Origin of the sequence: Streptomyces sp. NPDC041068 (assembly GCF_040647455.1) — a bacterium.
In the GTDB taxonomy this organism is placed as follows: Bacteria; Actinomycetota; Actinomycetes; order Streptomycetales; family Streptomycetaceae; genus Streptomyces.
This window is the reverse complement of the sequence record NZ_JBEZCG010000006.1, coordinates 169797-283371: the sequence shown is the minus strand read 5'-3', so window position 1 is coordinate 283371 and position 113575 is coordinate 169797. Positions and strand designations below refer to the sequence as shown.

General features: G+C 72.1%; 99 protein-coding genes, 1 other RNA gene, 4 pseudogenes and 1 riboswitch (1 of these 105 running past the window's edge). Of the genes and pseudogenes, 55 read left to right on the top strand and 49 right to left on the bottom strand.

Annotated features, from left to right (window positions below):
• Positions 1-176: the end of a hypothetical protein gene (locus AB0B50_RS16080; RefSeq protein ID WP_362331061.1), read on the top strand. 325 nt of this gene lie to the left of the window's left edge; the window shows 176 of its 501 coding nt (coding positions 326-501); the start codon falls outside the window, past its left edge; it ends in the stop codon at positions 174-176.
• Positions 177-246: 70 nt separating this feature from the next.
• Here the strand turns inward: AB0B50_RS16080 and AB0B50_RS16075 are convergent, their stop codons facing one another.
• Complete coding sequence (locus AB0B50_RS16075) at positions 247-1269, bottom strand: small ribosomal subunit Rsm22 family protein (RefSeq protein ID WP_362331058.1); 1023 nt, start codon at positions 1267-1269, stop codon at positions 247-249.
• Positions 1270-1335: 66 nt separating this feature from the next.
• On the opposite strand from AB0B50_RS16075, the gene AB0B50_RS16070 reads away from it, so the two are divergent.
• A complete protein-coding gene (locus tag AB0B50_RS16070) occupies positions 1336-1911 on the top strand; it encodes a GNAT family N-acetyltransferase (RefSeq protein ID WP_362331055.1) in 576 nt (191 codons plus the stop codon).
• Here AB0B50_RS16070 and AB0B50_RS16065 read toward each other — a convergent pair.
• From AB0B50_RS16065 to AB0B50_RS16055, 3 genes are all read right to left on the bottom strand, one after another.
• On the bottom strand, positions 1858-3024 hold the full coding sequence (locus tag AB0B50_RS16065) for a serine hydrolase domain-containing protein (protein ID WP_362331646.1): 1167 nt from the start codon (positions 3022-3024) through the stop codon (positions 1858-1860). The genes AB0B50_RS16070 and AB0B50_RS16065 overlap by 54 nt on opposite strands.
• Positions 2988-4277, bottom strand: a complete 1290-nt coding sequence (locus tag AB0B50_RS16060; protein WP_362331052.1) for a Bcr/CflA family multidrug efflux MFS transporter — start codon at positions 4275-4277, stop codon at positions 2988-2990. Before AB0B50_RS16060 ends, AB0B50_RS16065 begins: the two co-directional genes overlap by 37 nt.
• Before the next feature lie 213 nt (positions 4278-4490).
• The gene (locus tag AB0B50_RS16055) at positions 4491-6125 is read right to left on the bottom strand and encodes an alkaline phosphatase D family protein (RefSeq protein WP_362331049.1); all 1635 of its coding nucleotides are present in this window, start codon (positions 6123-6125) and stop codon (positions 4491-4493) included.
• A gap of 132 nt (positions 6126-6257) precedes the next feature.
• Between AB0B50_RS16055 and AB0B50_RS16050 the strand changes: the two genes are divergently transcribed.
• From AB0B50_RS16050 to AB0B50_RS16040, 3 genes are all read left to right on the top strand, one after another.
• Positions 6258-7103 carry an SDR family oxidoreductase gene (locus tag AB0B50_RS16050; RefSeq protein ID WP_362331047.1) on the top strand — a complete coding sequence of 282 codons (846 nt, stop codon included), beginning with the start codon at positions 6258-6260 and terminating at the stop codon, positions 7101-7103.
• A gap of 148 nt (positions 7104-7251) precedes the next feature.
• Positions 7252-7722, top strand: a complete 471-nt coding sequence (locus AB0B50_RS16045) for a lamin tail domain-containing protein (protein ID WP_362331044.1) — start codon at positions 7252-7254, stop codon at positions 7720-7722.
• A gap of 104 nt (positions 7723-7826) precedes the next feature.
• Positions 7827-8735 (top strand): PhzF family phenazine biosynthesis isomerase, encoded by a 909-nt coding sequence (locus AB0B50_RS16040; RefSeq protein ID WP_362331041.1) that lies wholly within the window; start codon positions 7827-7829, stop codon positions 8733-8735.
• Positions 8736-8794: 59 nt separating this feature from the next.
• On the opposite strand, the gene AB0B50_RS16035 is transcribed toward AB0B50_RS16040, so the two are convergent.
• On the bottom strand, positions 8795-9121 hold the full coding sequence (locus AB0B50_RS16035; protein WP_362331038.1) for a nuclear transport factor 2 family protein: 327 nt from the start codon (positions 9119-9121) through the stop codon (positions 8795-8797).
• Between the two features lie 150 nt (positions 9122-9271).
• On the opposite strand from AB0B50_RS16035, the gene AB0B50_RS16030 reads away from it, so the two are divergent.
• From AB0B50_RS16030 to AB0B50_RS16010, 5 genes and pseudogenes are all read left to right on the top strand, one after another.
• Entirely contained in the window at positions 9272-9823 is a 552-nt protein-coding gene (locus AB0B50_RS16030; RefSeq protein WP_362331035.1) for a DoxX family membrane protein, read from the top strand.
• Between the two features lie 22 nt (positions 9824-9845).
• Positions 9846-10163, top strand: a pseudogene (locus AB0B50_RS16025) (MazG-like family protein); the annotation flags it as partial.
• A gap of 47 nt (positions 10164-10210) precedes the next feature.
• Positions 10211-10462 carry a pentapeptide repeat-containing protein gene (locus tag AB0B50_RS16020; RefSeq protein WP_362331643.1) on the top strand — a complete coding sequence of 84 codons (252 nt, stop codon included), beginning with the start codon at positions 10211-10213 and terminating at the stop codon, positions 10460-10462.
• A gap of 11 nt (positions 10463-10473) precedes the next feature.
• Complete coding sequence (locus AB0B50_RS16015) at positions 10474-11262, top strand: class I SAM-dependent methyltransferase (protein WP_362331032.1); 789 nt, start codon at positions 10474-10476, stop codon at positions 11260-11262.
• A gap of 82 nt (positions 11263-11344) precedes the next feature.
• A complete protein-coding gene (locus AB0B50_RS16010; RefSeq protein WP_362331029.1) occupies positions 11345-11887 on the top strand; it encodes an MOSC domain-containing protein in 543 nt (180 codons plus the stop codon).
• Positions 11888-11977: 90 nt separating this feature from the next.
• Here the strand turns inward: AB0B50_RS16010 and AB0B50_RS16005 are convergent, their stop codons facing one another.
• On the bottom strand, positions 11978-12910 hold the full coding sequence (locus AB0B50_RS16005; protein WP_362331026.1) for an aminoglycoside 3'-phosphotransferase/choline kinase family protein: 933 nt from the start codon (positions 12908-12910) through the stop codon (positions 11978-11980).
• Positions 12911-13050: 140 nt separating this feature from the next.
• Between AB0B50_RS16005 and AB0B50_RS16000 the strand changes: the two genes are divergently transcribed.
• Complete coding sequence (locus tag AB0B50_RS16000) at positions 13051-13776, top strand: hypothetical protein (RefSeq protein ID WP_362331023.1); 726 nt, start codon at positions 13051-13053, stop codon at positions 13774-13776.
• A 134-nt stretch (positions 13777-13910) separates the two neighbouring features.
• Here AB0B50_RS16000 and AB0B50_RS15995 read toward each other — a convergent pair whose 3' ends face one another.
• The 4 genes from AB0B50_RS15995 to AB0B50_RS15980 form a co-directional block, all read right to left on the bottom strand.
• Positions 13911-14384, bottom strand: a complete 474-nt coding sequence (locus AB0B50_RS15995) for a hypothetical protein (protein ID WP_362331020.1) — start codon at positions 14382-14384, stop codon at positions 13911-13913.
• A gap of 167 nt (positions 14385-14551) precedes the next feature.
• A complete protein-coding gene (locus AB0B50_RS15990) occupies positions 14552-22093 on the bottom strand; it encodes a MupA/Atu3671 family FMN-dependent luciferase-like monooxygenase (protein WP_362331017.1) in 7542 nt (2513 codons plus the stop codon).
• Positions 22090-25473: a beta-ketoacyl synthase N-terminal-like domain-containing protein gene (locus AB0B50_RS15985; RefSeq protein WP_362331014.1), complete on the bottom strand. Its 3384-nt coding sequence runs from the start codon at positions 25471-25473 to the stop codon at positions 22090-22092. The genes AB0B50_RS15990 and AB0B50_RS15985 overlap by 4 nt, the downstream gene beginning before the upstream one ends.
• Positions 25470-26888, bottom strand: a complete 1419-nt coding sequence (locus AB0B50_RS15980; RefSeq protein ID WP_362331641.1) for an MFS transporter — start codon at positions 26886-26888, stop codon at positions 25470-25472. The genes AB0B50_RS15985 and AB0B50_RS15980 overlap by 4 nt, the downstream gene beginning before the upstream one ends.
• Before the next feature lie 257 nt (positions 26889-27145).
• Here AB0B50_RS15980 and AB0B50_RS15975 point away from each other — a divergent pair, with 257 nt between their 5' ends.
• Positions 27146-27382 carry a helix-turn-helix transcriptional regulator gene (locus tag AB0B50_RS15975; RefSeq protein ID WP_362331011.1) on the top strand — a complete coding sequence of 79 codons (237 nt, stop codon included), beginning with the start codon at positions 27146-27148 and terminating at the stop codon, positions 27380-27382.
• A gap of 151 nt (positions 27383-27533) precedes the next feature.
• The gene (locus AB0B50_RS15970) at positions 27534-27704 is read left to right on the top strand and encodes a hypothetical protein (protein WP_362331008.1); all 171 of its coding nucleotides are present in this window, start codon (positions 27534-27536) and stop codon (positions 27702-27704) included.
• Between the two features lie 81 nt (positions 27705-27785).
• Here AB0B50_RS15970 and rnpB read toward each other — a convergent pair.
• An RNA gene (gene rnpB / locus AB0B50_RS15965) (RNase P RNA component class A) lies at positions 27786-28196 on the bottom strand.
• 47 nt (positions 28197-28243) lie between these two features.
• Between rnpB and AB0B50_RS15960 the strand changes: the two genes are divergently transcribed.
• Positions 28244-28366 (top strand): hypothetical protein, encoded by a 123-nt coding sequence (locus AB0B50_RS15960; RefSeq protein WP_362331006.1) that lies wholly within the window; start codon positions 28244-28246, stop codon positions 28364-28366.
• On the opposite strand, the pseudogene AB0B50_RS15955 reads toward AB0B50_RS15960, so the two are convergent.
• From AB0B50_RS15955 to AB0B50_RS15945, 3 genes and pseudogenes are all read right to left on the bottom strand, one after another.
• Positions 28315-29097 (bottom strand): annotated as a pseudogene (locus AB0B50_RS15955) (DMT family transporter); the annotation flags it as partial. The gene AB0B50_RS15960 and the pseudogene AB0B50_RS15955 overlap by 52 nt on opposite strands.
• A 19-nt stretch (positions 29098-29116) precedes the next feature.
• Positions 29117-29902 carry an AraC family transcriptional regulator gene (locus AB0B50_RS15950; protein ID WP_362331638.1) on the bottom strand — a complete coding sequence of 262 codons (786 nt, stop codon included), beginning with the start codon at positions 29900-29902 and terminating at the stop codon, positions 29117-29119.
• 226 nt (positions 29903-30128) lie between these two features.
• Positions 30129-30707 carry a Uma2 family endonuclease gene (locus tag AB0B50_RS15945; RefSeq protein ID WP_362331004.1) on the bottom strand — a complete coding sequence of 193 codons (579 nt, stop codon included), beginning with the start codon at positions 30705-30707 and terminating at the stop codon, positions 30129-30131.
• Between the two features lie 176 nt (positions 30708-30883).
• Between AB0B50_RS15945 and AB0B50_RS15940 the strand changes: the two are divergent.
• Together AB0B50_RS15940 and AB0B50_RS15935 are read left to right on the top strand one after the other, a co-directional pair.
• Positions 30884-31192, top strand: a pseudogene (locus tag AB0B50_RS15940) (MerR family transcriptional regulator); the annotation flags it as partial.
• On the top strand, positions 31191-31415 hold the full coding sequence (locus AB0B50_RS15935; protein ID WP_362331001.1) for a hypothetical protein: 225 nt from the start codon (positions 31191-31193) through the stop codon (positions 31413-31415). The pseudogene AB0B50_RS15940 and the gene AB0B50_RS15935, both read left to right, overlap by 2 nt.
• On the opposite strand, the gene AB0B50_RS15930 is transcribed toward AB0B50_RS15935, so the two are convergent.
• Positions 31397-32839: an RNB domain-containing ribonuclease gene (locus tag AB0B50_RS15930; RefSeq protein WP_362330998.1), complete on the bottom strand. Its 1443-nt coding sequence runs from the start codon at positions 32837-32839 to the stop codon at positions 31397-31399. The genes AB0B50_RS15935 and AB0B50_RS15930 overlap by 19 nt on opposite strands.
• 133 nt (positions 32840-32972) lie before the next feature.
• Here AB0B50_RS15930 and yaaA point away from each other — a divergent pair, with 133 nt between their 5' ends.
• Positions 32973-33773 (top strand): peroxide stress protein YaaA, encoded by an 801-nt coding sequence (gene yaaA, locus AB0B50_RS15925; protein WP_362330995.1) that lies wholly within the window; start codon positions 32973-32975, stop codon positions 33771-33773.
• A gap of 290 nt (positions 33774-34063) precedes the next feature.
• Positions 34064-34690: a bifunctional 4-hydroxy-2-oxoglutarate aldolase/2-dehydro-3-deoxy-phosphogluconate aldolase gene (gene eda / locus AB0B50_RS15920; protein ID WP_362330992.1), complete on the top strand. Its 627-nt coding sequence runs from the start codon at positions 34064-34066 to the stop codon at positions 34688-34690.
• A gap of 59 nt (positions 34691-34749) precedes the next feature.
• Here the strand turns inward: eda and AB0B50_RS15915 are convergent, their stop codons facing one another.
• From AB0B50_RS15915 to AB0B50_RS15900, 4 genes are all read right to left on the bottom strand, one after another.
• Entirely contained in the window at positions 34750-36090 is a 1341-nt protein-coding gene (locus AB0B50_RS15915) for a bifunctional RNase H/acid phosphatase (RefSeq protein WP_362330989.1), read from the bottom strand.
• A gap of 12 nt (positions 36091-36102) precedes the next feature.
• Positions 36103-36846 (bottom strand): C4-type zinc ribbon domain-containing protein, encoded by a 744-nt coding sequence (locus tag AB0B50_RS15910; protein ID WP_362331635.1) that lies wholly within the window; start codon positions 36844-36846, stop codon positions 36103-36105.
• Positions 36843-37697 (bottom strand): Nif3-like dinuclear metal center hexameric protein, encoded by an 855-nt coding sequence (locus tag AB0B50_RS15905; RefSeq protein WP_362330986.1) that lies wholly within the window; start codon positions 37695-37697, stop codon positions 36843-36845. The genes AB0B50_RS15910 and AB0B50_RS15905 overlap by 4 nt, the downstream gene beginning before the upstream one ends.
• 200 nt (positions 37698-37897) lie before the next feature.
• Positions 37898-38962 (bottom strand): iron-siderophore ABC transporter substrate-binding protein, encoded by a 1065-nt coding sequence (locus AB0B50_RS15900; protein WP_362330983.1) that lies wholly within the window; start codon positions 38960-38962, stop codon positions 37898-37900.
• Between the two features lie 246 nt (positions 38963-39208).
• Here AB0B50_RS15900 and AB0B50_RS15895 point away from each other — a divergent pair, with 246 nt between their 5' ends.
• The gene (locus tag AB0B50_RS15895) at positions 39209-40372 is read left to right on the top strand and encodes a hypothetical protein (protein WP_362330980.1); all 1164 of its coding nucleotides are present in this window, start codon (positions 39209-39211) and stop codon (positions 40370-40372) included.
• Positions 40373-40421: 49 nt separating this feature from the next.
• Positions 40422-40580: a hypothetical protein gene (locus AB0B50_RS15890; RefSeq protein WP_362330977.1), complete on the top strand. Its 159-nt coding sequence runs from the start codon at positions 40422-40424 to the stop codon at positions 40578-40580.
• A gap of 75 nt (positions 40581-40655) precedes the next feature.
• On the opposite strand, the gene AB0B50_RS15885 is transcribed toward AB0B50_RS15890, so the two are convergent.
• Genes AB0B50_RS15885 through AB0B50_RS15875 form a run of 3 tightly spaced genes read right to left on the bottom strand, consistent with a single transcriptional unit; the run spans position 40656 to position 43602 of the window.
• Positions 40656-41597 (bottom strand): 3-oxoacyl-ACP reductase, encoded by a 942-nt coding sequence (locus tag AB0B50_RS15885; RefSeq protein WP_362330974.1) that lies wholly within the window; start codon positions 41595-41597, stop codon positions 40656-40658.
• 36 nt (positions 41598-41633) lie between these two features.
• Entirely contained in the window at positions 41634-42710 is a 1077-nt protein-coding gene (locus AB0B50_RS15880) for a Zn-dependent alcohol dehydrogenase (protein ID WP_362330971.1), read from the bottom strand.
• A gap of 43 nt (positions 42711-42753) precedes the next feature.
• A complete protein-coding gene (locus AB0B50_RS15875) occupies positions 42754-43602 on the bottom strand; it encodes a MaoC/PaaZ C-terminal domain-containing protein (protein WP_362330968.1) in 849 nt (282 codons plus the stop codon).
• A 387-nt stretch (positions 43603-43989) separates the two neighbouring features.
• On the opposite strand from AB0B50_RS15875, the gene AB0B50_RS15870 reads away from it, so the two are divergent.
• Together AB0B50_RS15870 and AB0B50_RS15865 are read left to right on the top strand one after the other, a co-directional pair.
• Positions 43990-45249, top strand: coding sequence for a sensor histidine kinase (locus AB0B50_RS15870; RefSeq protein ID WP_362330965.1), 1260 nt, complete (start codon positions 43990-43992; stop codon positions 45247-45249).
• 155 nt (positions 45250-45404) lie between these two features.
• Entirely contained in the window at positions 45405-46037 is a 633-nt protein-coding gene (locus AB0B50_RS15865) for a response regulator transcription factor (protein WP_362331633.1), read from the top strand.
• Positions 46038-46110: 73 nt separating this feature from the next.
• On the opposite strand, the gene AB0B50_RS15860 is transcribed toward AB0B50_RS15865, so the two are convergent.
• The 5 genes from AB0B50_RS15860 to AB0B50_RS15840 form a co-directional block, all read right to left on the bottom strand.
• Entirely contained in the window at positions 46111-46911 is an 801-nt protein-coding gene (locus AB0B50_RS15860; protein WP_362330963.1) for a hypothetical protein, read from the bottom strand.
• A complete protein-coding gene (locus tag AB0B50_RS15855; protein ID WP_362330962.1) occupies positions 46911-47447 on the bottom strand; it encodes a SigE family RNA polymerase sigma factor in 537 nt (178 codons plus the stop codon). The genes AB0B50_RS15860 and AB0B50_RS15855 overlap by 1 nt, the downstream gene beginning before the upstream one ends.
• A gap of 168 nt (positions 47448-47615) precedes the next feature.
• Positions 47616-49058: an MFS transporter gene (locus tag AB0B50_RS15850; RefSeq protein WP_362330960.1), complete on the bottom strand. Its 1443-nt coding sequence runs from the start codon at positions 49056-49058 to the stop codon at positions 47616-47618.
• Positions 49059-49238: 180 nt separating this feature from the next.
• The gene (locus AB0B50_RS15845; RefSeq protein WP_362330957.1) at positions 49239-50426 is read right to left on the bottom strand and encodes a lipid-transfer protein; all 1188 of its coding nucleotides are present in this window, start codon (positions 50424-50426) and stop codon (positions 49239-49241) included.
• Positions 50427-50464: 38 nt separating this feature from the next.
• On the bottom strand, positions 50465-52786 hold the full coding sequence (locus AB0B50_RS15840) for an acyl-CoA dehydrogenase family protein (RefSeq protein ID WP_362330954.1): 2322 nt from the start codon (positions 52784-52786) through the stop codon (positions 50465-50467).
• A 330-nt stretch (positions 52787-53116) separates the two neighbouring features.
• Here AB0B50_RS15840 and AB0B50_RS15835 point away from each other — a divergent pair, with 330 nt between their 5' ends.
• The 5 genes from AB0B50_RS15835 (at position 53117) to AB0B50_RS15815 (ending at position 58942) form a co-directional block, all read left to right on the top strand.
• Entirely contained in the window at positions 53117-54850 is a 1734-nt protein-coding gene (locus AB0B50_RS15835; protein ID WP_362330951.1) for an MFS transporter, read from the top strand.
• Positions 54851-54985: 135 nt separating this feature from the next.
• Positions 54986-55636: a class I SAM-dependent methyltransferase gene (locus AB0B50_RS15830; protein WP_362331630.1), complete on the top strand. Its 651-nt coding sequence runs from the start codon at positions 54986-54988 to the stop codon at positions 55634-55636.
• 108 nt (positions 55637-55744) lie between these two features.
• Entirely contained in the window at positions 55745-56761 is a 1017-nt protein-coding gene (locus tag AB0B50_RS15825) for an N-acetylmuramoyl-L-alanine amidase (protein WP_362330948.1), read from the top strand.
• Positions 56762-56943: 182 nt separating this feature from the next.
• Complete coding sequence (locus tag AB0B50_RS15820; protein WP_362330945.1) at positions 56944-57813, top strand: hypothetical protein; 870 nt, start codon at positions 56944-56946, stop codon at positions 57811-57813.
• A gap of 118 nt (positions 57814-57931) precedes the next feature.
• Positions 57932-58942, top strand: a complete 1011-nt coding sequence (locus AB0B50_RS15815) for an LLM class F420-dependent oxidoreductase (RefSeq protein WP_362330942.1) — start codon at positions 57932-57934, stop codon at positions 58940-58942.
• 40 nt (positions 58943-58982) lie between these two features.
• On the opposite strand, the gene AB0B50_RS15810 is transcribed toward AB0B50_RS15815, so the two are convergent.
• Complete coding sequence (locus AB0B50_RS15810; protein WP_362330939.1) at positions 58983-59528, bottom strand: hypothetical protein; 546 nt, start codon at positions 59526-59528, stop codon at positions 58983-58985.
• Between the two features lie 142 nt (positions 59529-59670).
• Between AB0B50_RS15810 and AB0B50_RS15805 the strand changes: the two genes are divergently transcribed.
• The gene (locus AB0B50_RS15805) at positions 59671-59967 is read left to right on the top strand and encodes a hypothetical protein (RefSeq protein WP_362330936.1); all 297 of its coding nucleotides are present in this window, start codon (positions 59671-59673) and stop codon (positions 59965-59967) included.
• A 79-nt stretch (positions 59968-60046) separates the two neighbouring features.
• Here the strand turns inward: AB0B50_RS15805 and AB0B50_RS15800 are convergent, their stop codons facing one another.
• Genes AB0B50_RS15800 through AB0B50_RS15790 form a run of 3 tightly spaced genes read right to left on the bottom strand, consistent with a single transcriptional unit; the run spans position 60047 to position 63275 of the window.
• Positions 60047-61120, bottom strand: coding sequence for a prenyltransferase (locus AB0B50_RS15800; protein ID WP_362330933.1), 1074 nt, complete (start codon positions 61118-61120; stop codon positions 60047-60049).
• Positions 61117-61869: a class I SAM-dependent methyltransferase gene (locus AB0B50_RS15795; RefSeq protein WP_362330930.1), complete on the bottom strand. Its 753-nt coding sequence runs from the start codon at positions 61867-61869 to the stop codon at positions 61117-61119. Before AB0B50_RS15795 ends, AB0B50_RS15800 begins: the two co-directional genes overlap by 4 nt.
• Entirely contained in the window at positions 61863-63275 is a 1413-nt protein-coding gene (locus tag AB0B50_RS15790; RefSeq protein WP_362330927.1) for a glycosyltransferase family 4 protein, read from the bottom strand. Before AB0B50_RS15790 ends, AB0B50_RS15795 begins: the two co-directional genes overlap by 7 nt.
• A 214-nt stretch (positions 63276-63489) precedes the next feature.
• Between AB0B50_RS15790 and AB0B50_RS15785 the strand changes: the two genes are divergently transcribed.
• Together AB0B50_RS15785 and AB0B50_RS15780 are read left to right on the top strand one after the other, a co-directional pair.
• The gene (locus AB0B50_RS15785; protein WP_362330924.1) at positions 63490-64113 is read left to right on the top strand and encodes a TetR family transcriptional regulator; all 624 of its coding nucleotides are present in this window, start codon (positions 63490-63492) and stop codon (positions 64111-64113) included.
• A 54-nt stretch (positions 64114-64167) separates the two neighbouring features.
• Positions 64168-64818: pseudogene (locus tag AB0B50_RS15780) on the top strand (response regulator transcription factor); the annotation flags it as partial.
• On the opposite strand, the gene AB0B50_RS15775 reads toward AB0B50_RS15780, so the two are convergent.
• From AB0B50_RS15775 to AB0B50_RS15750, 6 genes are all read right to left on the bottom strand, one after another.
• On the bottom strand, positions 64744-66792 hold the full coding sequence (locus AB0B50_RS15775) for an ATP-binding cassette domain-containing protein (protein ID WP_362330921.1): 2049 nt from the start codon (positions 66790-66792) through the stop codon (positions 64744-64746). The pseudogene AB0B50_RS15780 and the gene AB0B50_RS15775 overlap by 75 nt on opposite strands.
• On the bottom strand, positions 66789-68516 hold the full coding sequence (locus AB0B50_RS15770) for an ABC transporter ATP-binding protein (RefSeq protein ID WP_362330918.1): 1728 nt from the start codon (positions 68514-68516) through the stop codon (positions 66789-66791). Before AB0B50_RS15770 ends, AB0B50_RS15775 begins: the two co-directional genes overlap by 4 nt.
• Positions 68517-68645: 129 nt before the next feature.
• A complete protein-coding gene (locus AB0B50_RS15765) occupies positions 68646-68771 on the bottom strand; it encodes a SapB/AmfS family lanthipeptide (protein WP_362330915.1) in 126 nt (41 codons plus the stop codon).
• Between the two features lie 46 nt (positions 68772-68817).
• Positions 68818-71532: a class III lanthionine synthetase LanKC gene (gene lanKC, locus AB0B50_RS15760; RefSeq protein ID WP_362330912.1), complete on the bottom strand. Its 2715-nt coding sequence runs from the start codon at positions 71530-71532 to the stop codon at positions 68818-68820.
• A gap of 206 nt (positions 71533-71738) precedes the next feature.
• Positions 71739-71972, bottom strand: coding sequence for a ferredoxin (locus AB0B50_RS15755; protein WP_069885516.1), 234 nt, complete (start codon positions 71970-71972; stop codon positions 71739-71741).
• The gene (locus AB0B50_RS15750; protein WP_362330909.1) at positions 71972-73438 is read right to left on the bottom strand and encodes an aldehyde dehydrogenase; all 1467 of its coding nucleotides are present in this window, start codon (positions 73436-73438) and stop codon (positions 71972-71974) included. Before AB0B50_RS15750 ends, AB0B50_RS15755 begins: the two co-directional genes overlap by 1 nt.
• A 200-nt stretch (positions 73439-73638) precedes the next feature.
• Between AB0B50_RS15750 and AB0B50_RS15745 the strand changes: the two genes are divergently transcribed.
• From AB0B50_RS15745 to AB0B50_RS15715, 7 genes are all read left to right on the top strand, one after another.
• On the top strand, positions 73639-74760 hold the full coding sequence (locus AB0B50_RS15745; RefSeq protein ID WP_362330906.1) for an MBL fold metallo-hydrolase: 1122 nt from the start codon (positions 73639-73641) through the stop codon (positions 74758-74760).
• Between the two features lie 125 nt (positions 74761-74885).
• Positions 74886-74958: riboswitch (cobalamin riboswitch) on the top strand.
• A 144-nt stretch (positions 74959-75102) separates the two neighbouring features.
• Entirely contained in the window at positions 75103-76320 is a 1218-nt protein-coding gene (locus AB0B50_RS15740; RefSeq protein WP_362330903.1) for a prenyltransferase/squalene oxidase repeat-containing protein, read from the top strand.
• A 47-nt stretch (positions 76321-76367) separates the two neighbouring features.
• Positions 76368-77006 carry an SCO2322 family protein gene (locus AB0B50_RS15735; protein ID WP_362331627.1) on the top strand — a complete coding sequence of 213 codons (639 nt, stop codon included), beginning with the start codon at positions 76368-76370 and terminating at the stop codon, positions 77004-77006.
• Positions 77007-77048: 42 nt separating this feature from the next.
• Entirely contained in the window at positions 77049-78332 is a 1284-nt protein-coding gene (locus AB0B50_RS15730) for an energy-coupling factor transporter transmembrane component T (protein ID WP_362330900.1), read from the top strand.
• Positions 78329-80011: an ATP-binding cassette domain-containing protein gene (locus AB0B50_RS15725; protein ID WP_362330898.1), complete on the top strand. Its 1683-nt coding sequence runs from the start codon at positions 78329-78331 to the stop codon at positions 80009-80011. Before AB0B50_RS15730 ends, AB0B50_RS15725 begins: the two co-directional genes overlap by 4 nt.
• Positions 80008-80850, top strand: coding sequence for an ECF transporter S component (locus AB0B50_RS15720; protein WP_362330895.1), 843 nt, complete (start codon positions 80008-80010; stop codon positions 80848-80850). The genes AB0B50_RS15725 and AB0B50_RS15720 overlap by 4 nt, the downstream gene beginning before the upstream one ends.
• Positions 80851-81188: 338 nt before the next feature.
• Entirely contained in the window at positions 81189-81632 is a 444-nt protein-coding gene (locus tag AB0B50_RS15715) for a transglycosylase SLT domain-containing protein (protein WP_362330892.1), read from the top strand.
• Positions 81633-81706: 74 nt separating this feature from the next.
• Here AB0B50_RS15715 and AB0B50_RS15710 read toward each other — a convergent pair whose 3' ends face one another.
• A complete protein-coding gene (locus AB0B50_RS15710) occupies positions 81707-82963 on the bottom strand; it encodes an alpha/beta hydrolase (RefSeq protein WP_362330889.1) in 1257 nt (418 codons plus the stop codon).
• 183 nt (positions 82964-83146) lie between these two features.
• Complete coding sequence (locus tag AB0B50_RS15705; RefSeq protein WP_362330886.1) at positions 83147-84316, bottom strand: steroid 3-ketoacyl-CoA thiolase; 1170 nt, start codon at positions 84314-84316, stop codon at positions 83147-83149.
• Between the two features lie 250 nt (positions 84317-84566).
• Between AB0B50_RS15705 and AB0B50_RS15700 the strand changes: the two genes are divergently transcribed.
• Both AB0B50_RS15700 and AB0B50_RS15695 read left to right on the top strand, forming a co-directional pair.
• The gene (locus tag AB0B50_RS15700; RefSeq protein ID WP_362330883.1) at positions 84567-85811 is read left to right on the top strand and encodes a cytochrome P450; all 1245 of its coding nucleotides are present in this window, start codon (positions 84567-84569) and stop codon (positions 85809-85811) included.
• A gap of 137 nt (positions 85812-85948) precedes the next feature.
• On the top strand, positions 85949-87571 hold the full coding sequence (locus AB0B50_RS15695; RefSeq protein WP_362330880.1) for a hypothetical protein: 1623 nt from the start codon (positions 85949-85951) through the stop codon (positions 87569-87571).
• Here the strand turns inward: AB0B50_RS15695 and AB0B50_RS15690 are convergent.
• A complete protein-coding gene (locus AB0B50_RS15690; RefSeq protein ID WP_362330877.1) occupies positions 87522-89573 on the bottom strand; it encodes a bifunctional glycosyltransferase 87/phosphatase PAP2 family protein in 2052 nt (683 codons plus the stop codon). The two genes, AB0B50_RS15695 and AB0B50_RS15690, sit on opposite strands and share 50 nt — an antisense overlap.
• Positions 89574-90072: 499 nt before the next feature.
• Between AB0B50_RS15690 and proP the strand changes: the two genes are divergently transcribed.
• On the top strand, positions 90073-91461 hold the full coding sequence (proP, locus tag AB0B50_RS15685) for a glycine betaine/L-proline transporter ProP (protein ID WP_362331624.1): 1389 nt from the start codon (positions 90073-90075) through the stop codon (positions 91459-91461).
• A 161-nt stretch (positions 91462-91622) separates the two neighbouring features.
• Here the strand turns inward: proP and AB0B50_RS15680 are convergent, their stop codons facing one another.
• Positions 91623-92744, bottom strand: coding sequence for a serpin family protein (locus AB0B50_RS15680; RefSeq protein WP_362330875.1), 1122 nt, complete (start codon positions 92742-92744; stop codon positions 91623-91625).
• Between the two features lie 139 nt (positions 92745-92883).
• Here AB0B50_RS15680 and AB0B50_RS15675 point away from each other — a divergent pair, with 139 nt between their 5' ends.
• Complete coding sequence (locus AB0B50_RS15675) at positions 92884-93567, top strand: O-methyltransferase (protein WP_362330872.1); 684 nt, start codon at positions 92884-92886, stop codon at positions 93565-93567.
• A gap of 103 nt (positions 93568-93670) precedes the next feature.
• On the opposite strand, the gene AB0B50_RS15670 is transcribed toward AB0B50_RS15675, so the two are convergent.
• Positions 93671-94063 carry an FHA domain-containing protein gene (locus tag AB0B50_RS15670; RefSeq protein WP_362330869.1) on the bottom strand — a complete coding sequence of 131 codons (393 nt, stop codon included), beginning with the start codon at positions 94061-94063 and terminating at the stop codon, positions 93671-93673.
• 113 nt (positions 94064-94176) lie between these two features.
• Between AB0B50_RS15670 and AB0B50_RS15665 the strand changes: the two genes are divergently transcribed.
• The 5 genes from AB0B50_RS15665 (at position 94177) to AB0B50_RS15645 (ending at position 96754) form a co-directional block, all read left to right on the top strand.
• Complete coding sequence (locus tag AB0B50_RS15665) at positions 94177-94581, top strand: DUF1992 domain-containing protein (RefSeq protein WP_362330866.1); 405 nt, start codon at positions 94177-94179, stop codon at positions 94579-94581.
• Positions 94582-94780: 199 nt separating this feature from the next.
• A complete protein-coding gene (locus tag AB0B50_RS15660; protein WP_362330864.1) occupies positions 94781-95443 on the top strand; it encodes a hypothetical protein in 663 nt (220 codons plus the stop codon).
• Positions 95436-95819, top strand: coding sequence for a hypothetical protein (locus AB0B50_RS15655; protein ID WP_362330861.1), 384 nt, complete (start codon positions 95436-95438; stop codon positions 95817-95819). Before AB0B50_RS15660 ends, AB0B50_RS15655 begins: the two co-directional genes overlap by 8 nt.
• Before the next feature lie 26 nt (positions 95820-95845).
• Positions 95846-96172 carry an antibiotic biosynthesis monooxygenase gene (locus AB0B50_RS15650; protein WP_362330858.1) on the top strand — a complete coding sequence of 109 codons (327 nt, stop codon included), beginning with the start codon at positions 95846-95848 and terminating at the stop codon, positions 96170-96172.
• Between the two features lie 42 nt (positions 96173-96214).
• Positions 96215-96754 carry a GNAT family N-acetyltransferase gene (locus AB0B50_RS15645; RefSeq protein ID WP_362330856.1) on the top strand — a complete coding sequence of 180 codons (540 nt, stop codon included), beginning with the start codon at positions 96215-96217 and terminating at the stop codon, positions 96752-96754.
• Here the strand turns inward: AB0B50_RS15645 and AB0B50_RS15640 are convergent.
• Together AB0B50_RS15640 and AB0B50_RS15635 are read right to left on the bottom strand one after the other, a co-directional pair.
• Entirely contained in the window at positions 96734-98797 is a 2064-nt protein-coding gene (locus AB0B50_RS15640) for an MFS transporter (RefSeq protein WP_362330853.1), read from the bottom strand. The genes AB0B50_RS15645 and AB0B50_RS15640 overlap by 21 nt on opposite strands.
• A 1255-nt stretch (positions 98798-100052) precedes the next feature.
• Positions 100053-100415 (bottom strand): hypothetical protein, encoded by a 363-nt coding sequence (locus AB0B50_RS15635; protein WP_362331695.1) that lies wholly within the window; start codon positions 100413-100415, stop codon positions 100053-100055.
• Between AB0B50_RS15635 and AB0B50_RS15630 the strand changes: the two genes are divergently transcribed.
• A complete protein-coding gene (locus tag AB0B50_RS15630; protein WP_362331621.1) occupies positions 100399-100614 on the top strand; it encodes a peptidoglycan-binding domain-containing protein in 216 nt (71 codons plus the stop codon). The genes AB0B50_RS15635 and AB0B50_RS15630 overlap by 17 nt on opposite strands.
• Positions 100615-100676: 62 nt before the next feature.
• Here AB0B50_RS15630 and AB0B50_RS15625 read toward each other — a convergent pair whose 3' ends face one another.
• Both AB0B50_RS15625 and AB0B50_RS15620 read right to left on the bottom strand, forming a co-directional pair.
• A complete protein-coding gene (locus AB0B50_RS15625; protein WP_362330851.1) occupies positions 100677-101351 on the bottom strand; it encodes an HAD family hydrolase in 675 nt (224 codons plus the stop codon).
• Positions 101352-101516: 165 nt separating this feature from the next.
• Complete coding sequence (locus AB0B50_RS15620) at positions 101517-102098, bottom strand: TMEM165/GDT1 family protein (RefSeq protein ID WP_362330848.1); 582 nt, start codon at positions 102096-102098, stop codon at positions 101517-101519.
• A 510-nt stretch (positions 102099-102608) separates the two neighbouring features.
• Here AB0B50_RS15620 and AB0B50_RS15615 point away from each other — a divergent pair.
• The 4 genes from AB0B50_RS15615 (at position 102609) to AB0B50_RS15600 (ending at position 108140) form a co-directional block, all read left to right on the top strand.
• Positions 102609-103262: an HNH endonuclease family protein gene (locus tag AB0B50_RS15615; protein WP_362330845.1), complete on the top strand. Its 654-nt coding sequence runs from the start codon at positions 102609-102611 to the stop codon at positions 103260-103262.
• Positions 103263-103436: 174 nt separating this feature from the next.
• Positions 103437-105098 (top strand): alkaline phosphatase D family protein, encoded by a 1662-nt coding sequence (locus AB0B50_RS15610; RefSeq protein ID WP_362330842.1) that lies wholly within the window; start codon positions 103437-103439, stop codon positions 105096-105098.
• 351 nt (positions 105099-105449) lie between these two features.
• Entirely contained in the window at positions 105450-107636 is a 2187-nt protein-coding gene (locus tag AB0B50_RS15605; RefSeq protein ID WP_362330839.1) for an FAD/NAD(P)-binding protein, read from the top strand.
• Between the two features lie 51 nt (positions 107637-107687).
• Positions 107688-108140, top strand: a complete 453-nt coding sequence (locus AB0B50_RS15600; RefSeq protein ID WP_362330836.1) for a DoxX family protein — start codon at positions 107688-107690, stop codon at positions 108138-108140.
• 73 nt (positions 108141-108213) lie between these two features.
• On the opposite strand, the gene AB0B50_RS15595 is transcribed toward AB0B50_RS15600, so the two are convergent.
• On the bottom strand, positions 108214-108831 hold the full coding sequence (locus tag AB0B50_RS15595) for a superoxide dismutase family protein (RefSeq protein WP_362330833.1): 618 nt from the start codon (positions 108829-108831) through the stop codon (positions 108214-108216).
• Between the two features lie 250 nt (positions 108832-109081).
• Here AB0B50_RS15595 and AB0B50_RS15590 point away from each other — a divergent pair, with 250 nt between their 5' ends.
• Complete coding sequence (locus AB0B50_RS15590) at positions 109082-109723, top strand: VTT domain-containing protein (protein ID WP_362330831.1); 642 nt, start codon at positions 109082-109084, stop codon at positions 109721-109723.
• Positions 109724-109837: 114 nt separating this feature from the next.
• On the opposite strand, the gene AB0B50_RS15585 is transcribed toward AB0B50_RS15590, so the two are convergent.
• Both AB0B50_RS15585 and AB0B50_RS15580 read right to left on the bottom strand, forming a co-directional pair.
• Positions 109838-110071 carry a DUF2277 domain-containing protein gene (locus tag AB0B50_RS15585; protein WP_362330828.1) on the bottom strand — a complete coding sequence of 78 codons (234 nt, stop codon included), beginning with the start codon at positions 110069-110071 and terminating at the stop codon, positions 109838-109840.
• 10 nt (positions 110072-110081) lie between these two features.
• Positions 110082-110879, bottom strand: a complete 798-nt coding sequence (locus AB0B50_RS15580; protein WP_362330825.1) for a hypothetical protein — start codon at positions 110877-110879, stop codon at positions 110082-110084.
• A gap of 142 nt (positions 110880-111021) precedes the next feature.
• Here AB0B50_RS15580 and AB0B50_RS15575 point away from each other — a divergent pair, with 142 nt between their 5' ends.
• The 3 genes from AB0B50_RS15575 (at position 111022) to AB0B50_RS15565 (ending at position 112957) form a co-directional block, all read left to right on the top strand.
• On the top strand, positions 111022-111372 hold the full coding sequence (locus AB0B50_RS15575; RefSeq protein WP_362330822.1) for a hypothetical protein: 351 nt from the start codon (positions 111022-111024) through the stop codon (positions 111370-111372).
• A 117-nt stretch (positions 111373-111489) separates the two neighbouring features.
• Positions 111490-111783, top strand: coding sequence for a hypothetical protein (locus tag AB0B50_RS15570; RefSeq protein WP_362330819.1), 294 nt, complete (start codon positions 111490-111492; stop codon positions 111781-111783).
• Between the two features lie 859 nt (positions 111784-112642).
• Entirely contained in the window at positions 112643-112957 is a 315-nt protein-coding gene (locus AB0B50_RS15565) for a hypothetical protein (protein WP_362330816.1), read from the top strand.
• Positions 112958-113575 lie beyond the last annotated feature (618 nt).

The following is a 113575-nucleotide window of genomic DNA, read 5'->3' as shown; positions in this document are numbered from 1 at the left end:
CGCGCAAGACGACGAAGACCGTCGCCGTGTACGACAAGACCTTCAAGGGCAAGGCCAAGCTCGGCTTCAAGGTCCAGACGCGGATCCTGAACGTCCGGTCCTACGGCGTGAAGTTCACCCTGCGCGGGACCGGCTGGAACTGCGCGGTCAACCAGGGGACCTGGGGCCCGGCGTAAGCAAGGGTCCGGCCCGACTCGGGGACCTGACTGCCCCGGGCCCTGACCCGGCTCAGGGACCTGAGCCGAGTCACTCCGCGGACCGGGGCGGCCACGCGTCGCCCCAGTCCGCGTCGCGCGCCGCGCGGTAGAGGGGGCCGTGGCGCTTGGTCACGGTCTGCCTGCTCAGCTCCTCCTCGGCCCCGCACAGGTCGAGGAGGACCTGGCCCTTGCGGATCTGGGGGCGGCGCACCACGCGGTGGGGCGGGGTGTCGGGGGCGGTGTCGAAGCGGACCGCCGCGACATAGCTGAACTTCTCGTCCTCGTACGCCAGTGAGCCGCCCTTGACCTGGCGGTGCAGGGACGACCTGCTGACCCGCGCCGAGAAGTGGCACCAGTCCGTGCCGGGCACGATGGGGCAGGCGGCGCTGTGCGGGCAGGGGGCGGCGATCGTGAAGCCCGCCGCGATCAGCCGGTCGCGGGCCGCCATGACGCGGGCGTACCCGTCGGGGGTGCCCGGCTCGATGACGACGACGGCCCGCTCGGCCGCCCGTGCCGCCGCGTCCACGACCGACCCGCGGTCCTCCTCGGTCAGCTCCCCGAGCACGTACGACACCGTGACGAGATCGGTGCTCTCGATCGCGAGCGATGCTCCGATGCGAGAGCGCTGCCACCGAGCGGACTTCAACTGCGGGACCGCGCCCGCCAGTTCACGCCCGAGATCCAGCGCGGGCTCCGCCCAGTCGAGGACCGTCACCGGGCGCTCCCCCGCCCACGTCGCCGCGACCGCCCAGGTCGCCGCGCCGGTCCCGCCGCCCACGTCCACATGGCTCCGCGGCGACCAGCCCTCGGGCGCCGCGTCCACCAGGGCGGCCAGCGCGGAACGCACCGCCTCGAAGGTCGCAGGCATGCGATATGCGGCATACGCGGCGACGTCCGCGCGGTCGCGCAGGATGGGGGCATCGGTCGGCGTGCGGCCCCGGTAGTTGGCGATCAGCCGGTCGACGGCCTGGGTCGCCTGCTTGGGCGGGAGACCGTCGAGGAGTCCGGCAAGCGCGCTACGCAGGGTCTCGGCCGGAGAGGCTGGGGATGCCGGGGAAATCGGGGCGTTCACCCCGTGATTCTACGGGGGTAGGAGGGGAGCGGGAGCAAGGAGAGAGCGAAGGGAAGAGGGAGAGCCATGAGCACACGGACGCGTCGGGCCACGGTGTCCGACCACCCCGCGATCATCGAGCGCGTACAGAGCTGGTGGGGCGACACCCACTCCCCCGAGCAGTCCAGGGAGCTGGCCCTGCTGCTGCCCAAGCTGTTCCTGCAGTTCTTCGCGCACACCAGCCTGGTCGTGGAGCGGGACGGGGAGGTCCGGGCCTTCCTGATCGGCCTGTACTCCGGTGACGACGACCACGGCGCGTACATCCACTTCGTGGGCGTCGCCCCCGAGCTGCGCGGGCAGGGCGTGGGCCGCGAGCTGTACGAGGAGTTCTTCCGGCGGGCCGCCGCGGCCGGGCGCAAGGAGGTGCGCTCGATCACCTCGCCGCACAACCGGCGTTCCGTCGCGTTCCACCGGGCCATGGGCTTCGCCCTCGAACCGGGTGACCACGAGGTCGACGGGCTGCCCGTGCACAGCGACTACGACGGCCCCGGGTTCGACCGGGTCTGCTTCCGCAGGGCGCTCCAGCGGCCCGGGGGAAGCTCGGAAGGACTATCGCCCCCGCGCCGCGCGAGCGAGTCTCGTGCCCGCCGCCGCCCGCGGTGAGTTGTCGGCCGCGCGACGGCGCGGGTGCACCGTGTTCGCGAGCAGCACCAGGAAGGTGTCCGTGGCCGGGTCGATCACCAGGGACGTGCCCGTGAAGCCGGTGTGCCCCGCAGCGCCGCGCCCCGCGAGCTCCCCCATGAACCACGGCTTGTCGATGCCGAAGCCGAGACCGGGCTCCATCAGCATCAGCTCGACGAAGTCGGGGCCGAGGATGCGGGCCCTGCCGTACGAGCCGCCGCACAGCAGCGTGCGGCAGAACACCGCCAGGTCGCGGGCGGTGGAGAAGAGGCCCGCGTGCCCGGCGACACCGCCGAGCGCCCACGCGTTCTCGTCGTGGACCGTGCCGCGCAGCATGCCCCGGTCGGCCTTCGCCCACGGTCTGCGCTGGTCCTCGGTCGCGGCGGCGTCGGGGCGCGGCCCGAAGCCGGTGGCGGTCATGCCGAGCGGCCGGGTGATGCCCTCGCGGATCAGGGCGTCCAGGGAGCGGCGGGTGAGTCGCTGAAGGATGTGCTGGAGCAGCAGCATGTTCAGGTCGGAGTAGACGTACTCGCCGGGCTCGGTGACCGGGGCCTCGGCGCGCAGGACGGCGAGGCGCGCGGCGTCGTCCGGGCAGTCGTACAGCGGCAGTTCGGGCCGCAGCCCCGAGGTGTGCGTGAGCAGCTGGCGCACCGTGATGCCGTGCTCGGCGGCCGCCGTGAACTCGGGGACGTACGCGCCCACGAGCGCGTCGATGCCGAGCGTGCCGCGCTCCAGCTGCTGCACGGCGGCGACCGTCGTGAACAGCTTGGTGAGCGAGGCCAGGTCGAAGGGGGTGGTGGTGCGCATCGGCACGCGCCACTCGCGGGGCAGCTCGACGCCCGTGTCGCTCTCCTCGTCGTACGAGGCATAGCGCACCGCCCAGCCCGCCGCCTCCTCGGCGGCGATCACGGGGCCGCGGCCCACGACGACCACGGCGCCCGCGCACCAGGGGCGCGGCCCGCGCGTCAGGTCGCGCACCTCGGCGACGAGCCGGTCGATCTCGCCGGGGTCGAGGCCCGCGCGGTCGGGGGTGCCGGCGCGCAGGAGTCGTGGTGCGCTCAGTGGTCCGCCTCCTCCGTGGTCTTGTGCTGCCAGGGGCGGCACAGTCCCACGAAGCATGCGATGGCCGCCAGCGCGCAGACCAGTTGGACGACGGCCATCGGGACGGCCGTGTCCTCGCCGGCGATCCCGACGAGCGGCGAGGCGACGGCGCCGATGAGGAAGGAGGAGGTGCCGAGCAGCGCCGAAGCGGAACCCGCGGCGTGCGGGGTGCGGACCAGTGCGAGCGACTGGGTGTTGGGCATGGCGAGGCCCATCGCCGACATGAGGACGAAGAGCCCGGCGGCGATCGGGAAGAGGCCGACGTCGCCGAAGACGCCGGTCGTCATCAGGAGCAGGGCCGTCGCGGCGACGGTGATGATCGTCAGGCCGAAGGCGAGCGCCTTGTTCAGGCTGACCCGGCCGACGAGGATCTTGCCGTTGATCTGGCCGACGACGATCAGCCCGACGGAGTTGGCGCCGAACAGCAGGCTGAAGGTCTGCGGGGACGCGCCGTAGATCTCCTGGATCACGAAGGGCGAGGCGGAGATGTACGCGAAGAGCGCGGCGAACGCGAAGCCGCCCGCGATCATGTAGCCGGTGAAGACGCGGTCGGCGAGGAGCGACTTCATGGTCCGCAGCGCCTCGACGGTGCCGCCGCTGTGCCGCTTCTCGGGGGCGAGCGTCTCCGGCAGGCGCCGCCAGACCAGGAGGGTCAGCGCGATGCCGACGGCCGTGAGGACGACGAAGATGCCGCGCCAGTCCGTGAAGCGGAGGACCTGGCCGCCGATGAGGGGCGCGACGATCGGGGCGACTCCGGAGATCAGCATGAGCGTGGAGAAGAAACGCGCCATTTCCACGCCGTCGTAGAGGTCGCGGACCACGGCGCGGGCGATGACGATGCCCGCGGCGCCCGCGAGGCCCTGCAGGAGGCGGAAGCCGATGAGGAGTTCCGCGGTGGGGGCGAAGGCGCAGATCGCGGTGGCGAGGATGTAGACGATCAGGCCGATGAGGAGGGGGCGGCGGCGGCCCCACTTGTCGCTCATCGGGCCGACGACGAGCTGGCCGAGGGCCATGCCCATGAGGCAGGCGGTCAGGGTCAGCTGGACGGTGGCGGCGGGGGCGTGCAGGGCGTCGGTGACCTCCGGCAGGGCCGGGAGGTACATGTCCATGGAGAGCGGGGGGACGGCGGTGAGGCCGCCGAGTACGAGGGTGACGAGGGCGCCGGTACGGCGGAGGGCGGCGGAGTCGTTCGGCTCCGCCGCCTTCGGTATCAGGTGCTCTTCCGTGGTCTGCCCGCGCTCAGGCATCGCGCCCCTCCCGTAGCTTCGTGTCGTCCTCCATGGTCGCAGCTGTGGGTGGGTGGTACAGACGGCCCTTTCCCCAATCCCGCCCCTTCCCGAACTGGGGCTCCGCCCCAGACCCCGCTCCTCAAACGCCGGAGGGGCTGAAAGATACGAACGCCGGAGGGGCTGACTTCAGCCCGTCCGGCGTTCGAGGACGAACTCGGCGAAGCCGGTGATCTACGCGGGCCGCAGCCCCGGGTTGCCCGATTCCGTCACGAAAGATGCCGCCGTCTTGATCGGCGCCCCGGGGACCGTGACCGCGTCGATCGTCTTGAAGTCCGCCCTCGCCGCGTCACGGCCCAGGGACACCGTCACGTATCCGCGCCGACCGTTGTAGAACTTCAGGTGCGGGTTGGCCCGCGTGTACGTGTCCCAGTTGGCCGGCCTGTCCGCGCCGTCCTTGCCGCTCGCGATGGACGTGGCGACGATCTCCGTACCGACCGTCCTGGAGGACGTGTCGTCGAAGTCGGCCTTGATGTCGAAGGCGTAGCCGACGTGCACGTCGCCGGTGAGGACCATGAGGTTCTCCAGGTCCGCGGCCTTCGCGCCCGCGAGGACCCGCTGCCGCGAGGCGCGGTAGCCGTCCCAGGCGTCCATGGAGAGTTTCGCCTGCGCGTTGAGGTCGAGCTTGCGCTGGGAGAAGGTGACCTGCTGCGGGACCACGTTCCACAGGGCGTGCGAGCGGCGCCAGCCGTCGATGAGCCAGCGCTCCTGCGTGGCCCCGGTGATGGTGCGCGCCGGGTCGTCCGTCTCGGGCCCGGGGACGTGCGCCTTGTCGCCGTACGCCTGGTCGGAGCGGTACTGCCGGGTGTCGAGGATGTCGAACTGGGCGAGGCGGCCCCACTTCAGGCGCCGGTAGAGCTGCGCGTCGGGGCCGTTCGGCAGCTGGGGGCGGCGCAGCGGCTGGTTCTCCCAGTACGCGCGGTAGGCGGCGGCGCGGCGCAGCAGGAACTCGGCGGGCGGGTCGTCGTTCTCGGAGATGTCGTCGGCGTAGTTGTTCTCGGCCTCGTGGTCGTCCCAGGTGACGACGAAGGGGTGCGCGGCGTGCGCGGCCCGCAGATCGGGGTCGGACTTGTAGAGGGCGTACCGCAGGCGGTAGTCCTCCAGGGTCTGCGTCTCCTTGTTGTAGTGCGCGGGCAGCGTGCGGTCGGTGTAGTTGCGGGCGCCGCCGACCGCGTTGACGGCGTACTCGTAGAGGTAGTCGCCGAGGTGGAAGACGACGTCGACGTCGTCCTGGGCCAGGTGCTTGTACGCGGTGAAGTACCCGTCGTGGTACGCCTGGCAGGAGACGGCGGCGAGGGTGAGGGCGCCCGCGCGGCTGCCCGTCGCGGGCGCGGTGCGGGTGCGGCCCGTCTCGCTGGTCCACTTCCCCGTGCGGAAGCGGAAGTAATAGGTGCGGCCCGCCTCCAGGTGGTCGACCTCGACGTGCACGGTGTGGCTGAACTCGGGGTGCGCGGTGGCCGTGCCCCGTCTGGCGACGCGGCGGAAGCGGGCGTCGTGGGCGAGTTCCCAGTGGACGGTGACGCGCTCGGCGGGCAGGCCGCCGCCCGGCTCGTAGGGGGCGGGGGCGAGCCGGGTCCACAGCAGGACCGAGGAGGGCAGCGGGTCGCCCGAGGCGACGCCGAGCGTGAAGGGGTTGTCCGATATGCGGCGGGCGTCCAGTTCGGCGGCGCCCGCGACGCCCGCGGTGGGCAGGTTGGTGGCGAACGCGAGCGCGGCGGCGGCCCCGGTGACGGTGAGGAACCGGCGGCGCCCCAAGTGTCGGGCGGCGGCGCGTAGTTCGGGTGCGTGCTGCTGGCCTGCGGGTGTCATGGACCCTCCCCTGACGATTGGTGTCAGGGGCATGCAAGTGGCGGGGGACGACGCCCGCCTGTCACGTACACAACAGCCGCATGGCGGGCGGATGATGTCCGCGTGGACACCCCTCCCGTACGCTGCGGGGCCATGAACGCTGAGCGAACTGACTCATCGAACCCGCCGGTGACCACCTCGGGGGCCACCGCGAGGACCGCCGTGGTGACCGGGGCGGGCTCCGGCATCGGCCGGTCCGTGGCCGTCGAACTGCTCGCCGCGGGCTGGTCGGTGGCGCTCGCGGGCCGCCGCCTGGAGACACTGGAGGAGACGGCCGCCCTCACCTCCGCCGGGGCCTCGGGCCCGGCCGACGCGGCCGGCTCATCCGCGAAGGACGGCGCCGCCCTCTGCGTACGTACGGACGTGTCGCGACCCGAGGACGTGGCCGCGCTGTTCTCCGCCGTGCGCGACCGCTTCGGGCGCCTGGACCTCCTCTTCAACAACGCCGGGACGTTCGGCCCCGGCGGCGTCGCGGTCGAGGAACTCCCCTACGACGCCTGGCGCCACGTCGTCGACACCAACCTCAACGGCGCCTTCCTGTGCGCGCAGGCGGCCTTCCGGCAGATGAAGGAGCAGGACCCGCAGGGCGGGCGGATCATCAACAACGGCTCCATCTCGGCCCATGTCCCGCGCCCGAACTCGGTGGCGTACACGGCGACGAAGCACGCCCTGACGGGCCTGACGAAGTCCCTCTCCCTGGACGGCAGGCCGTACCGGATCGCCGTCGGGCAGATCGACATCGGCAACGCGGCGACCGACATGACCGAGCGCATGCAGTCCGGAATCCTCCAGGCCAACGGCCAGTTGGCGAGCGAGCCGGTGATGGACGTGGCCGACGTGGCGCGCACGGTGCGGCACATGGCGGAGCTGCCGCTGGAGGCGAACGTCCAGTTCGCGACGGTGCTCGCGACCAACATGCCCTATATCGGGCGGGGTTGACGGCTCGCGGTGACGGGGGTGGCGCGTGGTGGCGCGATCGCCCGGCAGAGATCTCCACAAGTGGAATAGGAACTACCGCATCAATACAGGGCAGCACACCCCGTATGCTCGGCTTCTCTCCACGAGAAATTCACACTTGGAGCACTCCTTGCGCATACGCACCGCCGCCCCCGCCGTCCTCGCCGCCACCGCCCTGTCGGTGTCCCTGCTCGCAGCGTCGCCCGCGTCGGCGGCGACCGTGCGCCACCAGGGCGGACTGCACCTCGGCTACATCCAGTACGACAGCCCGGGACGGGACACCCGCTCGAACGCCTCGCTGAACGCGGAGTGGGTGAACATCCACAACAACAGCCGGTCCGCGATCCAGCTCAAGGGCTACAAGCTCAAGGACAACACCGGCTACACCTACACCTTCGGCAGCTACAAGATCGGCGCCGGCAAGACCGTCAAGGTCCGCACCGGCAAGGGCACCAACGCCTCCGGAGTGCGCTACTGGGGCCAGGGCAACTACGTCTGGAACAACACCAGCGACAAGGCCCGCCTGATCAAGCCGAGCGGCTCCCTCCAGGACTCCTGCTCCTGGGGCCGCGGCGACCACGGCACCAAGAACTGCCACTGACCACCACCGAAGGGGAGGGGGCAGGGCAATCGCTCCGTGGTGGGTGGGACACCGCGGTTGGGGCCGCGGGAATGACCCGGGCCGCGGAGCGGTTGCCCTGCGACATGACGACGAACTCCGCGGGATTCCCCGCCGCCCCCGAGGTGCTGCGGTACACCGCCTTCGCGACCGATCCCGCGGGCGGCAACCCCGCCGGGGTCGTACCGGACGCGGCCGGGCTCGACGACGCGGCGATGCTCGCGATCGCGGCGGAGCTGGGGTACAGCGAGACGGCTTTTCTCACGCCGGGCGTCGGGGGCACCGGAGCTCCCGGGAGCTCCGAACGGTCTTACTCCGTACGCTACTTCAGCCCCAAGGCCGAGGTTCCCTTCTGCGGCCACGCCACCGTGGCGTCCGCGGTGGCGCTCGCCGAGCGGGACGGGGCGGGGCCCGGGGACTATGTCTTCGCCACACGGGCGGGCACCGTGCCGGTGACCGTCGCCGAGGCGGACGGGGTGCTGCGGGCCACCCTCACCAGCGTGGCGCCGCGCATCGAGGAGGCCGCGCCGGACGACGTGACCGAGGCACTCGGCGCGCTCGGCTGGGCCCCGGGGGAACTGGACGCGGCGCTGCCGCCGCGCATCGCGTTCGCGGGCGCCCGCCATCTCGTGCTGGCGGCCGCCACCCGTGCACGGCTCGCCGATCTCTCGTACGACTTCACACGCCTCGAAGCACTGATGCGGCGGCTCGACCTCACCACACTCCAACTGGTGTGGCGTTCAGGCGAGTTCGACTTCCACGTGCGCGATCCGTTCCCGGTCGGCGGTGTCGTGGAGGACCCCGCGACGGGCGCGGCAGCGGCGGCCTTCGGTGCGTACGCGCGCGACCTCGCGCTCGTCCCCGCCGACGCCGTCCTCACCCTCCACCAGGGCGAGGACATGGGCAGGCCCGGCGTCCTCACGGTGACGCTGCGGGACGGGGACGCGCGGGTGCGGGTGAGCGGGGCGGCGGTGCGGATCCCGCCGGGGGCGTGACCCCCGGACCCTTCGGACCCTTCAGGCCTGGCCCGTCTTGTCAGGCCTGGCCCGTCTTGTCAGGCCTGGCCCGTCTCGAAGCGGGACACCTTGCCCTCGTCGTCCACGGTGAAGCGCCACTTCGTCCGCATCTCGCCCCACGTGTCGTTGCGGTACGTGACGAGCAGCGTGCGGCCGCCGTCCGACTCCGAGTCGACGTCCATGTGGCCGTTGCAGGAGAAGATCTCCCGCTCGGTCCAGTCGGCGATGTCCCGGTCGGAGCCGTCGTCGGACATGGTCGCGCCGGGCGCGAGCAGGGCCTCGAAGGCGGCCTTGTCATTGGCGTTCACGGCGGTGACGAAGGCGCGTACGGCGGGGTCACCGAGCCTGTTTACCTGAATGCTCATGGGCCCACGGTCACACCGGGCGCGGCGCGGCGCCACCTGTGCGGGCCGGGACCGGTCACCCGTACGGCCTAGCGGACCGGGTGCCCGGGGCCGGTCCGGCGGACGGTGGGAGGAGACCGATCCCCGCCCACCGCAGCCCCGGGAGCCGCCATGACCTGCTCGTGCCTGGACCGACGTGACCTCGGCCTTCTGCTGCTCCGCGCGGGCACCGGCGGGGTGCTCGCCGCACACGGCGCCCAGAAGCTCTTCGGCTGGTTCGGCGGCGGCGGACTCGAAGGCACAGGCGCCTTCATGGAGTCCGTCGGTTACGCCCCCGGCAAGCTGAACGCCCTGGTCGCGGGGGCCTGCGAGGCGGGCGGCGGCGCGCTCCTCGCCCTCGGCCTCGCGACGCCCGCGGCGGGGGCCGCCGCGGCGGGAGCCATGGCCGGCGCCACGGCCGTGCACACGCCCAACGGATTCTTCAGCCAGGGCGGCGGCTACGAGTACCCGGCGTTCCTCGGCCTGGTCTCGGCGGCCCTCGCCGTCACGGGCCCCGGCCGCTACTCCGCCGACCACGCGCTCGGCCACGCCCTCAACCGCGGCTGGATGGTGCCGGCCGCCCTCGCGGGCACGGCCGTCGGGGTGCTCGCCACGCTGGGGGCGAGGAACAAGAAGGTGCGCGAGGCGGGGGACGTACGGGACGACGCCTCGCCCGAGATGTAGCCGCCGTGACAGGCTGCGGGGCATGGACGATCACGAGGACCCGTGGGAGACGGTCGGCCGCCTCTACGAATGGCTCGATTCCCACAACCGGCGCGCACCTCAAGAGGCCTTGCTCCTAAGGATGTTGAAGCTGTCCGAGGAGGTGGGCGAGGTCGCACAGGCGGTCATCGGCGCCACCGGCCAGAACCCCCGCAAGGGCACCACCCACACCTGGGACGACGTCCAGGCCGAGCTCTGCGACGTCATCGTCACGGCCATGGTCGCCCTGCGCACGCTGACTCCGGACGCGCGGGGCGTGCTGGCCGAGCATCTGCGGCGCGTGGGTGAGCGGTCGGTGGGTGGGCGGTCGGTGGGCGGGCGGTCGGTGGGCGGGCAGTCCTTGGGTGGGTGGTCGTCGGACAAGCGGACGTCAGAGGAGCGGACGTCAGAGGAGCGGACGTCAGAGGAGCGGACGTCAGAGGAGCAGTCCTCAGACAAGCGGACCGCAGAGGGACAGTCCTCGGAGTTGCAGACCTCAGACAACCGGACCTCGGAGGAGCAGTCCTCAGACGACCGGACCTCGGAGGAGCAGTCCTCAGACGACCGGACCTCGGAGGAGCAGTCCAAAATCACTGTCCCACCGACCAGTTAACGAGTTAGCGTCCGCTTCCATGACCACTACCTCCGCCACGTCCACCGCCACCGACGGCCCCCCTCGCCTCACCCGCCTCACCTTCCACGGCCCCCTCTCCGAGGCCCGCGCGCAGCGGATCGTCGAGCGCCTCGCGGCGTCCGGCCCCCGCACCGTGCTCGACCTCGGCTGCGGCTGGGGCGAGTTGATGCTCCGCGTGCTCGAAGCCGCCCCCGGGGCCACCGGCGTCGGCGTCGACCTGAAGGGCGAGGACCTGGACCGCGGGCGCGCGAACGCCGAGGAGCGCGGGCTCGGCGAACGGGTCGTCTTCGCCGAGGAGTCCGCGACGGACACCACGCGCGGCCCCGCCGACGTGGTCCTGTGCCTCGGTGCGAGCCACGCGCTCAGCGCCGCCCAGCTGCCGGCCAAGGCGACGGTCGAGGCACTGGCCGAGCTGCGCCGCCTGGTCAACCCCGGCGGCCGGGTCGTGCTCGGCGAAGGCTTCTGGCAGCGCACGCCCACCGAGGAGGAGCTCGCCGGGATGTGGCCGGACGCCCGGGTCGAGGAGCACCTGTTCCTCGGCGACCTGGTGGACGCGGCGATCGAGGCGGGGTTCCGGCCGCTGTGGGTGGAGACGGCGAGCCCCGAGGAGTGGGAGGAGTTCGAGTCCGCGTACCGCTCCGACGTCGAGGAGTGGCTCGCCGCGCACCCCGGCCACCCGCTGGCAGCCGAGACCCGCGAGCGCGTCGACGCCCAGCGCTCGACCTGGCTGCGCGGCTACCGCAGGGTGCTCGGCATCACCTATCTGACCTTGGTGCCCGTCGCCTGAGGCGAGTTAGGGTCGCGCGGTAAGGGCGTCGGGGAAGACACACTCGACGAGCTCCGAGGACAAGCAAGGGGGGCCACGCACCATGAGCGCGAGGGTCACGGCGGTCAGCAGCAACGGAACGTACTCCTTCACCAAGCCGAACCGCGAGAGCATCACGCTGCTCGAAGGGCTCGGCGTCGAGGGGGACGTGCACGCCGGGGAGAAGGTCAAGCACCGCTTCCGCGTCGCGCAGAACCCGGACCAGCCGAACCTGCGCCAGGTCCACCTCATCCACGAGGAGCTCTTCGACGAGCTGGCCGCTGACGGCTACACCGTGGCGGCGGGCGAGCTCGGCGAGAACGTCACCACGCGCGGCATCGACCTGCTCGGCCTGCCCACCGGGGCGCGCCTGCGCCTCGGCGAGACGGCCGTCGTGGAGGTCACCGGGCTGCGCAACCCCTGCCGTCAGATCGACGACTTCCAGGCCGGGCTGATGAAGAAGGTCGTCGGACGCGACGACAGCGGCGCCGTCTTCTACAAGTCGGGGATCATGAGCGTGGTCCTGCGGGGCGGCGAGATACGCCCCGGCGACGCGATCGAGATCGTCCTGCCGGAGGAACCGCACCACCCGCTGAAGACCGTCTGAGACTGCCTGAGACCGTCTGACTGCCTGAGACCGTCTGAGTACCTGAGGCCGTCTGAGGCCGGTGAGGACTAGCGCCTGAGCCCGCCCGCCCTACGCGAACCACGTCTCGGCGAGCGCGTCGAGCGTCGGCTCGGGCGGGGCGGGCAGTTCCCGCAGATACCAGGGCAGATTGCTGTACACGTGCAGCAGCGTGTATGCGAGGAGTTGGCGCGGATCGTACGTCCTGCCGTACGCCTTCATGAAGCGCGCGAGCAGTCCCGGTTCGCCGCGTGTGACGAAGAGGCCGACGGCCACGAAGTCGTACGCCCTGTCGCCGATCATGGCGGGCTCGAAGTCGAAGAGCCCGGTGAGCCGCCAGCCGTCGGGGGCGACGATCAGGTGCTGGCGCATGAACTCGGTGTGCAGGAGCGCGTGTTGACCGGCGTCCGTCGCGCCGTCGGCAGGCAGTTCGACGGAGTCGAGGAAGCCGGGGATCTGCTCCAGCCAGCTCTCCGGCAGCTCGCGCTCCCGCTGCCGCGCGACCGCGCCGGCGCGCTGCCGGTCGAGGAACGCGGTCCAGTCACCGGGCCCGAGGACGTCGGCGAGCGGCGCCGGGTCGAGCGCGTGCAGGGCGGCCAGGGTCTCGGCGGCGTCGGTGACGATCCGCTCCCGGTCGGCGTGCGGGATGCGCGGCCACGCGACGGCGAGGTCCTCGCCGGGCAGGCGGGACATCAGGACGTAGCGCCAGCCGTTCTCGTACGTTCCCCAGTCGTGCAGCCGGGGCGTGGGGACGGGGAGGCGGCCCTCGACGTGGCCGAGCACGCGGGCCTCGGTGACGCCGTCCTCGGCACAGACGGTGGGGAAGAGCTTCAGTACGTGCTCGTCGCCGACCGCGTAGACCGGCTGGGAGCCCTCGGAGTAGCGGGTCAGGGGAGCTCCGGCGAGCCCCAGCCTGCGGCACAGGTCCTCGACGCCGGGCCGCATGACCGCTTCGTCGGGGACGACGCGGTCCCACTCCTCGTCCGTCTTCACCTCGGGCAGCATGATCGGCACCGTACTGGCTACCGAAGTAGGGCCGCGACCGACTTTCGGCTGCTGTGCGCGGTGCGGGCCCGCTCCTAACGTCCCTGGTGAAGGCGATCGACGGCGACCGGCCGTCACGGGGCGGAACGGAGCACCACAACATGTCGGGCGACAGGCTCAACAAGGCACGTGGCGGCGCGAGTTCGCGCGAGGAGACCACGGAGATCGGCCACCCGCGCGGCGATCTCGCCCTGATCCTCGTCGGTATGCCGCTCCTCGGCCTGCTGCTCGGGCTCGCACTGCCGCGCCTGGCCCGCTGGGCGTCCGGGTCGCCGGTGTTGCCGTGGCGGGACGGCATCGAGTTCATCGGCGGGCTCGACGCGCCGTGGCAGACCGCGCTCGTCATGGCGGCGGGGCTCGTGGCCGGACTCCTGCTGGCCTTCACGGCGCTCGCGGAGTCGATGAAGGTGAGGCTGAGCGACGCACGGGTGACCGTCGAGCAGGAGGGCCGGACGCGGACCTTCGAACGCGCCGACGTCTCGGCGGTCTTCCTCGACGGCAAGCACCTGGTGCTGCTCGGCGCGGACTCCGGCGAGCTGGCGCGCGGCGAGAACGGGGCGCGCGCCGCCGCCCTGGCCGGGGCCTTCCGCGCGCACGGCTACCCCTGGCGGGACGCCGATCCGCACGCGTCCCTGTTCCGGCGCTGGATCCCCGGCACCCCCGACCTGCCCGCCGAGGTGCACGCGCTCCTCGCGGCGCGGAAGGCCGCGCTGAAGCGGGACGCCGGGCGGGACGCGCGGGACCTGGTCGAGACGGTGCGCGGGCTCGGATTCGTCGTACGCGATGAGGGCAAGGAGCAGCACTGGCGCCCCCTGGCCGGGGCGTGAGGGTCGGGGCGTGAGGGTCGGGGCGTGAGGGTCGGGGCGTGACAAAGGCGGTGCCTCTCCCCGAGGGAGAGGCACCGCCCCATGACATGTGGCGTCAGGCCGTCAGGCCGTCAGGCCGTCAGGCCGTCAGGCCGTCAGAACACGAACGGCCCCGGCGACTGCGGCGACGTGGCCGTGCAGTTCACGGTGATGCCGAGGACCTGGACCTTCAGGGACTTCGCTTCGAGGCTGTCGCCCGAGGCGACGGTCCCGGCGAGGGGTCCGGTGGACACGGCGCCGCCGGCCGGGATGGCCGGGTTGGAGTTGCCGGTGAAGTCGGTCGTGCCGGTGCCGTTCTTGGTGAGGGTGAGCGTCGAGGTGACCGCGCCCGCCGCGACGTCGATGGGGGCCGTGATCGCGGACGTGGACAGGTCGATGGTCGCGTTGGTGCCGTCCTGGGTGGCCTTGAGCGTCGCCGTTCCCGCGCCGTACGAACCGCAGTCGAACGAGAGGGTGGCGGTCTGCGGCTCCACGGCACCGGCCGCGGGTGCCATCGCGAGCGCGCCCACGGCGAGGGCGCCCGCGCCGATCGCCGAGCCGATTCCGATGCCGAATCTGCCATGTCGCATGGAGGACCTGCCTTCATGGTGGGGGGAGCGAGGGGGTGCCGGTCTGACGGGTAGTCAGCAGCCCGGATTGTTGCCCATTGATACACAGGGCCTCTGACGTGACAAGGCCGACCCCGCGATCCTTGACATGTCACGACCAATTCCGGCCGCCCCCTCGCCCACTCCCCTCAGCCCTCGCCGCGCAGCGCGCCCGACACCTCCTCGGCAAGGAGGTCGACGTACGCGGCGGTCCAGGTCTCGAACGTCGGGCGGTCCCACAGGTCGGTCGAGAACTCCACGTACCCGGAGAGCACGTCACCCGTGGGAATCAGACCGAAGTTCAGCTCCCCGCGCGCGCCCGACACCGCGAGGTCCTCGACCGCCGTGGTCAGGCCCGGCAGCTCGATGTCCGTCTCCAGCGAGCTCTGGTACTGGAAGCCGAGCGGCAGCCGCTCGGGCACCTCGGTGGCGAGGGCCTCGCTCAGGTCCGCGGCCAGCGCGCGGATCGGCGAGGGGTGGGCCATGGCCTCGACGGCGTCGCGTGCCACCCGCTCCACCAGCTCCGCGAACGGCCCGGCGGCCGCGCCGTCGGCCCGCAGCGTGAAGGACGACACCGTGCAGGCCGCGAGCGCCTCGAACTCGCGCCGCTCGCGGTTGGCGAAGGAGATGTTGAGGAGGATGTCCTGCCGGTTCCCCACCTTCGCGACCAGACGGGCGAAGGCGGCCGCCGTCACCACGAAGGGCGTCGTGCGGTGCCGTCGCGCCAGCGCCTCCACGTCGGCGCGCGTGTCCCGGCCTACCGTGAACAGCACCACGTCGCCGTCGCCGCTCAGCACCTCGGGCTTGGGCCTGTCCAGCGGCAGCGGCATGGCGAAGGAGGCGCCCTTGAGGCGGCGCGCCCAGTGCTCGACCAGGCGGGCCTTGTCCTGCGTATGGCTCTGCTCCTGCTGCCAGCGCGCGTACGCACCCGGCTGCGGGGCGCTCTCGGCCAGGCCGTGCGGGGTCCCGGTGGCCGCCGCCCGGTAGAGCTCGGCCAGTTCGCGCAGCAGCAGGCTGACCGCCCAGCCGTCGCAGCACGCGTGGTGCATGACGAAGACCAGCGCCCAGCGGTCCTCGCCCGTGCGCAACAGACGCAGGACCGGGGCGAGTTCGCCGAGCAGGTCGATGGGCGTCGAGGCCGTCTCCCCTGCCTCGACATGCGCCGCGGCCTCGGCGTCGGCCGCCGAACCGAACCTGGCGAACAGGTCCTCCTCCGGCAGCTCCACCGGCCTGGCGCGCAGCACCTCCTGCCACCACTGCTCGCCGCCGTCCGACACGAAGCGCGTACGCAGACCCTCGTGCCGGGCGATCAGCTGACTGAGCGCGGTGCGCAGGGCCGGTACGTCCAGCGCTCCCGTCAGGGTGAGCCGCATCGCCACGTTGTAGATCTCGGGGCGGGCGTGCGTGCCGTGACGGGCGATGAAGGCGGCTTGCTGGGCGGTGACGGGGGCGCGGCCGACGACGTCCGTGTCGCCTGCGCCCCCTGTGCCCTCTCCACCCTCTTCGCTCCCTTCGCCCACGGCTCCGGCCCCGGCCCCGGCCCCGGACTCACCCCGGGACTCGGCGAGGTAGGCCGCCATCGCCCGCAGCGTCGGCTCCTCGTAGAAGCGGGCGACGGGGTACTCCGTGCCGAACTCCTCCCGTACGGCGTTGGCGAGACGGATCGCCGTGATCGAGTGGCCGCCCAGCTCGAAGAAGGAGGCGTCGGACGCGATCGCCGCCGCTTCCGTCTCGAACTCCTGGGCCCACAGCCGCTTCAGCCGCGCCTCGACGCCGTCGCTCGCGGCCCGCGTCCGCCCTGCACGGGCCGTGGGACCGGTGGGCGAGGTGATCAGCGAGGGGGCGGGCAGCGCGGCCCGGTCCAGCTTGCCGTTGCCGGACAGCGGGAGGCGGGGAAGCACGGCCCAGGCGCGCGGCACCATGTGGTCGGGCAGCAGCCGGGCGAGCTCCGCCGTCAGCCGGTCCGCGAGCTCCTGCTCCGCCGCGCCGGGACGCGCGGGCACGGCGTAGGCGACGAGCCTGGCCTCGCCCCGCTGGTCGCGGCGGGACAGGACGACCGCTTCGCCGACCTCCGCCAGGCCGTTGAGGGCCCGCGAGACCTCCTCCGGCTCGACGCGGTAGCCCCGTATCTTCACCTGGTCGTCGGTCCGGCCGCGGAACTCGAGGGATCCCGCGGCGTTCCTGCACACCAGGTCACCGGTGCGGTACATCCGCCCTTCGGTGCCGCGCGGATCGTCGACGAAGCGCTCCGCGGTCAGGTCGGGCCTGCCCAGGTAGCCGTTCGCCACGCCGGGACCTCCGACGTACAGCTCCCCCACCTCGCCTGCGGGCGCCTCGCGGCCGTCCGCGTCCAGGACCCGCAGCGTGACGTTGTCGACGGGGCGGCCGATCGGGATCGGGGACGGTGCGGCGCCCGACTCGTCGGGGCGCACGGTCTCCACCGTGCACAGCACCGTCACCTCGGTGGGGCCGTACACGTTCACCGTCTCGTACGGAGCGCCGGGGCGCGGCCGGGTGCGCAGCACGTCGCCGCCGACCAACAGGTGCCGCAGGGCGGGCTGTTGGTCCTCCGGCAGCGCCATGACCGCCTCGCCGAGGGCCGTCGGCAGGATGGAGAAGGCGATCCGCCGGTCCGTGTACCAGCGGGCCAGGACGGCCGGGTCCCTGCGCGTCTCCTCGTCGGCCACCACGACCGTGGCGCCCGCGGTCAGCGCGGGCCAGATCTCCAGCGCGGAGGCGTCGAAGCCCTGGCTGCACACGGCGGCACTGCGGTCGTCGGCGGTGAAGCCGAAGCGTTCGTGGTGCCACTGGCACAGGTCCACCACGGCCCGGTGCGGGATCGCGACGCCCTTGGGAGTGCCGGTGCTGCCGGAGGTGTAGATGGCGAAGCAGAGGGATTCGGGGCCGTGGGGGGTGTGCGACGCCGGGACGTCCGTCGAGGGACCTGCCGCCTCGACGCCCGAGGGGCCCGCGGCGTCGACGTCGAGCACGGCGGTCCCTGCCGGTGCCGTCGGCCGGGCGTCCGTGCGCCCGGCGCCGTCCACCACGAGCACCCGTGCGCCGCTCTCCGCGAGGATCGCCTCGGCCCGCGCCCTGCCCTGGCCCGGGTCCAACGCCACATATCCGTGGCCGGACTTGAGGGACGCGAGCATGGCGACGATCAGCTCGGGGCCGCGCGGCAGCCACAGGGCGACCGGCGCTTCCCCCGTGCCCGCGGCCCGCAGTGCGCCCGCGAGTCGGTCGGCGCGCTCGGCCAACTCCCCGTATGTCAGGGTGACTTCGCCGCTGATCACCGCGGTGCGGTGCGGGGCGACCTCGGCCCAGCGCGACGTCAGGGAGTCGACCGTGCTGCGCGTGCGCTGCCGCACGGGGCCGCGCCGCCACTCCTGCGGCTCCGCGGCCGGGGCCTGGGCGCCCACCGCTTGGGCGCCCACCGCCTGGGCGAGGACGTCACGGAACGTCGCGAAGAGCCCGTCGATCGTCGCCTCGTCGAAGAGGTCGGTGTTGTACTCCCAGTGGCAGCGCACACCGTCGGGCTGGTCGGTGAAGTACACGCTGAGGTCCGTCAGCGCCTTGTCGGGACCCGAGTCGAGCGGCGTCGAGCGGATCCCGGGCAGGTCGAAGTCGAACGGGTCGCCGGTCTCGAACTCGGCCAGCGTCTGGAAGACGGGCGTCCGGTCGAGCGCGCGCGGCGGGTCCAACTCCCGTACGACCGCGCCGAAGGGCACGTCCGCGTGGTCGTACGCGTCCAGGGCGACCCCGCGCACCCGGTCCAGGACCGTGCCGAAGTCCGGGTCCCCGGAGAGGTCCAGACGCAGCGCCAGCGTATTGACGAAGAAGCCGACCACGTCCTCGTACTCGGGCGTGCGGTCGGACATCGGCGTGCCGATGACCACGTCGTCCTGGCCGGTGACGCGGCACAGCGCGGCCGCGTACCCGGCGAGCAGGGTCATGAAGAGCGTACTGCGCCTGCTCCTGCTGAACTTCCGTACGCTGTCGGACAGTTCGGGGCTGAGGGCGCGGAACAGGGCGCGGCCGTTGGAGGTCATCACCGCGGGCCGCGGCCGGTCGGTGGGCAGCTCAAGGACGGGCAGGTCGCCGTCGAGGGCCTTCTTCCAGTACGAGAGGTCCTCCGCCGACTTCGCGTCGGCGAGCGAGTCGAGCTGCCGGCGGGCGTGATCGGCGTACGTACGGGTGAGCACGGGAAGCTCCGCCGCCGGGCCGCCCGGCAGCTCCGCGCGGTACAGGGCGGAGACGTCGCGGGCGAGCACGGCGGCCGACGCCGCGTCCATCACGATGTGGTGCAGGGACAGGACCAGGACGTGCCGCCGCTCGCCGAGCCTGACCAGGCGCGTGACGAACAGCGGGCCGTTCACCAGGTCGAAGCGGCGCTCGCTCTCGGACTTGAGGGTGGCGGCGACGGGGTCGTCCACCCCCGCCTCTTCGATGATCTCGAAGTCCACGTCGGCCGGTGGCAGTGTGAACTGCCGTGGCTCGCCGCCCACTTCACGGAAGACGGTGCGCAGCTGCTCGTGCCGGACGGCCAGGGCACGCAGGGCGGCGCGCAGCGCGGGCACGTCGAGCGGGCCTTCGAGCTCGATGGCCTTGGTCTCGTTGTACGCGGTGCGGCCGGGCAGCATCCGCTCCAGGAACCAGACGCGCTGCTGGCCCGGGGAGAGGGCGGATCCCTGGTCCGTCGTGGGGTTCCGCACGGGCACAGGAGCGGCCTGGGCGGTCGGCACCACGGACGTCGCGCGGTCGCGGCGCAGCGCGTCGAGGTGGACCAGGCCCGCCCGCAGCGCGCTGGGCTCGACGCCGAAGTCGACCAGGGCGACGATCTCGTCGGCGCCCGCGGCACCCACCGCGTCCACGACCGAACGGACCGTCTCGGGGCTGCCGATGAGAGCCCGCTGGTCGCAGTAGCGGTCGTAGGCGCGACGGAAGACCACGTCCAGGTCGTCCTCGGTCATCGCCGAGAGGTCCACCTGATGGCCGAGGCTGTTGGCGACGTTGCCGAACAGGGACAGGGAGGCCCGCATGTAGCGGGACAGCGGATCGCGGGCCTCGGCGCGTGCCGCGTCGTGGTCCTCGTCGAGGTAGGTGTGGAGCAGCACGGCCACGTGCCCCGCGTCCGGATCGAGGCCGTGCTCGGCGCGCGTGCGGCGGTAGAGCGCGATGTTCTCGCGCAGCTGTTCGACGTCCTGCGTCATGAGGTTGGTGACGACGCCCAGGTCGTGGCGGGCGGCCAGGGCGTACGAGGCCGGATTGCCGACGACGGCCGTGTACATGGGCGGGGCGTCCTGGACCGGGCGCGGGAAGAGGTGGAGGTCGCTCTCGCCGTTCCCGGTGGTGCGGCGGACCGGCTCGCCGCGCCACAACTTCCTTACCTCCTCGACCTGTTCGTACATCTTCTCCTTGTGGGAGCCGAAGCGCTCGGGGAAGAAGACGAAGTCGTTGGCGTGCCAGCCGCTGGCGCAGCCGATGCCGATACGGCCGCCGGAGAGGTTGTCGACCATCGACCACTCTTCGGCGACGCGGATCGGGTCGTGCAGCGGCAGCACCACGGAGCCCGCGTTGATGCGGATGCGGTCCGTCTCGCGGGCGAGGGCCGCGGCGAGGACGACGGGGTTGGGGAACAGGCCGCCGAAGGAGTGGAAGTGCCGTTCGGGGATCCACAGGGAGTGGAAGCCGTTGCGGTCGGCGAAGCGGGCGGTCTCAAGGAGGTGGTCGTACTTGCCGTGGCGGGGGGCCTCGCCGTCCTGCGGGTAGTCGCCGAAGAAGTAGACGCCGAAGTCGAGTGTCTTGGCGGGGGTCTTGGCGGGGGGCGCGGGCTTGGGGTCGGACGTCGCCTGGGGCTTCGGGGCGGGCTTGGCGGGCTCGGGGAGCGCCGCGGTCGTGGCCGTGGTGGTGGCAGTGGCTGCGCTGTTCCAGGCCACGGCCTGCGCCCTGGGGGCGGGCTGCGTCTTGGGAGCGGGCTGTGCCCGGGGAACCGGCTGCGCCTTGGGGCGGGGTCCGGCCTTGGGGCTGCCCAGCGAGAATCCCGCCCCGCGCAGCTCCCGCAGCGAGTCCTTCACCGCGTCCACGATGAACTCGACGTCCCCGTCGGTGTGTTCGGTGGACAGGAAGAAGTTGCGCCACTCCCACACGTGCACCCCGCGCAGCATGAGGTGGTGGTAGAGCAGCTCCATGTCCGCGCGGTGCTCGAAACGGAACATCGAGCCGAAGTGGTCGAGGCTCAGGGCGAACCCCTCGGCCTCGAAGAAGGCGTTGAGCGTCGCGGCCAGTTCGTCCGTGCGCGCGTTCAGGCGTTCCTGGAGCCGCGGGCTGTTCTCCTTGAGGTGGGTCAGGACGGCACGCGCCGCGACCATCGACACCGGGTGCTGGATGTAGGTGCCGCCGAAGAACGTGGTGTCGGCCGCCGGGTAGCTGGCGTCCCCGTAGGTCCAGTGGCCGCCGTCGATGCCGTCCATGATGTCGGCCCGGCCCGCGATGGCGCCGATGGGGAAACCGCCGCCGAGCAGCTTTCCGTAGGTGGCCAGGTCGGGCGTGACGCCGTAGAGCTCCTGGGCGCCGCGCGGCGCGGGGCGGAAGCCGGTCAGCATCTCGTCGAAGAACAGCACGATGCCGTGCCGCCTGGTCAGCTCGCGCAGCCGGCGCACGAACTCGGCGGGCTGCAGCGACGGGTGGCGGCTCTGCACCGGCTCCACGACGACCGCCGCGATGTCGCCCGCCTGCTGCTCGATGACGGCGAGGCTCTCCTCGCTGCCGTACGGCAGGACGAGCAGGTCGGCGACGGCGTTGCTCGGCACGCCCGCGGACATCGGGACGGTGGTGAGGCCGCCCTCGCCGCCGGTGCGCGGGGAGCGTCCGAGGACGTTGTCGTTGTGGCCGTGGTAGGCGCCCTCGAAGGTGATGATGCGGGAGCGTCCCGTGGCGGCGCGGGCCAGGCGGATCGCCGCGGAGTTCGCCTCCGTACCGGAGTTGGCGAACGCGACGCGCTCCAGGCCCGTCAGCTCGGAGAGCAGTTCGGCGGCCTCGCCGGTCTCGACGTTGCGGGGGCCGAGCTGGATGCCGCGCGAGAGGTGCTCGCGGACCGCCTCCGTGACGAAGGCGGGCTCGTGGCCGAAGAGCAGGACGCCGAAGCCCATGGTGATGTCGACATAGCGATTGCCGTCGATGTCCTCCAGCCACGAGCCCTGCGCCCGCCGCCCCGCGAGGGGGTACAGCATCTCTTTCGTGGTGCTGCGGAAGCCGACAGCCGCGCGGCTGTCGGCGAGTACGCGGCGGTAGCGCTGGGCGATGCGCTTGGAGGTGGGCGTCTTGGCGGTGTAGCGGCGCACCAGGTCGTCCAGGTGGGCCCGTTGGGAGTCGGAGGCGCCGCCGCGGACCATGCCGGAGCCGCGGGCGACCTCCAGGCGGGGGCCGTGCTGGGCCCGCCGCGGCTCCGGGGTCTCGTCCGGTGCGGCCTGTGTCTGGGCCTGTGTCTGGGCCTGTGTCTGCGTCTGGGCCTGTGCCTGTGCCTGTGCCTGTGCCTGTGTCTGCTCGGCCGCCGGGGCGCCGATCTGCTGGGCGATGCGCTGCGAGAGCTCGGCCATCGCCGCGAGGTCCTGGTCGACCGCAGCGGAGACGGAGCGGGAGTCGGAGCTGGGGCTGGAGCCGGAACGGGAGCTGGGTTCGGTCTCGGTGGTCACCGGTCCGCCTTCCCGTCGGCGGTGGGGTTCGCCGCCTGATTCGCCTGAGCCGCCTGAGTCGCCTGGTTGGCCAGCAACTGGGTGAGCTGGCCCATGAGTTGGAGCTGGATCTGCGAGAGCTGGTGGACCTGGCGTACGAGGTCCTCCACTTCACGGCGTGTGGCGTACTCGACCGGGGCGGCGGGAGCCGGGGCGGGCTCGGGGATCACGGGGGCGGGCGGCGCGACGGGAGCGGCCTGGGCGGACACCGCGATCGGTGCGACCTGCGCAGGCGCGGGCGCGGGCGCGGCAACAGGAGCGACCGGGGCGGGCGCGGCGACCGGAGCGGACACCGCGCCCCCGCCCACACCCCCCGTCTTCCCCACGATGATCAGGGCGAGCCCCTTGGCCGTCCCCGCCTCCTCGAAGAGCTCCCTCATCGACACCTTGACGCGGTGCTCCTCCTCCAACTCCCGCAGCACACCGATCATTTGCAGCGAGTCCGCGCCGAGATCGAAGAAGGAAGCGTCCTCGGCTATCTCGCTCGTGTCGTAGCTGAGGTGCTTCGCGGTGACCTTGATGATGTGCTGCAGCACCCGCTCGACCGCTGCCTCGTCCTGTGCCACTTCCGCCCCATCCCTTGCCGTTTGTACGGGTTGTACATGTACGGGTCGTGCGGGCCGGGGAAGGTGGTTCTCCGGCCCTGTCCAGTAGTCCTTGTGCTGGAATCGGTAGCCGGGCAGGGGGATCCTGCGCCCCGCCCCGCCCATGAAGATCCGCCAGTCGACGGGGGCCCCGGCCCTGTAGAGCCCGGCGGCCGCGTCCCACAGCGGTTCGAGCCCCGCGCCGCGCCGCAGGGTCGGAAGCGCCGCCTTGTCCGGCGCCTCCCGGCGCGCGAGCCCGCTGAGCGTGGTGTGCGGTCCGATCTCGACCAGCACCCCCACATCCGCGTACGCGGCCGCCAACTCCCCCATGACGTCCGCGAATCGAACCGGTTCACGCGCCTGGCGTACGAGGTAGTCGGCGTCCGGCAGCCACCCCGCGGGCCGGGTGAGCCCGTCAAGGCCGCTGATGAACGGCACGTCCACGGGCCGCCACTCCACCTCGGCGCACAGCCCGCGCAGCCCGTCGAGCACCGGGTCCATCAGGGCGGTGTGGAAGGCGTGCCGCACCGGGAGCTCCCGCCCCGGGATCCCGCGCTCGGCGAGCAGCGCGGCCAGGCGTGCCACGGCCTCGGCCGGGCCCGCGAGCACCTGGCTCCGCTCGCCGTTGACGACCGCGAGCTCCACGCCGGGCACCTCGGCGGCCAGTTCGCGTGCCGTGCGCGCCTCGACCTGCACCGCGAGCATCGCGCCGGGCGCGCAGTGCCGCCGCATGAGCCGTCCGCGCTCGGCCGTCAGGCGCAGCCCGTCCGCCAGGGAGAGCGCCCCGGCCGCGTACAGCGCTCCGTACTCCCCGACGCTGTGCCCCGCGACCACGCCCGGTGCGATCCCGGCCGCCCGCCACAGGCGGACGAGCGCGCACTGCAGCGCGAAGAGCGCGGGCTGCGCGAGCTCGGTGGGCCAGACGGGCTCCTCGTCACCCGCCTCCTGAAGCAGCGGGCCGAGGAGGCTGTCGCCCCCGGTGAGCGCGGCGAACTGCCGCTCACAGGCGTCCAGGACCTCGCGTACGACGGGAAAACGCTCATGGAGGGCGCGGGCGACGCCCCGGTGGAGGCTGCCCTGCCCCGTGAAGAGGAACCCGGCATCGGCCCCGCCCGACTGCGGCTTCGACTCCGACTGCGACTCCGACTTCGACTTCGACTTCGACTTCGACTGCGCCTTCGGCTTCGCGATCCAGTCGTCGAGGGCTCCGGTGAGCGCGGCCACCGTGTCGCCCCGCACCGCGAGCCGCTGCCTGCGGTGGGCCCGGCCGAGCGCCTGCGTCGTCACGAGGTCCGCGAAGTGCGTCTCGGGGTGGGCGCGCAGGTGGTCGCGGAGAGCCACGGCGTTGTCGGCGAGCGCCGCCTCCGTGTGGCCCGCGACGACCAGGACGCCCGGAGCCGTCGGAGCGTCGGCCGAGCGAGCGACGGGCTCGGGAGCCTGCTCCAGGACGACATGAACATTGGTGCCGCCGACGCCGAACGAGCTGACACAGGCCCTGCGCGGCCCGTCGCCCTCGGGCCACGGACGCGGCGAGTCGGGGATGTAGAAGGGGCTGGACGCGAGGTCGAGGGCGGGGTTGGCGCGGCGGAAGTTGGCCATCGGCGGGATGACGCCGTGCCGCAGCACGAGCAGCGCCTTGACCAGGCTCGCCAGGCCCGAACACACGTCGAGGTGCCCGATGTTGGCCTTGACCGAGCCCAGCGCGCAGTAGCCCGTGCGGTCGGTGTCGGCGCGGAACGCGGCGGTGGCGCCCTCGAACTCGATCGGGTCACCCTTGAAGGTGCCGGTGCCGTGCGTCTCCAGATAGCCGACGGTTCCCGCGTCGACGCCCGCCTTCTCCAGCGCGCGCCGGATCGCGCGCCGCTGGCCGGACGCGCTCGGCGCGGCGAACGCCTTCTTGTCCGCGCCGTCGTTGTTGGCACCCCAGCCCCGGATGACGCCGTGGATGTGATCGCCGTCCGCGACGGCCCTGTCGAGGCGCTTGAGGATCAGGGCGACCACGCCCGTGCCGCCGACCGTCCCGTCCGCGTCGGCGTCGAAGGGCCGCAGGTAGCCGCTCTTGGAGAGGATGGAGCCCTTCACGTACTGGTAGCCGAGCACCTGCGGCACGTGGAGGGCGGTCGCCCCGGCGACGGCGATGTCGCACTCGCCGGCGACCACGGCCTGCGCGGCGACGTACACGGCGGTGAGCGAACTGGAGCACGCCGTCTGGACGTTGACGGCCGGACCGGTCAGACCGAGGCGGTAGGAGGCGCGGTTGGCGGTGAAGTCGCTGAAGTTGCCGACGGCGACCTGCAGCCCCGCGACCCAGTCCGCGACGCCCTCCTGGAGGACGTTGTTCTGCAGATAGGTCTGGAGGGTGTAGAGGTGGTAGCCGGTGCTCGCGTAGACCCCGACCTCGCTCGTGCCCGTGTCCTGGGGCGCGCCCGCGTACCCGGCGTTCTCCAGCGCGTGGTGCACGCACTCCAGGAACAGACGGCTCTGCGGGTCGGTGATCCTGGCCTCGTGCGCGCTCATCCCGAAGAAGGCCGCGTCGAAGCCCGCGATGTCGTCGATGACCCCGCTCGCCCCGACGAACTCCTCGGCGCGGTACTGCTCTTCGGGCACACCGGCGGCGGCAAGCTCGGCCTCGGTGAAGCGGCGGATGCGGTCGGCGCCGTCGTGGATCGTGCGCCAGAACTCCTCCGGGGTGTCGGCGCCGGGCAGCCGGAAGGACATCCCGACGACGGCTACGGCATCACGGGCGGCGGCGGTCATCGGGCCTCACTCCCCTGAGCACCAGCGGGATCGCCCACGCTGCCGCTGTCGTTCGAGCTGTCGCGGTCGTCCACACTGTCGCCCTGCTCCCTCGATTGCCCCTTGACCCGCCCCACGACGGGTCCCGCGACGTGCCCCGTGCCTTGATCCTTGGCCTGCCCCTCGGAGGCTCCCTCGGCGTTCCTCCCGTACCGCACCAGCACGACGAACAACGCGAGGCACAGCACGATCGCCAACCCGTGGAGCAGCCCCACGACATGAAGCGGCGAGGAGCGTTCGAGGAGGGCGCCGCTGACGAGCATCCCCAGACCGAACCCGGTGTTCTCGACGGAGGCGGAGAGCCCGAAGAGCCTGCCGCGCTGCTCGTCGGGGGCCGCCTGGAGCCGGGTGACGTACGCGATCTCGGTGAGCCCGTCGGCCATGCCGGCCACCAGGGCGGCCACCACGGCCACGCCCGTGGGCAGTCCGGCGAACACCACGATGAACGCGGCGGACATCACACAGGACCCGATGGCGAAGGCCCGCTCCCCCGGCCCCTGCCGCCCACCGCGCCCGGCCCACCGCCCGCAGATCTGCTGCATGACGATGTTGCCGATGGCCCAGGTGGCCCAGAACTGGCTGACGAACGTGGCCGGATGGGACGGGTCGAGGTCGCTGGAGTAGACGGGCAGCGCGACGTTGTGGGACGAGGACCCGAGTCCGTCGGCGGCGCGCACGACGATCATGACGGCGAGGACGGGAGCGGCACGGAGCAGAAGAAGGGCTCCACCGCCGGGGGCGGCGCCGCTGCCCGCGGCTTTCGCCTCGCCCCCTCCCCCCTCTGCCTCGTCCCCCTTCTGCCCCGTCTCTTCCTTGTCCTTCCCCTTCGTACGAATGGGAAGGGAGAGGAGGACGCTGGCCGAGACCGCGAAGGTGGCGGCATCCAGAGAGATGGCGGCGACGTAGCCGAGTTGCGAGACGATGACGCCCGCGGAGGCGAAGCCGGCGATCATCGCGAGGGAACGCCCGGTGGCAAGGAGTGAGTTGGCGCGCATCCGCAGATCACCCCCGACGATCTCGGGGATGCTGCTGCGCAGGGCGACGCCGGAGAGGGTCGAGCAGAAACCGGTCACGACGGCCAGGACGTACAGAAGCCCGGCACGGCCCCCGTCGGGAGCGATCAACAGCGCTATCATTGCGGCGCACTGAGTCAGATCGGCGCCGACCATCAACCTCTTGCGGTCGTACGCCGAGACCAGCCGTCCGCTCACAAAGCCGGACACGACGCTGGTCATCAGGCGCACGGCCATGAAGATCCCCGCGGCCAGGGCGCTGTCGGTCACCTCGTAGATGAAGACGTTGAGGGCGACCATGTTCAGGTAACTGCCGTACGCCGAGACGCCGTTGCCCACGACGAGCAGCCGGAAGTGCCTCACGTTCTCCCCCTTGGTCGCCGCCGGGCTGCCATTCAGGTCGTGCACGGCTGTGCTCAGCCGAGACCGCTTTCACACTCACCCGCCCCGAAGCGCGCCCACAGTCACCCGAATTGGCGACTTGACAGCACGGTCGCTCTCGGTAGCCGAGGGTTTGCCCCAGGGTTCCTGGGACTCCTTTCTGTTTCACCGAGGCCATGGTTAGATCAAGTTGCGGCCAGGGCCGCCGGAGATGTTGACAGTGCCTCCCGGGGGGGAAGATGCCAGTAGACAGCCGTCCACAGAACGCGCCGGCGCTGTCCCACAGGGAGCGCCAGGTGCTGACCCATATCGCGGAGGGCCTCTCCCACAAGCAGGTCGCCAGACGCCTGGGCATCAGCGTGCACACGGTGAGCACCTACCTGCGCCGCATCCGCACCAAGCGCACGGCTCCGACCGTCGCGCACCTGATCCGCCTGAGTCTCACCGAGGAAGCGAAGACGGGCGCGAAGAACTGAACGGGAAGAAGGCCGCGGACGACGAGCCCGGCGCCGTCGCGGGCGGCGCCGTCTACACCATCACGTTCCTGCTCTTCGCGTACATCCCCGCCACCTTCGCCGGTGAACTCTTCGGCAATCGCGGGATGCCCATGTCGCCGTGGTGCGGCCGATGTCCCTGTGGCCGTGGCTGCCGCCGGTGGTGCCCACGGTGTTGTCGTTCGCGCCTCTCGTCTTCGCCGGATGGTGTGTCAAGCGATGGCACCGCCACCTGCGGAACCGGCAGCGGCCCCAGCTGGGGCCGTTCAAACCGGTGCCCCGGATCGGCGAACCGGACGCGTGAGATTACGGGGCCGCACGACAGGGGACGCACGTCAGACCCACGACATACGATGCCTCGCGAGGCGGGGGGGGGGGGAAGGGGCAGACGAGTCGGGCTGTACGCCGGGTTCTGTCGCCCGGTCGCCTCGCGGCGGCCGGGGAGACGGCCATCCATCTAGGGTCGGCATTGCTGCCGACCTCGTGCGGTCTACCCGCGGACTCGGGCGGGCAGCCCTCGGTCGTCCGCGCAGGGCCACTGTTGCCAGTGGCCCCTCTTGACCTTGCTCCAGGTGGGGTTTACCTAGCCGCCTGAGTCACCTCAGGCGCTGGTGGTCTCTTACACCACCGTTTCACCCTTACCGAGGACCGTGAGGTCCCCGGCGGTCTGTTTTCTGTGGCACTGTCCCGCGGGTCACCCCGGGTGGCCGTTAGCCACCACCTTGCCCTGTGGAGCCCGGACGTTCCTCGGGAAGGTCCCCCGAGGGGGTCTTCACGCGGCCGTCCGCCCGGCTCGTCTGCCGTGCCGACCATGTTACCCGCCGGGTCCCCGAGGTCGGTGCCGTGGCCGCCGTCGCCAGGAAGGAGCCCGCGAGGATCAGGGCGAAGGCCGCCATGACGTCCGCCGTCAGGGGCTCGGAGAGGAAGGCGACGCCCGCCGCCACCGCCACCGCCGGGTTGACGTAGGTGAAGACGACGGCGCGGGTCGGGCCCGCCTCCCTGATCAGTTCGAGGAAGACGAGGAAGGCCAGGGCCGTGCAGATGACGCCGAGGCCCGCGAGGGAGGCCAGCGTCGGGGCGTCGGGCACGGACGCGGGCCAGGAGAGCGCCGCCGCGGGGGCGTAGACCACGGCGGCCAGGACCAGGCAGGGCGCGATCAGCTGCAGGCTGGGCACGTCCCGGAGGTGGCGGGCGACGATCAGCGGGGCGATGGCGTAGCCGAGGGCCGTCAGCATGACCTCCGTCAGGGACCAGGCGTCGCCGCCCGTCAGATGGGGCGCCGTCAGGACGGCCACGCCGCCGAGGCCGAGGCCGAGGCCGGTGAGACGGCGCGGGCCGAGCCGTTCCGTGTCGCCGAAGAAGCGGGCCAGGAGGGCGCCGATGATCGGGACGGCGGCGATGAGCAGCCCCGCGGTGGAGCTGGAGATGCGGCGCTCCGCGTCGGTCAGGGTCCACCACGGGCCGAGGATCTCGACACAGGCGAAGGCCAGCATCGGGCGCCAGTGCGTCTTCAGTACGCGGGGCAGTCCCCCTTGTCGTACGGCGAAGGGGAGCAGCAGCGCGGCGCCCAGCGCGCAGCGCGTGAAGACGACCGTCGACGGCGACAGATCGCTGTCGACGGCCACTTTGATCATGAGATACGGGATGCCCCACAGGACACCCATGAGGGAGAAGAGAAACCAGCCGCGTGCCGTCATGCGGGCAGTTTCGGCCGGATCAGCGTCGGGGGTCTTGAACGCTGTTGCGGTACGTGCAAGGGCGGACGCTTGCCCGGTACGCCGCCGGGGTCACCCCGAGCACCCTGCGGAACCAGCGCGTGAGGTGCGCCTGGTCCGCGAAGCCCACCAGGGAGGCGGCCTCGGCGGGGCGCAGGCCCGCCTCCAGGTGGGTGCGGGCGAGCGTCACGCGGTGCTGGGCGAGCCAGGCGTAGGGCGGCATTCCGGTCGATGTGCGGAAGGCGCGCAGGAGTTGGTAGCGGGACAGGCCGAGCGGGGCGGCGAGTTCGGCGAGGGAGGGCGGGGCGAGGAGTTCGTCGGCGAGGCGGTCGCGGACGGCGCGGGCGATGTGGTCGGCGCCGGGGACGTGATCGGCGAGGGGACGGGCGGTGCCGTGCCTGCGGGCGAGGGCGGTGAGCAGCCAGGGGAGGCGGGACTCCGCCTCCAACGGGTCGACGGGTCCGCTGAGTTCGGTGTGCGCGGCGCGCAGGGCCGCGGCCAGTTCGGGGTCGTCCATCACCGCGTCGCGGAAGTGCGGCGTGGCCGTGGTGCCCTCGGCGAGGAGGAGCGGTGCCGGGTACATGGCGCGGTAGGCGTAGCCGCCGCTGGCGCCGGGGCCGCCGGTGTGCACCTCTCCGGGGGCGAGGACGACGATGGACCCGGGCCCGAGGTGGAGCCGCCCGCCCCGGTAGTCGATGACCTCGAAGCCTCCGACACAGACTCCGACGGTGAATTCCTCGTGGTAGTGCGGGGCGTAGCGGTGACGGTCGAAGCGGGCGGTCAGCATATCGAGCGTCCGGCCGCAGGGCCCGAGCGGGGTGCGGGTCCATATGGCCCGCTCACCGGGGCCGACGGCAGCGGCGAGGTCGTCATGGTGCGGAGCGGGGGCCGCACCGCCTCCGGTCGTTGCGCTGTGCGTGCCCTGCATACGGTGCTGCTCCCCCGATGGCTCGTCGTACCGTCACCGGTCCAACGCCCACGCACCCCGTTTCCATGCCGGACCGGGGCCCACGTCAGAGAAACTCTCCGGTCTCCAGCTCGAAGGCGAACGGTTCGGGCAGGTCCACCGGCTTACCGAACGAGCGCGTGCAGCCCTCGCCGTAGTCGTCGCCCTCCGGGTCACGGAACAGCGTCACGGAGGAGGCGTCACGATCGATGAGCAGATAGAGCGGGATACCGCCCCGGGCATAGCAACGCCGCTTGGCCTCGCGGTCGATCTGCGCCTTGCGGGAGGTCACCTCGACCACCATGGCGACGCCTTCGCAGGGCATCCACGGGGCGGCGCCGCGGAAGAGCCTACGCTCGGCGGGGGCGAAGGTGCCGTCCGGAATCAGGTGGTTCTCGGGACAGGCGCCCCCACTCTTCAGCTTCAGGCCCTTGTTCCCGGAGAAGTCCATGTCGGTCCGGGAGCGCCTGATCACCTGCTTCACGACCAGATTGATGCAGTCCTCGTGGTCCCCGTCCGGCGGCGGCGTCACGACGATGTCTCCCTCGATCAGTTCCGCCCGGAATCCCTCCGGGGTGTCCAGAGCGAGGAAGCCCTCCAGCAGGATCTCCGCCTGCGTGAGCGGCTCGTGTGCCATGGCGGTCATGTCACGCTCCTCCTTCGGTCGCTCGTCAGACTGGGGCATCAGGTGATCAGCCGTCCGTGAGATCGAGAGTCGTTCCCTCGATCGTGGCACACGGGCGCCTTCGGCGGGCAGGGCACGATCCTGGCGGGTCGTGTGCACCTTGACCTTGCCGCAACGGCAACGTTTCTACTGGGCCCATGCGGATCGGAGAGCTCGCCGGCCTTGTCGGCGTCACCACGCGCGCCATCAGGCACTACCACCACCTCGGCCTGCTGCCCGAGCCCGAGCGGCGGCCCAACGGCTATCGCGAGTACGGCCTGCGGCACGCCGTCGCCCTGGCCCGGGTCAGGCGGCTGACCGAGCTCGGGCTCGGGCTCGGGCTCGCCGAGGTGCGGGACGTGCTCGCGGACGACGCGGGGCGCGAGCTCGCCGAGGTCCTCGCCGAGCTGGACACCGACCTGGCCCGACAGGAGGCCGACATCCGCGAGCGCAGGGCGCGGCTGCGTGTACGGCGTCGTCCTGATGCTCGGCCTCCACGCCGCCTCCGTGACCCGGCCGCACGTCCTGTCGCCGGACGCGCTGCGGGTGCGCAAGGGCGCCCACCTCGACCTGCGGATACCGCTCGCGCTGATCACGACGGTGCGGCTGCACGCCGACCAACCCGCGGAGCTGCTCGCGGCGTTGAAGGAGCGGCTGGGCGCGCGGCCGCCTCACGCGGGGGCGAACTGAACCTTCGCCGTACCGGGGTCCGCCTGGGTGAGGCGGACCCTCAGGCGCTCGCCCAGGGGCAGCTTCGCCGTGCCGCCCGCGATGCGGGCCACGATCGCGGGCTCCGCCAACTGCACGGTCCCGACGGCCGGTTCGCCCTCCTTCACGTCCACCACCACCGCGTCGAAGATCTCGCCGACCCGCTCCTTGAGGAGCGCGGCCTCGACGATGTCCACGCACTCCCGCTCCACGGTGTTGCCGCGCCGCGTGCCGTCCGCCATCTCCTTGGGCAGCGCGTCCAGGGCGGCGAGCACCCACTCCGGGACCCCCGCGCCCGCGCAGGCCACGAGGGAGAGCTCGGCGGCGTAGCGGTCGGCGAGGCGTCGCAGCGGGGCGGTGACGTGGGCGTAGGGCGCGGCGACCGCGGCGTGGGTCGTGTGCTCGGGGGTCCGGCCGCCGCTGAACGCGGTGTACCCGGCGCCGCGCAGCAGCGTCGTGCACTCCTGGAGGAAGGCGGCATGGCGCGGCTTCCGGGCATCCAGGGAGCGTACGAGCTGCGCGTACGGCACATGGTGCGGCCAGTCGATGCCCAGGGCCTTGGCGGTGCGGCGCAGCCGGCCGACCGCGCCGTCGGGGGCGGTCGGCAGCGTCCGCAGGATGCCCGTACCGGAGCCGATCATGAGCTCGGCCGCGGCCATGCCCGCCAGGAGCGAGATCTGGGCGTTCCAGCCGTCGGCAGGCAGCGGCGCCCGATAGGCCAGTTCGTACGTGCCGTCACGCTCGACGATCTCCTGCTCGGGCACGTCGAGGGAGATGCCGCCGCGGTCGACCTCCAGCTGCTCGCGCAGTCGCCCGATGTCCCGTAGCAGGGCGACCGGCTCCTCCGCCGTGCCGTCGTCGATGGCCCTCTGCACGCCTTCGTAGTCGAGTTTGGCGCGGCTGCGGACGACGGCGCGGCGCACGTCGGTCCGCTGCGCCCGGCCGTCCTCGTCGAGGTCGATCGTCCACAGCACGGCCGGGCAGGTCTGGTCGGGCAGCAGGCTGGCGGCGCCCTCGCTCAGCGCGGTGGGGTGCAGCGGGACCTTCTCGTCGGGGAAGTAGAGGGTGGTGACGCGGCGGTGGGCCTCGGCGTCCAGCGGCCCGCCGGGCGTGACGTACGCGGCGACGTCGGCGATCGCGTACCGCACCCTGAAGCCGCCGCCCTCGCGCCGCGCCAGGTGCATGGCCTGGTCGAGGTCGACGGAGGTGGGCGGGTCGACGGTGAAGAAGGGGATGTCCGTGGCGTCGTGGTCCGGGAGGCGGGGCTCGGCCGCGGCCCGCTCCGCCTCGGCGAGGACGTCGGCGGGGAACTCCTCGGGCACGTCCAGCTTCGTACGCAGCTCACGCAGCGCGGCCCGCAGCGGAGCCTCGGCTGCGCCTTTCACCTGCAGATGGCGGCGGGGCATGGACCGAGCCTAGGGCGCCGGGCACGGCTCGGCACCCTGTGGGGCGCGGGGCCCCGGGCGCCGTACCCTTTCGCAGGGGCCGCACCCCTTGTTCGTACCGCTCAAGGCCTCGTACCGCTTAAGGAGTCCCATCGTGCTCGTCCTGCTGCCGCCGTCCGAAGGCAAGGCCTCGTCCGGGCGGGGTGCCCCGCTCAAGCCGGAGTCCCTGTCGCTGCCGGGGCTCGCCGAGGCGCGGCAGGCGGTTCTCGACGAGCTCGTCGAGCTGTGCGCCGCCGACGAGGAGAAGGCGCGGACGGTGCTCGGCCTCAGCGAGGGGCTTCGGGGCGAGGTCGCGAAGAACGCCGAGCTGCGCACGGCGGGCGCGCGCCCCGCCGGGGAGATCTACACCGGTGTGCTGTACGACGCCCTGGACCTGGCCTCGCTCGACGCCGCCGCCAAGCGCCGCGCCGCGCGTTCGCTGCTGGTCTTCTCCGGGCTGTGGGGTGCCGTCGGGGTCAGTGACAGAATCCCCTCCTACCGCTGCTCGATGGGCGTGAAGCTGCCGGGGCTCGGCGCGCTCGGGGCGTACTGGCGTACGCCGATGGCGTCCGTGATGCCCGAGGCCGCGGGCGACGGTCTCGTCCTGGACCTGCGGTCGTCGGCGTACGCGGCGGCGTGGAAGCCGAAGGGCGAGGTCGCGGGGCGGACGGCGACGGTGCGGGTGCTGCACGCACAGCTGGTCGACGGCGTGGAGAAGCGGTCCGTCGTCTCGCACTTCAACAAGGCGACGAAGGGCCGGATCGTCCGCTCCCTGCTGGCCACGGGCACACAGCCGAAGAACCCGGCCGAGCTGGTCGAGGCGCTGCGGGACCTGGGACACGTGGTGGAGGCGGAGGCTCCGGCGAAGGCGGGCAAGTCGTGGGCGCTGGACGTGGTGGTACGGGAGATCCACTGAGCCCTCGGCACGGAAGGTGCCCTGCGCCCTCGGCACGGAAGGTGCCCTGAGCCCTCGTCGGCACGGGTGTGCGCCTGAGTCCCTCGGTACGGGAGGTGCCCTGAGCCCTCGGCACGGAAGGTGCCCTGAGCCCTCGGCACGGGAGAACGCCGGAGGCCCTCGGCGCGGGATGCCCTCTGAAGCCCTCGGTACGGGAGGTGCCCTGCGTCCCCTGAGGCTCTCAACACCCAATGTTGCAGCATGCGCAACGGTCTTTGCGCATGCTGCGCGCGCCGAGGCAGGATGCCTCTATGACCTCCTCCTCTGCCTCCGTGCTTGATCTGGCCCCCGTCGTCCCCGTGGTCGTCGTCGAGGAGCTCGACGACGCCGTGCCGATGGCGCGGGCCCTCGTCGCGGGCGGGCTTCCCGCCATCGAGGTGACCCTGCGGACGCCCGTCGCGCTCGACGCGATCCGGGCCATCGCCGCCGAGGTGCCGGACGCCGTGGTCGGCGCGGGCACCGTCATATCGGCGCGGAACGTCGCCGACTCCGTGGCCGCGGGCGCCCGCTTCCTGGTCAGCCCCGGCTGGACGGACGCGCTGCTCGACGCGATGAAGGGGTCCGGGGTGCCGTTCCTGCCGGGCGTCTCCACGACGTCCGAGGTCGTGGCGCTGCTGGAGCGCGGCGTCAGCGAGATGAAGTTCTTCCCCGCGGAGGCGGCGGGCGGCACCGCGTATCTGAAGTCCCTCGGCGCCCCGCTGCCGCAGGCCCGCTTCTGCCCGACCGGCGGCATCACGCCGGCCTCCGCACCCTCGTACCTCGCGCTGAAGAACGTCGGCTGCGTGGGCGGCAGTTGGATGCTTCCCGCGGACGCGGTCGCGGCGAGGGACTGGGCCCGCGTCGAGTCCCTGGCGCGCGAGGCGGCGTCCCTGCGCTGAGTCCTGCGGGTGCGTCGCGGCTGGTCGCGCGGCTCCCGGCGCCCCTCACGGGGCGCTCCTCAGCGCAGGTGCGAGGTGTCGTTGAGGAGCCGCACAGAGGCGTTGCCGTCGGCGTAGTACGCCACGGCCGACACCGAGGCCGCCGAGAGTTCCATGCGGAACAGGGACTCCGGCGGGGCGCCGAGCGCGAGGCGCACCAGCGTCTTGATGGGCGTGACGTGTGTGACGAGCAGAACCGTGCGGCCCGCGTACGCCGAGGTCAGCCGGTCGCGTGCCGCCGAGACGCGGCGGGAGACCGCGGCGAACGACTCACCGCCGGGCGGTGCCGCCTTCGGCGAGGCCAGCCAGGCGTTGAGCTCCTCGGGGTGGCGCTCGCGCACCTCGCCGAAGGTCAGCCCCTCCCAGGACCCGAAGTCCGTCTCGCGCAGACCGTCCTCGATGTGTACGTCGAGTCCGAGGCGGGCGGCGGCGGTGTGTGCCGTCTCCTGGCAGCGCTTGAGCGGCGAGGAGACGATCGCCTGGATCGTGCCGCGCGCGGCGAGCGCGGCCGCGGCGCGCTCGGCCTGCTCACGGCCCACGTCGGAGAGGGACGGATCGGAACCGCCGCTCCCGGAGAACCGCTTCTCGGGCGTGAGCGCGGTCTCGCCGTGCCGCAGCAGCACGAAGGTCGCCGGGGCACCGAGATCGGCGGCCGCGGCCCAACCGACCGGCGTGGCGGCGGCGTTGCGCGCGGCACGGGCGTCGGCACCGTCCGCAGCGGCGGCACCCGAAGCGGAGGAACCGTGCGCCGAAGCCACCGCGCCCTGGCCCGACGCGGAGGCGCCGGAGCCCGGAGCGGAGGCGCCCCGTGACGTCGAAGCGAGGGCCGCCCGTGCCTTCGCCGCCCCCGCCGCCGCATCCCCCGGCGGGCCCGCGGGCGACGGATCGGCGGCGCCCCGCGCGGCGCGTGTGTCCAGGTCCGCCGTGGACGCCGACGGCGACCACTGCTTACCCCGCTTGCCCGCGTCCATCGCCTCGTTCGCGAGCCGGTCCGCGTGCTTGTTCTTCTCGCGGGGGATCCACTCGTACGTCACCTGGGACGACGGATAGACCCGGGCCGCCTCCGCCGCAAGCGGCTTCATGTCCGGGTGCTTGATCTTCCAGCGGCCCGACATCTGCTCGACGACGAGCTTGGAGTCCATACGGACGTGGACCGACGCGGTCGGGTCCAGCTGGTACGCCGCCTTGAGGCCCGCCACCAGGCCCTTGTACTCCGCGACGTTGTTCGTCGCGACGCCGATGTACTCCGCGGCCTCCATCAGGGTCTCCCCCGTGGCCGCGTCGATGACCACTGAGCCGTAGCCCGCGGGGCCCGGGTTGCCCCGGGAGCCGCCATCGGCCTCGACGATGAACTCGCGCATGTACAGGGGTCCTTACAGGCCGGACTCGGACGTACGGACCAGGATGCGGCTGCAGTTCTCGCAGCGCACCACGGTGTCCGGGGACGCGGCCTTCACCTCGTTGACCTCAGTGATGTCGAGCTCGAGGCGGCAGCCCTCGCAACGCCGCTGGTAGAGCTTGGCAGCGCCGATGCCCCCCTGCTTCTCGCGCAGCCTGTCGTAGAGCTTGAGCAGGTCGGCGGGGATCGAACCCGCCACGACCTCGCGCTCCTTGCCGACCGTGGCCGCCTCGCCGTCGATCTCCTCGCAGGCGGCGTCACGGCGGCCCGTGGCGTCGTCGATCTTCGACTGGACCGAGGAGACCCGCCCGGTCAGCTCGGCGACCCGCTCCTGCGCGGACTCGCGGCGCTCCATGACCTCCAGGACGACGTCCTCCAGGTCGCCCTGGCGCTTGGCCAGCGAGGCGATCTCCTTCTGGAGGTTCTCCAGGTCCTTGGGGGACGTGATCGCGCCCGAGTCCAGGCGCTGCTGGTCGCGGGCCGCGCGCTGACGGACCTGGTCGACGTCCTGCTCCGCCTTGGTCTGCTCGCGGGCGCAGTCGCTCTCCTCCGTCGTCGCGGCGACGAGCAGGTCGCGCAGCTGCGCGAGATCCTTGTTCAGCGACTCGATCTCGGCGTGCTCGGGCAGCGACTTCTTCTTGTGCGCGAGCTGCTGCAGGCGTACGTCCAGGGCCTGGACGTCGAGCAGTCGGATCTGGTCGGCGGGCGCGGCGTTCAGTTGGGGGCTCCAGAGGATTGAGAAGTGGTGGACGCCGCGTGGGCGGTCCAGGGGTCGGTGACCGTCTTCGAGACGTGGACGCGAAGTCCCCATCCGTTCCGGTCGGAGATCTCGTCGAGCTGGGCTGCGGCCAGCTCGCACCAGGGCCACTCGGTGGCCCAGTGGGCGGCGTCGAGGAGCGCGAGCGGCGTGCGCTCGCGGGCCTCGGACGCCGGGTGGTGGCGCAGGTCGGCGGTGAGGAAGGCGTCCACACCCGCGGCGCGCACGTCGTCGAAGAGGCTGTCGCCGGAGCCGCCGCTGACCGCGACCGTGCGGATCAGCTGCTCCGGGTCGCCCGCGACGCGGATGCCCTGCGCGGTGGCGGGCAGCCGCTTGGCGGCGCGCTCGGCGAGTTCGGCGAGGGTGAGGGGGTGGTCCAGCTCGCAGATCCTGCCGAGGCCGCGGCGGCCGCTGCCGTCCGCCGGGTCCGGTACGAGGGGACGTACGACCCGGAGGTCGAGCGCGCCCGCGAGCGCGTCGGAGACGCCCGGGTCGGCGCGGTCGGCGTTGGTGTGCGCGACGTGCAGCGCGACGTCGTTCTTGATCAGGTCGTGGACGACGCGGCCCTTGAAGGTGGACGCCGCGACCGTCGTCGTACCCCGCAGGTAGAGCGGGTGGTGGGTGACCAGGAGCTGGGCGCCGAGCCGGACCGCCTCGTCGGCGATCTCCTGGACCGGGTCGACGGCGAAGAGGACCCGGGAGACCTCGGCCTCGGGATCCCCGCAGACCGTGCCGACCGCGTCCCAGCTCTCGGCCAGTTCGGCGGGCCACAGGGCGTCGAGCGCGGCGATGACTTCAGACAGACGGGGCACGGGGAAAGGCTACCTTCCCGCTGCGCTCGGCATGTCGTGCGTTACGGGGCGCAGCCGGGCGGCTACCTAGGGGCGCGGGGAACTGCGCGCTCAGCCCGCGACGAGCCGCGGACGCGCCTGCTCAGCACTCGGCAGACGCGTCCGCGGCTCGTTCGTGGTTGCTCGCGCAGTTCCCCGCGCCCCTTTCGGGGCCGCTTCCGCTAAGCCAGGTTCTTCCTCAGGTCGTCCAGGACGGAGTTCGCCGCGGTGACGCCGAGGCCCAGGTACCAGGTCTCGTCGGGAACGTCCTTGGCCTGGCCCTTCTTCACCGCGTCCAGCTTCTTCCACAGAGGGTTCTTCTCCGCCCCCGAGCGGTCGGTCTTGCTCGCGTCGCCGTAGACCCCCGTGAAGATCCAGTCCGCGTCGGCCTGGTCGATCTTCTCGGGGCTGACCTCCACGGCGAGGTCGTTGATCTGCTGGTTCTCGGGGCGCGGCAGACCGGCGTCGTCGAGGATCGTGCCGATGAAGGACGCCTTGGCGTAGAGGCGGATGCGGTCCGGCATGTAGCGGAGCATCGTGATCGTCGGCTTCTTGCCGTCGTGGGCCTCGCCGATGTCCTTGCCGAGGTTCTCGGCCCGCTTCTCGTACGCGGCGAGCTCCTCCTTGGCCTTCGCGGTCCTGTCGAGCGCGGCCGCGTTCAGGAGGTAGTTCTCCTTCCACGTGAAGCCGGGGCGGATCGAGAAGACGGTGGGGGCGATCTTGGAGAGCTGCGGGTAGAGCTTGGCGGCGCGCAGCTCGCTGCCGAGGATCAGGTCCGGCTCTAGGTTCGCGATGGCTTCCAGGTTGAGGGAGTTGATCGTGCCGACGTCCTTGGGGCTGCCGGCCTCCTTCTTCAGGTAGCCGGGGATGCCGTCGTCGCCCTCGGTGGGGGCGTAGCCGACGGGCTTGATGCCGAGCGAGACGACGTTGTCGAGCTCACCGACGTCGAGGACCACGACCCGCTTGGGCCGCTCCTTCAGCTCGGTCTTGCCGCGGGCGTGCGTGATGGTGCGCGGGAACTCGCCCGCCTTGGCCGTGGTGCCCATCTTCGCCGTCTGCTCGGCGGCCTTGGCGAAGTCGTCGCCGCCCTGGGCGACGGCCTTGCTGCCGCTGCCGTTCTCGGACGTGCCGGAGCCGTCGTCGGACGACCCGCAGGCCGCGAGCGAGAGCGCCGCGGTCACGGCGAGGGCGACGGCGGCGGTGCCGCGGCGGCGGCTGCGCCGTGCGGACCGAAGGGACACGGACATCGGGACTCCAGGGGGTGTACTGCTCGGATCCGGCCAGCTGCGCCGCCCGAATCCAGTCGAGCTTAGGTTCGCCTTACCTTAAACGGAATCCCTCCCTACGGGAACAGGCACCCCCGCCACAGCACAACCGCCCCTGCCCCCTCAGGCGAATCGGGACATCGCCACCCTTCTGTGTGAAGTGGACGCTCGTCGGTGCCACGCCAGTGCGTGCGAAAACTAGCTTCGGGGCCGGAGGTGACACTCACGATGACAGCGCCACCAGCGCCGCCGCCCCCGGCCCGGGTCCGTGCCCGCACCGCGGAGTGCACGATCGCGGCGGACGGGTCGTACGCGGCGCGCCTCGCCCGCGCCGCCGACGCCCCGGCCGCCTCGGAGTCCTGGTACCCCGAACGCTGGACCCTCGGCTCCGCCGAGCCCTACGCGGTGCCGCTGCCCGGCCACCAGCCGGAGGAGCCGGCCACGGAAGTGCTCCCGATGGCCGACGGCCGCGTACTGATCCACCGCGTGGTGGGCGAGCGGCACACCTTCGCCCTGCTCTATCCGACGGGCCCCGGGACCGGCGAGGTACCGCTCGGGGCAGTGGAGTGCGGGGAGTTGAGCCTGCTGCCGCCCGCCCCCGGCGGCACCTGCGCGTACGCGATCGCGCCCGGCGAGCGCTCCAGTGCCGTCTGGCTGGTGGCGGGCGGCGCCTTCGGACCCGAGCACCTCGCCGAGATCCCCGGCCGCTGCTCGGGCGGCGTCTGGCTGGACGGCACCGCCCGGATGCTCGCCCTGGACCGCACGCTGCAGGGCCGCACCAAGACGGTCGCGGTGGACCTGGAGCGCGGCGGCGAGGTCTCCCCTCTCCTGCAGATCGCGGAGGACAGCGACGACCGGCTGCTGCTCGCCGACGCCGGCAGCGGTCTGCTGATCATCCGCTCAAACGCGCCGGGCGAGGACCGCGTCGGGTGGGGCGTCCTCGGCGGCACGCGGCCGGTGCGCTTCCCCGAGTGCCTGCGCTTCCCCGTGGACCTCGCGGTGACGCCGTTCGCGATCCAGCCGGGGCAGGTGCTCACACCGGAGGCCTGCGCGGTGGCGCTGCGCATCGACGGTGCGGCGGGCAGCAGTTGGGTCGGCCTGTGGCGACCGGCGGGGCGGCGGCTGCATCAACTGGCGGCGCCCGAGGGGTGGTTGGCGGGCTCCGGATGGTGGACGCCGGAGGGCACGCTCTGCCTTCCGTACGCGACGGGCGCGGCGCCGTGCGGTGTGGCGAGGATGGCGGTGCCCGCGCCGCAGGAGCCGTCCGAGACCCTGGCCGAGGAGGATCCCCGCAGGTCACAGCCGCCTCCCGCGGACCCCCCGAAGCCCGCGGCACCGCGGCCCGTTCCCTTGCAGCAGGCACCCCTCGGCGGGCGTAAGCCGGGCGGTTAGACTCGCCCGGCTGTACCGAACGATCTTCTTACGGGGTGTGAGTGCATTGTTGACGACCGAGACCAGTACGGAGACACCGCGGGACACCGAGCCGCAGGCGAAGCCGCCCAGGCTCGTCGGCGCCGGAAAGCACCGGGGGCCGGTGGCCGAGCACGACGAGGCGACGGTTCCCCGCGGGCGGCATCGCAGGCAGGACCAGGCGTCCTGAACCGACGTACCAGGCAAGGGCCCGGCACCGAGAAGGTGCCGGGCCCTTGTGCTTCCCGCGCCGCCGGAGACCGCGCTAGCCCTTCTTGAGCCCAAGGACCTCCGCCGCGGCGAACGTCTCGTTCGCGGGGCGCTCCGCGTAGTACGGGGACAGGGCCTCGTCCAGCTCGTCGAAGGTGAACGCCTCCTTCGCCGAGTCGAACTTCGCCGCCACCTTGGGCCGTTCGACGATCGCGACCATGCCGCCGTGCACCACGAGAAGCTGCCCGTTGACCCGCGCGGCCGCGGGCGATGCCAAGTACCCCACCAGCGGCGCGACGTGCTCGGGCGCCAGCGGGTCGAGCTGCTCCCCGGTCGGCTCCTGGAAGCCGGCGAACACGTCCTCGGTCATCCGCGTCCGCGCGCGCGGGCAGATCGCGTTGGCGGTCACGCCGTACTTGGCGAGCGCCAGCGCCGTCGACGTCGTCAGGCCGACGATGCCGCCCTTGGCCGCCGCGTAGTTGGGCTGGCCCGCGGACCCGGCGAGATACGCCTCCGACGAGGTGTTGACGATCCGCCCGTACACCGGACCGCCCTGCGCCTTGGAGCGCTCGCGCCAGTGGACGGAGGCGAAGTGGGTCGTGTTGAAGTGGCCCTTGAGGTGGACGCGAATGACCGAGTCCCACTCGGCCTCGCTCATCGAGAAGATCATCCGGTCCCGCAGGATGCCCGCGTTGTTGACCAGGATGTCGAGCTTTCCGTAGGTGTCGATCGCCGACCGGACGAGCGCGCGGGCCTGTTCGTGGTCCGCGACGTCGCCGGTGTGCGCGACGGCCTGCCCGCCCGCGGCCCTGATCTCGGCGGCGACCTCCTCGGCGGGCGCCGCCGACGCCTCGCCCGAGCCGTCGCGCCCCGGCTGTCCGAAGTCGTTGACGACGACGCTCGCGCCGAGCCCGGCCAGTTCCAGGGCCTCGGCGCGGCCGAGCCCACGGCCCGCGCCGGTGACGATCGCGCAGAGGCCCTCAAGTGGCAGTGACATCTAAGTCCCTTCAACGCTCTACGGGGCAGGGGCGGTTCAGATCTCGATGCAGGTGCGCAGGGCGACGCCCGTACGCATCTGGTCCAGGGCCTCGTTGATCTCGCCGAGCTGCACGCGATGCGTGATCAGGCCCTCCAGGTCGATGCGGCCCGCGCGCCAGAGCGCGATGGCCCGCTCGTACGACTCCAGGACGTCTCCCCCGCCGTACATGGACGGCAGGATCCGCTTCTCGTCGAAGAACAGCTCGAACATGTTGAGCTGCAGGAAGTCGTCCATGGCGCCCGCGCCGACGACGCACAGGGTGCCGCCGCGCCGCGTCGTCTCGTACGCCGTGCGGGCCGTGGCCGACTTGCCGACGACCTCGAAGACGTAGTCGAAGCCCTCGCCCGCGGTGATCCGCTGCTTGGCGTCGCCGAGTTCGTCGGGGGCGACCGCCTCCGTGGCGCCGAACTTCAGGGCGGCCTCGCGGCGCGACGCGACCGGGTCGACGGCGACGATCTGGGCGGCACCCTTGAGCCGGGCGCCCTGGATCGCGGAGATGCCGACGCCCCCGCAGCCGATGACGGCGACCGACGAACCGGCCTTCACGTCCGCGGTGTTGATGGCAGCGCCGAGCCCCGTCGTGACGCCGCAGCCGATCAGCGCGGCGATGTCGAAGGGCACGTCGTCGGGGATCGGCACGGCGCACCCGGCGTCGACGACGACCTCCTCGGTGAAGGTGCCGGTGCCCGCGAAGCCGAAGACGTCACCGCCGGGGCGCTTGAAGTTGGGGGTGCCCGCGTTCATGAACCCGGCCAGACACAGCTGGGTCTGGCCGCGCTTGCAGGCGGGACAGGCACCGCAGGCGGGCAGCCAGCACAGCAGTACGCGGTCGCCCCGGGAGAGGCCGCTCACGCCGTCGCCCACGTCGACGATCTCGCCCGCGCCCTCGTGGCCGGGGATGAAGGGCGCGGGCTGCGGCAGCACGCCGTTCATCGCCGAGACGTCGGAGTGGCACAGGCCGGTGGCCCTGACCCGGATCCTCACCTTGCCGGGGCCGAAGCCCACCGCCTCGACGTCGTCGAGGACCTCGAGCTTGTCCTGGCCTATCTCGTGCAGTACGGCTGCGCGCATGGTGCGGCTCCTCTCGTACGAAGATTCAGGCGTGCTCGACGATTCAGGCGTGCTCGACGACGGTGTCGGCGAGCACCGGCGCGTCGTCGCGCTCGACCGCCGTCACGGTCGCCCGGACGCGCCCCTCGGTGCGCCACATGCGGATCCGCAGGGTCTCGCCGGGGAAGACGACCCCGGCGAAGCGGGTGCTGTAGCCGCGCACCCGGGACACGTCGCCGCCGAGTTGGGTGTCGACGACGGCCTTGAGCGTCATCCCGTAGGTGCACAGGCCGTGCAGGATCGGCCTGTCGAAGCCGGCGAGCTTGGCGAACTCGGGGTCGGCGTGCAGCGGGTTCCAGTCGCCGGAGAGCCGGTAGAGCAGCGCCTGGTCCTCGCGGACGGGGCGCTCGACCTCCAGGTCGGGGTCGCCCTCGGGGGCGGGCAGGCGGGTGGAGGGGCCGCGGTCGCCGCCGAACCCGCCTTCGCCGCGTACGAAGATCTGGGCGTCGCTCGTCCACAACGGGCCCTCGGCGTCGGCGACTTCGGAGCGCAGGACGAGGATCGCCGCCTTGCCCTTGTCGTACACCGCGGCGACCTTGGAGGTGGCGACCGCCTTGCCCTTGACCGGGATCGGGCGGTGCAGCTCGATGGTCTGGCCGCCGTGCAGGACGGCGGCGAGGTTCACCTCGATGCCGGGCGCGGAGAGGCCGCCCATCATGCCCATGCCCGCGACGGTGGCGAAGCTGGGCAGGACGTGCAGCTTGGACTCCAGCGTGTAGCGCAGTTCGTCGGGGTCCGTGGCGGGCAGCCCCGCGCCGAGGCCCAGGTGGTAGAGCTGGATGTCCTTGTGGTCCCAGGTGATCTCGGCGGACCGGGGCTCGGCGGCGAGGGCCTTCGCGGCATCAATGGGCATGGGGCGGCAGCTCCTTGGGCCGGAGTGAAGACCTCAGTGCGGCCGTCCGCACCGTCGGCCGCACCGAGGTCGCAACAGGGCCGTTCTAGAACGCGTTCCAGTCCGGCGGTCCCATGTATAGCCGAGGCCACGATGGTTGTGAAGACTCCTGACGTCACGTCAGATCCGTACCCGTGACATTTGTACCGGCAGAGTCCGTACAGGCGCATCTGCCGCCGCCCGCCCCCTGGTCCATAGCGTCGTGGCCATGACGACGACATCGCCGCCGGAGGCCGTGGCCGCGGGCCGGATCGGCACTGTGCCCGCCCTCGATTCGTACGCTGGGTACTCGTACCGGCGGGCCGCGCGGGCCGCATGACGCACAGCACGACGACGGGGAACGCCGACATGGCCAGGACGAGCAGGTTCAGCTGCCGGATGCACGAGTGGCAGGAGGCCCGCACGCAGTGGAAGGGCGCCCGCGACGAGTGGAAGGCCGAGTACAAGCTGGTCAAGGCCGACTGGCGGGAGGGCCGCAGGACCGGCAAGAACATCGAGCAGTTCGGCCCGCCGCCCACCGGTTTCTCTCTGCTGCCCTGGCTCCTGATGGGCCTGGGCGCCTTCTCCCACCTCCTCCAGGGTGACACCCCCAACCCCTGGATCGGCGGCATCGGGATTCTCGTCTTCAACTCCCTCTACGTCTTCCTGGCGTTCCGCGCCTTCGACAAGTGCAAGCGCGAGGCCCGCTCGACCCTGGTCGCCCTGATCTCCCTGGGCCTGCTGACCACCGGCCTCGCCGTCGCCTACGGGGGCAGCTGGCTCCTCTTCTTCCCCCTCCTCGGCCTCGCCGTCGGGGCGATCGTGCGCGGGCGGGGCCTCGGTCCCATCGGCCTGTCCCTGAGCGCGCTCGCGGGCGTCATCGGCGCCTACAAGGACGGCTGGACCGGCGTGAACGTCGCGTACGGCACGTTCCTGTCCACCATGGTGACGGCCGCGATCCTCTCCCTGTCCGAGGCCGTCCGCGAACTGCGCGACACCCGCGAGGAACTGGCCCGCACCGCCGTCGAGAGGGAACGCCTCCGCTTCTCCCGCGATCTGCACGACCTGCTCGGCCACACCCTCTCCGTGATCGTGGTGAAGGCCGAGGCCACCCGCCGCCTCGCCCCCCGCGACCTGGACGCGGCGCTCGGCCAGGTCGCCGACATCGAGTCCGTCGGCCGACAGGCGCTCACCGAGATCCGCGAGGCCGTCACCGGTTACCGCGAGGGCAGCCTCGCCACCGAACTCGACCGCGCCCGCGATCTGCTCCAGGCTGCCGGGATCGACGCGGTGGTCCGCCAGTCGGGCCCGCCGCTCGCCCCGCAGACCGCGGCGTTGCTCGGCTGGGTGGTGCGCGAGTCAGCCACCAACGTCGTCCGCCACTCCGGCGCCGCCCAGTGCGAGATCGAGGTCACCGGCACCACCGAACAGACCCGTCTGGTGATCACGGACGACGGCCGCGGCGTGGGCTCGGGAACGCCCGGCAGCGGCCTGAAGGGCCTGGCCGAACGCCTCGCGGCAGCGGGCGGCTCCCTCACCTCGGGCCCGGGACCCCGCTCCGGCTTCCAGGTCACCGCCGTGCTGCCGAACGCCGAACCCGACCCGACACTCGAACCCGGCCACGTGTAAGCGTGCACGCCGCAACCCCAAGGCGGGCGGGCTGACGCAGAACGGCGATGCGGACTGCCGGGCGGCCGGCGACGGCCTCATCGGCGAGGCGCGTCTTCCCAGCCCTCAACACGCTCCGACCGCCGCCACGGACATACTCTGAGCCCGTGGATGAGATGCCCCAGGAACGCCGCCCAGTGAAGTCCATCAGAGTCCTCCTCGCCGAGGACCAGGGCATGATGCGGGGCGCGCTGGCCCTGTTGCTCGGTATGGAGGAGGACATCGAGGTCGTCGCGCAGGTCGGTGCGGGCGACCAGATCGTCGACGCGGCGCTGACCTCGCGGCCCGACGTGGCGCTGCTCGACATCGAACTGCCCGGCCGCAGCGGGCTGGACGCCGCGGCCGACCTGCGCGAGGAGTGCCCCGACTGCCGGGTCCTCATCCTCACGACCTTCGGCAGGCCCGGCTACCTGCGCCGCGCCATGGAGGCGGGCGCCGTCGGGTTCCTGGTCAAGGACGGCCCTGTCGAGGACCTGGCCGAGGCGATCCGTCAGGCGCTGCGGGGCGAGACCGTCATCGACCCGGCGCTCGCCGCGGCCGCGCTGAGCGCGGGGCCGAGCCCGCTGACCGGCCGCGAGGCGGATGTCCTCAAGGCCTCGGTGGACGGCGCCACGGTCGCCGACATCGCGGCCAAGCTGCATCTGTCGGAGTCGACCGTGCGGAACTACTTGTCGGCAGCCATCGGGAAGACGGGGACGCGCAACCGGATGGAGGCGGTGCGGGAGGCCAGGCAGCAGGGGTGGTTGTGACCCCGCGGCACGGTTGCCGTCCGCCACCGGCTTCGCCGAGTTCGCCCTCGATCGCCGGACGGACTCGAAATGATCAGTTCTGCTGCACCACCGTCACCTTCCCCTTCCCGTCATAGAGGCGAATCGACTCCGGCTTTCCCCTCGGGTCCGGCTCCCCCTCCTCCCGCGTGAACCACAGGTACGCGGAGCCCGCCGCTCTCTGCAGCTCCGGCTCCGAGGTGCCGTACGCATACACGTACTCCACGCGCTTCGTCCTCGGGCCGACGTGGCCGATCGTGAGCTTCTTGCCCTTCACCTCTGTCTCCACCGAGGCGAAGCTCAGGCCGTCGTCGCCGCCCGGCCGCTCGTCCTGGAGGCCGAAGGACGTCACCTCGTCCTTGCCGTCGGCCCTGATGACGACCGCGAACCAGGGCTGGTCGAAGTCAGGGACGGGGTCGGTCGTCCGCTCGTCCCACACGCCCGCCTTGAGCATGGCCTTCTTCTGGCCGCGTGCCTCCGCTTCGTCGCGCGGAGCGCCCCATGTCTGCAGCTCGACCCGGGCCACCTGGGCCCCCTCGTCGTTGAAGACCTCGGTGAGCTGGGTGAACCGCGGTGCGTACACGTGCCGTTCCTCGGCCGTGCCGTCCGAGGCCACCTGTGCCCCGTCCCCGTCGTCCACCACGGCGAGGGCCAGGGAGCCCGTGGAGCCGGCGAGCGCGACGGCCGCCAGCGCTCCGACCACCCAGCGGCGGGCCTTCCTGCGGCGCCCGCCGCGCATCACCGCCTGGTACGGGGCCGTGCCGATCTCGACCACGTCCGCCGCGTCCGCGAGGCGGTGGGCGATGTCACTGTGCGCCGCGCTCTCGTGCCGCGCCGGGTCCTGGTGGCTCGTCATCACTTCTCTCCTCGGCTTCCGACCTTCTCGGTCAGTGCGGGTATGGCGCGCAGTTTGGCGATCCCCTTGGCGGCGTTGCTCTTCACGGCCCCGACCGAGCAGCCCATGGCCTCGGCGGTCTGGGTCTCGCTCAGGTCCTCCCAGTACCGCAGGACGACCGCTTCACGCTGGCGCACGGGCAGTTGGGCGAGGGCGCGCAGCAGGGCCGCCCGGTCGTCCGCCTGGGCCATGCGGTCACCGTGCTCGGGTCTGTCGAGCATCGGTCCCGAGTCCTGCAGCGACAGGAACTCCTTGAGTTTCCGCCGGTGTCTGCGCGCATGAGTGTTGATCATGATCCGGCGCACATAGGCGTCCGGATCACCCGCCGCGCTGACCTTGCGCCAGGACACGTACGTCCGCTCCAGGGACGACTGCACCAGGTCCTCCGCCGCGTGCTGCTCCCCCGTGAGCAGAAACGCCGTACGCATCAGCCGCGACCAGCGGCTGGTGACGAACCCCTGGAACTCGCCGTCCAGAGCCTGCTTTCGCTCCCCCATGAATGCCTCCTTGCACATTGGAGTCCATGAGGGCCACGAACCGTTGCCTCACCCCTGAGAAGCACCGAGAAACACTGAGAAGCACCGAGAAACACCGAGAAACACCTAGAAGCACCTAGAAACACTGAGACGCTGCGCTGAGAAGCGCCTGCGAAGCCGTGCGCCGGGTCAGCCCTGAGAAGTCGTCCGCTGCCTCGGCATCCACAGCAGCAGCACCACCACACCCGCCAGCAGAATGAACCCGCTCGTGCGGAACGCCATGGCGTAGCCGTCGGTCAGCGCCTGCCGTGACGTCGAGCCGTCCATCTGCGCGGCCGCCACCGTGGACAGCACCGCGAGACCGAGCGCGCCGCCCATCGTGCGGGAGGTGTTGACCAGGCCCGAGACGAGTCCCGCGTCGCCCGGCTGCGCACCCGACGTGGCCAGCGAGGCGAGCGGCGTCGTGGCGAGGCCAGCGCCGAACATCATCACGATGCCGGGCAGCATGATCGAGGTGACGTACGCGCCGTCGACCGTCATCGTCGACTGCCAGCCGAAGCCCGCGGCGGCCACGACGATGCCGAGCACGGAGACGTTCTTCGCGCCGAGCACCGGCATCAGGCGCGGCGCGATCATCGAGCCGACGACGATGGTGAGCGAGGACGGCATCAGAGCGAGGCCGGCCTTCAGCGCCGAGTAGCCGAGGACGTTCTGGGCGTACAGCGTCATGAACATCCACATGGCGAACATGCCGCCGCCGCACACGAACATCGCGGCGTTCGCCGCCGACACCGTCCGCACCTTGAACAGCTTCAGCGGCATCAGCGGCACCTTCGTGCGCGCCTCCACCACGAGGAAGGCCGCGAGCAGCGCGAGTCCGGCCGCCAGCGGCACCAGGGTCGCGGCCGCCGTCCAGCCCTTCTCCTCGGTCTGCACGATGCCGTACGCGAGGGTGGCGAGCCCGGCCGTGACGAGCACCGCGCCCGGCACGTCCAGGCGGCGTGCCTGCCCGGCCCTGCTCTCGGTGAGCCAGGCCGTGCCCGCGACGATCACGAGGGCGCCGATCGGCACGTTGATCAGGAGCACCCAGCGCCAGGAGAGCAGGTCGGTGAGGACCCCGCCGACCAGGCCGCCGGCCGCGCCGCCGCCCGCGCCGACCGCCGACCAGACGCCTATCGCCCGCACCCTCGCCGCGCCTTCGGGCACCGCCGAGGTGAGGATCGTCAGGGTCGACGGCGCGAGGATCGCGGCGCCGAGGCCCTGCACGGCCCGCGCCGCGAGGAGCTGCCACTCGGCCTGCGCGATGCCGCCGCCGAGCGAGGCGACGGTGAAGAGTCCGAGCCCGAGGAGGAACATCCGCTTGCGCCCGAAGAGGTCACCGGCCCGCCCGCCGAGCAGCATGAAGCCCGCGAAGGCTATGGAGTAGGCGTTGACGACCCATTGCAGGCCGATCGCGCTCATGCCGAGGTCGGCCCGCATCGACGGCAACGCGGTGTTCACCACGGAGACGTCGAGGACGACGAGGAACTGGCCCGCGCAGGCCGTGAGGAGGACCGCCCACAGCGGGGCGGACTTCTTGGAGGGTGAGGTGCCGGTGGCGGCTGCGTAAGTGGTGGAGGGCGTCTGGACCATGACAGCCATCCTCTCAAGGCCCGGATGCACCATGCATCGGAAATTGGCTGCAGGGGTCCTCGGGCGCGAGGACTAGGTCTCCCAGACGACACCCGCCACCTCTCTGCCCCCCGCCCCCATGCCTCCCCTATTACCTCCCGCCTCCCCCACTACCTCCCCCCTACCTCCGCCTACCTCCGCCTACCTCCGCAACATCGTCACCACCGCCGCCCCGCCCAGGCCGATGTTGTGCGCGAGGCCCACCCTCGCCCCCTCCACCTGCCGCGCCCCCGCCTCTCCGCGCAGGTGCCAGGTCAGTTCGGCGACCTGGGCGATGCCCGTCGCGCCGAGCGGGTGGCCCTTGGAGATGAGGCCGCCGGAGGGGTTCACCACCCATCGCCCGCCGTACGTCGTCGCCCCGCTCTCGACGAGCTTGCCCGACTCGCCCGCCGCGCACATGCCCAGCGCCTCGTACGTGAGGAGTTCGTTGACGGAGAAGCAGTCGTGCAGCTCGACGACGTCCACGTCCTCGATGCCGAGCCCCGACCTCTCGTACACCTGGTGCGCGGCCTCCCGCGACATCGGCTGTCCCACGGCGTCGATACAGGACCCGGAGTCGAAGGACTCACCGGTGTCGGTCGTCATGGCCTGGGCCGCGATCTCCACGGCGCGCTCCGCGAGACCGTGCCGCTGCACGAAGCGTTCGGAGACGACCACCGCCGCCGCCGAGCCGTCCGACGTCGGCGAGCACTGGAGCTTGGTGAGGGGGCGGTGGATCGTCTTGGCGGCGAGGATCTCGTCGACGGTGTACGCGTCCTGGAACTGGGCGTACGGGTTGTTCACCGAGTGCCGGTGGTTCTTGGCGCCCACCGCCGCGAGCTGTGCCTCGGTCGTGCCGTACTTCTCCATGTGCTCGCGCGCGGCGTTGCCGAAGATCTGCGCGGTGGGCGGGGTCATCTCGAAGCCGTGCTTCGCGGCCATGATCCCGTAGTGGCGGGCGACGGGTGACGTCTTGAAGTCGCCGCCGTCACCGCCGCCGCCCAGCGAACCCCGCGCCATCTTCTCGAAGCCGAGCGCGAGCACGCAGTCGCTGACGCCGCCCTCGACGAACTGCCGCGCCATCATCAGCGCGGTCGACGCCGTCGCGCAGTTGTTGTTGACGTTGTAGACGGGGACGCCGGTCAGACCGAGTTCGTAGACGGCGCGCTGGCCGGCCGTCGAGGCCTGGAAGCAGTAGCCGACGGGGACCTGCTCGACCTGGTCGTACGTGATCCCGGCGTCCTGAAGCGCCTTGGTGCCCGCCTCCTTCGCCATGTCCCAGTACTGCCAGTCACGCGTCTCGGGCTTCTCGAACTTGGTCATCCCGACGCCGACGACGTACGCCTTCATGAGGGTCCCTTTCACTGGCTGAGGCACTGGCCGATGTTTCAGTCCCGGGGCAGGCCGAGGATCCGCTCGGCGACGACATTGAGCTGGACCTGGGTGGTGCCGCCCGCGATGGTCAGGCAGCGCGACATCAGGAAGCCGTGCAGCGCCCGCTCGCCCGCGCCCTCACGCACCGCGCCCGCCGTGCCGAGGAGCTCCAGGGCCAGTTCGGCGACCTTCTGCTGATGCGGGGTCTGCACGAGTTTGCGTACGGAGGCACCCGCGCCCGGCTCCGCGCCCGCCACCTGCCGGGTGGTGGTCCGCAGCCCGATGCAGGCGAGGGCGTGCGCCTCCGCGGCGAGCGCCCCGATGCGGGCGCGGTAGGCCCCGTCGAGGTCGCCGGCGCGCGCGATGAGCGCTTCGAGGCCGGTGTCGAAGGTCAACTGGTCGGCCATGTGGACGCGTTCGCTGCCGAGGGTGTCACGGGCGACCCGCCAGCCGTCGTCGACCCGTCCGACGACCGCGTCCTCGGGCAGGAGTACGTCGTCGAAGTACACCTCGTTGAAGAGGGACTCCCCGGTGATCTCCTTGAGGGGGCGGATGTCGATGCCGGGGGTGTTCTTCATGTCGACGAGGAAGTACGTCAGCCCCTTGTGCTTGGGGGCCGCCGGGTTCGTCCGGGCGAGCAGGATCCCGTGGTCGGCCCACTGGGCCGCGCTCGTCCACACCTTCTGGCCGTTGACGCGCCAGCCTTCGTCGACGCGCTCGGCCCTCGTGCGCAGCGAGGCGAGGTCGGAGCCCGCACCCGGCTCGCTGAAGAGCTGGCACCAGAGCGACTCCCCGCGCAGGGTGGGCGCGACGTGGCGCTCCTGCTGCTCCGGCGTGCCGTGCGCGAGGAGGGAGGGGACCACCCAGGTGGCGATGCCCAGCTCGCCGAGCTCGACCCCCGCCGCCTTCAACTCCTCCTGGATGGCGAGCTGTTGGACGGGGCCCGCGCCCAGGCCGTAGGGGGCGGGCAGGTGCGGGGCCGCGTATCCGACGGGGGCGAGGGCCTTGCGTGCCGCGGCCGGGTCGAGGCCGCGGGCCCGCCCGATCACCTCGCGGGCCGCCACGCGGTACGCCTCCGCCTCCGTCGGCAGCTCCAGGCGCAGTTCGCGCCGCGCCCCGGACTCCGCGAGGCGTACGGCGCGCTGCCGGTGCGCGTCCCCGGCACCGAGCAACTGCCGCGCCACCACCGCCCTGCGCAGATACAGATGGGCGTCGTGCTCCCAGGTGAAGCCGATGCCGCCGAGGATCTGTACGCAGTCCTTGGCGCAGGAGTGGGCGGCGTCCAGGGCGGTGGCCGCGGCGAGCGCGGTGACGAGGCCCCGCACATCGCCCGGCAGACCGGGCCCATCCGGCGGGCCGTGCCCATCCGTCAGGCCGTGCCCATCCGTCAGGCCGGGCTCATCCGTCAGGCCGAGTTCGCCCGCCCTGCCGGGTTCGCCCGTCAGCCCGGGTTCGCCCGTCAGCCCGGGGTCGTCCGTCAGCCCGGGGTCGTCCGCCGCGCGAGCCGCGTCCCACGTCAGGGCCCTCGCCTGCTCGACGCGGATCAGCATGTCGGCACAGAGGTGCTTGACGCCCTGGAACTGCCCGATCGGCCGCCCGAACTGCTCGCGCACCTTGGCGTGTTCGGCGGCGGTGTGCAGCGCCCACGCCGCGGTGCCGCACGCGTCGGCGGCGAGGACGACGGCGGCCAGGTCGCGGACGGCCGCGGAGTCCACGGCGAGCGCCCGGCCCGCGGGGACGTGCGCGGCCCGCGCGCCGACTTCGGCGGTGGGCCTCGTCGGGTCGGCGCTCTCGTGGATCCGCACCGTCAGCCCGGCCGTGGCGGCGTCGACCGCCAGCCACACCGGGCCCGATGCCGACGTGGCGGCCAGGACGAGCAGATCCGCATCACCGCCGGAGAGGACGGGCGGGGCGGTGCCTTCGAGGACGTATCCGTCCGGGACGGAGACGGCGGTGAGCGTTCCCGCGTCGAGGGCGACGGCGCCGATGCGGGTGCCGTCCGCGAGCTCCGCGGCAAGGTCGTGGGCGCCCGCGCGGCGCAGCACCACCGAGGCCAGCGAGCTCGCCGCGAGCGGGCCGGGGAACGCGGCCCGCGCCGCCTCCTCCAGGACGACCGCGAGGTCGACGAGGTCGCCGCCCCCGCCGCCGCACTCCTCGGGCAGATGGACACCGAGCAGCCCCTGCCCGGCGAGGCCGTCCCAGTGGGCGGGCCTGCCACCGCCGGGCGGCGGGGCGTCGAGCAGCTTGCGTATCTCCTCGGGCGGCACGGCGCGCGCGATCCAGCCGCGCACCGCCGACGCCAACTCCCGCTGTTCCCGCGTGATTCCGATCCCCATGCGCATCCTCGCCGGTAGCAGCTGTCGGGACGGGCGCCAGAGTAGAACACGTTCCAATCTGACGGAAGGTCAGATGCGGGCCGTCTTCGAAGACCGGCAGCTTTCGCCCACGGGCCGCCCCGGCGAGCGCCCCCGCGGACGGCCCGTGCCCCGGCGCCCGCCCCCGGCGCCCCGGTCGATGAATCGGTTAACGGCGGGTCAAGACTTCCCCTCGTACGACATCCGTCGGAATAGTCGCCCAGGGAAACAGGTTCGAGTTACACGTACTCCACCGACCGTCCACCCGCGCTCCTGCCGAGCTCGACCTTCCGCCTCCGGAGGCCCCACGCAATGTCGATGACGACGGCCCATTCACGCGGCACCCGCGGAGTCGTCCCCGTACTCGCCTTCTCCGGCATCGTCGTCGCGGTGATGCAGACCCTGCTCGTGCCGGTCATCAAGGACCTGCCCGAGCTGCTGAGCACCGCGCCGTCGAACGCCACCTGGGTCATGACCTCGACCCTCCTGGCGGGCGCCGTCTCCACGCCGATCATGGGCCGCCTCGGCGACCTCTTCGGCAAGCGGAAGATGCTGCTCGCCAGCCTCGCCGTGATGGTCGTCGGCTCGCTGATCTGCGGCTTCACCGATGACCTCGTGGTGATGATCGCGGGCCGCGCGCTGCAGGGCTTCGCCATGGGCGCCATCCCGCTCGGCATCGGCCTGATGCGCGACGAGCTGCCCCGCGAGAAGCTCGGCTCCGCGATGGCCCTGATGAGCTCCTCCATAGGCGTCGGCGGCGGTCTCGCGCTTCCGCTCGCCGCGCTGACCGCGCAGCACGCCGACTGGCACGCGCTCTTCTTCGGCGCCGCGGGCCTCGGCGTCCTCTCGATGGTGCTGACCCTGGCCTTCGTACCCGAGAGCCCGGTCCGCGCCGAGGGCACCTTCGACGCACCCGGCGCGCTCGGCCTCTCCGCGGGCCTCGTCCTCTTCCTCCTGCCCATCACCAAGGGCAGCGACTGGGGCTGGGGCTCGGGCACCACGCTCGGCCTCTTCGGCGCCGCGGCCGTCGTCCTCGTCCTGTGGGGCGTGATGGAGCTGCGCGTCAAGGCACCGCTGGTGGACCTGCGCACCACGGCCCGCCGCTCGGTGCTCTTCACCAACCTCGCCTCGATCATGGTCGGCGTCGCCTTCTACGCCGTCTCGCTCGTCCTGCCGCAGCTGCTCCAGCTGCCGTCCGCCACCGGGTACGGCCTCGGTCAGTCGATGGTCGTCGCGGGCCTGTGCGTGATGCCGCTCGGCCTGACGATGATGTTCACGGCTCCCGTGTACGCCCGCCTGTCGGCGAAGTACGGCCCGAAGGTGACCCTCATCCTCGGCATGCTGATCATCGCGATCGGCTACGGCGCCGGCCTCGGCCTGATGAGCGCCGCCTGGCAGACGATCGTCATCTCCGTGGTCCTCGGCGCGGGCATCGGCCTCGCCTACTCCTCGCTGCCCGCGCTCATCATCGGCTCGGTCGACCCCTCCGAGACCGGCGCGGCCAACGGCCTCAACACCCTGATGCGCTCGATCGGCACCTCGGTGTCCAGCGCCGTGATCGGCATGGTCCTCGCCAATACCGCCGACCATGTCGGGGGCGTCGCCGTGCCCACCATGCACGGCTTCCGCGTCTCCTTCCTGATCGCCACGGGCGCGGTCGCCGTCGGCCTGCTCTTCGCCCTGCTGCTGCCCTCGGCACGCCGCTCCACCACCACGCAGCTGCGGGCGAGCAGCGAGGAGGACGCCAATCTGGAGCGCGCGGTCAAGGCCCTCGCGGGCTTCCACGGCCAGGTGCGGGGCGCGGACGGTTCGCCCGTCCCCCGCGCGAAGGTGACGCTGATCGACGGCGGCGGGCGCCAGGCGGGCGCGGCCCTCACCGACGACGGCGGGCGGTACGAACTGGCCGTGCCCGGCGACGGCTCCTACGTCCTCGCGGTACGGGCCACGGGCCACGGCCCGCTGGCATCGGCGGCGGCCCACCCCGGCCAGGACCGCCCGGTGGAGCTGGACCTCTCGCTGCCGGGCACGAGCGACGTACCGGCCTGACGCACGGCCGGAGTGCGCACCCCCGTCACGTCGGTGGCGGGGGTGCCGTGCATCATGACGCCCGTACCCGCATACACCCGCACCCCCATGCACCCGCATCCCATACATACGTACGACCTGGAGGAAGCCATGGCGTTGGCCGCCGAGCCCAAGCCGGAGATCCTGGCCGCCTTCGAGGCCGCCAAGGGCTTCATGCCGCGCGGCGAGGGGCTCGCCCTGTACGCGGCCGCGGCCGAGGCCGGCGCGCTCGGTCTGCCGCTCCTGGAGGTCGGCACGTACTGCGGGCGCTCCACGATCCTGCTCGCCGACGCGGCCCGGCAGGCCGGGGTGAGCGCGATCACCGTGGACCACCACCGCGGCAGCGAGGAGCAGCAGCCCGGCTGGGAGTACCACGATCCCGAGACCGTGGACCCCGAGGTCGGCCGCATGGACACGCTGCCCACCTTCCGCCGCACCCTGCACAAGGCGGGCCTGGAGGACCACGTGATCGCGATGGTCGGACGCTCGCCGCAGGTGGCGAAGGTGTGGGGCGGCCCGCTCGGCTTCGTCTTCATCGACGGCGGCCACACCGACGAGCACGCCACGGCGGACTACGAGGGCTGGGCGCCGCACGTCGCCGAGGGCGGGCTGCTCGTCATCCACGACGTGTTCCCCGACCCGGTCGACATCATGACCGGCCAGGCCCCGTACCGCGTCTACCTCAGGGCGCTGGCCTCCGGCGCCTTCACCGAGGTCTCGGCGACGGACTCGCTGCGGGTGCTGCGGCGCACGGGGGCGGGGATCTGACCTCGGCCGGAGCACGTCCGACCTCGGTCGGAGTACGCCCGACCTCAGTCGGAGTGGATCCGACCGCAACCGGAGCGGGGATCCGACCTCGCGGATAGGCTCGCCCTCGTGTCGTACGTAGGTCCGGAATTCGATCCCTCACAGCCGCCCAGGCGCCGCGTCGGCCGTCCGCTGACGGTGACCGTGGCCGCGCTGGTGCCGACCTGTCTCGCGGGGTGGCTCGTCTATCAGGCGACGAGCGGGCCCGGCGGAAGCGAGCCCGCGCGATCCCTGCCCGCGTCGCCGAGCGCGTCCGCCGAGCCGGGCGCGCCGTCCGGGTCCGGGTCCGGCTCCCCCTCGGAAAGCAGTAAGCCCGACAAGGGGGAGGAAAAGGACAAGGACGGCAAGAGTGAGGGCGACGACGGCAACGATTCGAGTACGAAAAAGCCCACGCACCAGCCCGCCGCCAGCGGCCCCCTCAAGGGCAAGGTCGTCGTGATCGACCCCGGCCACAACTCGGGGAACTTCCGTCACACGGCGGAGATCAACCGCCAGGTCGACATCGGGACGAACCGCAAGGAATGCGACACCACAGGGACGTCCACCAACGACGGCTACACCGAGGCCAAGTTCACCCTGGACGTCGCCCACCGCCTGCGCACGCTGCTCGAAAAGCAGGGCGCCACGGTCGAGTTCACCCAGGACGGCGACCGCCCCTGGGGCCCCTGCGTCGACGAGCGCGCCCGGATCGGCAACAAGGCGAAGGCCGACGCGGTGGTCTCCATCCACGCCGACGGCTCGGGCGCGGGGAACCGCGGCTGGCACGTGATCATGCCCGCGAAGGTGCGGTCCGGCGCCGCCGACACCTCCGGGATCGTCGCCCCCTCCAAGGAGTTGGGCGAACGGATCGCCGGCGAGTTCGTCCGCGCCACCGGCAGCGCCCCCTCCAACTACATCGGCGACGGCACCGGACTCGACGTACGAAGGGACCTCGGCGGCCTCAATCTCTCCACCGTTCCCAAGGTGTTCATCGAGTGCGGCAACATGCGGGACGCGAAGGACGCGGCGCTTTTGAAGAGCGGCGCGTGGCGGCAGAAGGCGGCGCAGGGGATTTCGTCGGGAATCACCGGCTTCCTGCGGGGGTAGATCGTGAACGTCCTCGTTCCGAAGCGTGGACGTCTTTATCCCGAGCAGACACCCCGCGTGTCCGGACGATATTGTCCTCCCTACGATGAGGGGCCACCCCCGCGCTTCGCGCACCGCGACACGAACGCGACTACGGCGACAGCGACGCCTCCACTGACGAGACGACTGACGAAGGACCTGAAGTGAATTTCCGCTCCCTCACTCGAGGCGACGGCGTGGTGATCGGAGCAGCGGTGTTGCTCTTCATCGCCTCGTTCCTCAACACGTTCGACCCCGACGGCGGCGACAGCGACAAGCTGCCGAACGCCTGGGAAAACGGCAACCTGCTGATGAGCGTCTACCTGCTCGGCATCATCGGTGCGGCACTCATCGTCGTCGGCCGTGCGCTGCCCCAGCCGCGCAAGGTCATCGGCCTGGACCTCGGTCAGCTCGGTGTGGCCTTCGCCATCGCCGCCGCCTGGAGCTCCCTCGGTGCGATCTTCGACACCGACCAGTCATACGGCTTCTTCTTCGACAGCTCGCTCGGTGTCCGCGGAGAATCCCCGGACGCCGGTGTCGGCCTCATCCTCGGCACGATCGCCGCTCTGGTGCTCGCCGCCGGCGCGGTCGCCACCCTGATCGTCCCCGCACTGAAGGCCCCCCTCATGGGCGCCCCGCGTCCGGTCGCCCCGCAGCCCTACGGCGGTCAGCCGCAGGGTGGGTACGGCTACCCGGGTGCGGGTCAGCCGCAGCAGGGCGCGCCGTACGGCGGCCAGCCGGGTCAGCCGCAGCCGCAGGGCGGCCAGTCCTTCGGCGGGCAGCCTCAGCCGCAGGGCGGGCAGACCCCGCCGCCCGCGCAGGCGCAGCCGGCCGGTGACTTCTCGCCGTTCTGGTTCGCCGTGCCGGTGCCGCGTCCGCTGTACGCGGAGGACGGCTCGCCCACGCCGATCGCCGAACTGGCGCCCGGCACCTGGTACTTGGCCGTCGAGCAGCGCGGCCCCGGCCTGGTGGCCCAGACGCAGGACGGCCGTCGCGGCGTCCTTCAGGACACCACGGGGATCCAGCGCGGCTGACCCCATCAGGCACCGCACGGCCCCTCGCCCTTCCGGGCGGGGGGCCGCTGTCGTACAGTCACCCCTCGACGGATTCACCTGACGCACCGTCAGACGATCTCGGTGACTGGGAGGGCTTATGCGGCTCGGGCTCGCACTCGGCTACTGGGGGCGCGGCCCCGACCCCGGCCACGTCGCCCTCGCCCAGGAGGCCGAGCGCCTCGGCTACGACTCGGTGTGGACCGCCGAGGCCTGGGGCTCGGACGCCTTCACACCGCTGACCTGGATCGCCGCGCAGACCTCGCGGATCAGGCTGGGAACGGCCGTCGCGCAGATGGCGGCCCGCTCCCCCGTCACCACCGCCATGCACGCGCTCACCCTCGACCATCTCTCCGGCGGACGGATGATGCTGGGGCTCGGGCTGTCCGGGCCGCAGGTGGTGGAGGGGTGGTACGGGCGGCCGTTCCCCCGGTCCCCGCTGACCGCGACCCGTGAGTACGTCGACGTGATCCGCCAAGTCCTGCGGCGCGAGGGCCCGGTGGAGCTGGACGGACGCTTCCACGCCCACCCCTACCGCGGCGAGGACGGCACCGGCCTCGGCAAGGCCCTCAAGCCGATCACCCATCCCCTGCGGGCCGACCTGCCGGTCCTGCTCGGCGCCGAGGGGCCCAAGAACATCGCGCAGACCACGCGGATCGCGGACGGCTGGCTGCCGCTGTACTGGTCGCCGACCCGCACGGATGTGTACGAGGCGTCGCTGACCTACCTCGACGAGGGCTTCCTGATCGCGCCGATGGCCCGAGCCAAGGTCTGCGACGACGTGAGCGAGGGGCTGCTCCCCGTCAAGGCCATGCTCGGCTTCTACATCGGCGGCATGGGGCACTCCGCCCGCAACTTCCACGCGGACCTGATGGCCCGCATGGGGTACGAGGCGGAGGCCCGGCGCATCCAGGAGCTGTTCCTCGCGGGGCGCAGGGAGGAGGCAGTCCTGGCCGTGCCCGACGCCTTCGCCGACGAGATCTCCCTGGTCGGCCCGCGTGCCCGCATCGCCGAGCGTCTGGAGCTGTGGCGCAAGGGCCCGGTGACGGACCTGCTCGTGCTGGCCCCCGACCCGCTCACACTGCGCACCCTGGCCGAGCTCAACTCCTAGGCGCCGCCCGGCCCTTGGCCACCCCTTGGCCGGACCTTGGCTACCCCTTGGCCAGCTCCCCGGCCGAAGGGACCTTGTCCTTGACCTCGGCGCCCGCGCTCTTTCCCGCGCCCTTGACGTCATTGATGATGCCGTCGAAGGAGTTCACGATCGAGTCCGTCCCCTCTCCCTTGCGGAGCTTGGACGGCAGGTCCTTGAGCGCGTCGATGCCCGCGCTCAGCGGTGCCACGGCCTTGGCGAGGGTCGGGTCGCCCTGCGCGTTCCTCACCGCCGCCTTCAGCCTGTTGTACGTGAACGCGCCCGCGAGGCCCGCCTTGACCAGGGCGAACTTCCTGCCGTCCGCGCCGCTCCGGAACGTACCCGCGCGGAACGGCTTCACGATCCACTGGTACGTCGCCCCGGCGGCGAGGCCCGCGTTGGCGACGAAGCGGGTCTTGGCGAACTTCTGCTTCTCGGCGGAGCTGGTGCCGGACGGCGTCGCCGCACTGTCCTTGTCGTCGCCGTTGCAGGCCGTCGCGCCGACGAGCAGGGTGCAGCAGAGCGTGAAGGAGACTCCGGCACGGCGGAGGGATACGGGGCTGAGCACGGCAGCGGCCTCCAGGGGTGAGCTGCGGTCCGGTGATCGTTCCTCACCGCAGCCTCGCCCCGGCCGCCGGGTGCCGCCACCCGGGCGAGCCCGTCCGGGTCTCTCCGGGTTTCAAGGAGGTCCTGCCCGGTACCCGTCCGCCATGTCTCCCAGAACCCGTACACGCGGCACCAACGAGGCAGCGAAGATCATCGTGATCGTCGCGGACGTCCTGGCCTTCGTCCTCGGGCTGTGGATCCTGATGTACCTGCTGGACGCGAACCGCGCCAACGACCTCGTCCAGTTCGTCCACGACGCGGCCCGCTGGCTCGCCGGCTGGTCCCACGACCTGTTCACCTTCGACGACGCCTGGGCCAGGGTCGTCGCGGGCTACGGCCTGGCGGCGGTCGTGTACCTGCTGGTCGGCCACGCGGTGGCGGGACGGCTGCGGCGGTACTGAACCGCGCTCCGTAAGGGGCGCGGGGAACTGTGCGACCAGCCCTGTCGGACCCGCAGACGCCAACGGTCCCCGGCGGAGCCTACGCGCAGCACTCCGGGTCGAGCCCCCGCGGCAGCCGTTCGCCCGAGAACACCGCGCACGTCGCCTCGTCGCCGCCGAGTGCCGCCACCGCGAGGAGCAGTGAGCCCGCCGTCCAGGTGGTGAGTTCCTCGGGCCAGACGGCCTTGTCGTCGAAGACATAGCCCGTCCAGTACAGGCCGCTCTCCGCGTCGCGCAGGTGCTGGATGGACTTGAGGATCTCCAGGGCGCGGTCCGACTCCCCCATCACCCACAGGGCGAGGGCCAGTTCGGCGCTCTCGCCGCCGGTGACCCAGGGGTTGGGGACCACGCAGCGGACCCCGAGTCCCGGCACGACGAAGCGGTCCCAGCCTTCCTCCATACGGGACTTGGCCTCGGGCCCGGTGAGCGCGCCGCCCAGGACCGGGTAGTACCAGTCCATGGAGTAGCGGTCCTTGTCGAGGAAGCGCTCGGGATGACGGCGGATCGCGTGCGCGAGGGCACCGGCCGCCAACTCCCAGTCCGGCTGCGGCTCCTCGCGCTGCTCGGCGATGGCGAGGGCACAGCGCAGCGCCTGGTGGATCGAGGAGGAGCCGGTGAGCAGCGCGTCGGTCACCGGCGTACCGTCCGCCTCCCGCTTCCAGCCGATCTGCCCGCCCGGCTGCTGGAGCCCGAGGACGAACTCGACGGCGGCCACGACCACCGGCCACATGCGGTCCACAAACGCCTCGTCACCCGTGGCGAGGTAGTGGTGCCAGACGCCCACCGCGACGTAGGCGCAGAAGTTGGACTCCCTGCCGCGGTCGGTGACGTCGTCCGGGTCCCCGTCGGCGTACGCCGCGTACCAGGAACCGTCGGTGTTCTGGTGCCGCGCGAGCCACTCGTAGGCACGCTCGGCGGCCGCGTGCTCGCCCGCGGCGTCCAGGGCCATGGCGGCCTCGGTGTGGTCCCACGGGTCGAGGTGGTGTCCGCGGAACCACGGGATCGCGCCGTCCTCGCGCTGGACGGCGCGGATGCCGCGCACGGTCGCCGCGGCCTGATCGGCCGTCAGGACGCCGGGCAGGACGAGGTGTTCGGTCCGCTCCGGGCTCGTCACTTGGCGGCGCCCGCGGCGTCGGCCGTGGCCTTCGGGAGGTGCGGCTTGGTCGCGTACGCCACGAAGCTCTTGCCGACGACGGGGTTGAGCAGCTGCTCGGCCACCCGGGTCGCCAGCGGCTTCTTCATGATGTCCCAGACCAGGAGCTTGTGGTACGCCCGCACCGGCAGCGCCTTGTCGTTGTCGACGCCGAACGCGCACTTGAGCCACCAGTACGGCGAGTGCAGCGCGTGCGCGTGGTGGGTGCCGTACGGCTTGAGGCCCGACTCCCGCATCTTGCCGAGGAGTTCGTCCGCCTTGTAGATGCGGATGTGGCCGCCCTCGACCTCGTGGTAGGCGTCGGACAGGGCCCAGCAGACCTTCTCGGGGCCGTAGCGGGGAACGGTGACCGCGATGCGGCCGCCGGGCTTCAACACCCGCACCATTTCCGCGAGTACGCCCTTGTCGTCGGGGATGTGCTCCATGACCTCGGAGATGATCACGACGTCGAACGACTCGTCCGGGAAGGGGAGGTTGAGGGCGTCGCCCTCCATGGCCGTGGCGGTCGCGCCCGCCGGGGCCTCGCCCGCCTCCTTCATCGCGGCGAACCACTTGGCGACCTCGCGGATTTCCTCGGCGTTCTGGTCGAGGGCCACCACCTGCGCGCCGCGCCGGTAGCACTCGAAGGCGTGCCGGCCCGCCCCGCAGCCGAGATCCAGGACGCGATCGCCTGCGGCGAGCGGGAAGCGGGTGAAGTCGACGGTCAGCACGTGGCCCTGCTTTCGTGGTGAGGTCCTGCAACTTCGGGGGCGGCCGCGGCCGCGGGGAGGGCATGGCCGCCGGCGACCGCCCGTGCGGCGCCACGTCCCGCGGATCCTTCGATCGCCGCGCGGTACAGCTCCGCGGTGCCCTGGGCGGCGCGGGCCCAGGTGAACTTGGCGAGCACGCGCGCACGCCCGGCCGCGCCGAGCCTGGCCCGCAGTCCCGCGTCGCCGAGGAGCCGCTTCAGACCGAGCGCCAGCGCCCCGGCGTCGCCCGTCGGCACCGCGAGGCAGGTCTCGCCGTCGGGGCCCGCGACCTCGGGGATCGCGCCGCCGGTGGTCGCGAGGAGCGGCGTGCCGGTGGCCATCGCCTCGGCCGCGGGGAGCGAGAACCCCTCGTACAGCGAAGGGACACAGGCGATCTGGGCCGAGCGGACGAGGTCGACGAGCTCGGCGTCGGTGATGCCCTTGACGAACTCGACGGCGCCTTCGAGGCCGTGACGCTCCATGGCCTGGGCGACCGGGCCGTCCTCGGCGCGCTTGCCGACGACGACGAGGTGGGCCTCGGGGTACTCGGCGCGCACCTTCGCGAGCGCCTCGATGAGGTAGACCAGGCCCTTGAGCGGGACGTCGGCGCTGGACGTGGTCACGATCCTGCCCGGCACCTCGGCGACGGACGGATCGGGCGAGAAGAGTTCGGTGTCGGCGCCGATGTGGACGACGTCGATGCGGTCCTCGCGCACGCCGAGGTGGTCGACGATCTCCTGGCGGGACGTGCCGGAGACGGTGAGGACCGAGGGCAGGCGGCGTGCGACGCGCTTCTGCATGCGCGTGAACGCGTACCAGCGGCGGACCGAGGCGCGGCGCTTCCAGTCGGGCGCGGCGTCCAGCTCCAACTGCCGGTCCACGGTGATGGGGTGGTGGATCGTGGTGACCAGGGGCGCGCCGAGGTCGCCGAGGAGGCCGTACCCGAGGGTCTGGTTGTCGTGCACGACGTCGAACTCGCCGCGCCGGGCCCGCAGATGGCGCCGGGCGCGCAGGCTGAACGTGACGGGCTCGGGGAAGCCGCCGGTCCACATCGTCGCCACTTCGAGGGCGTCGACCCAGTCGCGGTACTCGTCGCGCTTCGGCGTGCGGAAGGGGTCCGGGGAGCGGTAGAGGTCCAGGCTCGGCAGCTCGGTGAGCCGCAGCCCTTCGAGTCCCTCGCCCTCGTCGAGCACGGGATAGGGCTGCGCGCCGATCACTTCGACGCTGTGGCCGAGCCGGGCCAGCTCGCGCGAGAGATGGCGTACGTAGACGCCCTGTCCCCCGCAGAACGGGTTCCCTTTGTACGTGAGGAGAGCGATGCGCAACGGACGGTCGCCGTCGATGGCAGAGCCCTTGCGGGGGCCCGCTTCCATGGCCTCAGCGGTCACTCTCGGCCCCCTTCTCCCTGCGGTTGTCCGCGAGGTTACGCCGGGACGGTAATCTAGAACAAGTTTCAGACTTGATCGCTGAATGATCGCTGAACGAGCTTCGAATCTACCGGCAGGTAGGCGAGGTGTAAGGCCCGGATCAGGTGATTCGCGCCACGGCGGGCTCCCTGCCATGCTGTGCGATCTCGGGAGGCGTTTTCGGAGGGGCATCTAGATGACAGCGGAAGCCAAGGCGGCGAGCCCGGCCACGCCGCCCCTCACCGAGCGCCAGGAGGCGCGCCGCCGACGCATCCTGCACGCGAGCGCCCAACTGGCCAGCAGGGGCGGCTTCGACGCGGTGCAGATGCGGGAGGTCGCCGAGGCCGCGGGCGTCGCGCTCGGCACCCTCTACCGCTACTTTCCCTCCAAGGTCCATCTGCTGGTCGCCACCATGCAGGACCAGCTGCAGCACATGCACACCACGATCAGGAAGCGCCCGCCGGCCGGTGAGACGCCCGCCGAGCGGGTCGCCGAGACCCTGATGCGCGCCTTCCGCGCGCTGCAGCGCGAGCCGCACCTGGCGGACGCGATGGTGCGGGCCCTGACCTTCGCGGACCGCTCGGTGAGCCCCGAGGTCGACACCGTCTCGCGACTGACGACGGCGATCATCCTGGACGCGATGGGCCTCGACGAGCCACCGACCGCCCAGCAGCTCTCCGCGGTGCGGGTCATCGAGCACACCTGGCACTCGGCGCTGATCACGTGGTTGTCGGGTCGGGCCTCGATCGCGCAGGTGAAGATCGACATCGAGACCGTGTGCCGACTCATCGACCTGACGGCCCCGCCGACGCGCGCATAAGGGCGTCCGCCGCAGGTCGTAGCCCTGTCTGCGACACAGGGGGCGCACAGTCGTATGGCAAATGCGCCCCCGGACTCCCCCTTGGCCAGTTCTCTGCGTCACGGCAGGGGTACTCACCGCTATGAATGGTCTGCGTGCTTGAACGGAGCAACCGGAAGCGGGGAGCTGGAGGGGCAGAGCGTGATCCGGGTCCTTCTCGTGCACGACGCCTGTCTAATGCGATTGGCTCTGGCGGAACGACTCGCCCGTGAGCCTGATCTGGAGGTGTTCCATGCGCCGTGGTCACATGCCCGCGGCCGACAACGCAGCGTACGACCCGACCTGTGCGTGGTTGATCTCGACGACGAATCGACGTACGCGCTCACTCCGCTCGCCGAACTGACCGGCCCCACGGCGCACGGCAGGGCCTGCCGGGTCCTGGTGCTCGCCACCGCGAACCGGCCAGGACTGCTGCGGCGGGCCGCGGAGGCGGAGGCCCTCGGCTATGTGAACAAGGCCAGCCAGCCGGAACGGCTGCTGGCCGGGATCAGACAGGTGGCGGCAGGCCAGCGGTACGTCGACGACTCGCTGGGGTTCGGCTTTCTCAAGGCGTCACAAATGCCGCTGACACGAAGGGAGTTGAGTGTCCTCTCACTCGCCGCCAGGGGGGCGTCGGTCGCCGAGATCGCGCACAGCCTCCATTTGTCCAACGGCACGGTGCGCAACTACATGGCCGCGATCACCAGGAAGACCGGGGCGCGGAACAGGATCGACGCGATAAGGATCTCGCAGGGCGAGGGCTGGGTGTGAACCGCCTCCCGGCAGGTCCCGGTCGTCGGCCGCCCCGTTGAGGTCCCGGTAGAGGGGCGAACGCTCCATCAGCTCGTCGTGCCGCCCGCACAGGGCGTGCGTCCCGTCCATCACCAGGACGCGGCCGGCGCGACGGGCCGAGCTGACGCGGTGGGCGATCACCATCAGGGTCCCGCCCGGACGGGCCGCGAAGGCCCGCTCGGCGCGGGACTCCGCGACCGGGTCGAGATGACAGGTCGCCTCGTCCAGGATCGCCAGCGGGGCGTGCGAGAGGTAGGCGCGGGTCAGCGCGATCAACTGCCGCTCACCCGCGGAGAGTTCGGCGGGCGCGACATCGGCTTCGAGCCCACCGAGCCGCTCGATCAGCGGGGCGAGGCCGATGGCTTCGGCCGCGGCGAGCACCTCGGCCTCCGGGACGGAATCCCCCCGCAGATAGCGCAGGTTGTCGCCGAGCGACCCGGTGAAGACGTACGCCTCCTGGGGAATGAGCACACGCCGCCCGACAGCCCCCTCGCCCCGCACCGGCAACCCGTGGACCCGCACCTGACCCGCGTCCGGTTCGAGCAGCCCGGCGACGATCCCGGCCAGCGTGGACTTCCCGATGCCACTCGGCCCGACCACGGCGAGGTGCTCGCCCCGGGCCACGGTCAGCGCCAGGTCCTTCAGGACGGGCTCGGCGTGGGGGCCGTAGGCGAAGGTCAGGGAGGAGAGGTGGAGGGCGGGGGGCTCGGCGACGGATTGCGTGAGGCCGACCGGGGATTCCGCGGCGTCGGCCGGGGCTTCGGCGGCATCGGCCAGGGCTTTGGCGGCACCGGTCGGGACTTCCGCGGCGCCGGTCGGGACTTCCGCGGCGCCGGTCGGGACTTCCGCGGCGTCGGCCGGGGCTTCGGCGGCATCGGCCAGGGCTTCGGCGGCATCGGCCAGGGCCTCCCCCGCATCCTCGGCCCGCGGTGGGCCGTCCCACACCAGGCGGCGCAGGACGATCGCCAGGCGGGAGCCGCTCGCGCCCAGGCCGTGGACGAGGTTGTGGAGGGCGGGGAGCAGGGCCTGGGTGACATAGGCGGTGGCCCCGACCAGGGAGCCCGGCGTCACTCCGCGGTCCAGGAGCCAGGGGGCGGTGGCGAGGAGCAGCACCAGCGGGAGCTGGCCCCCGGTGACGAGTGCCGCCGTACGCAGCAGGCCCCAGCGGGCGAGGGAACTGGCCGTCCTGTACTCCGTGGCGACGCCCCGGTCCAGGTCACCGGCGACGTCCCGTTCCGCGCCCGCCGCCGTGACGTCCCGCAACCCCGGGCAGACCAGGCCCAGTTGAGCCGCGAGGTTCTCGTCCGCGACCAGGAAGTCCTCCTGGCGGCGGGCCAGCGGGCGCAGCGAACCCACGAACAGGCCGATCCCGGCGAGCAGCGGCGGCGCGACCACCAGGAGCAGCAGCGGATCCAGCGAGAACAGGCCGATCAGAGCGCCCGCCGCGGTGAAGACGAAGGAGCGCGAGACCATGATCAGGCCCGCGAAGGTGTCCCTGGCGATCTCCACCTGCTGTGTGAGCCGGGAGACGGCGGCACCGTCCGCGTCCCGCAGCCCGCGGCCCACGACCTGCCGCACCAGGCTGTCCCGCAGCGGTTCCACCAGGTCGGCGACGGCGCGGTACACCCGCCCCGTGCCGTACGCGGCGACGACCACGCCGAGCGCGGCCGCGCCCAGCCACCACAGGCCGGCCGCTTCGTCCCCCTTGAGGAATCCGTCGTCCAGGGCGCGCGCGAGGGCGTACCCGGTGAGGAACGTCTGCCCGGTCTCCAGGACCGACCAGAGGGCGAGCCGGACCACCACCGGCCACCTGCGCCGCAGGAACCGGACACCGCGGCGGTAAGGACCCTCCGAAGCCCCGGAGTTCACGCGTCGAACACCTCCCGGTACTCCCGACGTTGCCACAGCTCCGCGTGCGTGCCCACCGCCCTGATCCGCCCCTCGTGCAGCCACGCCACGGCGTCCGCGCGGGCCGCCGTCGCCGCACGGTGGGCGATGATCAGGCGGCTGCGGCGCGGGGTGTGGGTCAGCAGGGCCTCGGCGATGTGGTGTTCGGTCACGGTGTCCAGGCTCGACATGGCGTCGTCCAGGATCAGCAGCCGCCCACCGCGCGCGAACGCCCTTGCCAGGCCCAGGCGTTGGGCCTCGCCTCCGGAGAGCGGCGCTTCGCCGCAGGGCGTGGCGTAGCCGTCGGGGAGGCGGGTGATGAAGGTGTCGGCACGGGCCGCGCGGGCCGCTTCCTCGATGCGGGACGGCGCCGGGCGCGGGGCGCCGAAGCCGATCGTGTCCGCCAGGGTCGCGCCGAGGAGCGCGGGCCGCTCGAAGGCGTAGCCGACCTCGCGGCGCAGCTCCTCGCGGCCGAGCGCGCGCAGGGGGACGCCGTCGAGGCGCACGTCGCCTTCGTCGGGGTCGGCGAGGCGCCCCGCGAGGGACGCGAGGAGCGACTTGCCCGCGCCGGAGCGGCCGACCACGGCGAGCGTGCTGCCCGCGGGCACCGTCAGGTCGACGCCGTCGAGCACGGTGCGTCCGCCGCGGTCCGCCTTGACGCCTCGTAGCTCCAACAGGCCGCCCTGGGCCGGGAGTTCCTCTTCGCCGTACGTGGCCACGGGCTCCGTGAGCACTTCCTCCAGGCGGCGCGCCGCCGCCCGCGCCCGCACGAGTCCGCCCAACTGCCCGACGAGCATGCCGATTCCGGTGGCGAGCACCGCGTACCGGGATGCGGCGAGGAGGTCGCCGACCGTGATGCGATGCCTGAGCAGCAGCGCCCCCGCGACCGCGGCGACCGAGATCTGCAGCAGCGGCGCGATGGCGACGGCCTGCGCCTGGGAGCGGGCCTGGACGCGCCACATCCGGTGCCCCTGGCGGGCGAGTTCGGGCAGCGCGTGCAGGACGCGCGCCGACTCCTTCTCCTCGGTGTGCGCGGCGGCGATGGTCCTGGCCCCGCCGATCGCCTCGCCGAGACGGCCCGCGATGTCGCCCTGGACCCGCTGGTAGCGGGCCACGCAGTCGGAGGAGACGCGGACGAACGTCCGCAGGAGCAGCGCGAGGAGCGGCCCGCCGACGAGGAACACCGCGGCGAGCCAGACGTCGATCAGGGCGAGGGCCACCACGGCGCCGACGGGCATGACCAGGGCGGCGACGAGCGAGGCGAAGGTGGCGGGCGCGATGCCCGCGTGGGCCGCGTTGTCGATGAGGCGGGCCACCAGGTCGCCGTGGGCGAAGCGCGCGGTGGCGCGGGGCCCGACGCCGAGCACGTGGCGGGTGACGCGGCCGCGCAGCCAGGCCGTGGCGCGGGCGTTGGTGGTGCCGGTGAGGACGCCGTCGACGGCGTCGAGGAGGGCGCTCGCGCCGACCAGCGCGGCGCAGGCGAGGATCCAGCGGGTGGTGTCGCCCCCGTCGTGGCCGGTCACGTGTCCGGTCAGGACGGCGTCCAGGGCCCGGCCGATCGCGAGCGGCAGCAGCAGGCCCACGCCCGCACCGGCGACGGCGCACAGCGCGAGGGCCGCGCAGCGGGCCGCGCTGTGCCGGGCCGCGCCGCTCAACAGGCGTGCGTCGGCGGGTGGTTGATGCGGACGTGGGGTCGTCGTCGCCATTGCGCTCCGGGTCCTCGTCGTCTGCGTCCGTGGCAGCGGCCGGCCCGGACGGCCCCCTCGCGGGGCGCCGTCCGGGCCTTCGCTGCCGTGCCGTTCAGGCGCGGCTACGCGTCAAAGACGGGGGAACCGTCAGAGACACAGGACGATGCTGGCGTCACTCCAGCAAAGGAGCAGGCTCGCGAGGCTGCCGCCGCCACCGCCGCCGCCACCGGTCATCTCTTCGGATTCCATGCTCTGCAGGTCGAGAAGTGCCATGGTCTTGCCTCTCTCTTGGGGGATTTGGTATCTCCGAGCGGTTGTGTCACGACCCCGCTGCGTCACGGGACCGGCTCTGGGGCCGCCTGGGCGGCGGCAGGAAGGGGACGTGCGCTCCGCTGTCGCCGAGCGCGCTGGAGAGCGCGAGCAGACAGCCGGCCGTCCCGGTGTTCAGGTCCATCGACAGGCGCAGCATCTGGTGGCCGGGGAAGGCGAGTTGTCCGTCGTAGGCCATGGAGAACCAGCCGAGCGCGTCGATCTGCGCCGCCACGTCCTCGGGGGTGATGCCGGGCGTGGTGCTGCGGTTGACGTGCAGCAGCAGTCCCGCCCGCCCCTGGAAGAGGCCCGGCTGCACGCAGAAGCGGGAGCGCGCGGCGGCCAGGACGGCAGGCCGCACCGCCTCGAACGCGGCGTCGTCGCGGTGCGCGAGGTAGTCGTCGATCACCATGCCGATGCCGACGCTGCCGTCACCGAGGTAGGGCATGGTGCGCCAGCCCTCGTTGACGGCGAGGCTGCCGTCCCGCTCCTGGGTCACGCACTGGGCGAGGTCCGCGCGCAGGGCCCGTGCCGCAAGGTCGAGGAGGGCGGGGTCGCCGTTCCTCTCGTACAGGCGCAGGAAGAGCAGGGCGGGTCCGGTGGCGCCGCGCATCAGCCCGGCTCGGCGCCGCTCGCCCTTCTCGGGTGCGCCGTCGACGGTGATCCGCTCGCCCAGCAACTCGGCTGCCCGCAGGGCGTGTTGGCCGAGCTCGTGCTCGCCGGTGCTGTGCGCGAGGGCGTCGAGGGCGAGGCCGAGTCCGGCGAGGCCGCCGTACAGGTCGGAGGGGAGCCGCTCCCAGTTCTCCTGGAGGACGAGGCCCGTCAGGTCCAGGGCGCGAGTGCGGTGACCGAGCCGGTCGAGTACGTGGGCGACGCCCGCGAGTCCGTCGTACAGGCCGAACGGTGTGCCGCGCGGTGCGGGGTCGATGTGCTTCAGGAGCCAGCGCTCGCCTTCCTCGTAGCGCTCGGCGCCGCTCTCGGCGAGGGCGAGCAGCACGCCGGCCGCGCCGTGCGCGAGGCCGAGGCCGCCGCCCTCGGCGAACTGCGCGATGTCACCGGGGAAGAGCCGGTCGTCGCGCTCGGGCGTCGCGCAGGCCAGGATGGCCTTGATCATCGAGTCCCTGCTGTGCGGCCACTCGGCGGGGTCGACCAGTGGTGCGGCCGCCCCTGCCGAGGGCCTGGTGGCGCCGGTCCCGCCCCCCTTCAGGACGCCCCCCTCCAGGGCCTCCGCGTCTCCCGCTCCGGTGACCGGCGCCGGCTGATCCCCGTCGGTCCGCTCGCGTGTGTCGCGCTCGATCTCCGCCACGGCCTCGGCGAGGAACTCCTTCGGCACATCGGGGAATTCGGCAGCGATCACCTGCGCGAAGTGCGCGGCCTTGCCCCGGTCGATGGAGAGGAGCGAGGTGATCGGCAGGAAGAGGGCGAGCCGGAGACAGGCCAGGGCGTAGCGGTCGATGTCGGTGCCGGTGCGGTCCGGTGGCGCGAGGAATCCGGGGTGGGCGACGACCTGGCGGCCGCGGTCCCCGACGGATGCCGCCGCCTCGAAGTCGAGGAGGGAGACGGACTGTTCGTCGGGGGCGACCATGATGTTGAAGAGGTGCAGGTCGTTGAAGACGACGCCGCGTTCGTGCACGGCGGCGACGGCCTCCTCGACGGCGGCGTGCATGCGCAGCGCCCAGGCCGTGTACGTGGCGATGGCCGCGTCGTCCGGTTCGCTGGTGCACAGCGGATGCCGGTGCGCGAAGAAGGAGTTGAGGGTCGAGCCCTCCAGGAAGTCCATGACGAGGAAGCGGTGGTCACCGAGGAGGAACCAGTCGCGGACCTCGGGGGCCACGCCGAGCCCGGAGAGCTTCTCCAGGGCGGCCTTCTCGCGTTCGAGGCGGGCCACGGCGTCGGCGCCGTCGGAGGCGAGGCCGGCGTGCGGGCGGCCCTCCTTGAGGACGACCTTGCGGCCGTCGCGGGTGTCGGTGCCGGAGTAGACCCCGCCGCCGTTGGAGAAGTGGAGGGCCTTCTCGATGCGGTACGGAAGGTCGCCGACGGTGGTCGTGTTGCGGGCCGCGAGCGCCGGTTCGAGGAAGGCGGGCAGCTTCACCCAGGAGGGGACCTTGAAGGTGGGCTCGCGCGAGTCGGGCACGAGCCGCCCCTGGTCGTCCTCGACGGCGGGGACGAGCGTGCCCTTGCCGTTGTCGCACATGCGCCGGGTGAAGGCGCCGTACCTGACGTACAGCGGGCCCTCCCGCCAGCGCAGGTCGGTGAGGATGTAGGGGCCTTCGAACCCTCCGAGGAGCTCGCCCAACTCGGCGAGGACCAGCTGCAGTTGCTCCTCGTCGGCCGGGTAGACGGTGACGGCCTTGCCGCTGTTGTCGCGCCCGGCGTACTTGCTGTTGCGCAGGTGCAGCAGGTGCCTGGCCGGCACGAGCTTGAAGGGGACGGCGCGCGGCACGCAGTAGTCCCACACGATCGCCGCGACGCGGTCGGCGTTCTGCAGCGTGGCGGAGACATGGATCTTCCAGCCCTGCTGGGGCGCGGGGCGCGGGGTCCCCGCGTCGTCGACCGGGACGAAGGAGAGCCAGTCGCCGAAGCGGCCGGAGCGCCATCCTTCGGGGACCGGGCGCTGGGTCACGGGGAACTCGGGGGCGCCCGCGGCGCCCGCCGACGACAGCCGGTCCGGGGTCTCGTAGAAGTGTCTGTCGGCCAGACAGTAGACCTCGTACCGCTTGTCCATGGTGTCCCCTCTCCGCACGGCGTGGCAGAGAGATTTCCAGGGCTCAAAGGGACGGAACAGTCACGAGTGTCATCGGATCACCGTGCGGAACGCATGCGTAAAGTCGCGTTCGCTCCTGTTCGAGCACACAGGATATCCACGGATCGCACACATGGCGACGCCCGCGTCGCCATCGGGCGAAATCGACGCGGGCGCACGGGAGTCGGCTAGTCCTCCGGCGGGAAGACGACCTCCCCGCTGTCGGCCAGCGTGATCGTGATCGCTTCGACCGGGCAGCCCTCGGCGGCCTCCAGGACCTTTTCGTTGGCGTCGGTCTCGGGGGCGGTGGGGTGCGACTGGCGGGCGGTGTCCAGGGTGAACCCGCCCGGCGCGGTGAGCACGCACATCCCCGAGCCGATGCAGACCGAGCGGTCGACCTCGACGTGCCAGCGGTCGCCCATCAGGCACCACTCCCCTCATAGCCCGCCGGGAGGTGGATCATCTTGTGCTCGAAGTACTCGCCGTACCCCTCGGGCCCGAACTCCCTGCCGAGGCCGGAGTTCTTGTAGCCACCGAAGGGGCCGAGCATGTCCAGGCTGAAGGTGTTCACGGAGTACGTTCCCGTGCGCACCCGGCGCGCGACGTCGATGCCCCGCTCGACGTCGGCCGTCCAGACACTGCCGCTGAGTCCGTAGTCGGAGTCGTTGGCGATCTTCACGGCCTCGCTCTCGTCGCCGTACGGCAGAAGGCAGATGACGGGCCCGAAGATCTCCTCACGGGCGATGCGCATCGAGTTGTCGACGCCGCCGAAGAGGGTCGGCTCGACGTACCAGCCCTGGTCGAGGCCGGCCGGACGGCCGCCGCCCGCAAGGATCTTGGCGCCCTCCTCCTGGCCGATGCGGATGTAGTCGAGCGACCTGCGCTGCTGCCGCTGGGCGACGAGCGGGCCGAGTTCGGTGGCGGGGTCGAGGGGGTCGCCGACCTTGAGCGCGGAGGCGGCGGCGGCGAAGGCCTCGGCGAACTCGTCGTACCGCGTGCGCGGCACGAGGATGCGGGTCTGGGCCACGCAGGCCTGGCCGTTGATCATCCAGGCGAAGGGCGTGATGCCCGCGACGGCACTCGCCGCGTCGGCGTCCGGCAGGATCACCGCGGCCGACTTGCCGCCCAACTCCAGTGTCACGCGCGTCAGATTGCGTGCCGCGACCTCCATCACGCGCTTGCCCGCGGCGACGGACCCCGTGAAGGAGACCTTGTCGACGCCCGGGTGCCCGACGAGGTACTCGCTGACCTCTCGGTCGGCGGAGATGACGGAGAGCACCCCCTCGGGCAGACCGGCCTCGGCGGCGAGCTCCGCGAGGATGTAGGCGTCCAGGGGCGCCTCCGGCGAGGTCTTCAGGATCACCGGGCAGCCGGCGAGCAGCGCGGGCGCGAGCTTGGCGGCCGCGGTGAACTGCGGGACGTTCCAGGGCACGACGGCCGCGACGACGCCGACCGGCTCGCGCCGCACGAGCAGTTTGCCGAGGACTCCGTCGCGCCGCTCCTCGTACGTGAAGTCGCGGGCGACGGTGATCGCCGCGTCCCACACCATCATCGCGGCCAGCGCCTGCACCATCACACTGGCGGTATAGGGGGTGCCGTTCTCGGAGCTGATGACGCGGGCGATCTCCTCATGGCGTACGGCGAACCCGTCCTTGATCTTGGTGATGACCTCGATCCGCTCGTCCAGGGTCATGCGCGGCCAGGGCCCGTCGTCGAATGCCTTGCGGGCGGTGGCGACGGCCCGGTCCACGTCGGCGGGGGCCGCGTGCGGCACGCGGGCGAAGACCTTTCCGGTGTGCGGGGAGACGACGTCGATGACGCCCCTGCCGAGCGGGTCCACCAACTCCCCGCCGATGAACAGCTGTCCGTGTTCCACGAGCTCGGTCATGGCTGACTGCCTCCTGCGGAGCGCTTCCTGACACCGTTTCAGAACTGATACCAGTTCTAGTTGGAGGAGTCCACGGGCGGAACGGGCAACTCATCGGCAGGTCGGTCGACTTGGGCTACTAATGGAACTAGTTCTAGTTATAGTGACGGGCAGACGGCGGTACGACGGGCAGCAGACGGCAGCGGAGAGACGAGGCGCCCATGACGCAGGTGAGCGGCACCCGGCCGAGCGGCCCGCCGGTGATCGAGCACGGCGGCGGCGTGTGGAGCGTCAAGGTCCCGATCCCGGACAACCCCCTCGGCTTCACCCTCGTCCACCTCCTGGACACCGACAGCGGCCCGGTCCTGATCGACACCGGCTGGGACGACCCGACGTCCTGGGAGACCCTGACCGCCGGGCTCGACGCGTGCGGCGTCGCGGTCGGCGACGTGCACGGCGTGGTCATCACGCACCACCACCCCGACCACCACGGCCTGTCCGCGAAGGTCCGCGAGGCGTCCGGGGCGTGGATCGCCATGCACGAGGCCGACGCCTCCGTGGTGCGCCGCACCCGCTCCAACCCGCCCACCCGTCACCCGGCCACCACCCCTCAAGGACAGCCCTCCGGGCCGACACCTGCTGATCGCTGGTACGCGTACATGGTCGACAAGCTCACCGCCGCGGGCGCCCCCGCCGACCACCTCGCCCCGCTGGTCCGCGCCAGGGACGAGGGCCGCCCCCGAAAGCTCCCGGGCCTGCGCCCCGCCCTGCCCGACCGTGGCATCACCCCGGGCGAACTCCTCGCCCTACCGGGCCGCCGCCTGCGCGCGATCTGGACGCCCGGCCACACGCCGGGCCACGTCTGCCTGCACCTGGAGGAGGAGCACCCGTCCGGCCTGCGGGGCAACGGCCGCCTCTTCTCCGGGGACCACCTGCTGCCCGGCATCACCCCGCACATCGGCCTGTACGAGGACCCCGACAACGACACGGTGACCGATCCCCTCGGCGACTACCTCGACTCCCTGGAACGGGTCGGCCGCCTGGACCCGGCCGAGGTCCTGCCCGCCCACCAGCACGCGTTCACCGACGCCCCGGCCCGCGTCCGAGAACTCCTGGCCCACCACGAGGACCGCCTGACGGGCCTCCTCACCCTGCTCACCACTCCACTGACCCCCTGGCAGCTCGCCGCCCACATGGAGTGGAACCGCCCCTGGGCCGAGATCCCCTACGGCTCGCGCAACATCGCGGTCTCGGAGGCGGAGGCCCATGTGCGCCGCCTGGTGAAGCTCGGGCGCGCGGAGGCGGTGGCGGGGAGCGATCCGGTGACGTACGTGGCGGTGTGAGGGCGGCGTACGTGACGGTCCGAGGGCGGCGTACGTGGCGGTGTGAGGGCGCCGGGCCGTGTTCGCGCAGGCCGGTGCTTCGACCGGGCCGGTAGAGTGAGCGGGTCGTCCTCACGCCCGTACTGGGGGAAGCCGGTGCGAATCCGGCGCTGACCCGCAGCCGTGTACGCCGCATCCCGCGGTACAGCCGGAATGCCCGGTCCGGAACGTGACCGGCTCGCTTCATCGGGACCTCCGATGAGCGGCACCGTCGAGGTATACGGAGCCGGAGCCGCCCGGAAGCCGTGCTCGCAACGGTCCGTGCCGCCCCGCTCCCCGCAGGGAGAGGCAACCCGCCGCATCATGAACGTTCGCCGCAGCGCAGCGGTCCTGGCCGCCGTCGCCGTGCTGGGTTCGGCCGGCGCACCGGCCGCCCTCGCGGACGACGCGTCGCCGTCGCCCTCGACCGCGCTCCCCTCCGGTCTGTACGGCGCGTCCGACCCCCAGTACGACGGGGTCTTCCGGCAGTCGTACGCCCTGCTCGCCCAGGACGCCGTGGGCGTGAAGCCCGCCACGAAGGCCGTCGACTGGCTGACCGGGCAGCAGTGCGCGAGCGGCGGCTTCGCCGCCTACCGCGCGGACGCGTCCACGCCGTGCAACTCCAAGACCGCCGTCGACAGCAACTCCACCGCCGCCGCCGTGCAGGCCCTCGCCGCGCTCGGCGGCCAGGACAAGACGGTCGAGAAGGGCGTCGACTGGCTGAAGTCCGTGCAGCGCACGGACGGCGGCTGGGGGTACAACCCCGGCCTGCCCTCGGACGCCAACTCCACCGGCATCGTCGTCGGCGCGCTCGTCGCGGCCGGCGAGAACCCCGCGAACGTGAAGTCCCAGGACGGCAAGTCCGCCTACGACGCGCTGCCGAAGCTCGCCCTGGACTGCGGCAAGGACGGCGGCGCCTTCGGACTCATGGACACCAATTCCAAGAAGCTCCTCCCGAACGCGGACGCCACCGCGGCCGGCGTGCTCGGCAGCCTCGGCAAGGGCCTGGTCGTGGAGCCCGCCAAGAAGGCCGCGACCGACGCCCCCAAGTGCGCGAAGCCGGACACCGCCGCGCAGGCCGCGAGCAACGGCACCGGCTATCTGCTCGACACCCTCGGCAAGACCGACGACCACCTGATGGGCGCCAGCGACGTGCCGGACCTCGGCAACACCACGGACGCCGTGGTCGCCCTCGCCGCCGCCGGGCAGAACGAGCAGGCCGAGAAGTCCGCCGAGTGGCTCTCGAAGAACTCCGCCGACTGGGCGAAGAAGGGCGGCCCCGCCGCCTACTCCCAGCTGATCTTCGCCGCCCACGCCACGGGCATGGACCCGCGCGACTTCGGCGGCGCCGACCTCGTCAAGCAGCTGAACGCCACGGGCCCCGCGCCGCAGACCTCCTCCGAGTCCCCGTCCGCGTCGGACAAGGACGAGAAGAAGGACGACGGCGGCGTGAGCATCTGGTGGATCATCGGCGTCGGCATGGTCGCCGGCATCGGCATCGGCTTCCTGTTCAGCGGCAACCGCAAGAAGAAGCAGCTGTGACGCGGGGCCCTGTGCGTCCGAAGCGGGGCCGCGCATGGCGCGGGCGCCTGGCGGTCGGGGCGTTCGTCGCCGCCCTGCTCGGCGTCCTCGCCGCCGTGCCCGCGCAGGCCGCCGGCTACCGGTACTGGTCGTTCTGGGACCGGGACGGCGACACCTGGACGTACGCCAGCCAGGGGCCGGGCACCGCACGGCCCGGCGACGGCGACGTGCAGGGCTTCCGCTTCTCGGTATCCGAGGACTCCAAGGACTCCGCGAAGCCGCGCGGCCCCGCGGACTTCGAGGACATCTGCGCGAGCACCCCGGCCAAGGACGGCCGCAAGCGCGTCGCGCTGGTCATCGACTTCGGGCTGCCGAAGGACGCCCCCGAGGGGGAGGAGCCGCCCGCGCCGCGGACGGCCTGCGCGCAGGTCGCCGAGGACGCCACCAGCGCGGACGCCCTGGCCGCCGTCGCCGAGCCGCTGCGCTACGACAACAACGCGCTGCTGTGCGCCATCGACGACTACCCGAAGTCGGGCTGCGGCGACCAGGTCTCCGGTGACGGCTCCGCACGCAAGGAGACGGCGAAGGCGGACTCCGACAAGAGCGGCGGCCACGGCGGGCCCTCCGTCGGTCTGATCGCCGGGGGCGCCGCGGTCGTGCTGCTCGGCGGAGCCGCGATCTGGCAGGCCCGGCGCCGCCGCGGCTGACGCGGCACCGGCACACCGGAACACCGGAACACGGACAGCACGATGACGGACCACGGCAGCGGCACGCCCCGCCTCCTGAGGCGGCGCCTCGCCCCCGAGGCGCACCGGAGCAACGCCCTGCACCCCGGCGCCTGGTGGATCTGGGCGCTCGGCCTCGGCACCGCGGCGTCGCGGACGACCAACCCGCTGCTGATCGGGCTGCTGATCGGCGTCGCGGGCTATGTCGTGGCGGCGCGGCGCACGAACGCGCCGTGGGCCAAGTCGTACGGCGCGTTCGTGAAGCTCGGTCTTGTCGTGATCGGCATCCGGCTGGTCTTCGCGATCGTGCTCGGCTCGCCGATCCCCGGCACGCACACGGTCATGACGCTGCCCGAGGTCCCGCTGCCCGACTGGGCGAAGGGCGTCCGGATCGGCGGCCGGGTCACCGCGGAGGGCCTGCTCTTCGCGCTCTACGACGGCATCAGGCTCGCGGGCCTGCTGATCTGCGTCGGCGCCGCGAACGCCCTGGCCAGCCCGGCGCGGCTGCTCAAGTCGCTGCCGGGAGCGCTGTACGAGGCCGGGGTCGCCGTCGTCGTGGCGATGACCTTCGCGCCGAACCTCATCACCGACGTCCAGCGGCTGCGGGCCGCGCGGCGCCTGCGCGGGCGGCCCGACCACGGGATGCGCGGGCTGCTGCAGGTCGGACTCCCGGTCCTGGAGGGCGCGTTGGAGCGGTCGGTCGCGCTGGCCGCCGCGATGGACGCGCGGGGGTTCGGGCGCACCGCCGCCGTTCCTGTCGGCGTGCGCAGGGCGACGGCCGTGCTGACGCTCGGCGGCCTGATGGGCGTGTGCGTGGGGACGTACGGACTGCTGACCGCGCAGGGTGCCTCCTACGGGCTGCCCGTCCTGGCCGCCGGTCTGCTCGCCGCGCTCGCGGGGCTGCGGCTCGGCGGCCGCCGCTCCCTGCGCACCCGCTACCGGCCCGACCCGTGGGGCGTGCGCGCCTGGCTCGTCGCGGGGTCGGGGGTCGCGGTCGCGGGGCTGATGATCTGGGCCGCGTCGTACGACCTCGCCGCCCTGCACCCCGGTGTCGTCCCGCTGGTCGCGCCGGAGCTGCCGCTGTGGCCCGCGCTCGCGGTGCTCGTGGGGCTGCTGCCCGCCTTCGTGGCGCCGGTGCCCGCGCGTCCCGAGCGGCAGGAGCCCGCGCCGGAGGAGCCCGCGCCCGTCCCCCTGACGAAGCCCTCGCCCGCCGCCTGGCGCACGGCGGTCGCGCCGTCCCCCGCCGACGCGTCGGTCCGCGTGCCCTCCGAGTCCCCCGTCCCCGTACCCCCCGAGGAACCGTCATGATCCGCTTCGAGGACGTCTCGGTGACCTACGAGGGAGCGCCGGGGCCCACCGTCCGCGAGGTCGACCTCACCGTCCCCGAGGGCGAACTCGTGCTGCTCGTCGGGCCGTCCGGAGTCGGCAAGTCGACGCTGCTCGGCACGGTCAGCGGGCTCGTGCCGCACTTCACCGGGGGCACCCTGCGCGGCCGCGTGACCGTGGCGGGGCGCGACACCCGTACGCACAAGCCGCGCGAACTCGCCGACGTGGTCGGCACGGTGGGCCAGGACCCGCTCTCGCACTTCGTCACGGACACGGTCGAGGACGAGCTGGCGTACGGCATGGAGTCGCTCGGCCTCGCCCCGGACGTGATGCGCCGCCGCGTCGAGGAGACCCTGGACCTGCTCGGCCTCGCCGATCTGCGCGACCGTCCCATCGCGACGCTCTCCGGCGGCCAGCAGCAGCGCGTCGCGATCGGTTCCGTGCTCACCCCGCACCCCCGGGTCCTCGTCCTCGACGAGCCGACCTCCGCGCTCGACCCGGCCGCCGCCGAAGAGGTCCTGGCCGTGCTGCAGCGGCTCGTCCACGACCTGGGCACGACGGTCCTGATGGCCGAGCACCGCCTGGAGCGGGTCGTGCAGTACGCGGACCAGGTGCTGCTCCTCGGGGCGCCCGGCGAGCCGCCGGTGCTCGGCGACCCGGCCGCGCTGATGGCCCGCTCCCCCGTGTTCCCGCCGGTCGTCGCGCTCGGCAGGATCGCGGGCTGGTCGCCGCTGCCGCTGACCGTGCGGGACGCGCGGCGCAGGGCGGGCGCGCTGCGGGAGCGGCTCGCACAGGCCGCACCGCGCCGGGAGAGGCCGGCGGAACCGGCCCCGGAGCGAGCGGCGGGCCGCAGGCCCAGGCTGCGCAAGGACCGTACGCCCGACGAGGCGACGGCCGCCGCCGTCTCCCGCCTCGCCGTGCGCCGCGGCCGCGTCGAGGCGCTGCGCCACGTCGACCTCACCGTCACGCCCGGCGAGACCGTCGCGTTGATGGGCCGCAACGGCGCGGGGAAGTCCACGCTCCTGTCCACCCTGGTGGGCCTGCTCGAACCGACCTCGGGCACGGTCCGTGTCGGCGGCGCGGTCCCCCACCGCACCGCCCCGCGCAAGCTGATCCGGCACGTGGGCCTGGTCCCGCAGGAACCGCGCGACCTCTTGTACGCGGACACGGTGGCCGCCGAGTGCGCCGCCGCCGACCACGACGCGGGCGCCGAGCCCGGGGTGTGCCGCGCCCTGGTGAGCGAGCTGCTGCCGGGCATCGCGGACGACACGCACCCTCGCGACCTCTCCGAGGGCCAGCGGCTCGCGCTCGCCCTGGCGATCGTGCTGACGGCCCGCCCTCCCCTTCTCCTCCTGGACGAGCCGACCCGCGGTCTCGACTACGCGGCCAAGGCCCGCCTCGTCACGGTCCTGCGGGGGCTCGCCGCCGGGGGCCACGCCATCGTCCTCGCCACGCACGACGTGGAGCTGGCCGCCGAGATCGCGCACCGCGTGGTGATCCTCGCGGACGGCGAGATCGTCGCGGACGGCCCGACCGAGCAGATCGTGGTGTCATCGCCGTCCTTCGCGCCCCAGGTCACGAAGATCCTGGCACCGCAGGAGTGGCTGACGGTGGGGCAGGTGCGTCAGGCGCTCGGCGAGACGGAGGGTGGTGCGTCATGACGGCGGCCCCCCGGAAACCGGCACAGCCCCAGTCCCGCCCCGTCCGTCTCGGCCGCCGCTCGATCGCCGCGCTCGGCCTGGTCAGCGCCGTGGGCGTGGTCGCCTTCGGGTGGCCGCTGCTCGCGGGGCCGAACTCCGGGTTCGGCGAGCACGCGCAGGACGCGCCGTGGCTGTTCGCCGCGCTCCTTCCGCTGCTGCTCGCCGTGGTCGTGGCGACCATCGCGGACGTGGGGCTCGACGCGAAGGCCATCGCGATGCTCGGGGTGCTCGCCGCCGCGGGGGCGGCGCTGCGGCCGCTGGGCGCGGGCACGGCGGGCATCGAGCCGATGTTCTTCCTGATGGTGCTGAGCGGCCGGGTGCTCGGGCCCGGCTTCGGGTTCGTGCTCGGGGCGGTGTCGATGTTCGCCTCGGCGCTGCTGACCGGGGGCGTCGGGCCGTGGATGCCCTTCCAGATGCTCTCGATGGGCTGGGTCTGCATGGGGGCGGGGCTGCTGCCGGGCCCCGACACCCTGCGGGGGCGGCGTGAGCTGTGGCTCCTCGCGGCCTACGGGTCGGTGGCCTCGGTCCTGTACGGCACGGTCATGAACCTGCAGGGCTGGCCCTACCTCGGCGAGCTGGCCACCGGGGTCTCGTACGTGCCGGGCGCCCCCCTCGTGGAGAACCTCGGCCGCTTCATCGCGTACTGCCTGGCCACCTCGCTCGGCTGGGACCTGCCGCGGGCCGTCGTCACGGTCCTGCTGAGCCTCGCGCTCGGGCCGGCCGTCCTGAAGGCGCTGCGCCGGGCCACGCGCCGCGCCGCGTTCGAGGCGCCGGTCACATTCGAGGCGCCGAAGCCGTAGGGGGCCCGGCGCTCTCCGTTACATGGAGGGCCCGCAGCCGTGAGGCGGCCCACAGGACTTTGGTCCTCTACTACGGGGGTTCGTAGCACGCACGGCTTGACGTACATGCATCAATCGCCGCGCTGACCTGCGCATTGAGAGCCACGTCACACAACGGACATTCGGCGTGGGTGCGACTTCCACTAGTAAATGGGGTCATTGCGGCGACGTAACAGCCCTGCTTCTCTGGATGAGTCGCACGGCGCCGACGAGCCCACCCGGGCCTCGGCGCCGCCGCATGTCCCCCACGTTTCACGGCGTGCGCAGCGACAGCCCCGTCCCCCACCGGAAGGTCCTCTGTGTCCGCCTCGCTCATCCGCCGCATCGCTTCCCCGAAGAAGGCCCTCACCGGCGGCCTCGTCGCCGCTGCCGCCACCGGCATGGTCTTCGCCGCGGCCCCCGCTCAGGCAGCCACCCCGACCACCGCGAAGGCTGCCGCTCCGGCCGCCGCCCCCGCGTCCGCCCAGGCCATCGCCAAGCAGATGATCCCGGACCCGGCGCAGTACCAGGCGTTCAGCAACATCGTCGCCCACGAGAGCGGCTGGAACCACACCGCCACGAACTCCTCCTCCGGCGCCTACGGCCTGGTCCAGGCGCTGCCGGGCTCGAAGATGGCCTCGGCGGGCTCGGACTGGAAGACGAACCCCGCGACCCAGATCAAGTGGGGCCTCGACTACATGAACGACCGCTACGGCAGCCCCGTCGGCGCCTGGAACTTCTGGCAGTCGAACGGCTGGTACTGAGCCGCCGCATCCCGCCACCGAAAGAGGCGGCAACCCCTTCACGGGGATTGCCGCCTCTTTCGTGCGTCCGCCCCTCACCGGGTGGTGAACCACCGCGCGATCTTCGGCGCCGCCTTGCCGACCGACTCCATGTGCGGCACGTCCCCCTGGTCCAGGACCGGCGCCCGCACCCCGTGCGACGCCAGGTCCGCAGCGCAGCTGCGGGCGTTCCCCATGGGCACGTCGGTGTCGCCCCGCGCCGCGTACAGCCGCACCGGCACATCCGGCTTCCAGTCGCAGGCGCCGTCGTTCGCCTTCATCGCTCCCTTCAGGCCGCCCGTCGGATGCTTCAGACGCTCGTAGAAGGCGGGCGTGAGCAGCTGCTTCACCGTCCCGGGGAGCGCCGCGAAGACGTCGTCCTCGTCGTGGTTCCCGTCGAAGAGCTTCTCGATCCGGTCCGCGTAGGGGGCTCGGAACGCCTCGGACGGGTCCTCGTAGATCGGGTGCAGTCGGTTCTGGGCGACCAGGAAGTACGAGAGGTAGAAAATGCCGCTCAAGTCGTTGACGCGGCCGTCGTAAAGGGCGGGGACCTCCTCGCCGGAGAGGTCGTAGGGGCCGCTGACGGGAGCCACGGCCCGCAGCCTGAAGGGCGACCGCTCACCGCTCAGCTCCCGGGCGAGCGCCATCGCGACCTGGCCGCCCTGTGAGAAGCCGGTGAGGTAGACGTCGCCGGTCAGGGCCCTGCCCCGCCGATCCGCCGCGGCACGTGAGGCAAGCAGCATGTCCTCGGACGCGGTCACCGCCGAGCGCGTGTCCATGTACGGGTGGACGCCCGGCCCCTTGCCGAGCCCGAGGTAGTCCGGGGCGGCGACGGCCTTGCCCGCGGCGGCGTGCAGATAGGGGCCGAGCCGCCCGAAGTCCTCGCCGACGGAGGGCGCGTAGTCACGGTGGACCATGGTGCCGTGGGTGTCGGAGACGAGGCCGAGGCCCCGCCCTTCGGGCGTCTTGGGCAGCACGAACAGGCCGGTGGCGGTGGTGGGTTGCCCCCGCGGCCCGACGGTCCGATAGGTGAGGCGGTACGCCTTCACTCCGTACCGCACCGTCACCGTGTCGATCTCCGCCTCCGCCAGGAAGGCGGCGACCTCGGCACGGCTCAGATCGGCGACCGGGGCGACCTTCAACAAGGCACCCCGCTCGACACGCTGCGCGGCCTCGGGGCGCGCACCAGCGGACTGGGCCGCCTGCACGGCGGGCGCACCGGCAAGTCCGGCGAGCAGGAGCGCGGCGAGGGCAGCGCCCCCTCGCCGCGCAGAACGGGCGGAACGGGCGTGGCCAGGCATCGATTCGGTCATACCCTCGACGTTACGAAGGGCCCTGCCGCGCCGACATCCGAGAAGCCCCCGAGCCGGGGGTGTACCTACGGACACCGAATCCGGCCCGGCCGGGGGAGACCGATCCGGCCCGGCCGGAGGAGACCAGCCCGTCCCGCGTTCGAGGACGAACACGGCGAAGCCGGTGACGGCACCGGCCCCGGACTACAGCCGCTGCAAGATCGTCCCCGTCGCCACCGCGCCCCCCGCGCACATCGTCACCAGCGCGAACTCCTTGTCCCTGCGCTCCAGTTCATGCAGGGCGGTGGTGATGAGCCGCGCCCCCGTCGCCCCCACGGGGTGGCCGAGGGCGATCGCGCCGCCGTTCACGTTGACCTTCTCCAGGTCCTGCCCGAAGACCTGCGCCCAGCTCAGCACCACCGACGCGAAGGCCTCGTTGATCTCCACGATGTCGATGTCCTTCAGGGACATCCCGGCCTTGCCGAGCACCGCGCGCGTGGCGTCGATCGGACCGTCCAGGTGGAAGTGCGGGTCGGCGCCCACCAGCGCCTGCGCGACGATCCGCGCCCGCGGCTTCAGCTTCAGCGCCCGCGCCATCCGCTTGGACGCCCACATGATCGCCGCCGCGCCGTCCGAGATCTGCGAGGAGTTGCCCGCCGTGTGCACGGCGGTCGGCATGACCGGCTTGAGGCCACCGAGAGCCTCCATCGTCGTATCGCGCAGGCCCTCGTCCCGGTCGACGAGCCGCCACATGCCCTGCCCCGCGACCTGCTCCTCCTCGGTGGTGGGCACCTGCACGGCGAACGTCTCGCGTTTGAAGCGCTCCTCGGACCAGGCGGCCCCCGCACGCTCCTGCGAGATGAGGCCGAGCGAGTCCACGTTCTCGCGGGTCAGGCCGCGCTTGCGGGCGATGCGCTCGGCGGCCTCGAACTGGTTGGGCAGGTCGACGTTCCACTCGTCGGGGAAGGGCTTGCCGGGACCGTGCTTGGACCCCGAGCCGAGCGGCACCCGCGACATGGCCTCGACGCCGCAGCTGATGCCGATGTCGATGACGCCGGCCGCGACCATGTTGGCCACCATGTGGCTCGCCTGCTGCGAGGAGCCGCACTGACAGTCCACGGTGGTCGCCGCGGTCTCGTAGGGGAGCCCCATGGTGAGCCAAGCCGTGCGCGCGGGGTTCATGGACTGCTCGCCCGCGTGCGTCACCGTCCCGCCGACGATCTGTTCGACGCAGTCCGCGTGGATGCCGGTGCGGCCGAGGAGTTCACGATAGGTCTCACCGAGCAGATAGGCGGGGTGGAGATTGGCGAGCGCACCGCCGCGCTTGCCGATGGGCGTGCGTACTGCTTCGACGATGACGGGTTCCGCGGCCATGGGCTCGTCCTCTCCCTCCACGTCCCGCGAGCCGTCCCGGCGGCTCGCGGGAGGAACTAGTACGCGTTCTAGTTCTGCCCAGCAGTCTGCTGAGCGGGCCCCCGGCGCCGCAAGGGTCTTGCACGCACCTTGCGCAGAACCCGCACGCAATACGGCCGGTCATGGGCCTTGCCTCTTGTAGAACCCGTTACTACCTTTCGAGCCATCTCCTGATGGACCGTCAGAACTCAGCACACGCCTGGAGTTGCCGATGCCCTGTCCAGCGCTGCCCGACGGGTTCGACTTCACCGACCCCGACCTGCTCCAAGACCGCATACCCCTCCCGGAGTTCGCACAGCTGCGGCAGACGGAGCCGGTCCGCTGGATCGCCCAGCCGCCCCGGATCTCCGGCTTCGACGACGCGGGCTACTGGGCCGTGACGCGGCACGAGGACGTCAAGTACGTCTCCACGCACCCGGAGTTGTTCTCCTCCAACCTCAACACCGCGGTCATCCGCTTCAACGAGTCGATCAGCCGCGACCAGATCGAGGTCCAGAAGCTGATCATGCTCAACATGGACCCGCCCGAGCACACCCGGGTCCGCCAGATCGTGCAGCGCGGCTTCACGCCGCGCGCCATACGCTCGCTCGAAGAGGCGCTGCGCAACCGCGCCCGCTCCATCGTCGAGACCGCGCTGGAGAGCGCGGACGCGGAGGGCGCCTTCGACTTCGTGACGAACGTGGCCGTCGAACTCCCGCTGCAGGCCATCGCCGAGCTGATCGGCGTGCCCCAGGAGGACCGCTCCAAGATCTTCGACTGGTCCAACAAGATGGCGGCGTACGACGACCCGGAGTACGCCATCACCGAGGAGATCGGCGCAGAGGCGGCGATGGAGATCGTCGCGTACTCGATGAACCTCGCCGCGGCCCGCAAGGAGTGCCCGGCCAAGGACATCGTCAGCCAGCTGGTGGCCGCCGAGGACGAAGGCAACCTCTCCGGCGACGAGTTCGGCTTCTTCGTGATCCTGCTCGCGGTGGCCGGCAACGAGACCACCCGCAACGCCATCACCCACGGCATGCACGCCTTCCTCACCCACCCCGACCAGTGGGAGCTCTACAAGCGCGAGCGCCCCGAGACGACGGCGGAGGAGATCGTGCGCTGGGCGACCCCGGTGGTCTCCTTCCAGCGCACCGCCACCCAGGACACGGAACTCGGCGGCGCGCGGATCAAGAAGGGCGACCGCGTCGGCATCTTCTACTCCTCCGCCAACCACGACCCCGACGTCTTCGAGGACCCGGGCCTCTTCGACATCACCCGCGACCCCAACCCGCACCTGGGCTTCGGGGGCGGCGGCCCGCACTTCTGCCTCGGCAAGTCCCTCGCGGTCCTGGAGATCAACCTCATCTTCAACGCCATCGCGGACGCGATGCCGGGCCTGCGCCTGACCGGCGACCCGCGCAGGCTCCGCTCGGCCTGGCTCAACGGCGTCAAGGAGCTCCGGGTCAGCACGCGCTGACCCGCCTCCAGGGAGGCAGGGGCCCTCTCCCTCACGCCCCGCCCCTGCCTCCCCCGGAGGAACCAACGTTTCCGTTGCACGACGCGTCTTGAGAAGTGAACCTTGCCTTTCCAAGACTTCGAACGGAAACGGTGGCCGTGGCTTCTGCCGACATCTCGCTCACTCCGACCAGTGCGCCCGGCTCGCGGAACACCTCCTTCCGGGACTTCCGCAGGCGCCACCGCGTGCCGCTCCTCGCGACGCTGCCCACCCTTCCCCTGTACGCGGTGTGGGCGGCGTTCCTCGCGACGGGCGGCGGAGACCTCGCGGCGCAGGAGGCCTGGGCGAGGTTCGCGTCCGAGCACGGCACGGCCGCGTACAACCTCTTCTGGTACGGCGGCATGCACACCGCCAACTACAGCCTGATCTCGCCCTATCTGATGGCCGCGCTCGGCGTGAGGACCGTGACGGTCCTGTCCGGCGTCGCGGGTGCCTGGCTGGTCGCCGCCCTGATCGAGCGCACCGGCGTCCGAAGACCGCTGTGGCCCGCGGTGCTCGCCTCGCTCGCCGTGTGGTGCAACGTCGCCTCCGGCCGTACGACGTTCGCGCTCGGCCTCGCCTTCGGGCTCGCCGCCTGTCTGGCCCTGGTGGGGCGGCGGCGCCCGGTCGTCGCCGTGGTGTGCGCGGCACTCGCCACCATGGGGTCCCCGGTGGCGGGCCTCTTCCTCGTGGTGGCGGGCGCGGGCTATTTCCTCGTACGCGACTGGGGGCGTTCGGCGGCGCTGATCGTGCCGCCTTTTCTGGTCGTGGCGGCGACCACCGTGCTGTTCCCGTTCACCGGCGAGCACTTGATGCCCTTCGACCGGATCTTCCCGCCGGTCCTGTTCAGCCTGGCGCTGATCGTGGCGGGGCCGCGCGAGTGGCGGGTGGCGCGGTGGGGGGCGGCCGTGTACGCGGTCGGGACCGTGCTCACGTACCTCATCCCGTCCCCGATCGGCACGAACGTCGAGCGGCTCGCGGAGCTGGTCGGCCCCGCCATGCTGCTCGCCGCGCTGCTCGCCCCCGGTCTGGACCGTCTGCGCCGGGTCGTCCTCGCGGTGGCGGTCGTGCTGTCGTCGGCCTGGGTGACCCAGAAGACGTACGACGACCTCGTGGTCTCGACGAAGGTGCCGAAGTGGGCGGTCGACACCCACGGTGTGGTCCGCGAGCTGGAGCGTCTCGGCGCCGACCGCACCCGCGTCGAGGTGGTCCCGGCCCGCAACCACCGCGAGGCCACCGCGCTGGCCCCGTACGTGAACATGGCACGCGGCTGGAACCGGCAGCTCGACATCGAGCGCGGCCGGCTCTTCTACGACGGCTCGTTCTCGGCGCGCACCTACCGCGCCTGGCTGGACAAGTGGGCCGTCGGCTATGTGGTGCTGCCCTCGGGGAAGCCCGACGGGTTCGCCGAGGACGAGGCCGCCCTGGTGGCGAGCGGCCCCCAGTGGCTGGAGCCGGTGTGGAAGGACGCGCACTGGCGGATCTACGAGGTGAAGGACCCGGTGCCGCTGGTGTCGAAGCCCGCGTCCGTGGTCCGCTCCACCGGCTCCGACGTGGTGGTCCGCGTCCCCGAGCCCGGCTCGGTCACGGTCCGCCTGGTGTACTCGCCGTGGCTGCGGGCCGAGGGCGCGTGCCTGGAGCGGCACGGCGAGTTCACGCGTCTTTCGGTACCCTCGCCGGGCACCTACAAGATCAGCTCGGGGTACGGTCCTTCGCCGAAGCCTCCTGCGACGTGCCGGTGACGGGGGCCTTCCGCAGCGGTTCGCGCACCCGGGGGCCCGACAGGAGGTAGGTCAGGCCGAAGCCCGCGCCCACCACGGCCGCGCCGCCCACCGCGTCGAGCACCCAGTGGTTGCCGGTCCCGACGATCGCGCAGACCGTGAAGAACGGGTGCAGCAGGCCGAGCGCCTTCATCCACCACTTCGGCGCGAGGACCGCGATGACGAGCCCGCACCACAGGGACCAGCCGAAGTGCAGCGAGGGCATCGCCGCGTACTGGTTGGTGAGGTCGGTCAGCGTGCCGTAGTTGGGCTTGGTGAAGTCCTGCACGCCGTGCACCGTGTCGACGAAGCCGAGGTCCGGCATCAGGCGCGGCGGGGCGAGCGGATAGGCCCAGAAGCCGACGAGGGCGAGGACCGTCGCGAAGCCGAGCGCGGAGCGCGCCCAGCGGTACTCGGCGGGTCTGCGCACGTACAGGACGGCGAGGACGGTCAGCGGCACCACGAAGTGGAACGACGTGTAATAGAAGTTGAAGAAGTCCTCGAGCCAACCGGTGCGCGCCGTGAGCTGGTTGAACCAGTGCTCGACGTCGATGCGCAGGACCTGCTCGATCCCGTGGATCTGCTCGCCGTGGCGCTCGGCGTCGGCCCGGCCGCCGGAGATCGTGCCGCCGGTCGCGGCAAGCCTGACCTGCTGGTACGCGGAGTAGCCGACGCGGATGAGGAGCAGTTCGAGCAGGAGGTTCGGGCGGGTCAGGACACGTCGCCAGAACGGGACGAGCGGCACCCGCTTCCAGCGGGCGGGGACCGGAGCGGCGTAATCCGTGGGGATCGGGCTGCGGTACTGCGGGTGAGTCCGGGACAGGAACGGCACGACGACCGCCGCGGCGAGCGCCGCGATCAGCACGATGTTGTCGCGGATCGGCTCGGTCACCGGCATGTTCGGCAGCATCATCGTGGCGGGCAGCGTCGAGACGAGGACCACGGCCACCGGCCACATGTACCGGTCGGACTGCTTCTTGCCGACCCGGCCGACCACGGCGAAGAGCACCCACAGGAGCTGGTGCTGCCAGGTCGTGGGCGACACCGCGACCGCGACGCAGCCGGTGATCGCGACGGCGAGCAGCAGCTGCCCGTCCTCGGCGTAGCGCACGGCGCGGCGCAGGCCGAGGACGACGACGGCCGCGCTCAGGACCACGAACAGCCCTCTTTCCAGCGGCCCTTCGAGACCGAGGCGCAGCAGCATGCCGTGCAGCGACTGGTTGGCGTTGGCGTCGGGGTTCGCACCGAGGCCCGCTCCCGCGAGGTGATGGATCCAGTACGTCGACGAATCGCTCGGCATCGCGGCCCAGGTGAGCGCGGTGCAGGCGGCGAAGGCGGCGCCGGTGGACGCGGCGGCCCTTCTGCGTCCGGTGAGCCAGAGCAGCCCGGCGAAGAGCAGCATGGTCGGCTGGAGGGCCGCGCCGATGCCGATCAGGACGCCACTGGCCCGCTCACCGCGGACCGCGAAGAGCCCGAGCAGGACGAGCAGGACCGGAATGATGCTGGTCTGGCCGAGGTAGAGGGTGTTGCGCACCGGCAGCGACAGGATGAGCAGGCTGACCGCGACGGGCGCGGCGAACAGCGAGGTGCGCCGGGAGACCGGCTGGGGCAGGGCGCGCGCCGCGACCAGGGCGAGCACGACGACGAGGCCGAGCGTGCCGAACGTCCAGGCCCAGCCGAGCGCCTGTTCGCCCGAGCGGGCCAGGGGTTTGAGGACGAGTCCCGCGAAGGGCGTGCCGGTGAACTTGTCCGCGTCGTACAGGGAGCCCTTCACATGGAGGACGCCGTCCGGGCCGATCCAGGTCTCCAGGTCGGTGAGGCGCTCGCCCTCCGGCGTGCGCAGGACGACGGCCACCTGCCGGATCGCCAGGACGGCCGCGATCAGCCAGAGAGTGACACGGATGACCCCGGTCCGCGCCTCGGGACCGCCGGCCTGCCCCGCCCCCAGGGCTCCGCCGGGTCCCCTGTGCTCAACGTTCGCCACGCCTCGTCGACCCTCCCGCCTCGTCCGTCCGTCAGCGGCTCTGTCATTGAGCGGGCCTTCGTGCCACCCGGTCGAGACGGGTCCATGTGCGGCCCGTCGAGTCCGCGCCCCCACCTGTGAGACGCACGCAACCACCGCTTCACCTGGCGGCCACACCGCTTTCCATCGGCTTTTTCATGCCGTGTCCCCCTGCCGTGGCCCTGCCGCACCCCTTGTGCGGGCACGGCGCGCGGTTCCCGGCCGACGCAGCGAAATAGATCACAAAGGCGGCTCGTCACGACGAGCCGAACAAATGCCGTTTGACCTGGACAGAAGCCGTTTTCGCAAGTTGCGCATCCGTTCGAACACCCACCGTAACGGTGCCCTATGCACCTATGGTCGCTTTCGGGCCGCCCCGGTATCCGGGTGCGGCCCTGCCGTTGTCGTCGACCGAAAGCGGGCGAGCGAACCCTTGCCGAGCGCCACACCCGTCGCACCGAGGAAGCCCTCCGAGGAGCACCTGTCCGCCCCCGGGTCCGGGAGCGGATCGCCCCAGGAGGTCACCGTCACCGACCCCGCGCTGGTCAAGCGCGCGGTGAAGGCCGCGGCCCTCGGCAACGCGATGGAGTGGTTCGACTTCGGCGTCTACAGCTACATCGCGGTGACGCTGGGCAAGGTCTTCTTCCCCTCGGGCAACCCCACGGCCCAGCTGCTCTCCACCTTCGGCGCCTTCGCCGCGGCCTTCCTGATCCGCCCCCTCGGCGGCATGGTCTTCGGCCCGCTCGGCGACCGCGTCGGTCGCCAGAAGGTGCTCGCGCTGACCATGATCATGATGGCGGCGGGCACGTTCGCGATCGGCCTGATCCCGTCCTACGCCACCATCGGCGTCTGGGCGCCGGTCCTGCTCCTCGCGGCCCGTCTGGTGCAGGGCTTCTCGACGGGCGGCGAGTACGCGGGCGCCTCCACGTTCATCGCGGAGTACGCCCCCGACAAGAAGCGCGGGTTCCTCGGCAGCTGGCTGGAGTTCGGCACGCTGGCGGGCTACATCGGCGGCGCGGGCCTTGTCACGCTGATGACGGCGCTGCTCTCCACCGACGACCTGCTCTCCTGGGGCTGGCGCATCCCGTTCCTGATCGCGGGACCGATGGGCCTGATCGGCCTGTACCTGCGCATGAAGCTCGAAGAGACCCCGGCGTTCGCCGCCGAGCTGGAGAAGGCGCACAAGGACGAGCAGTCCCGTCCGAAGGTGCGCCTGCGCGACATGGTCGCGGGCCAGTGGAAGGCCCTGCTCCTGTGCATGGGCCTGGTCCTGGTCTTCAACGTCACGGACTACATGCTGCTGTCGTACATGCCGAGCTACCTGACCAGCGAGTTGAAGTACGACGAGACGCACGGCCTCCTCGTCATCCTGGCCGTCATGGCCCTGATGATGTGCGCCCAGCCGTTCGTGGGCGCGCTCACGGACCGCGTGGGCCGCCGCCCGGTGATCGCCACGGGCTGCGCGGGCTTCTTCCTGCTCTCCGTCCCCGCGCTCCTCCTGATCCGCGAGGGCTCGCTCTGGGCGATCGCCCTCGGCCTCGGCGCGCTGGGCCTGCTCCTGGTCTGCTTCACGGCATCGATGCCGTCGACCCTGCCGGCCCTGTTCCCGACGAAGGTCCGCTACGGCTCCCTGTCCATCGGCTTCAACATCTCGGTCTCGGTCTTCGGCGGCACGACACCGCTGGTGGTGACGGCGCTGATCGGCGCGACGGGGGACAAGATGATGCCCGCGTACTACATGATGGCGGCGGCTGTGGTGGGCGGCATCGCGGTCTGGTTCCTGACGGAGTCGGCCGGCAGGCCACTGCCGGGTTCGCCCGCGTCGGTGGAAACCGAAGCAGAGGCAAGGGCCCTGCGCCAGACCCCCTGATATTCAGCCCCTCCGGACACTGCAACCATCCAGCCCTTCCGGCGTTTGAGGAGCGGGGCCTGGGGCGGAGCCCCAGGAGGCCGAGCCGGCCCCGGGGGCCTGGGAGCAGAGCCCTCAGTTCCGGGAAGGGGCGGGCTTGGGGAAGCCCCCCCCCCGAAGGCCTACGGCGAACAAGGCACCCCCGCCTGCCACCCCACAAACAACGGCACCTCCCCACCCCCATCAAGCACCACCACCCCGAACGGCCGCTCAAAGGCAACCCGCTCAACCCGCCGAGGCCGGTACGCCCCACCCGGCTGCATCGGCACAGCCGTCACCGCCGCCGCCTCAACCCCCTCCTCCGCGACCTTCACCACCGCCTCCTGAACAATCTGCGATATCGCCAACCGCTCCGGCGACATCCCCGAGAAGTCGGCCGCGTCACTCATCGCCCACCGCACCCCCAGCCCCCTCAACTGCTCCGTCGCATCGACCCGCGTACGCAGCGAAAACCGAGGCAGGGCCACGACCACCTCCTCGGCATCGAGGGCCACGCACCGCTCCCCCGCCGCCCACCCCAGCGGCAGCACGGCACCGGACCCCTCCCCCGGCTCCCCCAGCACGAACCGGACCCGCACCGAAGACCCCCCGCCCCGCGCGGCACACCGCATCTCCACGACCCGCGCCCCACCCACGGCCCACGCGTCCCCGACCGCAACGGCCCGATGCATCGTCGGCACCCGATGGACGGCCCCCGCGGCATCGGTGAAGTCGGCGTCGCGCGTACCGGCCCCCTCGAAAGGGCGCTCCCAACGCGCCTTCAGCACAAGCGCGTTGACCAGCAGAAGCACCGTGTCCGGAGTGACGACCACCGGAAGCCGCTCGATCATCCCGTCCGTGGCCTCCCGCACCCAGGCATCGGCGGCCTCCGGATCCATCGCCCCGAAGCCGATGTCCGGCAAGGCCTCGCGATACTCCCGATGGACCGGCACCCGGCTCCACACGCGCGTGGCGACGCCCAGCGCGTCCGCGCCCGCCAGCGCCCGCGCCCCGCCCGTCACCGCACGCGCCGCGTCGGCCCCGGCGACCCCGAGCAACTCCGCCAGCTCCGAGGCGGTCCACCCCCGCGCACCCACCGCCACCGCGGCCAGCGCGAGCCACATGCCGGCGGGCGAGCACACGAAGTCCCCCGCGCCGTCGGCGCCTTCGGCCGAGCGCTCCATCTCGGGCAGCCACCGCTCGGCGAACCCCTGAACGACCGCAGCGGGCAAGGCCTGCCCCAACTGCTCGGCCCCGTACGCCATTCCGCGCCCCTCCCGACACCCCGCCGATCTTCGTCCCCCAGTATGCGAGTCCCCACTGACAATCCCCCGCACCACGGCTAAACTGCCCAAGACTCCTTAGTCAAACTAAGTAGGCAGTCGAAAGGAATGCGCATCCCTCATGACCACGCATCAGCAGCAGTGGAACTCCGTCGACGACTACTTCACCGGCCTCCTCGCCCCGCCGGACGAGCCCCTGACCGCCGCCCTGCGCGACAGCGACGCGGCCGGCCTGCCGCATATCAACGTCGCCCCGAACCAGGGCAAGTTGCTCCATCTCCTCGCCCAGATCCAGGGCGCCCGCAGGATCCTGGAGATCGGCACCCTCGGCGGCTACAGCACCATCTGGCTCGCCCGCGCCCTGCCCGCCGACGGCAGCCTCGTCACCCTCGAGTACAAGCCCGAGCACGCCGACGTGGCCCGCGGCAACCTCGCCCGCGCCGGGCTCGACCGGATCGCCGAGGTCCGCGTCGGCCCCGCCCTCGACTCGCTCACCGTGCTCGGCGCCGAGCACGCCGCGCACCCCGACCCCTTCGACTTCGTCTTCATCGACGCCGACAAGGCCAACAACGCCCACTACCTGGAGTGGGCGGTCGAGCTCACGCGCCCCGGCAGCCTGATCGTCCTCGACAACGTCGTACGGAGCGGCGCCGTCACCGACCCCACGAACACCGACCCGAACGTGCGCGGCACCCGCGCCGCGCTCGAACTCATGGCGAAGCACCCCAAGTTGAGCGGCACGGCGGTACAGACGGTGGGCATCAAGGGGTACGACGGCTTCGCACTGGCCCGGGTACTCGCCTGAAAGCCCTGCGGACTCACCCAGAAGAATCCGCGCACTCGCCTGAAAGGTCCGTGCACCCGCCCAGAAAGGTCCGCGCACTCGCCCGCGGAAGCCGCGGGACGGCTCAACCCTCGTGGTAGTAGCCCACGTTCACGCTCCGCGGCCCCGACCGGTCCTGGATGACGACCTCGCCCGAGCCGCCGCGGGGAAGCGGCGCCACCCCTCCGTAGGCGAGGGGTCGCGCCGCGCCCTCGGACACCACACGGACCTCGGAGGCCGGGTCGGGGTTCGAACCGCGCAGCCACGCGACGGACCAGGACCCGTCGGGCCCGCAGCGGAACTCAAGATGCGTACGAGACACGAACAGCCAGTCGTCGGGCGTCACCAGACGGCACACACCCCGGTCACGCCCCACCCGCAGTACGGCGCCCGGCTCGCTCGGCGCGTCGGCCATGAGCATGCCGGCGGTCGCGCCCGCGTCCTCCCCGGACAGCGAGGCCATGGTCAGCTCAAGCACGTGCGTACGCTCCTTCAACTCACGGCGGCGCGAGCGCGGTTGCTGTGGCGCGCGCTGCCGCATCCTAAGTGCCCCCACGGGCGGACGCACGACCCCCCTGGGACAATGGGGGCATGACTGAGCGCAAGCCACCTGGAGTCAACTTCGAGTCCTGGATCGACAAGCAGATCCGTGAGGCGGAACAACGGGGCGAATTCACCTCCCTGCCAGGCAGCGGCAAGCCCCTCCCCGATGGCCCCGACCCCACGGCCGACGAGAACTGGTGGATCAAGCAGAAGATGGCCCGCGAGGGCCTCTCCTACCTGTCCCCCACCCTCGCCCTGCGCAAGGAGGCCGAGGACACGCTGGCCGCGGCGGCCGCCGCCCCGTCCGAACGCGTGGCGCGCACGCTCGTGACGGAGCTCAACGAAAAGATCCGCGAGGCGCTGCGCACGCCGCCTCCCGGACCCCCGCTCGGCCTGACCCCCTACGACGTCGACGAGGTGGCCCGCGACTGGCGGGAGCGCCACCCGGCCTGAACCCGGCTCGGCCCGAACCCCGCACGTCCGTCCCTCGGCCCCTCCGGCCGCCCGCCGGAAGGGCCGTTCGGCGGGCGGCTCGGCAGGCGGTTCGGCAGGCCGTTTGGCGGGCCGATTCCGGGCAACTCGCCCCGGGGACGGGCGCGGGACCCCAGCGGTCGCCGCGCCCAGGACCGTCCCCGAGCCGAGAAGGCACCCCATGTCCACAGTCATGATCATCGCTCTGATCGTGGTCGTCGCCGTCCTCGTCGTCGCCGCAGCGGCCGTGCTGAACCGCAAGCGGCTGCGGGCCGGCGGCGGGCGCGGCCTCAAGCGCCGCTTCGGGCCCGAGTACGACCGTGCGGTCGCCCGCCACGACGGCGACACCAAGGCGGCCGAACGCGACCTCGGGGAGCGTGTGAAGCGGCACGGCTCCCTGCGTACGCGGCCGTTGGACCCCGCCGCGCGCGAGCAGTTCACGGTCCGCTGGACCGTCGCCCAGGAGCGCTTCGTCGACTCCCCACGCGAGGCGGTGACCGAGGCGGACCGGCTCATCGCCGAACTCGCCGGTGCCCGCGGCTTCCCCGACGCGGGTCACTACGAGGACCAGCTCGACGCGCTCTCCGTGCACCACTCCCACCACGTCCACGGCTACCGCAGGGTGCACCGCGCGGCGCTCGACACGACGGGCGGCGAGGACAGCCGTGCGGGCACGGACCACGGGGGCACCGAGGAGATGCGCGCGGCCATGATCGAGGCACGGGCGCTGTTCGACGCCCTGATGGCGGAGCAGCACACGGACCGCGCCCCGGCCGACCACGGCAGGCACACCCCGCGCAAGAGCTCGACCGGCATCACCCACAAGGGAGTTCAGCATGGCTGAGCGGACGACGACCCCAGCGCACACGACCGCCCTCTTCCCGGCCACGGAACGCGACAAGCTGACGCTGCGCCTCCAGAACGCGGTGAACGGCTTCGTCGACGGCCCGCGCGACGCCGTGGAGGACGCGGACCGCATCCTGGAGGAGACGATCACCGGTCTCACCCGAACCCTCACCGAACGCCGCCGCACACTGCGCACGTCCTGGGAGTCCCTGCCGTCCGAGGGCAGGCCCGAGGGCACGTCCGAGGGCATCCCCGGCAGCGGAGCCCCGACCCCTGAGGGCACCCCGGCGAAGACCCCCACCGCCGACACGGAACAGCTCCGCCTGGCCCTGCGCGACTACCGCGAGACGGCCGAACACCTGCTGCGCATGTGACCCGTGCCGTGCGGCAGGATGGCGGCATGAGCATCGTGAAGATCAACGCCCTGACGGTCCCCGAGGAACAGCGAGAGGTCCTGGAGAAGCGCTTCGCGTCCCGCGCGGGCACGGTGGAGAACTCCGACGGCTTCGAGTGGTTCGAACTGCTGCGCCCCATCGAGGGCACCGACCAGTACCTCGTCTACACCCGCTGGCGCGACGAGGCCTCCTTCCAGGCGTGGATGGAGGGCCCCATGAAGGCCGCGCACCAGGGTGGCGGCGAGGGCGGCGGTGAGCGGCCAAGGCCCGCCGCCTCCGGGTCCACGGTCTGGTCGTTCGAGGTCGTCCAACAGGCCGCCCCGAAGAGCTAATTCACTTGCGGGGCGGCGTCCGCGCGACCCCAGAATGAGCGCATGACCGACGCCGCCCCCATCACCCCCACCGGCTCCTGGACCATCGCCCCGGAGGCGTATGACTCCCCCGCGGCCGCCGCGCTCTGGCGCACGTACTACACCGAGGTCAGCGACCGCTGGTATCTGCTCCACGACGGGCGTCCCACGGACCCCGCCGAGCTGGAGCGCGGGATCGCGGAGGAGACCGGGGCCGATCTCGCGCCGCCGGACGGCGTGCTCCTGGTCGCGCGGTTCGAAGGAGAGCCGGTCGGCACGGCAGGTGTCCGGCTCCGCGACGCGAACACCGCCGAGCTCAAGCGTGTCTTCGTACGCAAGGGCATGCGCGGCAGGGGCGGCGCGCCCCGTCTGATCGCGGCGGCCGAGGACGCGGCCCGTGCGCTCGGTGCCGAGCTGATCGTCCTGGACACCCGCACCGACCTGGTGGAGTCCCGCACGCTGTACACGCGGTGCGGGTTCGAGGAGACCGAGCCGTACAACGACGACCCGTACTCCCAGCACTGGTTCGCCAAGAAGCTCGCCTCAGGTGGTGGCGCGGGCTGACGCCGACCCGTCCTGCGGCCGCTCCGACTCCGAACCGCACAGCTCGGCGCTGAGCTCCTCGACCAGCTGGGCCAGGTCGGTCGGCCGGTCGGGGCCCCACCAGTCGCCGAGCAGCTCGGACAGGGACTCCTCGCGGGCCGCGGCCAGCTTGCCCGCGACCTCGCGGCCCTGCTCGGTCAGGATCATCTCCAGTCCCTGCCGTTCGGCGAGGTGGCGCTCCTCGACCTGGCGGGCGGCCGCCGTGATGACGGTCAGTGGCACGGTGGTGCGCTCGGCAAGGACCGCGGGCTCCACGGAGCCGTGCCGTGCGATGCGCAGGAGCAGCCAACTGGCCGCGGGCAGCAGGTCGTAGCCCGCCCGCGCCGTGATCTTCTCGTAGATCGCGCGCCGCCCCTCGCGCGTGCCGAGCACCGAAAGGGCCCGCGCGCACTCGTCGTACGAGGAACGCTCCACGGGGTTGCTGGCCAGCGTCTGGGTGGGGTCCGGCGCCGTGACCGAGCCGCGCAGCTTGTCCTCCTTCAGGAACCAGGCGAGGACGAAGGCGAGCAGGGCGACCGGCGCCGCGTAGAGGAAGACGTCCGTGATCGACGAGGCGTACGCGTGCAGGGCGCTGGGACGCAGGTCGGCGGGGAGGCGCGCGATGCCGCGCGGGTCCGCCTCCAGGGTGCCGACGCTCAGGCCCGGCGGCAGCTGCTGTCCGGCGAGGGCGTCGGTGAGCTTGTCGCCGAGCCGGTTGGTGAAGATCGTGCCGAAGATCGCGACGCCGAAGGAGGCGCCGATCGAGCGGAAGAAGGTCGCGCCGGACGTGGCGACGCCCAGGTCCTCGTAGCTGACGGCGTTCTGCACGATGAGCACGAGCACCTGCATGACGAGGCCGAGGCCCAGACCGAAGACGAAGAAGTACGCGCTCATCTCGCCGGTGGGGCTGTTCTCGTTGAGCTGGTGGAGCAGGAGCAGGCCGAGCGTGGTGACGGCCGTGCCCGCGACGGGGAACACCTTCCAGCGGCCCGTGCGGCTGACGATCTGCCCGGACGCGGTGGTGGACAGGAGCATGCCGGCCACCATCGGCAGCATGTGCACGCCCGACATGGTCGGTGTGACTCCCTGCACGACCTGCAGGAACGTCGGCAGATAGGTCATCGCCCCGAACATCGCGAAGCCCACGATGAAGCTGATGACGGCGGAGAGCGTGAAGGTGCGGATCCGGAACAGCTTCAGCGGAAGCACGGGCTCCGCGGCCTTCTTCTCCACGGACACGAAGGCCACCGCGAGGACCACGCCGAGCACCGCGAGCCCGATGATCTGCGGCGAGCCCCAGGCCCAGGTGGTGCCGCCGAGCGAGGCGACGAGCACCAGGCAGGTGGCGACGGACGCGATGAGGAAGGTGCCGAGGTAGTCGATGGTGTGCACGGCGCCGCGCACCGGGATGTGCAGCGTGGTGGCGATGACGAGGAGCGCGATCACGCCGATGGGCAGGTTGACGTAGAAGACCCAGCGCCAGCTGAGGTGTTCGGTGAAGAGCCCGCCGAGCAGCGGCCCGAGGACGCTGGTCGCGCCGAAGACGGCACCGAACAGGCCCTGGTACTTGCCGCGTTCGCGCGGCGAGACGAGGTCGCCCACGATCGCCATGGAGAGGACCATGAGCCCGCCGCCGCCCAGGCCCTGGAGCGCCCTGAACCCGATGAGCTGCGGCATGTTCTGCGCCATGCCGCACAGCGCGGAGCCGACCAGGAAGATCACGATCGCGGTCTGGAACAGCTTCTTGCGGCCGTACTGGTCGCCGAGCTTGCCCCACAGCGGGGTCGCGGCCGTCGAGGCCAGCATGTACGCGGTGACGACCCAGGACAGGTGCTCCATGCCGCCGAGCTCGCTGACGATCGTCGGCAGTGCGGTGGAGACGATCGTCTGGTCGAGGGCCGCGAGCAGCATGCCGAGGAGCAGCGCGCCGATGGAGACCAGTACGCCGCCGGGCGGATGCCCGTTGCCGCCCTGGCCGGGCACCGGCTCGGGCCCCGCGGGGCGGGCGCTGACGTCCTGCGTCATGGACACCTCCTGGGGGTCCGGGGGTCCGGGGGTCCGGGAGTCCCGGAGTCCGGGAGTCCGGGGGTCCGGGACTCCGGGAGTCCCCTGAGAGCCTCCTCTCCATCCTGATCCGAGTCACCGGTTATGGCCTGTTGGAGCGAGGCGAGGGTCTGCATAATCGCTGGGGTTCCCTGGGGCGAACGCACCGCATGGTGCGCGAGCCACGGGAGGGGAGGGGCACGGCGATGGCCGGACGGAACCAGCGAGACGGACGGGAGCGGGAGGGGCCTGGGGGCCTGGAGGGGGCTGAAGGCCCGGAGGGAGCTGAAGGCCCGGAAAGACTGGAGGGTCAGAAGAGGCCAAGGGCCCAGGAGAGGCCGGGGGCCCAGGAAAGGCCGGAGACCCAGAAGCCCCCGGAGTCCCAGAAGAGGCCAGGGATCCGGGAAAGGCCGGAGACCCAGAAGCCCCCGGAGTCCCAGAAAAGGCCAGAGTCCCAGAAGAGGCCAGGGATCCAGGAAAGGCCGGAGACCCAGGAAAGGCCGGAGACCAAGAAGAGGCCGGAGCCCCAGGAAAGGCCAGGGCCCAAGCAGAGGCCGGAGTCCCAGATGAGGGCGGGAGGCCAGAAGAGGCCGGAAGGCCAGGAAAAGCCGGACAGCCTGCGATGCCCCGAGTGCCGGAGGGCTCGCGAGCCCGGGAGCGCCGCGGCGTGCGGCTGTGCCCGGCGGGCGTCGGACGCGGCGCGGCGCACGCGGTCCGCGGACGCGGCGGCCGCGGAGGACTTCAACCCCCTGCGCATACGCCCTTATGTGTCCTTGCCGGACCCCGACCCGACCGCCCCAGGCCCAACCGGACCCGCTGGCCCAACCAGACCCGCCGCCCCGACCGGACCCGCTGGCCCAACAAGACCCGCCGCCCCAACCAGACCCGCTGGCCCGACCAGACCCGCCGCCCCAACCGGACCTACTGACCCAACCGGCCCCCCTGGCCCAACCGGACCCACCGCGCACACCGCGCCCCTGCCGGACGCTCTGCCACCTGCTCAGCCATCCGTTCCGCCCGTGCAGCCTCCCGCTCTGCCGACCGTGCAGCCGTCCCAGTGGTCCGCTCAGCCGTCCCAGTCGTCCGCTCAGTCGCCCACTCAGTCATCCGGTCAGCCGTCCACTCAGCCTCCCGAAGCCCACGAGAGCCTGCCTCCCCAGTCGTACGAAGGGCAGTCGCCCGAGTCGTACGAGACCCCGCCCCCGGAGGCGGCCGGAAGAGCGGTCCGTGGACGCCGCTACCTGCTGCTCGCCGGGGCGGTGGGCACGGTGGCCGCCGTGGCCGCGGCCGCCGTCCTGGTGACGGGCCTGTTCTCCTCGGCGACGGACGGGCCGACCAGGGACCGCGCACTGCCGGACGCCCCGATGTCGGCACCCGCGGACCCGACGAAGCCGGCACCGCCCTCGCGGAAGGATTCCCCGTCGCCCACGCGCAGCTCCTCGGCGACTCCGAGCGCGACGCCGCCGCCCTCGCCCACGCGCTCGGCACCGCCTCCGCCGTCGTCACCGGCGCCGCCGACGGCACGCGCGACGGGCTCGGTCGGTACGTCGTCGTCATCGCCCGGCAGAGCGGAGGCCGCGACGCTGCGGGAGGGCGACAAGGGGCCCCGGGTCACGGAGCTGCAGGGCCGTCTGAGCCAGCTCTACCTGTACGTGGGGGAACGGGACGGCACGTACTCCCCCCAAGTCACCTCCGCGGTGACCCGCTACCAGTGGGCACGGGGCCTGCATGAGGACCCGCCGGGCGAGTACGGCAGGGAAACGCGCCGCAGCCTCGAATCGGAGACGACGGAGCCGTAGGACGTAGGACGACGGAGCCGTAGGCGCAGCGTCCGGCGGGCCGCCTCCCGCTCAGCCGAACGTCAGCCGAACGTCAGCCGGATCCCCTGGTCCCCGGCATCGGCGACCTCGACGCCGGTCAGGTCCTCGACGTGCACCGTGGGCCCGAACTGCGCGGCCCGGGGGCCGACGCCCACGACCCGCATGCCGGCGGCCCGCCCGGCGAGGATGCCCGCCTCGGAGTCCTCGAAGACCACGCAGTCGGCGGGGTCGAAGCCGAGCTCCGCCGCGCCCTTGAGGAAGCCCTCGGGGTCCGGCTTGCTCGCGCCCACGCTCTCCGCGGTCACCCGCACCTCCGGCAGGGCGAGCCCGGCCGCGGCCATCCGTCCGGTGGACAGCGGCACGTCGGCGGAGGTCACGAGCGCGTGCGGCAGGCGCAGACCGGACAGCGCGGCCATGAACGCGGGCGCGCCGGGCACCGGTACGACACCCTCCATGTCGGAGGTCTCGGCGGCGAGCATCTCGCGGTTCTCCGCGTGGTTCTCCTCCATGGACCGCTCCGGCAGCAGCACCGCCATGGACGCGTACCCCTGCCGTCCGTGGACGACCTTGATGACCTCGTCGAAGTCGAGTCCGTGCCGCTCGGCCCAGCGCCGCCAGCAACGCTCGACGACGGCGTCGGAGTTCACGAGGGTGCCGTCCATGTCGAGCAGAACGGCGCGGGCGGTCAGAACAGGGGAGGCGGTCGTGGCCGTCATCGGCATGCTCCAGAGCGCAGAGGAAGATCAAGGCAGCCCCGCCCGCCGGTCAGGGAGTACGGGCGGAGCCACTTTGTTCCTGCACGGTACAAAACGTGGGCGCCAAACGCCAACGCCGCAGGTCACACCGTATAAGCGAGCCCAAATGGGACGACTCGCCACCCCTCACGCAGAGATCGCCTCGTACAGGCTCCACACCCCGAGCCCCAGCATCAGCAGCGCCGCGATCTTCGTGATGAGCGCCAGCGGCACCCGCTTCATCAGCGCCTTTCCGCCGACGATGCCGAGCCCCGCGACCGCCCAGAGCGCGAGCACGGCGCCGAGGCCGACGGAGAGCGGATCGTCGTAGCGGGCCGCCATGTTCGCCGTCATGATCTGCGTCAGGTCACCGAACTCGGCGACCAGGATGAGCATGAAGCCCGCCCCCGAGACCTTCCAGAAGCTCTGGTCCTCGGGCTGCTTGACCTCTTCCTCGTCGTCGCCGCCCTTGAGCAGCAGCATCGCCGCGCCGCCGAGGAAGAGAACACCCGTGAGCGCGTGCACCAGCTGTTGCGGGAGCAGGGTCAGGACACTGCCCGCCGCGACGGCGAGGACCACATGGACTGCGAAGGCGGCCGCGACGCCCGCGAAGACGTACGAGGCGCGGTAGCGCGTGCCGAGGACGAGCCCGGCGAGGGCCGTCTTGTCCGGCAGCTCGGCAAGGAAGACGACGCCGAAGACGAGCGCCGTCACGCTGAAGCTGATCAAGGGTTCCTCAATCGGTCGGGGCCGCCCCACCGAGAGTGTTCCACCGCTTCGCGTACGACACCTCGGCACGGCAGCGCACACGGACGTACACGGATATGCGTACGTCACGGCGCACGCGGATGCGTACGCCGGCACTGCTTGCCGAAGGTCTCGCCGGCCGACCCTCGCGGGCCTGCCTCCGGGCGCCGGCTCAGACGAGCTGAGCAGTATGTCGACGGTCCGGCGAAGAGCTACTCCCCTTCTGCGCCGTCCATAGTACGGGACCTTCCACCACCCCCGGCCAGGGCCTTTCGCCCCGCCGCCGCGTGACCCGGATCACGCGGAGGGCGTGACGTGGATCACATAGAAGCAACTTCCGCTCCGTGCAATGCATATGACACCGCGCCAGAACCCTTGAAGTACCCACCTGTTTGACGCGACCCTGTCACCGGATGCACATCCGCAGGTAACCCCACCACGCAACCATGACCGCCCCACCGGTCAACTTCCCCCCACACCAAGGGAGTTCGCATGTCCGCTGTCTACGCGCGTCGACGCACCCGTCACGCCAGTGCCGCCGCTGCCGTCGTCCTGGCCTGTACCGCGACCCTCCTCACCTCCTCCCCCGCCCAGGCCGCTCCCCCGGCCCCGGTCAGCGCCGCCACGGCCCGCACCTACCTCGGCGAGCTCACCGTCAAGGCCGAGGGCTCCTCCGACGGCTACAGCCGCGACAAGTTCCCGCACTGGAGCACGCAGTCCGGCGCCTGCAACACCCGCGAGGTCGTCCTCGAGCGCGACGGCACCAACGTCCAGCAGGACTCCAGCTGCGCCGCCGTCTCCGGCACCTGGAAGTCCCCCTACGACGGCGGCACCTGGACCGCCGCGTCCGACGTCGACATCGACCACGTCGTCCCGCTCTCCGAGGCCTGGAAGTCCGGCGCGAGCAGCTGGACCACCGCCCAGCGCCAGGGCTTCGCCAACGACCTGACCCGGCCGCAGCTGATCGCCGTCACCGACAACGTCAACCAGGCCAAGGGCGACAAGGACCCGGCCGAATGGCTGCCGCCCACCACCTCGTACCACTGCTACTACGCGCGGATGTGGGTGGACGTGAAGCACCACTACAAGCTCAACGTGAACTCCGAGGAGAAGAGCGCCCTTTCCTCGATCCTGAACGGCTGCTGAGATCCTGAAAGGCTGCCGACATCCTGAACGGCTGCCGAGATCCTGCGCGGCTGCCGAGGTCCTGAACTGCCGCTGACCTCCGGAGATCTCCGAAGGCAGGGGTAATTCGCGGAACCGGCCCGCCCACCTCCGTCGTTCCGTACCGTACGGGGCGACGGAGGAGGGTGATCACCTGTGGCACGGCTGCGCCTTGGTCCACTGCTGAGGTACGTCGACGGTTCCACGGCGACCGTCTGGGTCGAGGCCGACCGGCCCTGCACCGCGGAGGTGCGGTGCGCGGACGGCGCGCACGGCTCGGCGCGCACCTTCCAGGTCGCCGGTCACCACTACGCGCTGATACCGGTGACCGGTCTGACCCCGGGCACGGAGACGGCGTACGAGGTCCGGCTCGGCGAGGGCGACACGGCCGCCGCGGTCTGGCCGCTGCCCGACTCCCCCTTCCCCGCGAGCACCATCCGCACGCCCTCGGGGGATTCGGACGCCGAGCTGCGCGTCACCTTCGGCTCCTGCCGCTGGGCCGCGCCGCCGTCCGACGAGGACGATCCGGTGGGGCCCGACGCCCTGGACACGCTGGCCGCCCGCATCGCGGCGAACCCGGACGCGGAGCGCCCCGACGTCCTGCTCCTGCTCGGCGACCAGGTGTACGCGGACCAGACCTCCAAGGCCACCCAGCGCTGGCTCGCCGCCCGCCGCGACCTCGCCGATCCCCCGGGCGTCCAGGTCGCGGACTACGAGGAGTACACCCACCTCTACTACGAGTCCTGGCTCGACCCGGAGATCCGCTGGCTGCTGTCCACCGTGCCCAGCTGCATGATCTTCGACGACCACGACATCATCGACGACTGGAACACCAGCGCGGCCTGGCTCGCCGAGATGCGGGCCACGTCCTGGTGGCGCGAGCGGATCCTGAGCGGCCTGATGTCGTACTGGGTCCACCAGCACCTGGGCAATCTGCGGCCCGAGGAGCTCGCGGACGACGAGCTCTACGCCGCCGTGCGCGCGAGTCCGGACGGCACGGACGCGCTGCGCGCCTTCGCCGCCGCGGCCGACGCGGACGCGGCCTCCGCCCGCTGGAGTTATCGGCGGGACTTCGGACGCGTACGCCTGTTGATGGTCGACACCCGCGCGGCCCGCGTCCTGGAGGAGGACAAGCGCGCCATGCTCGACGCCGACGAGGCCCGCTGGCTGCGCGAGCAGGCCCTGGAGGGCACGGACACGGGCGCGTACGACCACCTCCTCATCGGCACCTCCCTGCCCTGGCTCCTGCCCCACCTCATCCATGACGCCGAGGGGTGGAACGCCGCGCTGTGCCGCGGCGAGCGCGGTGCCCGCTGGGCCCGCTTCGGCGAGAACCTGCGCAGGCGCTCGGACCTGGAGCACTGGGCGGCCTTCCCCACCTCCTTCGAGGCGCTCACCGCGCTGATCACTGAGGCGGGTTCGGGCAGGGGGGCGCCCGCGACGGTGTGCGTGCTCTCCGGAGACGTCCACCACGCGTACGTCGCCGAGCCGAGCTGGCCCTCGGGGGACGGGCCCGACGCCCGTGTCCTGCAGCTGACCTGCTCCCCCGTCCACAACTCCATCCCCGGCTCGATAAAGCTCGGCTTCCGCTTCGGCTGGAGCCGTACGGGGCGCGCGCTCGGCCGGCGCTTCGCGCGGCACGGCGGGGTGACGCAGGCGGGCATCGACTGGCGCAGGACGGGCGGACCGTGGTTCGGCAACCAGCTCATGACGCTGACGCTGCGCGGCCGTTCGGCCCGGCTCCGGCTCGACCAGGCGAGGGCGGTGCGGGGTGGCGGGGTCCGCCTGGAGACGGCGGAGGAGACGCGACTCTCGTAGGAGGCCGAGCACAGGGGGTCAAACGTAGGAGGCCGAGCGCAGGAGACCGAGCGCAGGGGGTCGAACGCAGGGGGTCGAACGCAGGGGGCCGAGCGCAGGGGGTCGAACGCAGGAGACCGAGCGCAGGAGGCCGAGCGCAGGAGGCCGAGCGCAGAGGGTCGAACGTAGGGGATTGGTAAGGGGTTTGTGGAGGGGTTTCCCCGACTTCCCCCTGACCCGCACGTCCCTCGCGTGACACACCCCACAGCCGGAACTGGATCCTCCGTCAAGGGTTCGGCATCGGGGGCCCCGGCGGCATGATGAGGCGGACCATCCGCTTCCAGCGTCACGTCAGCCCCGGGAGTCACGCTCTTGCCTGCATCTCCACCCGCGCCGCGCGAAATCGCTCCGGAGGCGGCCGCCCTCGCTCTGGTCGGCGCGGGCCCCCGCGGCACCAGCGTGCTGGAACGGCTCTGCGCGTCGGCGCCCGAACTCCTCGCGCCCGGGGTACGCCTCACGGTCCACGTCGTCGACCCCGCGCCGCCGGGCGCGGGCCGCGTCTGGCGCACGGAGCAGCCCGGCGAGCTCCTGATGAACACCGTCGCCTCGCAGGTCACCCTCTTCACGGACGCGAGCGTCGACTGCTCGGGCCCGATCCGCCCGGGGCCGAGCCTGTACGAATGGGCGGCCGCCGGGCACGTGCCGGGGCTCGGGCCCGACGACTACCCGACCCGCGCCTGCTACGGCCGCTATCTGGAGTGGGTCTTCGCCGAGACGGTGCGCGGCGCTCCCGACGCGATCCGCGTCCAGGTCCACGCGGCGCGCGCGGTGAGCCTCGACGAGACGGCGGACGGTCTGCAGGCCCTCGTCCTGGACAACGGCCTGGAGCTGTCCGGGCTTTCGGCGGTCGTGCTCGCGCAAGGACACCTGCCGGCGGCCGGCGGCCAGGAGCAGGAGCGGCTGACCGAGCACGCGGCGCGGCACGGCCTGCGCCACTTCCCGCCCGCCAACCCCGCGGACCTGGACCTCTCGGTGATCACCCCCGGCGAGCCCGTACTCCTGCGCGGCCTCGGCCTCAACTTCTTCGACCACATGGCGCTGCTGACCGCGGGCCGCGGCGGCCGCTACCTGCGCACGCCCGGCGGCGGCCTGCGCTACGAACCCTCCGGCCACGAGCCGCGGCTGTACGCGGGCTCGCGACGCGGCGTCCCGTACCAGGCGCGGGGCGACAACGCGAAGGGCGCATACGGTCGGCACGCTCCCGCCGTCCTCACCGGCGACGTCATAGCCCGCTTCCGCAAGCGCGCGGACAGCGGCGACGCCCCCGACTTCCTCGACGAGATATGGCCGCTGGTCGCCAAGGAAGTGGAGACGGTCTATTACGCGACACTCCTCGCACACCGCGAAGCCGCCGGGGATGCCCGGGACGCCGAGGACGCCGAGGACGCCGAGGACGCCGGGGACGCCGAGGACGACCGGGGCGCTGGGTACACCAGGAACAGCCGGAGCACCCGAGACCCCGGAGACACCCGAAGGACCCGAGACCCCGGAGACTTCCAAGACGCCGGAGACACCCGGAGCACCCGCGCCCCCGGGGACGACCGGGACGCCGGAGACTCCCCCGGCCTCCAGGAGCCCCCGCGCCTCCGCGGCTTCCGGGAGCGCTTTCTCGCCACCGGTCACCGCAGCCCCCAAGAGGCCCTGGTCCTGGCCGAGTTCGGGGTCGCGGAGGCCGACCGCTGGTCCTGGGACCGGCTCTCGCGGCCGCACCCCGACCACGGCTTCGCCTCGCCCGACGAGCACCGCGCCTGGCTCCTGGAACGGCTGCGCGAGGACGCCGCGCAGGCCACGCTCGGCAATGTCGCGGGCCCGCTGAAGGCCGCCCTCGACGTGCTGCGCGACCTGCGCAACGAGCTCCGCAGAATCGTCGACCACGGCGGCCTGACCGGCGCCTCGCGCCGCGACCACCTCGACCGCTGGTACACGCCGCTCAACGCCTTCCTGTCGATCGGCCCGCCGCGCCGCCGCATCGAGGAGATGACGGCGCTGATCGAGGCGGGCGTCCTGGAGGTGCTCGGCCCGCGCCTCGCCGTGCGCCCCGGCGACGGCTCCTTCCTCGCCCACTCCCCCGACGTGCCGGGCTCCGATGTGCGCGTCACCACACTGATCGAGGCCCGGCTCCCCGAGCCCGACCTGCGCCGCACCACCGACCCCCTGCTCGGACGGCTCCTGCGCAGCGGCCGGTGCCGGCCGCACGCGGTCGGCGGCCACGAAACCGGAGGCCTGGACGTCACGCCGCGCCCCTACCACCTGATCGACCGTCAAGGTCGTTTCCACACACGGAGGTTCGCGTTCGGCGTGCCCACGGAAGGGGTCCACTGGGTGACCGCCGCGGGCGCCAGGCCGGGGGTCGACTCGGTCACCCTGTCGGACGCGGACGCGGTGGCGCGGGCCGCGCTGCGCACGGCCGACGGGACCACAGCTCCCCAGGCCAGACGGGAAACGGAACCTCCGACTGACCAAATGTTGAACTTGCAAGCACTAATTAGGTTCCCCTAATCTTGGGCCTCCGCTCGGTTAACGTCCCCAAAACCGAAGGAGTCCCTCACCATGACTGGACGTCTCAACAGCGCCCAGCCCTACGCCCTCGGGCTGTTCCGCATAGTCGTCGGCCTGCTCTTCGCCTGCCACGGCGCCTCCTCGCTCTTCGGCGTCCTCGGCGGCGCGGACGGCAACGGCGGCACCGTCGACGCCGGCACCTGGCCCGGCTGGTACGCGGCCGTCATCCAGCTCGTCGGCGGCAGCCTGGTGCTGCTCGGCCTCGGCACCCGCGCCGCGGCGTTCATCTCGTCCGGCTCGATGGCGTACGCCTACTTCAAGGTCCACCAGCCGGAGGCCCTGTGGCCGATGGAGAACGCCGGCGAGGCCTCGGCGATGTTCTGCTGGGCGATGCTGCTGCTCGTCTTCACCGGGTCCGGCGCGTTCGGCCTGGACCGGTTCTTCGCCGCGCGCGGCGAGAGCGAGGCCGACAAGGCCTCCGAGCGCGCCCCGCTCGCGGCCTGACGCACGGAACGGCGCCCCCTTCCTCGTACGTACGAGGAAGGGGGCGCCGCCGTCGTTGCGGCACCCGCCGCCCCTAGGCCACGGGCAGCGAACCGAACGGCACCGTGAAGCACGCGACGCGGTCGCCCGCGCCGCCCTGCTCGCGGTGCAGGACCACCGAGGCGGCCTCGCCCGGCCTGAATCCCCAGCGGTGGTGCGCCCACGCCGACCCCGAGCCGTCCGCGGCGGCCGTGAAGTCCAGCCACACCTCGTTGTCGGAGTTCAGATAGGCGGGGTCCTTCGACGGCCGCACCGGATCGACGCGGTGCTGGTAGTGGCCGCCCGCCGCGTCGGGCGTCGCGCCGCACGGCTTCCGGTGCACGTGCACGCCGTACGCATGGCCCGGCCTCAGGCCCCTGACCCGCGCCGTGACGGTGGTGCCCGCCGCGTCGCTGCGCTGCTCGACCTGGATCCAGGACGCCGCGGGAACGAGGCCCATGTCGTAGGTGACCGCGGGCGAGGGGATGAGGGCCATGGGCGGCGCGAAGGTCGCCTCGGCCCGCATCCAGTAGGCGTCCGCCGCGCTGCGGGTGGTCACGCCGCCGGTCGCTCCGTCCCCGGGCACGCCGCCCTGCACGCCGCCGCCGGTCACGCCGCCGCCCGTGCTCAGCACGGCCGCCGCCACGGCGCCGACCAGTATTCCTGCCGCCATTCGCCCGCTCCTGTTCCTCGTGTTGCGCTTGTCCCCCTTGGCCCCTGCCTCGTTCGTACGGGACTTCGCAGGCGCGCGCCGCGCCGGAGGAGGCAGCCGGGTGAACATGACGTGACGGTCGTCCGGGGCCCCAGTGGATCTACGGCGGAGCACGCGGCGTACGCTGTACAGCTGACATCAGGCCGCCCCTGCCGTTTCCTCGCGACACAGCGGCAACGCACTGCCGAACGGGGAACAACGGGGAGTCACGGTGCTGGAAAGTGTGGGGGCGTTGACCGGCAGCCCTTGGATCTACGTGGTCGTGGCCCTGTCCGTCCTGTTCGACGTCTTCGTGCCGGTCCTGCCCAGCGGCGTCCTCGTCATCATGTCGGCCACCGCGGCAGCCGCGGCCCAGACCGGCACGGGACGGGTACCGGACGGGGTCCCCGACATCCTGATGCTCATGCTGTGCGCCGCCACCGCATCCGTACTCGGCGACATGGCCGCGTTCCGCCTCGCCTGGCGCGGCGGCGCACGCCTGGACCGCGCCATCGCCCGCTCCCGGCGTCTGACCACCGCGCAGGAGCGGCTCGGCACGGCGCTCGCGCGGGGCGGCGGCGTCCTCGTCGTCATCGCGCGCTTCGCACCCGCGGGGCGCTCGGTCGTCTCCCTCGGCGCGGGCGCGGCCCACCGCAAGGTGCGCGAGTTCCTGCCGTGGTCGGCGCTGGCGGGGGTGGCCTGGGCGGGATACAGCGTCGCCCTCGGCTACTTCGGCGGCCAGTGGCTCGGCGCGACCTGGCTGGCCACGGGCGTCTCACTGCTCGCGCTGATCGCGGCGGGCGCGGGCGCGGCGTTCCTGGTGCGACGGCCGCGACACGAGGCGCGCCAGGAGGCGGGCCCGGCGGCAGGCTGAGCGGCGGACCGCGCTACGGGCCGCGGCGTGCGGAGCTGCCGAGCCGCGCGGGCCGCAGCGGACGGAGCTGCCGAGCTGTGCAGACCGCGGCGGACGGAGCTGCCGAGCCGCGGGCTAGGAGGCGCTCTGCGAGGCCCGCGCCCCGCGCACCTCGAGCCCCGCCAGCAGTTCCGCCGTCGCCTCGGCCACGGCGTCCACGGCGCGGTCGAAGACCTCGCGGTTGTGCGCGGCCGGGGCGCGGAACCCGGACACCTTGCGCACGTACTGAAGCGCGGCCGCCCGGATCTCCTCCTCGGTGGCGTCCTCGGGGATGGCGGGCGGGCGCAGCGTCTTGATGCTTCGGCACATGCCTCCAGTGTTACGGCAGGCGGTGCCCCGGTGCCAGCACGGGCCGCTCCTCGCGGAACTCCCCGAGGGGGAGCTCGACCTGCGCCTGGCACGCCGTTCGCCCGCACTCGCAGGCCAGGGACAGAACGGCGGCCGCGGCGTCGCCGAGCGCCCAGGGGCGGGCGAAGAACCCCTCGTACTGCCGGACGGTCGCGCGGTTCGCGTACCGCAGCAGGCGTGCCCGCTCGGCCGCGCCGCGCGCCACGGGCCCGGCTGCCAGGGCATCGGCGAAGAGCTTCTCCACCTCGGTGACGGTGTCCGCCACACTCCGCCGCCCGTCGACGGCCAGAACACGCGCGCCGGACCCGGCCACCTGCGTCTCGATCTCGCCGAGCAGCGACCGGTACAACTCGGCGACTCCCGGCCGCAGTCCGCGTCCGGCGAGGCGGGCGCGCTGCACCTCGGGCGTCGGCAGCAACCACACCGCACGGTCGCCCGCCCCGGCGACCGCGGGCGTGACGGGTGTGCCCTCGGCGACGGTGAGCGGGGCGTCGGGCAGGGCGCGCAGATCCTCGGCGATCATCGCGCCGCGCTCGTGGTGCAGGGACATCGCGAGGAGCTCCCCGGGCGGCGCCGACCAGCGCTCCGCGGGCGGCAGCCGCTCCCACCGGGCGGCGGCCGCGTGCCCCGCGGCGAGCGCGCGGTCGCGGTGCTCCCAGGTGTGGGCGTCGGCGTTGTACCAGCGCAGCCCGTGCCGCCGCGCGAGCAGCCGGGCCACGGTCGTCTTGCCCGCCCCCGGCGGCCCACCGATCCACAGCACGGACGCCATGCGCCCCAGTGAACCACCGGCACCACGGCCCCTCGTACCGCTCGCCCCTCCCTTGTTCCCTCTGCCCCCTCTGGCTCGTTCTCTGGCTCGTTCGCGCGTGTATCGCTCGCACCGCAAATTCGAACAGGAGTAGCATTACGGCGTGTCCGCATCCCCTTCGCACGACTTCCCGAGCGACCTCCTCGCCGGCCAGGAGGAACTGCACCAGGTCCGCTCCGAACTCCTGGCGCTGCTCAAACGTCTGCCCTGGTCGGTCGAGCCGCTCGACGGCTTCAGCGACACCGGCGGCTGGCGGAAAGTGGAACGCCCCGCCTCCCCCGGCTGGAGCCCCGACGAACAGTCCGAGGTCGAGAAACTCCGGGCGCGGGAGCGGGAGTTGGCGGTCTTCGTGAGCTGCCATCGCTACTGGGAACAGGTCTCGGGACCCGATGCGGTCGCCGCGAGAGCCCGTCTCAAACACGCCCACGAGACACCGGACGGATCCCTGTCGTAAATCCATTGACAGCCGCAGACGGCGGGCGTTGACTCCTTCTACCAACGGCGTGAAGGAGCCTCTCCCAAGCCCGTTCACGCTCCGTTCGAGCCCCCTTCGAGCCACGGAGGTGCAGCCATGAACGTCCTGATAGTCATCGCGATCCTGGCGCTCTTCGGCCTGGGCTTCAACCAGCCAATCCTGTGGCTGGCCGCCGCGGCACTCGCCTTCTACCTGGCCCGGTTCTACGAAGGCGGCGGCTCCACCACCAAGAAGAGCAACTCCAGCAGCAGCGGAGGCATGGGCGGATCAGGCGGTGGCGGAGGCGGTGGCGGCTATCCCAAGACCTACCGCGACTACCGCATCCGCAAGGAACGCCAGGAGCGCTGGGACCGCAGGTACCGCAGGACCCACCCGGGTTCCGGCCGCTGACCCGGCCCTCGCCGCACCGAGCGCCCCGGCGAAGAGACCACGACCACAAGAGACCACGGCCAAGGACAAGGCCCCCCGCCGAGATCGGCGGGGGGCCTTCGTCACCGGTGGGCGCGGACGGTTTCGAACCGCCGACATCCTCCTTGTAAGAGCATCGCTCCCAAGATCCAGAGTTTCCAAGAGCCGCCGAGGCCCACCGAGGGGGCTTTGTGGACTCCTTGTGGACTCCCGGCCGAGTCGATCGCTCAACGACACGGAGTCCACTGTAACGGCCGTCACAGTGCAGGCCACCTCAGGCCAGGGCTTAAGCGGCGCGTTGGCGCACTGCTGACACTGAGGGCCTCGGAATCGAAGGTCGGCCGCCCCGACCCACCCGACATCGGCCTGTCCGCCACCGCGACTGCATCTCTGCGTTCGGCGTTTACTGGACGGGTGCGCGACATATCGCTCGGGGTGCTGCGCTTCCCCCCTGTCGATTCACGCTGGGCTATAGCAGGCCCGGCAGTTCGGCACCAACGGATGGACGACTTTGGGAAGTCGGGGAATATCCAGCGTCATTCCGCGATGCCAAGTGGGCGATGCTCAAGTTCTCCTCAACCAAGTTGATCTTACCCTCGGGATGTGCATACCGTGATCACAGGCGGAACTCGACCATCCGCTTGAAAGCTAAACCATGGGAACACATGCACATACGTAAGGCCGCAGTTATCGGAACGACCACGCTGGTGGCACTTTCCGGAATTGCAATGGCACCCGCGGCACACGCAAAGGGCGGTACCACCACCAGCACCAAGGTTTGGAAGTTCTACCCGGGGGGGGCGGTGCGGGAACTACCCGCACCGGAGAAATCGACTTCACGGTGACTACCGTTACCAAGAGCAACGGCGCCATTGATCGCGTCACGGGCTCACTCTCTGGCCACAACAACGTCCAGGGCCAGGCCCTCGGCATCAAGATGGACTTCACGCAGCCCTACATCGTTACGGGTGACAGCAACCGCCAGCACCTCCGCGGGAAGGTAGTCCTCCAGTCATGCCTCGCCAAGCACCTCCCCGTCTGCGGCCCCTACTCGACGGTAACCTTCGATGCTATCGTGAATAGGTACGGCCCGCAGACTCCGGCGACGGTTAAGTCTTCCAACAAGAAGCTGTGGCCGATCCACAAGACCAAGTAGGGGTTTTCGAGGTGAATGCAGCGCAGCCGAGGAACATTTGGCCGAGCCTCTCGGGGGTGATCCTGGGACTAATTCTCATGGCGGCCGGGGTTGGATATATCGCCGCGGAACCACAGAAGTCAGCTTGGATCGTCACCCTTGGCGCCGCATTGCTCGTTGCGGGTGGATTCGTCTTCTGGAAGTTCCTCAAGAAGATGCGCGACTTCCGTCACACGTATTAACAGATCCGTGATTTTGCAGCGCCGAGGGAAGGCGCGCTGACCCGCACTTCACAACGCTTAAGGGCCCTCTGGGAAGCAGTCCAGAGGGCCCTTGAGCGTGGCCTCGGTCGGGCAGTGCCGCTCCGTCGAACTATCAGGATCGAAACGGTGCTCTCGGTGCCCCTGATGCCCTAGGCCGCCTCGTACTGGCGCGCCTGCCCTCCCCGCCACTGCACCCGCTCCGGCCACCTGTCGGCGCAGGGCGGAAGCACGATGGACGAGGAGCCGGCCTTGGGGCCTGGTGCTCACGTTCCTCTTGGTCGGGGCACCGTGACCGTGATTGGCGGGTTAGTGATCTGCGGGTACACAGGAGTGCACCCGGCGGTGCAGCGCTCTGCACGACTGCACCGGCAGGTAG

Coding starts and splice junctions, on each gene's coding strand:
- AB0B50_RS16070 (WP_362331055.1), top strand. CDS start 1,336: ATGAGCACACGGACGCGTCGGGCCACGGTGTCCGACCACCCCGCGATC.
- AB0B50_RS16060 (WP_362331052.1), bottom strand. CDS start 4,277: ATGCCTGAGCGCGGGCAGACCACGGAAGAGCACCTGATACCGAAGGCG.
- AB0B50_RS16055 (WP_362331049.1), bottom strand. CDS start 6,125: ATGACACCCGCAGGCCAGCAGCACGCACCCGAACTACGCGCCGCCGCC.
- AB0B50_RS16050 (WP_362331047.1), top strand. CDS start 6,258: ATGAACGCTGAGCGAACTGACTCATCGAACCCGCCGGTGACCACCTCG.
- AB0B50_RS16040 (WP_362331041.1), top strand. CDS start 7,827: ATGACGACGAACTCCGCGGGATTCCCCGCCGCCCCCGAGGTGCTGCGG.
- AB0B50_RS16035 (WP_362331038.1), bottom strand. CDS start 9,121: ATGAGCATTCAGGTAAACAGGCTCGGTGACCCCGCCGTACGCGCCTTC.
- AB0B50_RS16030 (WP_362331035.1), top strand. CDS start 9,272: ATGACCTGCTCGTGCCTGGACCGACGTGACCTCGGCCTTCTGCTGCTC.
- AB0B50_RS16015 (WP_362331032.1), top strand. CDS start 10,474: ATGACCACTACCTCCGCCACGTCCACCGCCACCGACGGCCCCCCTCGC.
- AB0B50_RS16010 (WP_362331029.1), top strand. CDS start 11,345: ATGAGCGCGAGGGTCACGGCGGTCAGCAGCAACGGAACGTACTCCTTC.
- AB0B50_RS16005 (WP_362331026.1), bottom strand. CDS start 12,910: ATGCTGCCCGAGGTGAAGACGGACGAGGAGTGGGACCGCGTCGTCCCC.
- AB0B50_RS16000 (WP_362331023.1), top strand. CDS start 13,051: ATGTCGGGCGACAGGCTCAACAAGGCACGTGGCGGCGCGAGTTCGCGC.
- AB0B50_RS15995 (WP_362331020.1), bottom strand. CDS start 14,384: ATGCGACATGGCAGATTCGGCATCGGAATCGGCTCGGCGATCGGCGCG.
- AB0B50_RS15985 (WP_362331014.1), bottom strand. CDS start 25,473: ATGACCGCCGCCGCCCGTGATGCCGTAGCCGTCGTCGGGATGTCCTTC.
- AB0B50_RS15975 (WP_362331011.1), top strand. CDS start 27,146: ATGCCAGTAGACAGCCGTCCACAGAACGCGCCGGCGCTGTCCCACAGG.
- AB0B50_RS15970 (WP_362331008.1), top strand. CDS start 27,534: ATGTCCCTGTGGCCGTGGCTGCCGCCGGTGGTGCCCACGGTGTTGTCG.
- AB0B50_RS15950 (WP_362331638.1), bottom strand. CDS start 29,902: ATGCTGACCGCCCGCTTCGACCGTCACCGCTACGCCCCGCACTACCAC.
- AB0B50_RS15945 (WP_362331004.1), bottom strand. CDS start 30,707: ATGACCGCCATGGCACACGAGCCGCTCACGCAGGCGGAGATCCTGCTG.
- AB0B50_RS15930 (WP_362330998.1), bottom strand. CDS start 32,839: ATGCCCCGCCGCCATCTGCAGGTGAAAGGCGCAGCCGAGGCTCCGCTG.
- eda (WP_362330992.1), top strand. CDS start 34,064: ATGACCTCCTCCTCTGCCTCCGTGCTTGATCTGGCCCCCGTCGTCCCC.
- AB0B50_RS15915 (WP_362330989.1), bottom strand. CDS start 36,090: ATGCGCGAGTTCATCGTCGAGGCCGATGGCGGCTCCCGGGGCAACCCG.
- AB0B50_RS15900 (WP_362330983.1), bottom strand. CDS start 38,962: ATGTCCGTGTCCCTTCGGTCCGCACGGCGCAGCCGCCGCCGCGGCACC.
- AB0B50_RS15895 (WP_362330980.1), top strand. CDS start 39,209: ATGACAGCGCCACCAGCGCCGCCGCCCCCGGCCCGGGTCCGTGCCCGC.
- AB0B50_RS15885 (WP_362330974.1), bottom strand. CDS start 41,597: ATGTCACTGCCACTTGAGGGCCTCTGCGCGATCGTCACCGGCGCGGGC.
- AB0B50_RS15880 (WP_362330971.1), bottom strand. CDS start 42,710: ATGCGCGCAGCCGTACTGCACGAGATAGGCCAGGACAAGCTCGAGGTC.
- AB0B50_RS15875 (WP_362330968.1), bottom strand. CDS start 43,602: ATGCCCATTGATGCCGCGAAGGCCCTCGCCGCCGAGCCCCGGTCCGCC.
- AB0B50_RS15870 (WP_362330965.1), top strand. CDS start 43,990: ATGGCCAGGACGAGCAGGTTCAGCTGCCGGATGCACGAGTGGCAGGAG.
- AB0B50_RS15865 (WP_362331633.1), top strand. CDS start 45,405: ATGCCCCAGGAACGCCGCCCAGTGAAGTCCATCAGAGTCCTCCTCGCC.
- AB0B50_RS15860 (WP_362330963.1), bottom strand. CDS start 46,911: ATGACGAGCCACCAGGACCCGGCGCGGCACGAGAGCGCGGCGCACAGT.
- AB0B50_RS15855 (WP_362330962.1), bottom strand. CDS start 47,447: ATGGGGGAGCGAAAGCAGGCTCTGGACGGCGAGTTCCAGGGGTTCGTC.
- AB0B50_RS15850 (WP_362330960.1), bottom strand. CDS start 49,058: ATGGTCCAGACGCCCTCCACCACTTACGCAGCCGCCACCGGCACCTCA.
- AB0B50_RS15845 (WP_362330957.1), bottom strand. CDS start 50,426: ATGAAGGCGTACGTCGTCGGCGTCGGGATGACCAAGTTCGAGAAGCCC.
- AB0B50_RS15840 (WP_362330954.1), bottom strand. CDS start 52,786: ATGGGGATCGGAATCACGCGGGAACAGCGGGAGTTGGCGTCGGCGGTG.
- AB0B50_RS15835 (WP_362330951.1), top strand. CDS start 53,117: ATGTCGATGACGACGGCCCATTCACGCGGCACCCGCGGAGTCGTCCCC.
- AB0B50_RS15815 (WP_362330942.1), top strand. CDS start 57,932: ATGCGGCTCGGGCTCGCACTCGGCTACTGGGGGCGCGGCCCCGACCCC.
- AB0B50_RS15805 (WP_362330936.1), top strand. CDS start 59,671: ATGTCTCCCAGAACCCGTACACGCGGCACCAACGAGGCAGCGAAGATC.
- AB0B50_RS15785 (WP_362330924.1), top strand. CDS start 63,490: ATGACAGCGGAAGCCAAGGCGGCGAGCCCGGCCACGCCGCCCCTCACC.
- AB0B50_RS15770 (WP_362330918.1), bottom strand. CDS start 68,516: ATGGCGACGACGACCCCACGTCCGCATCAACCACCCGCCGACGCACGC.
- AB0B50_RS15765 (WP_362330915.1), bottom strand. CDS start 68,771: ATGGCACTTCTCGACCTGCAGAGCATGGAATCCGAAGAGATGACCGGT.
- lanKC (WP_362330912.1), bottom strand. CDS start 71,532: ATGGACAAGCGGTACGAGGTCTACTGTCTGGCCGACAGACACTTCTAC.
- AB0B50_RS15755 (WP_069885516.1), bottom strand. CDS start 71,972: ATGGGCGACCGCTGGCACGTCGAGGTCGACCGCTCGGTCTGCATCGGC.
- AB0B50_RS15750 (WP_362330909.1), bottom strand. CDS start 73,438: ATGACCGAGCTCGTGGAACACGGACAGCTGTTCATCGGCGGGGAGTTG.
- AB0B50_RS15745 (WP_362330906.1), top strand. CDS start 73,639: ATGACGCAGGTGAGCGGCACCCGGCCGAGCGGCCCGCCGGTGATCGAG.
- AB0B50_RS15740 (WP_362330903.1), top strand. CDS start 75,103: ATGAACGTTCGCCGCAGCGCAGCGGTCCTGGCCGCCGTCGCCGTGCTG.
- AB0B50_RS15730 (WP_362330900.1), top strand. CDS start 77,049: ATGACGGACCACGGCAGCGGCACGCCCCGCCTCCTGAGGCGGCGCCTC.
- AB0B50_RS15725 (WP_362330898.1), top strand. CDS start 78,329: ATGATCCGCTTCGAGGACGTCTCGGTGACCTACGAGGGAGCGCCGGGG.
- AB0B50_RS15720 (WP_362330895.1), top strand. CDS start 80,008: ATGACGGCGGCCCCCCGGAAACCGGCACAGCCCCAGTCCCGCCCCGTC.
- AB0B50_RS15710 (WP_362330889.1), bottom strand. CDS start 82,963: ATGACCGAATCGATGCCTGGCCACGCCCGTTCCGCCCGTTCTGCGCGG.
- AB0B50_RS15705 (WP_362330886.1), bottom strand. CDS start 84,316: ATGGCCGCGGAACCCGTCATCGTCGAAGCAGTACGCACGCCCATCGGC.
- AB0B50_RS15700 (WP_362330883.1), top strand. CDS start 84,567: ATGCCCTGTCCAGCGCTGCCCGACGGGTTCGACTTCACCGACCCCGAC.
- AB0B50_RS15680 (WP_362330875.1), bottom strand. CDS start 92,744: ATGGCGTACGGGGCCGAGCAGTTGGGGCAGGCCTTGCCCGCTGCGGTC.
- AB0B50_RS15675 (WP_362330872.1), top strand. CDS start 92,884: ATGACCACGCATCAGCAGCAGTGGAACTCCGTCGACGACTACTTCACC.
- AB0B50_RS15665 (WP_362330866.1), top strand. CDS start 94,177: ATGACTGAGCGCAAGCCACCTGGAGTCAACTTCGAGTCCTGGATCGAC.
- AB0B50_RS15660 (WP_362330864.1), top strand. CDS start 94,781: ATGTCCACAGTCATGATCATCGCTCTGATCGTGGTCGTCGCCGTCCTC.
- AB0B50_RS15655 (WP_362330861.1), top strand. CDS start 95,436: ATGGCTGAGCGGACGACGACCCCAGCGCACACGACCGCCCTCTTCCCG.
- AB0B50_RS15650 (WP_362330858.1), top strand. CDS start 95,846: ATGAGCATCGTGAAGATCAACGCCCTGACGGTCCCCGAGGAACAGCGA.
- AB0B50_RS15645 (WP_362330856.1), top strand. CDS start 96,215: ATGACCGACGCCGCCCCCATCACCCCCACCGGCTCCTGGACCATCGCC.
- AB0B50_RS15640 (WP_362330853.1), bottom strand. CDS start 98,797: ATGACGCAGGACGTCAGCGCCCGCCCCGCGGGGCCCGAGCCGGTGCCC.
- AB0B50_RS15625 (WP_362330851.1), bottom strand. CDS start 101,351: ATGACGGCCACGACCGCCTCCCCTGTTCTGACCGCCCGCGCCGTTCTG.
- AB0B50_RS15615 (WP_362330845.1), top strand. CDS start 102,609: ATGTCCGCTGTCTACGCGCGTCGACGCACCCGTCACGCCAGTGCCGCC.
- AB0B50_RS15600 (WP_362330836.1), top strand. CDS start 107,688: ATGACTGGACGTCTCAACAGCGCCCAGCCCTACGCCCTCGGGCTGTTC.
- AB0B50_RS15595 (WP_362330833.1), bottom strand. CDS start 108,831: ATGGCGGCAGGAATACTGGTCGGCGCCGTGGCGGCGGCCGTGCTGAGC.
- AB0B50_RS15585 (WP_362330828.1), bottom strand. CDS start 110,071: ATGTGCCGAAGCATCAAGACGCTGCGCCCGCCCGCCATCCCCGAGGAC.
- AB0B50_RS15580 (WP_362330825.1), bottom strand. CDS start 110,879: ATGGCGTCCGTGCTGTGGATCGGTGGGCCGCCGGGGGCGGGCAAGACG.
- AB0B50_RS15570 (WP_362330819.1), top strand. CDS start 111,490: ATGAACGTCCTGATAGTCATCGCGATCCTGGCGCTCTTCGGCCTGGGC.